The sequence below is a fragment of the Bartonella sp. CL71SXKL genome, from assembly GCF_042194935.1.
GTDB lineage: Bacteria > Pseudomonadota > Alphaproteobacteria > Rhizobiales > Rhizobiaceae > Bartonella.
Map to the genome: position 1 here is coordinate 1 of NZ_JBHINI010000002.1, position 115,343 is coordinate 115,343.

Sequence of the window (115,343 nt, forward strand, 5' to 3'; positions counted from 1 at the left end):
TCCGAAAGAAGTTAAAACGCTTGAAGGACATTTTGAAGTTGTTTTTTCTTCTTAAACTTCTTTATGATTAGCTTTTTTGGGTCTATTCATGCATGGCAATCTTATATAAAAAATAGTCAAATGAATCACGTATAAAAGTGTGGATTCTTAAGTGGATTCTTATAAAATAATTACAAACAAACTATTGACTTTATTGTATTTTTGTTTATAATGTCCTTCAACAAGTGTTTCGGATTTTTGCTTTTTATATACGCTTTATTAACCAACAATTTCTATCTCAGAAAACCAAAAGGCGATTTCTGTTTTTGCCGTTTCAGCACTATCGGATCCATGGACAGAATTTTCGCCAATCGATAAAGCATGAACCTTACGAATTGTCCCTTCTTCTGCATCACTAGGATTCGTAGCCCCCATTACTTCACGGTTTTTAGCTATTGCATTTTCGCCTTCCAAAACTTGTACAACGGTTGGACCAGAAGACATGAATTCAACCAATTCACTAAAAAAAGGGCGTTCTTTATGAATAGCATAAAATTTTTCAGCCTCAGGTTTGCTCATCCAAACACGTTTAGACGCAATAACACGTAGCTCCGCATCCTCAAGCATTTTAGTAATTGCGCCAGTCAAATTACGACGGGTTGCATCTGGTTTAATCATCGAAAAAGTACGCTCTAAAGCCATTTACTCACCTTTATTTCATTTATAACATTCTCTGACTGTTTCTATAGCGAGCAAGGAGCCCTTTGCCAAGTGACTCTGCAAAAATCTACACAAATTCTCAAAATATAGAATGAATTATAAAGAAAACTTTAATAAAAATACCTGCAATCGCTCATCCCATCATAAAGATGCGCTACCGACTCTCAATAAATATTGAACCTTCTTTCATAATCTTAAATGCTTCCCATCAAAATTATCATTTAAGCAATAAAAAGTCATAAGAAAAAACTCACATGCAAAAAATATATCTTTTTGAAAGCCTTCTTCTTTAAAGAGGACGAACCTAGACACTTGGTTTGAAAATCCTTCTACACACATTGAGATCAATTAAAAAATAACCATATACTTAGAAACTATAGCGTACACCTATAATTCCCTGAAGGGACTGTTTTGTTTTACGCCCTTTAATATAATGGGCCTCACCATATAACTTTAACTTCTCACTCACTAAACTGCTTAAACCTATTCCTAATTTACCTGCATTCCCTGATAAGTCCGTGGTAAAGGAATGCCGTTGATTAATTAACGTTTGATTGTCATCTTTATTCTCACGCAACCATGCTGCTGTAATATACGCAAGCGATGAGGAATCCATGTGAGAACCAAATTCATATCCTAAAGATAAGCCAACCTCACTGCGTAATGAAGTGAATGGACGCATGTCACCTGTCATGTCATTCGATAACTTGATTTCTTTACCCTCAACTTGCAACCATGTAAATTGTCCATAAGGCTGAAGCCAACTGTTCTTTGACGTCTGAAGTCGATAACCTGCTTCAAAGGAGGTGCCCACCGCCCATTGCCTATAACTTCCTTCAATCCCTAAACCATTCGTTGAAACTGCCTTTAGAGTATTTTGATAATGATTGTATTTTAAAATACCATCGAGATACCATCCACTATGATCCAAATAAGTGACATAAGCGCCAATACCATAAGTATTGATACCACTGATACCCCCCCGTGCATGCGCAACACGGACACGATCATAACTGCCAAAACCACCTATATAAAACTCTCCACTTTCCCACTCGCTTAAACCATTGATCCCTAAAACAATACCTGTCTGATCTAACTTAAAATCTATATGCTCTGTCGCAATACTCTCTTTAGATTTAATCGCATAGGTCCATAAAGCTGCATTCTTTTTACTTTTATCTAGAATCCCTCTTCCCGCACGCACTGTTTGCATTTCGTTGTGAAACACCATCGCTGGAGCTACAGACATAGACAATACCGCATCTGTAGAGGGCGTGGTCAAAAAGTGAGAAACTGAAAGCGTCTCACTCAATTGTGGAGAAGGTTGTTCTTTATGAACTGGACGCAAAATCATTTGATCGGCTAAAGATTGTGAAGATTCTGAAACAACAGCCTGTTGCTCTTCATCAGAAAAATGAAGAGGACTCGCTAGAGGAAACACCAGACGATTCTGATTTTCTTGAGAGGGAGATACAGAAACACTAGAGACATTCTGCGCTTCTCTTAAATGACGTGGAGGACGTGGTTTAGCTGGTTGTTTTTTAGTAGGTTTACGAGAACCGGTATTTTTTCCTCTAGAAGAAGCACTTTGATCAAACAATGCAAGAGGAATCTTCGTTTTCTTGTTTACACACTGTGTTTCAGTACTCGAACGTGTCGTACCTTCAGAGGCAGAACTTAAATACCAAATTGTAGAATAACCACTAGAATCAGCACATCTTTCTCTCTTTCGTAAAACATACTGATAGGCTCCACCATCAACAGCTGTAATATAATTACCTGAAAGATCTTCCAGAGTAAAATTAGCGCCTCCTAATTTATCAGTAACTAAATTAATCTCTGTAGCCCAACCATTTTTCTGAGAGATAGGACCTGTAATTTCACGACCAGAATCTGCAACGCTTATTTTGTGATTACCCGAACCTTCATCAATCGACAAGTAATCACTTGCATCCCCCGTAGCACTAATATTGAATCGAAAATGCAAACTTCCTGAAAGTTTCTCAACGTGAAGTGAAATATGTTGTGGATCATACGGTATAGAAGTAAAAATAATAGTCCCATCCTGCCCCCCTAAATCTTCAATTTCAATCTGAGGTTTTTCTCCTATATTCCGTTCACCAACCTCAAATATTGTTTCTTCAACTCTGTCCTTTATAGGAATTTTTTTCTTAGTCGTATGATTTGTCCTATCACCAGCGAATAAATAAAGTTCTCCGTGATCATTGACCATTACTTCTCCAACGACATCTTTTATACCAACATGGAACCACGACTTAGCAGAGTTGTTAACAGTCAGACCATCCACAAACCCTTCAGGATATACAACTTGAATAGCATGATCTTTCAAATTAGTAGCAAAAGATTCTCCTAACGCTAAGACGTGCTGTCTCCCATTTCCAGAGACCTCAGCATACATTGATTTTCCCCCCTCTTTTCTTTCTCCTGCATAAAGGTTTTGTTCTCCGTTATCTACCACTTTCGTATTCCAAACCCACGCTCCATCATACACATTCTGCTGTCCCACTGCTCCACTGCCACCAGAAACTGTGGATTTATATGCACTACTTTTTCTCTCCACGCTTATAAGATCAAGACCTTTTTCTTCATGAATAAACTGCTTACCTCCAAGGATTTTAGCATCTATTGCATTTCCTCCACGCGTAACTATTTGCATCCCTCCTTTTTCAATAGTGGATCCCATGGAAGTTTTTCCATTTTCAACAATTTCAACACCACCACCTTCGATCTTAACATTATTGTTGAAAAGGGTTGTAATCAGTGCTGAACCTTTTGGTACCTTCCCTCCACTTTCCACATTTTCTAATCTTTTTAACTCTTCATTCCTGTTTTCAACTGCACTTGCAACTTGTACAAAACAACTACTGATCATCAATACTGAAAAACCCAACTTATGTTTATACTGCATTATCGACACTCCACTCTCAATTATTTAGAAAAATATCCCACGGCTACGTAGGTAACTCGCCTTAGATTGTATCGTAATGTGTTTTATTTATGTTTAAAAACACTTTTTAAGTGTATTTTTTAATATAAACAACTTTAAGTTGTGTATCTATGAGCTACTAGAAAATTCTAACTTACGGCTGAAAATCTTAATAAAATTCAAATTGTTTACTTGAGTTCAAGGAACAATTTTCAATATTTGAAGTTAGATGAACAAAATGCTCGTGCCTAACGAGGTCACGTCCTTCACGAAACACAAAACGCCTTTGAATTGTACATTCACGCGCTTGTTTTAAAGAGACATCTCTCAACGCACCCGAACCCATTTCGCGACGTCATCCCATGAATGGTATACCGGTAAAGCCATTGCGTCCCCAATCTTTACGCTTATGAAGAAGCGAGCCGATATCATCATACACTTTGCCATCCTAATGTTATGATAGCCCTTGACACTAGAGAAGATTCATAAGAAACATTTTTACTCTTTTCTTATATAGTTTTTATCCACATGTTCATCCCGCTTGTGATGTGCTAGGCGAATAATTTTGATTGATTCAACATAAACAGATTTGGAATGAGAGAATCCTATGATACTCGGGACTCTCATTCAACATGCATAGAAATGAATTATTATTATAAATTCAGTATGTTGCCTTTAAAAAAGAGAGTATAAAGACATTCCTACTATTTGAGAAAGTCCCTATACTCTCGAAAAGACATAGCCGAGCGTTATCTGTTTAAGCTTGCAAAACAATTACATTTGTAAAATTAATCAGCCGTGTACACACATATTTAGAAACTATAGCGTAATCCTAAAATACCTTGAAGAGCATTCTTAATCTTATGTCCTTTTAGATAATGCGCTTCCGCATAAAGTGTTAGTTTATCATTGACCGTACCGTTTAAACCAATTCCCAATTTACCCGCACTGCCTGATAAATCTGTAATAAATTTATACTGCTTATTAATTGTCGTATAATTATTATTTATATTCTCACGCAACCAAGCTGCCATAATGTAAGCTGTTAATGAAGTTTCTGAATTCACAAAAAATTCATGTCCTGCAGTCAATCCAACTTCACTGCGGAATGAATTTAATGGGCTTAGATCACCTATCATTTCATTGGAAAGTTTTATTCTTTTACCTTCAACCTGCAAACCTGTTAGCTTGATATAAGGCTGCATCCAAGTATTCTGTGCCGGTTCAAAATAACAGCCAATCTCAAATGATCCACCTATCGCCCACTGATTGTAATGACTTTGAATAGCTAAACCATTCGTTGATATGGCTTTTAAATTATCTCGGTAATAATTATATTTCAAAACACCATCCATATACCATCCACGATGATCAAAATAAGTTGCGTAAGTTCCAATGCTATAAGAGCTCAAATCACTATCACCACCTCGTGCATGAGAAACACGTGCTTGATCATAACTCCCAAAACCACCAACATACAACTCTCCATGCCTTAATTCACTCAACTGATCAGCACCAAAGACTAAACCTGTCTGCCCAAGCTTAAAGTGTGTATGGCCTGTCGCAACACGTTCTCTGCTCTTAATCCCATAAGTCCATAGTTCGATATCTTTCTTATTTCTGTCCCAAATTTTTCTACCATTCCGTACAACTTGCAACTCATTATTAAAAATAAGTCCAGGGACTACGGACAACGTTAACACTGCATCTGTAGAGGGGGTTGTTGATGTTTCACCAGGAAAAAAAGGATCTGTCGGATCTGGCATAGAAGGCTCTGGTCCACTGAGGCGGTCTGCCGATAAAAACCAAACTTTCCCATTTTCATCCTTTCTTTCTTTCAAATCATACATATAAGTTCCACCATCAATGGCGTTAATTTTTTCACCCTTAAGATCTGTCAGCGTAAAATGCGCACCACCACTTTGATCCGTAATTAAATCACGCTTATTTGAAAAAGGATCCGTGATTTCAACTCCAGAATCAGAAACACTTATTGTATGTTTCCCAGCGCCTTTCTCAACCAAGAGATAATCACCACGGTTATGGGCAATCGTAGTATTGAACGCGAAATGTAAATTTCCTGAAAGATTATTCACATGAAGCTGAGAATAATATGGATCAGAACCTGTAAACGAAAAAATAACACTCCCTTCACCACTTAATTTTTGTATCAAAGAACTTTTTCCATCAAACTCATCAGTAACAGAGTACAGTTTTGTATCTTTTCCATTTAAAATAATATCTTCTACTGTGGTGCGTTGTTGATCATTCCCAGCATAAAGATGGATCTGCCCAGAATGGTTTACCTGTGTCTTGCCTTCTAATGTTGCTCCAGCATGCACCCATGATTTTGTTTGATCATTCATTGTTAGATTCTTTACAGATCCATCAGTATATATTTCCTGAATAGCACTCTCATTTAAAGTGACTCCAATAGCCTGACCGCCTTTTAAGATACGTTGTTTACCACCACCAAAAACTTCTGTGTCAAATGCAAAACCACCATTTTTTGCACTTTGAGACTTTTTTCCAACCTCTTGGACACCCCCTCGCATAACTTTCGTATTCCAAACTTTTCCGCCATCATATACTTTTTGTTGGCCTAGTGTTTCATCTTGACCATAAATGACAGTATGAGAAGCACTACTCCCTTTAATCTCTCCTCCAATATCCCCCTCGCCGAAAACAAGCTGCTCACCACCATAAATTTTAGTCCCTTCTACTTTTCCTCCATTTCCAACACTTTGGTGTCCGCCTTCTTCAACAACAGCATTTTTCGAAAAACCTTGTTTTCCCTTCAAAGCCTGAACATTTTCAATTCCACCATGTTCAATTTTACTATTCTCACTGAGTCCTCCTGCATACACATAAAGCTCTGCACCATTCCTTACAGTGTTATTAATGGATCGCCCTGGACTATCAATCTCACCATCATTTGAAATGTATGCTTTACCTTCATTATCAAGGATATAATTTTCTAAAATTGCCCCATCTTTAATGGAGATAAGTTCAGGCTTTTTAAGAAACGCAGTATTTTGTTCTTGTGCATTATATCCAGCATTGTCACGATGACTACTGTCAAGTTCCTGTTGACTCGCAAACACTCTAGCCCCCTTATCCATGATAAAATCGCTAGGCTTTTTCAAAAAGTCTAATTCATTGCGCGTTCTTACCATGGCATCATTAGAGGCTCCAAGTATGCATCTGCCTGTTTTCATATCCTCATTGTATTGATCTTGAAATACTTTATCATTTTCATAACTTGAAGATTGACAAAAAAGTGCTGTTCCCCCCTCATTTGCAGCAGCAGCTTGCACAAAAAAGCTGCTCAACATGAGTATCCAACAATGTCGTTTCCATTTATATTGTAGAGCCATATCCTCCCCCCTTCACGCCTGCATAGACACTAAACGTAATTAGCTCTACAAAATATATTTTCAACCTTAGATTGCAACAATCCTTCTTAAAAATCCTCCTTATCTCATAAAAAAACGTTATTTATAGTTTTTAAATACTTTTTTGATCAAGAATATAAGAGCGCTCTTATAGTGCTTCTTTAGCATTTTCTCGGAGTTTTCTTATCAAAGATAAAAAGTAATGCATAATCAAGTATATAAGGGTATACAGTTTATCATGAACAACGAAGCTGCGTGCTCTGAAAAATTGTTCTCTGAACCTTTAATTAAAGACCTTTAAAAACAATCATATATTTAAAGATAACTAAAAAATAACCATATACTTAGAAACTATAGCGTACACCTATAATTCCCTGAAGGGACTGTTTTGTTTTACGCCCTTTAATATAATGGGCCTCACCATATAACTTTAACTTCTCACTCACTAAACTGCTTAAACCTATTCCTAATTTACCTGCATTCCCTGATAAGTCCGTGGTAAAGGAATGCCGTTGATTAATTAACGTTTGATTGTCATCTTTATTCTCACGCAACCATGCTGCTGTAATATACGCAAGCGATGAGGAATCCATGTGAGAACCAAATTCATATCCTAAAGATAAGCCAACCTCACTGCGTAATGAAGTGAATGGACGCATGTCACCTGTCATGTCATTCGATAACTTGATTTCTTTACCCTCAACTTGCAACCATGTAAATTGTCCATAAGGCTGAAGCCAACTGTTCTTTGACGTCTGAAGTCGATAACCTGCTTCAAAGGAGGTGCCCACCGCCCATTGCCTATAACTTCCTTCAATCCCTAAACCATTCGTTGAAACTGCCTTTAGAGTATTTTGATAATGATTGTATTTTAAAATACCATCGAGATACCATCCACTATGATCCAAATAAGTGACATAAGCGCCAATACCATAAGTATTGATACCACTGATACCCCCCCGTGCATGCGCAACACGGACACGATCATAACTGCCAAAACCACCTATATAAAACTCTCCACTTTCCCACTCGCTTAAACCATTGATCCCTAAAACAATACCTGTCTGATCTAACTTAAAATCTATATGCTCTGTCGCAATACTCTCTTTAGATTTAATCGCATAGGTCCATAAAGCTGCATTCTTTTTACTTTTATCTAGAATCCCTCTTCCCGCACGCACTGTTTGCATTTCGTTGTGAAACACCATCGCTGGAGCTACAGACATAGACAATACCGCATCTGTAGAGGGCGTGGTCAAAAAGTGAGAAACTGAAAGCGTCTCACTCAATTGTGGAGAAGGCTGTTCTTTATGAACTGGACGCACAATCATCTGATCGGCTAAAGAGTGAGAAGATTCTGAAATAGCAGTTTGTTGCTCTTCAGCAGAAAGAGGATGAGAACTCGCTGGACCTGAGACTTCAATAACGTGACTTCCAAGAGAGGAAACAGTTGGAGAGACAGAAACCTGAGATTTTTGCCTTAAGTTTTGGCGGTTCTCTCTTCGACGTGGCAATTTAATAGCATGTGCTTGTGGTGCTGCAATCGTTGAAAGAGAAGAAACTGATTGATTTTGATTTAAATGCCGCACAGATCTGCTTCTACTACGTGGTAAACTGTTGAGAAATGAAACATTATCAATAAATACTGCAGATAAATACCAAACTTTTTCACCCCCATCCTCATCAATTCTCTGTTTTAAACCATACGTATAGGTTCCGCCATCAATAGTTTTAACATTTGCACCAGAAAAGCTTCTCAAGGTAAAATGTGCGCCACCACTTTGATCAACAATTAAATCAAGTTCTGTTGAAGAAGGATCAACAATTTCAATACCGGAATCTAAAATACTTATTGTGTGAGAACCACGGCCATTTTTGATAAAGAGATAATCACCTTTTTCTTCTGCAAGGCTAACATTAAAGTTAAAATGTAGACTCCCTGCTAGATTATCAATGTAAAGCTGAGAGTAATATAAATCATCTTCAAAAGAGGTAAAAATGACTTTTCCTACACCGCTTAACTGCTGAATGCGTGTACTTTTGTCGTCAAACCCACGAGCAACGGAGTATAATTGAGCGTCTTCTCCATTTAATTCAATGTTTTCTACTATAGTTTGTTGACCATCGTCTCCAGCATCAAGATGGAGCCCACCAAAATCCTGAACTTTTATTTCTCCTCCTAATATTGCACTAGGAGAAATCCATGAATTAGCATTACCTTCAATCGTTAGATTCTTTACAATTCCACCTGCATAGACTTCTTGAACACCACCAGTGCGTAAAATGACTGTATTTGCTTCACCTCCTGCTAAAACACGCTGCACACCCTCTGAAAAGATTTCAGCATTTACAGCTAAACCGCCGGCTTTTTCTGCAAAGTTATCATCATTAGGAAACCACTTAGCAAGAGTTTGTACTCCTCCACTCATCACTTTTGTTCCCACAGCCATCCCATCATCATATACATTCTGCTGTCCCAGCGTATCACCTTGACCATAAAGTGTCGTGTTATAAGCACTGCTCCCCACAATTCCACCATTTACATAACCATTTCCGAAAACAAGCTGCTCCCCACCATAAATTTCAGCTCTCAATGCGGTTCCTCCTCCCTCCACTCTTTGTTTTCCACCCTCGTAAATAATCGTAGATTCTGAGATCCCCTGTTCCCCTACAATCTCAGTACCACCATTTTCAATGGTTGTATTTTTACTGAAACCACCAGCTTCAACATAAAGTCTTCCTGATCCCTGAATTGTATTATTAATAGACTTCTTAAGAACACCTTGCTCTCCATCATCAGAGACATAAACTACGTTATCGTCACCGAGCAAAGAGCTTTGTAGAATTTCTCCTCCTTCCCCAATGCTGTAATGAATTACATCAGAGATACTAAAATCTTTTGACGATGTCATATTTTCTTCTTTTTCAGGAAGCTTATCTATAGGCGACTCCACATGAGGTGAAGGAATTACAGGAGCAGAAGTTATTTGTGATGTAGCCAAAGACCAAGTCTTTCCCCCATTATCATCTTTTGTCTTTAAGCCATACATGTAGGCTCCACCATCAATCGTACTCGTCTCTTCACCAGAAAAATCTGTCAGAGTAAAATGCGCATTTCCGCTTTGAACATGAATTAAATCAAGCTCCAAAACTAAATTCTGATCTTGTAGAGAAGAATTGGTCATTTCAACACCAGAATCGATAACACTTATGGTGTGATTACCTGATCCTTGTTTTATCAGAAGATAATCACCGCGCTGTTCTGCAAAATTAGTATGCAACCTAAAATGTAAACTCCCTGAAAGATCATTGATCTCAAGTTTGGAGTAATGTGGATTAAACACGGTAGAAGTAAAAATAACACGACCATTCCCACTCAGATTTTCAATCAAAGAACTTTCGCCATCTATATTAGAAGCAATAGAATACAATTTTGTATCTCTGCCATTTAAGACAATTTTTTCTACTTCAGTACGAGACTGCTCTGCACCAGCATAAAGATAAATCCGTCCAGAATCATTAACCGTTGTCTTTCCTTCCAATGTTGCGCCACCATGTAACCACGATTGTGCTTGATCCTTAACGGTTAAATCTTTTACATAACCTCCTAAATCTATTACCTGAAAAGCAGTCCCTTGTAAAAGAACGCCAATCGCGATTCCCCCCGCTAAAACATGTTGCTCTCCACCAGAAAAGACCTTCGTATCAAATGCAAAACTGCTATAATCGTTTAGATCCTCTTCTCCATAAAGATTTTGTATCCCTCCTTCCATGATCTTTGTGTTAAAAACCTCTCCATCATCGTACACATTCTGATATCCTCGCACTCCATTTTTACCAGAAACGATAGTGTCATAGGCACTGCTTCTTACCATCTCACCTTTGATATCAGACTTTCCTGAAACAAACTGCTCACCACCGTAAATTTTAACCCCTTCAGCTTTTCCCCCATCTTCAACCTTTTGTTGCCCACCTTTATGAACAATAGTATCCTGTGAAAGACCCTGTGTTTTAATAAGCTCAGTGCCACCTCTTTGAATTGTCGTATACAAGCTAAAACCACCGCTATAAACGGAAAGCTTTCCACCATCTTTAACTGTATTACTAATTGAAGTTTCTCCAGTGCTATCAACTTCCTTGCTACTCGTGTCAAAGCTAGGATCTGCAATAGAAACAGTTGTTCCTTGATCAATTGTGAGTTCTGTAAGTAAATCACTTGATGAACCAGTATATGGTTTCAATACACTATCAAAAACTTGAGAAGTTGTCTCATCAATGGTGTGGTTTGCATCTAAGTACCAAATTTTACCAGTACCCTTATTGTTTCTATGTTTCAAACTGTACCGATAGGTTCCGGCATCAATAGCTCTGATTTTTTCACCAAAAGTGTTTGTCAGAGTAAAATGGGCATTTCCGCTGCGATCAGTAATTAATTTAAGCTTTTTGTAAGAAGAATTTGTAATTTCACTCCCAGAATCAGCCACACTTATTGTGTGAGAACCAGAGCCCCTTTTTTTAATCACAAGATAATCACTAAGCTGCTTGGCAAAATTGACATTAAAATCGAAATGTAAAGAACCTGAAAGATCATCAATATTAAGTTGAGAATAGAGCTTATTCGTCCCTAAAGACGTAAAAATAACTCTACCACTTCCTTTTAAATTCTTAACATTAATCTCAGGTTTTTTGCCGTTATCTTCAGACGCAATAATGTATAGTTTGCTATCTTCTCCATTTAAATTAAGATTTTCTACTTCCGTAACAGCTTCACCATTCCCAGCATAAAGATAAAGACTACCAAAATCATGAACATTTGTATTTTCACCTAATATCGCACCAGCAAAACCCCATGACCTTGCTTGATGATTAATAGTTAGATTATCCGCATATCCAGAATCATATATATTCTGAATAGCTCTATCGTATAAAGTAACTTCACTCGCATTCCCTCCCGCAAAGATATTCTGCATACCATTTTTAAAAAGTTCGCTACTCAGTGCAAAAGCCCCCTCATTAATTGTAAAATCTTCATCTTCTGTATCGGCTGTATCAGCATCTTCTGAGAAGCCGTTATGAAAATTCTCTTCACCATCAAGATTCTGGACACCGCCTCTCATAATCTTTGTGTCAACAGCCATCCCCCCACTATAGACACTTTGTATTCCTAGTATTCCATCTTCAGCATAAATTTCGGTGTTATAAGCACTACTTGCCTTATCTTTACGCAACAAACCAGATCCAAGACTTCCCTTACCAAAAATAATCTGCTCGCCACCATAAATTTTAGCACCTTCTGCATTTGCACCACTCTCAACAATTTGTTTACCACCTTTTTTAACAGTGGCATATTCTGAAATGCTTAAGTTTTGGACAAACTCAATCCCACCATGCTCAATTGTCGTATCCCTGCTAACACTTGCTGCATCAATGTAAAGTTTTCCACCCTCCTGAACCGTATTATTGATAGAATATCCAGCGTCTTCATAATTAAAGCTATTTACTTTTTTACCAGAGTCCTCAGAATCACGGTCAGTAATATAAACGGCAATATCATCATAAATTATTGAATTTGTGAGTACTTCAAAGAATAGGTTTTCTAATCTCTTCCTCCCCTCTTCTGAAGGATTACTTCCTTCTGCTCTCTGTTTATTCTCTATCCTTTTTGATCCCCCCTTTTTTTCTTTTAATCCCCTTACTTCCGATAACAACTTTCTTGTCTCTTCTAGATGTTCACTGATACTTACTGGTGTTAATAACTTTTCTCTTGGTGTAGCTACTCCATCTGCACTCGCAATCTTGACAAAAAAACCACTGGTCATTAATGCATAAAAACTTAATTTCATTTTGCGGTGCATTATTCACACTCCATAATTTCAAATTTAAATTCCCCCATTTAGAAAAAAGTGCATAGACAAAAACAACACAACATAATTGCTCAACCTCATGTCTTTTAAGATAGCAAATCATTCGATGGATTAAGCTCTGATAGACGAAATATACACCTTGTGTTTTAAAATGTATGCACAACTAAAAGATTTAATTTACTTTAGATACACTTTAAAAGTGTTGCAATTACATGCATGAAAAATATTTTTAATATTTTGAAACACTAAATACTGATCTACGAATAAGATTGATCCCTTAATAGATAAAAATGGCATTAAACTTTAAAGGAAACAGCAATGTGAATGAGAGCTGCGTTTATAGCCACCTATTACCATCTTCTACAGCATTTAAAGCAGCGTCTTTATTTTATTCATTTTGGATAATATATAGAACACTTATTCATACTCATCAGTCCATAATCATTGTTCTAATATATAACGAAGTGTCATAATATTGACTCGACACTGATTTGAAATTTCTATAGTTATAGTCAGTTAACTCGTTATTTGATTTGTCATATACTGAAAGGGACATTCTATTCATGTCTATAAACTCAGAAATGAAAGCTACAAGCAACAGAAACTCCCCTCGTCGAATTTTATTTGCAAGCCTTATTGGACCAACAATTGAATTCTTCGATTTCTATGTCTTTGGCACTGCCGCAGCTCTTATATTTCCTCATGTGTTTTTTCCAACACAAAATGATCAGACTGCCATTTTACAATCTTTCCTAATATTTGGAGCAGCCTTTTTTGCCCGCCCTTTTGGATCAGTTGTTTTTGGACATTTTGGGGATAAAATTGGAAGAAAAGCAACACTTATTGCTTCTCTTCTCACAATGGGTCTTTCAACAGTCATTATTGGTTTTCTTCCTACTTATGAAATAGCAGGGTGGTTTGCCCCTTTCCTCTTAACCTTGTGCCGTATTGGACAGGGAATGGGATTAGGAGGAGAATGGGGAGGCGCTGTTTTACTCGCAACAGAAAATGCCCCTCCAGAAAAGCGCGGCTGGTATGCGATGTTCCCCCAATTAGGCGTTTCAATAGGTTTGTTTTTATCTATTGCTGTTTATTTAGCTCTGTTGCATTTCCTTGATCGTGCGGAACTTTTAGCTTGGGGATGGCGTATTCCTTTTATTGCTTCAGTTGTTTTTATGATTATAGGATTATGGGTCCGTCTTTCAATTAATGAAACTGTTCAATTCAAAAAAACTCTTGAAAGTAAAGAACATGTCAAAGTTCCTATCATAGATGTCTTTTTAAAATGTCCACGAATCCTATTTCTTGGAGTATTTTCTGGTATGGCAACTTTTGTTTTGTTTTACTTGGTTACTACATATTTGTTAAGCTATTCAACAAACCATCTGCAATTGCCATTTCATCAAGCTCTTCAAATCGAAATTGTCGGTGCTATTTTTTGTGGGATTTTTACTGTCATCACTGGAAAACTCGCTGACCGTATTAGACGTAGAACTTTGATGATTTGGATTACGATCATCACCGGTATTTATTCTTTCGCAATTCCTTATTTCTTAAATTCTGGAGTTATAGGAGTCCTTGCAATGTCTGTCATCGGTTTGTCTCTCATGGGAATGATATACAGTCCTCTTGGTGCTGTTTTGGCTTCACCATACCCAACAGCAATTCGATATACCGGTTCTTCTATCACTTTCAATTTATCTGCTATCATAGGAGCATCTCTCGCGCCTTATATTGCAGAATATCTGGTGCAACATTTCGATACATCTTATATCGGTTATTATTTGCTTCTTGCTTCTTTTATTTCACTGATTTGCTTCGTCGGATTTACAGATGATGAAATATCCAACTAAAATATAATAACGAAGAATAAAATAAGGACTGGCGGCAAAAATGCTGCCAGTTTTGTTTTTAAAGACAGGGGTTGAGGTATTTTCCACCACAATATTCCCGCAAACAATGCACTCAAAAAGAAAAATAAAAAATCTGCAATATTACTCATATAAGCAACAGCAAACATTTTTGATAAGATATGCGTTGTCCCCAACCACGACACGCAAAAGAAGGACAACATCACAGCCCATAAAATAAGCAAAATTCGATCAATAATCATCATCATGGCGTTTCGTTTTTTTAATTATAGGCCATATCTTTAGCATGCCTAAAAGAAAAATCACAATAAAAACCCAACGCCCTCCCCCTGAACCTTCCGTAATAAAAAGTGCTGGATTTACTATTCCCAGCAATCCTATAAAAATCAGAGCAATAGATACGAGACGCATTAAACCTGTTTTTCCCAGCGACGATCTTCAGTCTGTTGCCAATACGTTAAATTATGATTTTCCATTTTATATTTTTTCCACTGTGCACGAACGAGATTCAACTGCTCTTCACTTCTACCATCAAATATCACGACAAGCCGTTGATAAGCATCAATATCCGAACAAACAGCTCCCTCTATGAGAAAACGAACCTTTGAATCATTCGGATTTTCTTGTCCTGTCGTCAGAAATACAGGCTGAAAGTTTGAATATTGATCACACTCCGTTCCATGTCCAATAAATGATTCATCAGCATAAACCCATAAATGTATATCTATAGAATCGCGTTGTTCTTTACTCACACATTGTATTGTTACTTTACCAAAACGAGCCAATGCACGCTCCACAAGCGTCGGCAAAATATCCTTCAGCGTTGACTGCGTCAAATGATAGAATAAAATATCCAATCTCTTAAGCCTTCATCATTCTTTATAAAAAAGCTAACATCTTTTTAAAAAAACTTCTATATCTCTAATACAAAGGAAACGGTTCAAGATATAAACCCTCTTTTTTGATGGAGATGCATCATCTTTTTGCACGTGTCTTTAAAAGACAATAATTTTTATTTTCAACGTTAATAAAAAAGTTTTTTAAGTTATTTTCTAGATTCTTTGTAGACTATAGTTGAAAATAAAATATAATGTACGGAAAATTTAAAGAGGACCTCATAGGCAATTTTATATTATTTATTTGGTAAAAATATCCAATTCATGAAAGGATATTTTTTCAAACTTTATTACATTTTAACCGAAAGCAGTAAAAATATTTGCTATCGAATTAAAGACTGAGGATTTTCCCCAATTTATGCGTATTATTGAGTTCTACATCCTGAAACGTGTCCTTGTTTTGTTTAGTTCTGTCATGATTGCAGCAGTGGGCGTTAGTTGGACTATACAAATTCTTGCACGGATAAACTTTCTCACAACAAGTAAACAAACACTCCTCACAGTCTTACAATTTTCACTTTCATTGGTTCCTTCTGTTATTTTTCTTGTCATTCCATTTGCATTAGTGATCGCAGTTACAACCATCCTCTCAGCAATGCATCAAGACTCAGAATTTGCTGTCATCAATGCCTCTGGTTTTCCTAAAAGTACTGTTTGGAAACCTATCCTTCTTCTTGCTATTATTGCATCCTGTATCTCCTTTTCTATAGCTAATTTTGTTGTTCCTCAAGCGCGTCTTCATATGCGACAAATGCTAGCAAGCGCTCATTTTGATCTTATAAATCTATTCATTAGTGAAGGGAGCTTTCAAAAACTCGCCAATAACCTTTACATAGAAATTGGCGAACGAAATCCAAACGGAACACTTGAACGCCTTTTCATTGCCGACCAGCGTGATCCTAAGACTGATCTTTTTTATTATGCAACAGACGCATCCATTGTGAGCAATAAAAACGGCAGTTTTCTGGTTCTCAATAACGGTGAAATAGAAAGAGTCAATCATCAAAATAACAGTGTTTCAATCGTGCAATTTAGCTCATATACTTTTAGCCTAGGAGAGTTTATCCCCAGTGATAAAACACCTACTCTTTATCCAAAAGATCGGTCTCTTTCTTATTTACAAAACCCTGACCCAAAAGATCCCTACTATCAACGAAAACCACTCCAATATAAAGCTGAACTTCACCGCAGATTAACACAATGGCTCTACCCTATTGTTTTTTCACTTATTGCATTAGCAGCGGCAGGGGATGTACGCTCCCATCGACAAGCTCGTCATTCCGCAAATCTCTCGGCAATTGCCCTTTCTTTTCTGGTGTATTGGATAGGATATTTTTTCGCAGAAAAATCAAAAAGCGATCTTGCATACGTTCCTCTCCTTTATATTATACCCATAGGAACAAGTGCATTTGTCTTTTTTATGCTTTTAACGAATCATAAAATTGGGCTTCCCACAAAAGTTAATGAGATACTTCAAATCGCTTTTCAAAAAATAATGAACAAATTTGAACAGCGAAAATCTCAAGATTCCTCGGATAAAATATCATGATTGGGTGGACACTTGGACGATATTTTTTTATACGGTATCTTAAAATAACTTGTTATTTCTGGGGAAGCATTTTTGTTCTTGCTCTTTTAATCGATTTCACAGAGAATTCCGGTAGGCTATCTTCCCTTCCGCATTATACAGCAAAAGATGCATTTTTCCTCTCTGCTTTACGCATCCCTTTTATCATGCAACAACTTATCCCTTTCATTGCACTCTTTTCTGCAATGGCAACGCTTATCTCGCTCAACAAAAAACTTGAACTTGTAGTGACTCGTTCAATCGGTGTTTCTGCATGGCAATTTCTTATGCCAGCTTGTTTTGGAGCTTTTCTTTTGGGATTATTTTCAATTCTTCTCATTAATCCACTTGCTGCATGGGGATTTTCTCAAGCAGAAAAAAAGATGACTGAATGGCGCAATCACAATGTACTAACACCTCTTCACAATACAAGTATCCACTGGTTAACACAACGTACAAATTTAGGCAGAACAACCATTGGCGCCAAATCTATCACCGATCAAGGACTTTCTCTTCTCGATGCAACCTTTGTACAATACAATGACAACGCAACCGTCAAAAATTGGATTAACGCCCCAAAAGCAACCTTGACTAATGGATTTTGGCTATTAACAAATGGAACAATCTATAAAATAGGGCATCCTCCTGAAAAATTTACCGTGTTGCAAATAAAAACCAATCTAAAACCTGAATTTTTAACGGAACGTTTAGTGAATCCCGCAACTATTCCATTTTACCAATTGCCAAAAAAAATTATGATTGCACGTTCATTTGGCTATTCTGCTAATAATTTTGATATGTATTTTCAATCTTTGATTGCATTACCGGCATTGCTTGTGGCAATGACCCTCATTGCAGCAACTGTATCTTTAAATTTTACACGTTTTGGGCAATCTAGAATGTTGATTCTTGGTGGCGTAATAGCTGGGTTTATGCTTTATGTTATTTCCGTACTTGTTCAAGCTTTTGGTAATGCTGGATATATTCCACCAATTATTGCAGCTTGGACACCCGTTGTTATTGCGTTATTCTTAGGAATCTCTTTTTTACTTCATAAAGAGGATGGCTAAGTGAAAGCATTAACACTTAAAAAAACTATTTTAACAAAATTAAGTGCTCTCGCTTTTAAAAGTGTTATAGGGGTTATTTTAGGAGGTGCCTTGTCTTATTGTGCGCACGCTCAAAGCCTTCTATCTCCTTCTCAAAGTCGCATTCAAAATCCGGAACCTCCTCTTTTGCTCTCTGCGGATGAACTCATCTACAATCGTGATGAAAACACTGTTTCTGCACACGGTAATGTTCAAATCGAATATGATGGCAATAAAGTTGTCGCTCAAAAAATTATTTACAATCAAAAAACAGGACGGCTTATAGCACAAGGGAACGTTGAAATTACTCAAAAGGATGGTAATAAAATTTATTCCAACCAAATTGATATGACCAAAGATCTTGGCGAGGGTTTTGTAAACGCCTTACGTATTGATACAGCCAACAATGTTCACTTTTCAGCCCAAAATGCTACACGCAAACACAACCACATAACAGTCTTTGAAAATGCAACCTATACAGCCTGTGAACCTTGCTCTTATAAACCAGATCGAGACGTCCTATGGAAAATTAAAGCAAGAAAGATCATATGGAATAATAACATCAAAAAAATTCGGTTTGAAAATAGCAGTTTTGAAGTTTTTGGTGTACCGATTATAAAATTTCCAAATTTTGAGATCTATGATCCAACTGTTAGGCGTGCTAGCGGTCTGCTTACTCCTCATTTTTTTTATACTGATTATCTCGGTATGGGGATAAAGAATTCTTATTTCTGGAATCTCGCCCCCCATTATGATTTTACCCTTTCTTCTACGGTTTATACCCAACAAGGGCTTTTAACCGAAGGGGAATGGCGTCAGCGTTTAAAAACGGGACGTTATAACATTCGCTTTGCTCATATATATCAAATGAAACCGCATAGATTTGATAATGATACGATTGATGCCCAACATAAAAACCGTTATATGCTGGCGACAAAGGGGGATTTTCGTATTAATTCACACTGGACTTATGGATGGGATATTCTTGCACAATCAGATCGGCATTTTAGTCGTGCCTATAAACTTGAAAACTATAACAATCCTACACAACTTTCTCAGATCTATCTGAATGGTCTTGCAGGAAAAAATTATTTTGATATGCGTTTTTATCATTTTAAAGTTCAAGATTCAATATTGAATGATCCTCATTATGAACGTCACTCTCGGCAAGCGTGGGTCTTACCACGCATCGATTATTTTTTCACACCAGATGAACCCATTTATAATGGAGAGCTTACCTTCCATAGTAATATGCAATCAGTTTATCGTCGCCATGCTGACTTCAGTTCACCCGACCAGAACGGAAACCCTCTCAACACAGTAAAACTTTCTGGTATGGCTGGAAATAGTTTGCGTTTAACAAACGAGCTTCAGTGGAAAAAGCGCTTCAACACGCACAACGGACTCATCTTAACCCCTCTTCTCTCTCTACGAGCTGATATCATTACAACCAATGCAAGAGAAAATCACACAGATTCTATAGAAAACAATGCCTTATCCGCAATTCATGGTTCAGCAATTCGTGGCATGGCAACAGCAGGGTTGGAACTACGCTATCCCTTCCTCATTACAGCTGATCATTCTACACATATTATAGAACCAACTGCACAAATTTTTATACGCAATAATGAACAATATATTGGACAAATTCCTAATGAAGATGCTCAAAGCTTTGTCTTTGATGCAACCACTCTCTTTCAACGAGACAAATTTTCTGGTTATGATCGTGTAGAAGGCGGTACAAGAGCCAATATAGGTATAAGATATTCTGGAAGCCTTAATGATAATTGGTCTCTTTATGGTCTCATTGGACAATCCTTTCATCTAGCAGGAAAGAATTCTTTTGCAGAAAAGGACTTTATCAATGTCGGTACTCATTCTAGCTTAGAGGCAAAACGTTCAGACTATGTTGCAATGTTTGGTACAACCCATAAAAGTGGTTTTTCCTTAGAAACGCGTGGACGCTTTGACAAAAAAACAGGAAAAATCCGCCGTAGTGAAATCGAAGCATCACAAAAATGGCAAAATTTTTGGGCAGCTCTACAATATGCCTATATCACAAAGCAACCAGATTATGAATATTCTCAAGAGCGCCAAGAAATTTCTTTTCAAACAGGACTTAAATTGGCAGATTATTGGTCCATTAATAGCAACGCCGGTTATGATTTAGTATCTGGTACATTTATAAAGCGAGGAATTAGCTTGAGTTATATGGATGAATGTTTCGGGTTAACATTCGGTTATCAACAGGTAACGAATCCAGGCAGGAAAGCACCCTTGCAAAACTTTAATTTCTCTCTTTCATTGCGTACGATTGCAGATATCGGAAAAAAGATAGATTAATTTATAAAGGGAATGTATCAGTCATTTAACTTATCATTGTTTTTATGAAAGAAAGCGTGTATTTTAAGTTGTTGATGAGAATTAATAAACAATGCGAAAGCCTATTTACATGAATAAATTGAAAAAGCGTTTTCTTGCTTTATTTTATATTGCGTCTTTGAGCGTAAGTAGCCTGTTAATAAATGGATTTTTGATTCCGACAGTCTTTGCGCAGACTTCTATTGTTGTTACAGTTAATGGCAACCCCATCACAAATTATGATATACAAAGACGCCTTGCTTTTCTCAGATTACAACAAAAGCAAGGCAATTTGGTGGCACAGGCTAAAAAAGAGCTTATTGACGAAAAGCTAAAAAATATTGAAATAAAACGTCTTAATATTGAAGTAAGCAATGATGAAGTTGATAGAGCTTTTGAGAATTTTGCGACACAAAATAATATGACGATTGATCAGCTCAACCAGATTCTGATCCAAACTGAGATCACAGTGCAACACTTTAAAGATTACATCCGTGGACAAATAGGATGGGGGCGTCTTGTTAGCGCACGCTATCAAGCTGAAACAGGTATGATTAGCGAACAAGAAGCTGTACGCAGAATATTAAAAAATGGTGGTGTAAAACCTTCAACCAACGAATATACATTACAGCGAATTGTTTTTGTCATTCCTGCACATCGTCGTTCAGAGATCTTTGAAAGACGTCAAAGAGAAGCAAGTAATTTTCGCGCACATTTCCGTGGATGTGCCAATGCTCACAATCAAGCAAGAGGTATTTTAGACGTTACTATCCGCCACTTAGGAAAGTTTCTGGAGCCACAACTTCCTAATGCATGGGAACAAGCTATTCTTGAAACGCCTGCTGGAAAAATGACAAAATTACAAGAGACATCTGATGGAATTGAAGCAATTGCTGTCTGCAAAATAAAAAGAGTTTCTGATGATTATGTCGCTCGACTGATATTTTCTCTTCAAGATAGTAAAAAAAGAAGCCCGCAAAAACTTGAAGAATTAAGCGACAAATATTTAGGAGAACTGCGGCGAGTGGCACGCATTCAAAATTCATAATGGCTGCTCTTATTGTTAGTGGTGGTGATCCTGCCGGTATTGGTCCTGAAATAGTATTAAAAGCGTGGAATTTGCGTGTTACGCGCCAAATTCCGCCTTTTGTACTTCTTGCTGATCCAGATGTTATTCGTTCGCGCGCTCGTTTTTTACAGATTGATGTTGAGGTGCAATCTGTTTTAATCAATAATCCTGCAAAAAATTTTCAAAACGCTCTTCCTATCATCCCGTTAAAAAACAAACAAAGTGATCAATTAGGTATACCTTCATCGAATAATGCCGCTGGAATTATTGAAGCAATTAAACGCTGTGTTCAATTGATTCAAAATGGCCATGCATGTGCACTTATCACTTGTCCTATTGCAAAAAAGAATCTTTATGATGCCGGTTTTCAATTTCCAGGTCATACAGAATTTTTAGCTGATTTAGCCCATAAAGCTTTTCATAAATACTATCATCCAGTTATGATGTTAGCAGGACCTCGATTAAAAACAGTACCAATAACTGTTCATATTCCATTTAAAAATGTTCCTTCACAGCTTACCCGTGATTTAATTATTCAAACGGTACTTATTACTGAATGTGACTTAAAAACACGGTTTAAAATAACGTCACCCCGACTAGCTGTTGCTGGTCTTAATCCCCATGCTGGAGAAGGAGGTGCAATGGGCAAAGAAGATATTGAAGTTATCACTCCTGCTATTGAATATCTTAAAAAGAAAGGACTCAATATTGCAGGCCCGCTACCTGCCGACACAATGTTCCATGAATGTGCAAGAAAGGCATATGACGTTGCCATTTGTATGTATCATGATCAAGCCCTTATCCCTGTTAAGACATTAGACTTTGATAGCACTGTTAATGTCACGTTAGGTCTACCTTTTATTCGCACGTCTCCAGATCACGGAACTGCTTTTGACATTGCTGATAAAGGGATAGCCTCTCCCGAAAGCTTTATTGCTGCTCTTAAACTTGCAAATCAACTTGCAAAAAATAGTTTAATACCATGCCAATAGATAATCTCCCTCCTCTGCGTGAGGTCATTGATATATATGGATTACAAGCGCATAAATCTTTGGGGCAGAATTTTCTTTTTGATCTTAATTTAACATCTAAAATTGCTCATCAAGCAGGCAATATAGAAGGAAAACCTGTTCTTGAAATTGGTCCTGGTCCTGGAGGTCTCACACGTGCCTTGCTAGCAAAGGGTGCCATTGTAACAGCAATAGAACGCGATGAGCGCTGCATACCGGCTCTCTTAGAAATAGAAAAACACTACCCTAAAAAATTAAAAGTTATTTGTAATGATGCACTAAAGCAAGACTTCTCAAAACTCTTTGAAACAAGCCCAGAAAAACCTCGTATTATTGCAAATCTTCCCTATAATATTGGGACAAAACTCTTATTAAATTGGCTTTTGACTGAACCATGGCCTCCTTTTTATGAATCAATGACATTGATGTTTCAACGTGAAGTTGCCAAACGGATTACAGCTAAACCTCAATCTACTCATTATGGACGTCTTAGTGTCTTAACTGGCTGGCGTACTACTGCTAAAATTGCTTTCGATGTACCCCCTCAAGCCTTCATACCAATACCTAAAGTAACGTCTTCCGTTGTTCATATTATTCCACGAACACAACCTCTTTCCTGCTCTGCACAAAAACTAAGCCTTGTCACAAAAACCGCCTTTGGGCAAAGACGAAAAATGCTTCGTCAAAATCTCAAAACACTTGGAGGTGAAGTGCTATTAGAAAAAGCTGGAATTGATGGAATGCGCCGTGCTGAAACGCTCTCGGTTTCTGAATTTGTAACTTTAGCGCATCTAGTGCTCTAAAAAATGTACTTTGTGTTATGAAACCTTTTTTAATCACAACATTTATCGATTTTTTCAGCAATAAGCCCATCAACAAAAGAGCCAAGATAAGAACAACGCTCACGTTTTACGGTTTCAGCTAAATAAATTGATTTAATAAAAGATAAAGACTGATCTAAATCTTTGTTAATCACAACATAATCATAAGAACGCCAATGCTTTAACTCCGTTCGTGCATTTTCCAATCGCAAATTGATGATATCTTGACTATCTTCTGCTCGACGATGTAAACGCGAAACAAGCTCTTTCATTGATGGTGGAAGGATAAAAACAGATACAGTGTCTCCTAGCATCTTTTTTTGCAGCTGCTCGGTACCTTGATAATCAATATCAAATAACATATCATGGCCAGCATTCAATGCGTTTTCAACAGTTTCACGCAAAGTGCCATAATAATTTCCGTGAACTTCTGCCCATTCAATAAATTCATCTCTATCACGCTTATATTCAAACTCTTCCTTTGAAATAAAGTGATAATGTAGCCCATCTACTTCACTAGGACGCCTTTTCCTTGTGGTCATACTTACGGAAAGCTCTAATTGTCCATCTTTTAGAAGTAATCGAGAAATTGTTGATTTACCAGCACCTGAAGGTGAAGAGAGAATAAATAAAAAACCGCGGCGTTGATTTATTTTTATAGCACTCAATTTACTTTCAAAGACTGTCATTACATCACTCTACTTTGTTCATAAATGTTTCTCCAAAATTTGAATTATACATTATCTCAACCTCTCCCCTAATCAATGTGTTTTCTTAGCAATTCTCAATGTTATTTTGCTCTTTTTTGAGATAAGGTATTAGCAGTATATTCACTTCTTTCTTAAATATTTTTATCCATACGCCAATCCCACTTGTGACAGACAAGAAAATGATTTTTTATCATTCTCATAAAAAGTTTAAATAGAAAAATTTTACTATATTTGGGATTCTCATTTACGATGCAAAAAGATGTGTTATCACTATAAATTCAATGTTTTGCCTTTAATTCTCGCCACTTGCGAACATTCATATTATGTTCCTCTAAAGTTCGAGAAAAAACATGCCCTCCTGAACCATCAGCAACAAAATAAAGTGCATCACTGCTTGGTGGATGTGCCACCGCTTTTAAAGAATCCCGACCTGGATTTGCAATAGCCGTTGGGGGCAAACCATTAATTTTATAAGTATTATATGGTGTTTCCTTCTCAAGATCTGAACGATAAATTGCACGACCGGATGGTTTTCCTTTTCCTCCGAAGAGACCATAAATTACTGTTGGATCCGATTGAAGACGCATATGCTTTGTAAGGCGGTTATAAAATACCGCAGCAACCATTGGTCTTTCTGCTGCAATTCCCGTTTCTTTCTCAACAATTGAGGCTAATATAACAAATTCATCAATTGATTTAATGGGTAAATCAGGTGAACGCGTAGCCCATATAGCATGAATTAATTTTGTCTGTCCTTCACGCAACCTGTTTACAATCTCTTTACGCGTTGTTCCCCGAATAAAACGAACAGTATCCGTCATTAAATAACCTTCTGGAGGCAAAATTTTTGGAAGGTCTCCAATCAAAATTTCATTCGCAGCTAATCGATCGAAAACTTGCTGAACCGTTAAACCTTCAGGTACTGTAAATGTATACTCTATAGATTTTCCTTTCACAAGAATATCCATAATATCCTGCATCGAAGCATGAGCTGGAATTAAATATTCACCAGCCTTCAGATGCGTTGTTTTTTGGTGATAACCAACCCCATAAACAAAAATATCTGATGATCGAATGAAACCACGTTTTTCTAGCAATGAAGCAATTTCACGAATTCCGGTACCAGGATGGATAAGAACAATTTGTTCTTCCTCAATTTTTCCCTTTTCTTCAAAAATACTTTTTCCAATATAAAGAGGAATACTTATGGCAAAAAGAATAATCACAATCAGCATAAGAAAAAAATGACCGAGAATGACCAACGGATTACGGACGATAGATGATTTCTTTCGTTTTTTATGTATTAACATGTCATAACTATCTGCTAAATGATTCGAAGAGGAATCACTTACGTCCTTTAATGATTTCCATTTTTCACATCGGACATAACCCCTCAATAGCGATTAAGGATAATATTATAATTTCTCATTCACCTTATAATAAAATAGAAAACTCAAAAGCAAAAATTAAATAAAAATACTTATTATCCCCTAAAACGTCGCATCACCAACGATGCATTTGTCCCACCAAATCCAAAAGAATTAGAAAGAATCGTATCAATCTTTCGTTCACGCGGTTTGTGTGGTACAAGATCGATTTTCGTTTCAATCGATGGATTGTCAAGATTAAGTGTCGCTGGAGCTATATTATCCCGTATAGCTAAAATAGAAAAAATAGCCTCAGCAGCACCGGCTGCACCAAGTAAATGCCCGATAGATGATTTCGTTGATGACATAGAAACTTGTGGTGCATAACTCCCTAAAACACGCTCAACAGCCGCTAGCTCTATGGAATCAGCCATCGTAGATGTACCATGAGCATTAATATAATCAAGTTCACTCACATTCACTTGTGCACGCTTAAGAGCAGCTATCATACTACGCTGAGCCCCTTCACCACTTTCTGAAGGCGCTGTAATGTGGTAAGCGTCACCAGATAAACCATAGCCAATAACCTCAGCATAAATACGCGCTCCTCGTTTTTTGGCATGTTCCAGCTCTTCTAAAACAACAACTGCCGCTCCTTCTCCCATCACAAAACCATCACGATCAGTATCATAAGGACGTGACGCCCGTTCAGGATCATCATTGCGACAAGTGGAAAGAGCTCTACAAGCTGCAAAACCTGCAAGAGATATCCGATTTATCGGAGATTCAGCCCCCCCTGCCACCATGACATCTGCATCACCAAACATAATCAAACGTGCCGCATCACCAATCGCATGCGCCCCTGTTGAACAAGCCGTTACAACAGAATGATTAGGCCCCCGTAAACCATATTGAATAGACACATAACCAGAAGCAAGATTAATCAAACGACCTGGAATAAAAAAAGGAGAAACACGACGTGGGCCCTTATCACGAAGCGTATAACCAGCTTCAACAATACCCTCAACTCCCCCAATTCCCGAACCAATTAACACACCTGTACAAATCTGATCTTCATCACTCTTAGGAAACCATTCGGCATCTGCAAGCGCTTGGTTAGCAGCAGCCATTGCATAAACAATAAATGCATCAACTTTACGTTGCTCTTTAGGTTCCATATACAAATCAGCATTATAAGTCCCCTCTGTTCCATCCCCTAAGGGGATACGCGCAGCAATCTGGCATGGCAAATCTGACACATCAAACTCTGTGATACGTCGGACACCACTTCTTCCTTCAAGAAGTCGTTTCCAACTATATTCAGTATTACCAGCTAATGGAGATACCAACCCTAAACCAGTAACAACAACACGTCTCATAACTTCTAACCTTGAACTAAACTTCACCTCTCAAAGCTCTCTTTTCAAAAGAGCTCCGAAGAATATAGGCAAAAGCAATTCATGCCTTTGCCCTTTAGTAATCACGCAGAAGCTTTATCAATGAACTTGACTGCATCGCCAACTGTGAAAATCGTTTCAGCAGCTTCATCTGGAATTTCTACCCCAAACTCTTCTTCAAAAGCCATAACGAGTTCAACCGTATCAAGGCTATCAGCCCCTAGATCATCGATAAAGCTTGCATTTTCTACAACTTTATCAGCATTAACCCCAAGATGTTCCACGATAATTTTCTTAACGCGCTCTACTGTATCACTCATGTTGAAATCCTCGAATTTATATTTTCCTATAATTTGGTTAACTATATCGGTTCATCTAATCAAGCAATAGATGCATTACTTTAAAAGATTTTAGTAATGATTTAAAACATCCTGTGGATATCCCCTACAAAATGAACCAATCTGACATTCCGACATCAATTGATCAACGACCATATTAAAGAAATAGATGCATCTATCCATTTCAATCGTTACTATCTAAAATAATACAACTCATAAATCAATGTGGAATAAAATAAATACTCAAATCATTGCCATTCCACCATTGATATGGAGTGTTTGACCTGTCGTATAGGCTGCTTCATCGCTTGCTAAATAAACAGCAGCAGCGGCTATTTCTTGCCCACTTCCCATACGCTTCATCGGAATCGCAGCCATAATGGCTTCTTTTTGCTTTTCATTAAGCTTGTCTGTCATTGCGGATTTAATAAATCCTGGAGCAATACAATTGACAGTGATGTTTCGCGAAGCAATTTCTTGTGCCAATGCTTTAGAAAAACCTATCAAGCCTGCTTTTGCAGCACAATAATTCGTTTGTCCAGGGTTTCCCACAACACCAACAACAGATGTAATGTTAATAATCCTTCCATAACGGCGGCGCATCATAGAATGTATTAATTCACGCGTCAAAAGAGAAGCAGCTGTTAGGTTAACTTCTAAAACATCATCCCAGTCTTTATCTTGCATACGCACAAAAAGACCATCCCTAGTGATTCCCGCATTGTTAACCAAAATATCGACGCCATCCATTTCTCTTTCTGCAACTTCAGCCAATTGTTTAATCGATTGGCGTTCAGAAAGATTAGCGGGAAATACAAAAACATTCTGCCCTAATTCTGCCGCCACTTCTCTAAGCTTTTCTTCGCGTGTTCCATGAAGTCCAACAATGGCTCCTTGTGCATGAAAGCAGCGTGCAATTGCCTCACCAATTCCTCCCGAAGCCCCCGTTACAAGAGCTTTACGTCCTGTTAATCTAAACATCTTTTAACTCCTTATAGATTAAACGCCGAGCATACCTAGCGCTGATTCTATTTCATCAACTGTTCCAATGGTTACCCCCTTTATATCTTTATTAATACGACGCGTTAAACCTGTTAATACTTTTCCAGAACCAACTTCAAAAAGCGTATCAACTCCATTAGCAGCGATCCATTCTATTGTTTCACGCCATCGCACCCTCCCAGTCACTTGTTGGACAAGAAGAGTAGTAATACGCTCTGGATTGCTCTCAGGTGCAACAGAAACATTGGCAATCAAAGGAACAATAGGGGACATTTTGTTAACAGTCAAAAGTGCTTTCTTCATGGCATCAGCAGCAGGTTGCATTAAAGATGAATGAAAAGGTGCAGAAACAGGAAGAAGAAGTGCACGTTTTGCACCTTTTGTTGATGCAATCTCTACCGCTGCCTCAACTGCTTTTGCTTTACCGGAAATAACAATTTGCCCACCACCATTATCATTAGCAATCTGACATAATCCTTCTCCAGAAACAGTTTCGCAAATTTCTTCCACAATGTGCTCTTCTAAACCAATTAATGCTGCCATAGAACCTTCACCAACCGCGACAGCAGCCTGCATAGCATTGCCACGAATACGCAAAAGTCTTGCCGTATCTGTGAGAGTAAATGTACCAGCAGCACAAAGAGCCGAGTATTCGCCTAAAGAATGACCAGCAACAAATCTTACCTTTTCTTCTATACGAAGCCCTAATTGTTTCATCACACGAATGACAGCCATAGATACAGCCATTAATGCCGGTTGTGCATTTGCTGTTAACGTTAAAACATCTGCTGGTCCTTCAAAAATGATCTTTGATAATTTCTCACCCAAAGCATCATCAACTTCCTCGAAAACCATCCGTGCGGCAATAAATTGCTCTGTAAGCGCCTTTCCCATACCAACAAGTTGACTCCCCTGCCCTGGAAAAATAAAAGCTGCACCCATTTATCAACTCCTAAAACTGTACAATTAAATTATTTTCTTTTGACCTTATTCATCCGCACAAATCAAGATAAAGCCCTTTATTTAAAACGAATACCACACTTAAAATTATATTTTAAGGGCGGAATTTGATATAAAAACTTAGGGAAATAGGGTGCTATAAACTGAATAACACCCAAACTTATGAGACTTCCTAAAATTGCACCTGCTAAAATATCAAAGGGATAATGTACACCCACAAAGATGCGCGCCCAACAGATCAAACATAAAAATACCGAAGCAAATTTAAAAGCAACTTTGTATCGGTAAAAATAAAAGTTAGCTGCATAAGATGCAATGGTCAAGGCATGATTACTAGGAAAAGAAGCTGTCGCACGATGTTGAATAAGCGGTGTCGTCAGCCCTACCACGAATGGGCGAGGATGAAAATAAAAAAGAGAAATGAGATAACCTATGAAAAGAGCCGCACAAATACTCATGCAAATGCTTAGCACGACACATCGTTCCCTCTCCCCACCACAAAACCACAACGCACAGAGATGGAGAGGAATAATATAAATTAAAAACTTTGCACAAAAAATACTAAACAAAACTACAATCGACCAAGCGTGATGATTGCCGACAAACATTTCAAAGAGTGTAACATCAATCTGGTTTAAAAAGTCCATTTTTCCCTCCTTTACCTTTATATTACAGTATTATCTTTTTGTAGAAGAAGGAAATATATCAAGATTTAACAAATCAATTTTTTTATGTGCATAAACTTGCTATTTTAAAAGATAACCTGTAAATGTGAAATGTTCGTTGCCGGCACTTTAGCTGGAGGTTGAACGGAGGGCTGTAAAATATCAGTAGGAAATACAATGTTTCCGGCCTCCCGTGTCTCCGCTCTGAGATGTCTCGAATTGTAAACGCGTCCTTTCTTCTTTGGATTTCCAAAAAAGACAAGTCGCAGAGGCTTTGCGCTAAAGCCGGTGAAATTTAATTGAAGAAAGGCAAAACAATGGCTCTTTATGAACATATGTTCCTTGCCCGACAAGACATCGCACCGCAGCAAGTTGATGAACTTTTGAGTCTCTACAAAGGTGTCATTGAAGCGCATGGTGGAAAAGTTGGGCGTATAGAAAATTGGGGACTTCGTCCTCTTGCTTACCGTATTCGTAAAAACCGTAAAGCTTATTATGTCTTGGTCAATATTGATGCACCAGCTTCAGCAATTGCTGAAGTGGAGCGTCAGATGCGCATCAATGAGGATATTTTGCGTTATATGACCATTCGCGTAGAAAAACACGAAAAAGAAAAATCTGCTATGCTCTCACACCTTGATCGCAATAGTCACATTGGACACGATGAAGAGCGTCCTCGTTTTCCACGTCGTCAACGTGAAAATGCTATAGAAGAGGTAGAATGATGACTGATACTAATCAAAACTCTGCACGTCGCCCCTTTCATCGTCGTCGTAAAACATGTCCTTTTTCAGGGACCAATGCTCCCAAAATTGATTATAAAGACATCAAGTTGTTACAACGTTATATTTCCGAACGTGGGAAAATTGTTCCTTCACGGATTACTGCTGTTAGTCAGAAAAAACAGCGTGAATTAGCTAATGCTATCAAACGTGCTCGCTTTTTAGGCTTACTTCCGTACGTTATAAAGTAAGCGATCAATACGCTATGCAACTGGAGAGTTTCTCCAGTTGCTTTTCTTATATGGTTAAAAATAGCTTGTTGTATCCTATGTTAAGCTATTAAATGTCAAAGTTGGGGTATTGACACGCCTCTAACTGCAGAAAGCAGGACAGCAATAAATGAAAAAAAATCGTACTTATGAGATATTAACCGGTATTTTGGCAGGATTATTTGCTGTTGTGATAGGAATGGCAATCATCAGTGTTGCAAATATCGCGCCCTTTTTTTCTCTTCTTCTTGGCTGCTTTCTTTCATTGCCAATTTTTATTGTTGCGTTCGGTCAAGGAACATTAGCCAGTCTCATCGCCCTCATAAGTGCCACTGTTGTTCTTATCATAACCACTAATACCTATATTGCTCTTGGCTCTATGTTCTTATTTTTCCTTCCTGCTGTCTATGCTTCTTGGCTTCTTGGGCTTGCACGACCAGCGCAAAAAGAAAACGAACTGATATGGTATCCATTATCATCGGTTATTTTTCATTTAACTAATTTTATCGCTCTTATAGCAACTTTCATTGGGCTCTATGTTCAAACCCGTCCATCCACACCCGTCATTGCAAAAAAAATCACCGAAAACATAGCACAAACTCTGCAACAATCACAGTCAATAAAAGAAGCCGATATACGCGCTTTTAGTGAGCTTTTAATGACGCATACAGCAACTTTTACTGCTTTTTCTTTGACTGTTTATAGTTTGGTTTTTCTCATTGGTAACCTTTACTTTTCCATGATAGCAGCACAACATATGAAATGGCTGAAAAGACCCCGTGATGATTGGAGCCAAACTCTCCGCCTTCCCATTTCTGGAATTATTATTTTCATTATTGTTTGCATAGCATCGATGATTGAGCTGAGCGCTTCTCTTAACTTGAGTACCCGTATCTTTAGCACTGCATACATTGTCATCATATTAATTAGCGGTCTAGCATATCTTCACAATATTACAAAAGGGGTAAACGGTCGAATTATTATACTTTCTCTTGTTTATATTGCTATTTTTACAATCGTTTTTACTCCACCTATTGTTTTCATGATGCTTTTGATGGGAATTTGGGCTGCTATTCAATACAATTTTCAATCACGCAAAAAACTCCACTAAATTTATTTGTTCGAAAGGAAAAACTATGGATATTATTTTACTTGAGCGCATTCCTCGTCTTGGTCAGATGGGTGATATTGTCTCAGTTAAAGATGGTTATGCGCGTAATTTTCTCTTACCTCAAGGTAAAGCTTTACGCGCAAATGAAGCTAATAAAAAACATTTTGAGGTACAACGTGCACAACTTGAAGCACGTAATCTTGAACGCAAAAGCGAAGCGCAAAAAATTGCTGAAAAACTTGATGGACAATCATTCATTGTTGTTCGTTCTGCTGGTGAAACGGGACAACTTTATGGTTCTGTGTCAACACGTGATATTGCTGAAATCATAACAGATGAAGGCTTTTCTATTGGAAGAAATCAAATCGAACTTAATCATCCAATAAAAATGATCGGTCTTCACACTATCACTCTTAGCTTACATCCAGAGGTTCAAATTTCTGTGATTATTAACGTTGCGCGTTCTACCAGTGAAGCACAACGCCAAGCAGAAGGTGAAACTCTCACTTCGGCTAAAGAAATATATAATATTCAAGAAGAATTATTAGAAGAAAGTCAGGAAGAATTATTGGCAGAAGAAATTAATGACAACGATATAAACAGTTCTCATCAAGAAGCTTAACTGCTATTTTTGCTTTGTGTTTTATATTTTTTATTCCATTTTAAATATTGTTCATAAAATACTCACACTTTAAAAGTGAGTATTTTATGGCTATCGTACATAAATAACCTAATTTTTATGAAAGAATTAGAAATATATTATTTAAAGGCATTACATGCCGAGAATGATAATATCACTAAGAGGAAATGTCTTTTGTCTTCCAGCATATAAAGCAAAAATAATTTAAAGTCCTACCCTTAAGGCTAAAGTTTGTATGAGCGTTAAGTTGATTATATCCTCACATGATCTGAAATAATTTCAGTTATAAAAAAATAATTCTACTTACACAGATATTGGAATTTTAAGGTTAAGTAACTTAAAAATACTTAAATTTAGAGTAGCAAAACTTCCACTTTAAAATCACATATTATAAAATAAAATAGATAGACGTTATATAAATAATACACAAATGATAAATGAGGAACGAAAAGAGAGTTTTAAAAAATTATATAATTTTAACTTAAAATGAAGATTTGTCGCTCTATTCTTTTAATTATACGATTTTCAATTTATCGCCTAAAGTAGCTAGACTTAGAATTTTAGTGGAAAAATATTATGGAAGAAACTAACGTTGTTAATGTCAGCTCTTCAAAGAAAGAGGATTCTCCTTCTTTTCGGCAACTTCCGCATAATATTGAAGCTGAACAGGCATTGCTTGGTGCCATCTTTATCAACAATGATTCTCTTGACCGCGTTTCAGATTTTCTAAAACCAGAACATTTTTTTGAACCATTGCATCAAAAAATTTATCATGTTTTATCTCACCTTATTAAAACAGGAAAACGTGTAGATCCAGTTACAATCAAGCCCTATATCCAAATGGAAGAAAAAATTGGAGATATTACTGTATACCAATATGTTGTTCGCTTAGCCACAGAGGCAGTCACTATTATTAACGCTGAAGATTATGGACGCGTCATTTACGATCTTTTTATCCGACGGTCTTTGATTAACCTTGGAACTCAAGTTGTCAATACAGCCTTTGATGCTCCTGTAGAACTCACGCCTACCCAACAAATTGAAACTGTTGAAAATCAGTTATTTGAGCTAGCAGAAAAAGGGAAATATGGAGGTGGATTTGAAAATTTTAATGAGGCTATTAAAAAAGCTATCGATATGGCAAGTGCTGCGAAAAAGCGCTCTTCACAATTATCAGGGATAGCCACCCATATTAAAACACTTGATGAAAAAATGGGAGGATTACAAGCATCTGACTTAATTATCCTTGCGGGGCGCCCTGGTATGGGTAAAACCTCACTGGCTACCAATATTGCCTTTAATATTGCTAATGCTTATAATCGTAATGCCAATATCCAAGAAAATGAAGGCGGCATTGTGGGATTCTTCTCACTTGAGATGTCATCCGAACAGCTTGCAACCCGTATTATTTCTGAACAAACAGAAGTCTCTTCTTCTGATATTCGGCGTGGTAATATTTCAGATGAACAATTTTCAAAAATTATTCGTGCGGTGAACCAACTACAAAAGGCACCACTTTATATTGATCAAACTGGGGGAATATCAATTACGCAATTAGCTGCTCGTGCGCGGCGTCTCAAGCGGCAACATGGTTTAGATATCTTGTTTATTGACTATATCCAACTCATGACAAGCAGTTCAAAGCGTTCATCAGAAAATCGTGTCCAAGAGATCACAGAAATTACCACAGGATTAAAAGCATTAGCGAAAGAATTGAATATTCCTATTATCGCTCTCTCTCAACTTTCACGTCAAGTAGAAAATAGAACAGATAAACGTCCACAGCTCTCAGATTTACGTGAATCTGGTTCAATTGAGCAAGATGCAGACATCGTTCTTTTTGTCTATCGCGAAGAATATTATCTCAAAAATGAAGAACCAAAGTTAGGTAGCTTGGAACATACAAAATGGCAAGAAATAATGGACAAAGCTTTTGGAAAAGCTGATGTTATTATTGCAAAACAGCGCCATGGGCCGACAGGAATCGTGCCCCTTGCCTTTCAATCTGATTTCACACGATTCAGTGATCTTGCCGATAGCAATTATCTTCCAGAGCAAATTGGTTAAATCAACATGGTACGTAATCGTATTCAATTTATCTGTCAAAATTGTGGCACTGTTCATTCTCGTTGGGCAGGAAAATGTAGTGCTTGTGGAGAATGGAATTCCCTTATCGAAGAAAATATAAATGGCGGCATAGGAAGTGGTCCTAAGCAGAATACGCGTAAAGGACGCATCGTTGCCCTTACATCTCTTTCTGGAGATATCCAAGATGCTCCACGTATTTATTCTGGTATTGCGGAACTTGATCGTGTTACCGGTGGGGGCTTTGTCCGTGGATCGGCACTCCTTGTTGGAGGTGATCCGGGTATTGGTAAATCAACATTGCTGACACAAACAGCTGCTGCTTTATCACGTAAAGGATATAATGTCATCTATGTTTCAGGTGAAGAGGCTATTGCGCAAATTTGTCTGCGCGCACAAAGGCTTGAAGCTAACAATACAGAGGTGAAAATTGCTGCTGAAACCAATGTTGAAGATATTCTGGCAACCTTAAGCGAACATAAAAACCTTGATATGGTGATTATCGATTCGATTCAAACCCTATGGTCAGATACAGCAGATTCAGCACCTGGCACTGTCACACAAGTACGTATCGGTGCTCAGGCAATGATCCGCTTTGCCAAGAAAACAGGAGCCGCCGTTGTTCTTGTTGGGCATGTTACAAAAGATGGACAAATTGCTGGTCCTCGGGTCGTTGAACATATGGTTGATGGCGTTCTCTATTTTGAGGGTGAAGGAGGACATCATTATCGCATTCTTAGAACTGTAAAAAATCGCTTCGGACCAACAGATGAAATTGGTGTCTTTGAAATGTCTGATAAAGGATTACGCGAAGTGATAAATCCATCCGAATTGTTTTTAGGAGAACGTAATGAAAAAGCCCCAGGCGCTGCTGTTTTCGCCGGTATGGAAGGAACACGCCCGATACTCGTAGAAATTCAAGCGCTTGTTGCTCCTTCTTCCCTTGGGACACCAAGACGTGCGGTTGTCGGATGGGATGGAAATCGTCTTTCTATGATTCTTGCCGTTTTAGAAGCCCATTGTGGCATTCGTTTTGGACAGCATGATGTCTATCTGAACGTGGCAGGTGGCTATCGCATATCAGAACCCGCTGCTGATTTAGCTGTAGCCGCTGCTTTGGTATCTTCTCTTGCCAATATCGCATTACCAACGGATTATGTCTATTTTGGTGAAGTCAGTCTTTCAGGAGCTACCCGCGCTGTTGCACATTCAGCACAGCGCATAAATGAAGCCAAAAAACTCGGCTTTCAAGGAGCCTTTCATCCCACAACAACAACCGAAATGATGAAGTCGCTCAACTTTAAACAAAAAACTTTCTCCGACCTTCCCGAACTCGTTGCTACTCTTACCGTAAGTAAAAAATGATCTGCACCACAGATATGATAATATAGAAAAAACTCTATAACATACAAAAGATCCTTGCTATAAGAACAAAAAATGGCATAACAAAAAATATATTTGCACACAGACTTAAAAGAACGCAACTTTATGTATAAGGAACAAACAAATGATCATAACAATCCTTGATGGAATTGTCGTAGTAATCATCCTGTTGTCCGCTTTTCTTGCTATGCTTCGAGGATTTTCACGTGAAGTGTTATCGTTGATTTCTTGGGCAGTTGCAGCTGTCACGACACTGTTTTTATTCAAACCTGTCTTACCTTTCTTTGAACAATATCTCTCTAATAAAATGATTGCATTGATCACAACATTGGTCACAATTTTTATTATTGTTCTCATTATTACTTCAATTATTACAATGAAGATCTCTGATTTTATTATTGATAGTCGAATTGGTATCCTTGACCGTGCTATTGGTTTTATTTTTGGAGCACTTCGTGGTTTACTTATCATGGTCATCGGTATGTTGCTGATTAATGCACTGATTAAACCCGAGCTTCAAGCGAATTGGTTAAAAAATGCAAAAACAAGGCCCATTTTAGATTCATTGGGACAAAAAGTTTGGGAAATACTCCCAAAAGATATTGGATCTGTTCTCGAAAAGGCTGAAAATTTGTTTAAAGACAGCAATAAACATACGTATGAGCAACACTCTCATGAAAAGATAATTTTAAAAAATAGAGAATAGTTTTTCATGAGGAAAGAGAACTAAATGATGTAAAATGTGATATTAATGATTCCTCCATATCACAACTGAAAGAATATGATGATAAAAAGCGATGTTTTCTGTCAAGAATTTTCATTAGATGATGATACCCTTCATGAAGAATGTGGAGTTTTTGGTATTCTTGGGCATGAAGATGCCGCAACATTAACAGCTCTTGGACTCCACGCACTTCAGCATCGTGGGCAAGAAGCAGCTGGGATTGTTTCTTACCACAATAAAATATTTCATCAAGAAAAGCATTTAGGTCTTGTTGGTGATCACTATACAAACCCTGCAACACTTGCGCGCTTACCAGGAAATCGTGCTATTGGACATACCCGTTATTCAACAACTGGAGAAGTGGCATTACGCAATGTTCAACCCCTTTTTGCTGAATTGAAAGTTGGAGGTATTGCTATTGCACATAATGGTAATCTTACCAATGGTCTCACATTACGCCGTGAACTCATCGCTTCTGGTGCTATCTGTCAATCAACATCAGATTCAGAAGTTTTTCTCCATCTTATTGCCCGCTCACGTTATGAATCGTCCTCTGATCGTTTTGTTGATGCGATTCGGCAAGTAGAAGGTGGGTATGCTATGTTAGCGCTCACACGTACAAAGCTTATTGCGGCACGCGATCCAACAGGAATTAGACCTCTCGTGATGGGGGAACTTGATGGTAAGCCTATCTTTTGTTCTGAAACTTGTGCTCTTGATATTATTGGAGCAAAATATGTCCGTGATGTTAAAAATGGAGAAATCATCATATGTGAAATACAAAAAAATGGGGAAATTACGAAAAAAATTATAAAACCAGAAAATACAAAACCAGAAAAGCTTTGCTTGTTTGAATATGTTTATTTTGCCCGCCCAGACTCAATCGTTGGAGGACGTAGTGTTTATACAACACGCAAAAATATGGGAATCCATTTAGCACAGGAAGCCCCTTGTGAGGGTGATGTTGTGGTTCCTGTTCCTGATGGAGGAACGCCTGCCGCAATTGGCTATGCACAAGAAATTGGAATTCCCTTCGAGCTTGGTATTATTCGTAATCACTATGTTGGCCGCACTTTTATCGAACCAACACAACAAATTCGCGCTTTTGGCGTCAAGTTAAAACATTCGGCAAACCGTCCTGTGATTGAAGGAAAACGTGTTATTCTGGTTGATGACTCTATTGTACGTGGAACAACATCCCTTAAAATTGTACGAATGCTTCGCGATGCAGGAGCAAAAGAAGTTCATATGCGCATTTCTAGCCCTATGATTTTTTATCCTGACTTTTATGGTATTGATACACCTAAAGCTGAAAATCTTTTAGCAAATCAATATCCAGATTTAAAATCTATGTGTGATTTTATTGGAGCGGATTCATTAGAATTTCTTTCAACGGATGGATTATATCTTGCTGTAGCAGGGGAAAAACGGAATGACGCCGATCCACAATTTACTGACCATTATTTTACTGGATATTATCCTACGCATCTGGTTGATCAAGAAAATCTCTCCAAAATTCATCAATCATCTGTTCTTAAAACAAGAGATTAATGATGGCAAAATGTGATTTTAGTCTCCATGGGCGTGTGGCACTTGTTACTGGCGCATCAAGAGGGATTGGCTATTATTTGGCACTCGAGCTTGCTGCACGCGGGGCTCATATTATTGCTCTTGCACGAACAGTCAGTGGACTTACTGAATTAGATAATCAAATCCGAGAAAAAGGAGCTCATGCAACCCTTGTTCCCCTTGACTTGCATCATATGGAAAACATCGATACTCTTGCTATCTCAATTGCCAAACGCTGGAAAAAACTTGATATTATCGTTGCAAACGCAGGAATTCTTGGAACACTCTCACCAATAGCGCATATAGAAAACACGGTATTTGAAGATGTTTTTCAAATAAATCTTTTCAGCCAATGGCGCTTAATGAAAGCCGTTGAGCCTTTATTACGTGAATCTGATGCTGGACGAGCCATCCTGTTATCCTCAAGCGTTGCGCATACTGCGCGCCCTTTCTGGGGAGCTTATGCAGCCTCTAAAGCGGCTTTAGAGGTGATTGCCCGCTGTTGGGCAGAAGAACTCAAACAAACCCCTATTAAGATTAATTGTGTCAACCCTGGTGCCACACGCACTGCCATGCGCGCTGAAGCTATGCCCGGTGAAGATCCACAAACTCTGCCTTCACCACAAGAGGTCGCAAAAAAGATCGTACATTTGTTATCACCTGATTTAAAGGAAACTGGAAAACTCTTTAATGTCCATAAAAATCGGTTTGTAAATTATCACATACCTGATTGATCATCATATGAGAAGTAAATCGTTTGACTCTCTCTTTTTTCTGTGCTCTTCGACAGAAGCATGAAGCACTTTATGATTCTTGAATAGCTTTAGCATCAGCCTTTTTCTCTTCTAAAGTAGCACGTTTATTATAAGCGATAAAACTACAGGGGAGAAAAATCATATAGCTAACAGCTGTAATCAATAAAGTTTCCCATGTGTAAGTCGCAAGAAAACCGACATAAATAACAATGACCAACATGCACGGTATAACGATATCGCGCCTTAAATTTTGATCAATTGTTTTTGCATTCCATACCGGTAAACGACTAATCAAAAGAAAAGCAATAATTACAGTATAAAGACTAAAAAATAATGCCCACCCCCAATTGGGAACCAAACCAAGAGTGCCTAAATAGGTAGGCAATAAAAGGAGTAATGCTCCTGCTGGTGCTGGAACACCAACAAAATAACTTTTCTGCCACTTAGGTATATTGGGGTTATCTAACATCACATTAAAACGTGCTAATCGCAAACAACAAGCAACACAATAAACAAGAGCAGCAACCCAACCAATGTGATTTGCTTGATTCAAGATAAAAGAATAAACAATGAGTGCAGGGGTAACACCAAAATTTATAACATCAGCAAGAGAATCCATCTGTGCCCCAAAAGATGAACTACCATCTATTAAACGGGCAATGCGACCATCAGCACCATCTAAAACTGCGGCCAAAAGCACCATTAAAATAGCAGCTTCATAGCGATGTTCAAAAGCCAAACGAATACTGCTCATCCCTGCACAAATTGCTAAAATAGTAATGATATTGGGAATGACATACCGCATCGATGTAGGTGAACGCCGCCGATTTGCACCTTCATCATGCTGCCCCTCAGGATTGAATGAAGAAAATGGCGAAAAATTTTTCATTGTGAGTCCTAATCGTATCTGAAATCCGTTGTGGCACTCTTATCATCAAAAGAACCCAAAACTGTTTCTCCAGCAATTGCTGTCTGTCCAACTGCAACACGCACTTTCATTTCAGTTGGTATATAAATATCAAGGCGAGAACCAAAACGAATCAATCCAAATCGCTCACCAGTCATAACGGCATCATTTTCTTTTGACCAGCAAACAATCCGGCGTGCAACCATTCCCGCTATTTGTACGATACCGATTTTACCATGTTTGCTATCAATTACCATCCCATTACGCTCATTAAACTGACTAGCTTTATCAAAGTCAGCATTAGTAAATCGACCTGGCTGATAAACGATAGACTCTACTGTACCACTGATAGGAATACGATTAATATGGCATGAAAAAACATCCATAAAAATGGAAATACGGATCATTTCATCTTTCCCTAATCCTAATTCTTCAGGTGGAACACATGATTCCACAAATGAAATACGCCCATCTGCAGGCGACATAACCCAATTTGAATTCAAAGGGATCACACGATCTGGATCACGGAAAAAGTATACACACCACACCGTGAGAATGAGACCAAACCAAAACAACGGACTCCATATCCAACCAAGAATGAGCGAAATAACAAAAAACGCTACAATAAAAGGATAGCCTTCTTTATGAACCGATACAAAGCTATTATGGAAAGATTGCAGAATACTCATATAATTTCCTATTCATCGTAAACTTAAACAAGCAACAAATCTTTTTGTTCCTCTTGTGTCTTTTTATGTATTTAATCAATCACTCCATATAAAGATATAGATTACATTTTGCTCTATTTATTTTTTACGATTAACAACACTCATCTCATCTTCTTCACGCATTTTACGTAACTTTTCTTCAGCTTTCGTTGCTTCAAGCTGCTTATTCCACATTGAAGCATAGAGACCTTTCTTGCGTAAAAGCTCTGTATGCGTCCCATTTTCAATAATACGACCACTTTTAAGAACTAAAATTTCATCAGCATTGATAACAGTAGAAAGACGGTGAGCAATAATCAATGTTGTACGTCCACGGCTTACAATATCTAATGCTTGTTGAATTTCCTGTTCCGTCGCCGTATCAAGAGCCGCCGTTGCTTCATCTAGAATAAGAAGTGGGGGAGCTTTTAAAAGTGTCCGGGCAATAGCCACGCGTTGTTTTTCACCACCTGATAATTTGAGACCTCGCTCTCCTACCATAGACTGAAAACCTTCCGGTAAAATTTCAATAAATTTTGATATTTGTGCCATTTCAGCAGCTTTGCGCATCTCTTCATCTGTAGCACTTGGACGCCCATAGCAAATATTATAGGCAATTGTATCATTAAATAACACCGTATCTTGTGGGACCATGCCAATCGCTTCACGCAAACTCTTTTGTGTTACGTCACGAATATCCTGCCCGTCAATTGTGATAGAGCCCGCATCAACATCATAAAACCGAAAAAGCAACCGAGAAATAGTGGATTTACCGGCACCAGATGGACCAACAATGGCGACTGTTTTTCCTCCCGGAACTTTAAAATCAATATCTCTGAGAATCTGACGTCTCGAATCGTAGGAAAACTTTACCTGATGAAAACAAATGGTCCCATCACTTATCTCTAACGGTTTAGCATCCGATTTATCAACGATCTCCTTCTGAACATCTAAAAGATCAAACATTGCTTCAATATCCGTTAAACCTTGTCGAATATCACGATACATTGACCCAATAAAATTTAGTGGAATAGAAAGTTGCATTAAAAGCGCATTAATAAAAACAAAATCTCCTAAAGTTTGTGTCTTATAAAAAACTTCATAAGCTGACATCAGCATCATGATCGTCATTCCAATACCAAAGATAAGAGTCTGACCAAAATTAAGCCAGCTTAACGATGTCCAAATCTTCGTTGCGGCTTTTTCATAACCTACCATAGAAGCATCAAATCGATCGGCTTCTAGAGTTTCATTACCAAAATATTTGACCGTTTCAAAATTCAAAAGAGAATCAACAGCGCGAGTATTCGCCTCAGTATCCGCTGTATTCATTTTTTGTCGAATGCGAATACGCCAATCACTCGCCTTAATGGTAAATAATATATATAATCCAACCGTTGCAACAACGATGAGAAGATAATGCCACCCATAACTTATGTAAAATACCAGTGCCGTTAATATAAATTCTAAAACTGTCGGTACTGTACTAAGAATTGAAAATCTTACAATCGCTTCAATTCCTTTTGTTCCACGCTCAATCACACGAGAAAGCCCACCTGTTCGGCGTTCCAAATGAAATCGCAAGGATAACTCATGCATATGTACAAAGGTTTTATAAGCTAATTGACGAACAGCGTATTGACCAACAGTGGCAAACAGGGAATCGCGTAATTGATTTAATCCAGCCTGCATAATACGCGCGACATTGTATGCCAAAACGAGCATGATGGGAATAATCCAACTGGATGGGAACCATTCAGGTAGCTGAAAGCTTGAATCAAGCACATTCGTAGAATATTTAAATAAATACGGTACAGATATGAGAACGAGCTTAGCCAAAACAAGATAAAATATTGCCCATAGCACACGCATTTTTAGATCACGCCGACCTACCGGCCACATATAGGGCCATAAATTGTAAAGTGTGTGCAGAGTCTTCCCTGTATCTGATGATACAGTTTTTGTCATTTCATTGCGTTTCATAAAGTCCTTACTTCTCTATCATCCGCACAAACAGGCAAAATACCCTCTGTGGTTATTTATAGATTTATCTCTTTATTATACTTCCAATAAGCTATACCTACCCGTTTTTTGAAGTTAGACTGTTTTTGAAAAAGGAACAAGAAATAATCCACTATACAATTTATTATTTTGATCTGTATTTTCATACCACTCTGCTGCGAATAAACTTTCAACTTTTACATGTTTTTTTTTCAATTCTGCCTGAAGCCACTTTTGTGTTTTACCAATCTCTTTAAGTCCATCATCAATAACTTCACCATTTTCTATTAAAATCGTCGATTTCTTTCCCTCTTCCTTTTTAATGACAGTGCAATCACCATTGGTTTCCAAACGAACAAAAGCAGCTTCATGTAAGTGACACCCTTTAAGACGTAACATCGTAATGAGATCATTAATATTGATCCCCAAGTTCTTAATCTTATCCATTTGGAAAACTCCATCTAAAACTAATGTGACATTCCGCCCTGCAATAAGACGACGAAAAAAAACTGAATAACGTGCAATAAAATTAAAAGATGTAATCAGGGTTTGCCAGATGAGTAAAACAAGCAATAATTGAATGCTACTAATATTCTGATTATAAATAACGCCTCCAATAATACCTCCCATAACAAAATTACTGACCAAATCAACTGGTGTCATTTGACTAAGACTCCCCCGCCCCGTCGTTCTTAAAATAAATAAGAAGGCAACAAGACCTACAGCCAGCTTAAGCGCGATATATCCATAATGATATAAAAATTCCATCATATTCTCCTTTTTTATGGAGCTGCTGGAATAGAGACATTAGTGTCGCTTTATTTCCCACACAGTTATGCGCTCACCACTCTGCGGATCCTTACTGTCTTTTAAAAGAACCCCCTCGGCTGCAAGCTCATCACGAATTGTATCCGCAGCTTCCCACTCTTTATTATGGATAAGTCTTAGTCTTTCGGCAATGCGCTGATCAATAAATTTTGTATCAAGGAAAGTTTTTCTTATAAATAATGGGCAATCTATTTCTTTAATCCATTCTTGTCTTAACAGTCCTAATAAATTCATTCCATTTACAAGAGCCAAAGCATTTCCTTCCTTATAAAATTTTCGCAAAAGAGTCAGTGCTTTTGGAGTATTAAGATCATCACTAAGTGCATCTATCAAAGTATCATCAATTGCTTCATTGTTTTTCATCTCACTCTTTTTGCTGCGAAGCCATTTATACCAACGATACAGTTCGCTGCTCGATTGTATTAAACGCTGTGCAGTCCAATTTAATGGTTCACGATAATGCGTTTGCAACATCGAAAAACGCGCAGACAAACCAGCCCAATTTTGCTTCATTTCATCGGTTAAAATACCATTAAGCTCCAAAAAATTATTCTCTAAAACAGAACGAATAGTTATGAAATTGCCAAAGCTTTTCGACATCTTTTTGCCTTCAACTTGTAAAAAACCATTATGCATCCAAAAATTAGCCATTCGCTCCGTCCCAAAAGCTGAACAACTTTGTGCAATCTCATTTTCATGATGAGGAAAAATTAAATCAATTCCACCACCATGGATATCAAAAACATTGGCGGTCGGATCATCACAGGTTAAACCACCGCCATAGGGCGCTAATAACTTTGCCATTGACATTGCAGAACATTCAATATGCCAACCTGGACGACCTAAAACAGGAATTCCGCCCGGTGATTCCCAACCTGGTTCTCCTTCCACAGAAGGCTTCCATAAAACAAAATCCATCTCTTCCCTTTTATAAGCAGCAACATCGATACGCGCCCCCGCCCTCATTTCATCTAAAGAACGATTTGCAAATGCCCCATAATGGGGAGGATTTTTTATGCTACTTACAGAAAACAATATATGATTTTCCGCTTTATAAGCGTGCCCCTTTTCAAGCAATCTTTCAATTAAAGAGCGCATTTCCTCTAAATGCTCGGTTGCGCGCGGCTGGCTGGTTGGCAAAAGACAACCAAGTGCTATTGTATCTTGCTGAAACTGAGAATATGTACGTTCTGTTAATTGACGAATAGCATCATTCAATGACAAGTTTGGATATTCGCAAGCTGCTCGTGCATTAATTTTATCATCAACATCTGTAATATTACGTGCATATAGAACATGCTCATTACCATAAACATGACGCAATAAACGAAATAAAATATCAAAAACAATGACAGGGCGTGCATTTCCTATATGCGCATAATCATAAACTGTCGGACCACAAACATAAAGACGTACTCTTGTCGCATCTATTGGTGTAAAATTTTCTTTTTTACGTGTCAGCGTATTATAAAATCGCAACTCTTTCATTTATTGACTCCATGAACGATATTATGCACCGATCCTTTTAGATGTATCTTATCTCAAATTATTGTATTACGCTGTTTAGGCTAAAAACTTTTATCTTATAGTAAATTCTTCTTACCATTTTCCCATTGTATTCACGGCTGTATCCATCATTTATCATAAAAATAATCTATTTTATTTGATTGGACAAAAGCGTTCTATCATTAGAAATGCTTTCCCTCCTTAAAGAAAACGAGCTTAGAAAAAATTCTATAGGTAATACAATATAAATCTATGTGAAAAATAGATAGTTTGCAGAAAGAAAATCTTAAATTTTAAACTACACAAAGCTTCATCAGTATTTTCAATATTCCACAATGGGTTCCTTACTATCTCTTACGCCCTATATTTTATAATCAATAATTGAGAATAATGTAGCAATCAACTCTATTTTTTACACCGTTCTCATGACAAAATTATTTTATCTTTACAGAGTTTTATTCAAAGAAAGCAATAAAAATAATGCGTAATAGATTGATGAACATCATTATTTTAATATTTCTTGTCATTTCAATGCCAACCTTTGCACAACAATCTCCACCTTATGAAAAAAAATTACTCCGACTAGCAGAAATTTTGGGATCATTGCATTCTCTCCAAAATCTTTGCGAGCCTCCAACAAACCAATGGTATGACTATATGAATGCACTGATTGAAGCAGAACACCCCATTCCACAAAGACGTGCTTATTTTTATGAAGCGTTTAATGAAGCGTATCGTGCTTTCTCAGAAAATTATCATCATTGTACACAAGAAGCCATTGAAGCCAATCAAAGATACATTGAGGAAGGAAGAACTTTATCTGAAAACCTCCTCATGCATTATAAATAATTAATCTATACAAAAAGTATCTCTCTCAATTTTAGCGGTATCAATGATACTCCTTTCACAAATGCGGGGAGCAATAAACCAGCTCTGAAAATAGAGAGACGTTTAAAGAATAATGTCTCGATACGCTTTTATTCGTATGAGCGCCTTTTTCCCCATACAAAATCGCTCTTTGGCTTCCTCCCCACACCTCAAAGGACGAAGATTTTTAACTAAATTTGCTCTGTAAATAATCTAGGTTCTTGTTGAACAAGGTTCCTCTTGGCTTCTAACGCATGTAATTTGCTGCATAGTTTCTACAAACAAGCCTAAGAATATTCACCACGCATTAAAAAAACACTTATGTATCAAAGAGGCTGACATACCCTATATCACCACTCTAAAGGATGGTATTTTACGGCATACTTATAATTTTAATCTGTTTACACCAAAGTTTCCATAAATTTAACAGGCTCTCCTTGTGAAGGTGTGACAATTTCACCTTCCCACATAACGCGCATACCACGGATAATAGTCCCAACAGGCCAACCTTTAACTTTTTGACCATCATAAGGTGTCCAACCGGCGCGAGAACCAATTAAGCTATTCGTAATAATTTCTTCTCTCTTAAGATCAACAATGGTTAAATCAGCATCAAACCCAACAGCAATGCGCCCTTTACAGCTTATACCAAAAATACGACTAGGGCCATGTGAAGTGAGATCAACAAAACGTTCAAGAGATATTTTTCCTGCATTCACATGTGTCAACATAATTGCTGCTGTTGTTTGCACGCCTGTCATACCTGAAGGTGAAGAGGGATAAGGTTGAAGTTTTTCTTCAAGAGTATGAGGCGCATGATCTGAGCCTAAGACATCAATTATTCCTTGTTGAACACCGTACCAAAGAGCTTCACGGTGGCGCAATTCACGAATAGGCGGATTCATCTGAATTAATGTACCAAACTTCTTATAATCATCAGCCGTGAGTGTCAAATGATGTTGTGTCACTTCAATTGTTGCAACATCCTTATGTTTTTTTAGAAAATCAATTTCTTCTTCTGTCGAAAGATGTAACACATGAATGCGAGCCTTCGTCTCATGAGCAATTTTTACCAAACGCTGCGTACATTTTAATGCCGCAACTTCATCACGCCAAATCGGATGTGACGATGCATCACCTTCAATACGCAATATTTTACGCTCTTTGAGCCTCGCCTCATCTTCAGAATGAAAAGCCGCACGACGGCGTGTATTCTTCAAAATAAGGCGTACACTTTCATCATCATCAACCAAAAGATCACCGGTAGAGGACCCCATAAAGACTTTAATTCCAGCCGCACCAGGAAGTCTTTCTAATTCAGACAATTCATGAGCATTTTCACGCGTTCCTCCAACCCAAAATGCAAAATCACAATGCATTCGATGAAATGCGCGTTTAACCTTATCGCTTAATGTTTCTTCTGATGTTGTTAATGGACTGGTATTAGGCATTTCAAAAACTGCCGTAACCCCCCCTAACACAGCAGAATACGAGCCACTTTCCAAATCCTCCTTATATTCATTTCCTGGTTCACGAAAATGCACTTGGCTATCAATAATTCCTGGTAAAATATGAAGCCCCGTACAATCAATGACCTCACTAGCCGATGCACATGTAAGGTCGCCTATTTCAGCAATACGACCATTTGTAATACCAATATCACGCTTGCTTCTTCCATCATGATTCACAAGTGTTGCACCTTTAAAAATTGTATCAAATGTTTTAAACATAACCACGCTCCTTACATATTGCTCACTTATCGATTATGTAACTTTGAGCAGAAAGGCAAGAACCATGATTAAAAAACAAAATGCCATTTGCTTAAAAAACCGCGGGCTTATTCAAATTACAGGCGAAGAAGCAACAGATTTTCTACAATCCCTGATCACGACAGATGTAAAAAAAATCAGTCCACAGGAACTTTTCCCTGGAGCCCTTTTATCCCCACAAGGAAAGGTTCTTGCTGATTTTCTTATCGGAAAAAAAGAAGATGGTTACCTGATTGATATCAGGATGCCTTTAGCTGATACGCTCCATAAGCGTCTGTTGCTCTATAAGCTGCGCAAAAAAGTAGAAATTACACAACCATTCCAAGAGCTTGTTACAGTTTCTTTGAATAATGAATCAGATTCTTTAAATTTTGATTCAAGTTTTGTTGATAAACGCTTCCCACAACAAGAAAAAATAATACGAATCTATAGCAAAAAACCTTTTTTAACTTCAGAATATCATGACACATGGAATCGATTGCGTATCCGTTATGCAATTGCGGAAAGTGGTCAAGACTATGAAGTTGGCAAAGTCTTTCCTCATGATATTAATTACGATCAAATCAATGGACTTGCATTCAATAAAGGATGTTATATTGGACAAGAAATTGTTTCACGAATGCACCACCGCCGTGCAGCACGTCGCCGTATTTTTATTGTAAAAGGCCAGTGTGAATTAACCCCTCAATCTAGCATTGAAGCAGAAACAAAAGTAATTGGCTACTTGGGAACATGTGTAGAAAATGAGGCTCTTGCTTTAATGCGTATTGACCACGTCAAAGATGCTATGGATCATAACATCCCCTTTACTGTAAAAAACATTCCTGTCACTATAAGCATTGCTGAAAATATGAATTTTACCTTTCCTGAAAATACTATAGAAAACACTCATGGCTAAAGCTGAATTATTAAAAAATGGAGAAGCCCGCGCTTGGCAAAGAATGCTCTCTGGAAGGCGACTTGATCTTCTCAACCCTTCTCCTTTTGATGTTGAAATTGAAGATATTGCCCATGGACTTTCTCGCGTGGCACGTTGGAACGGTCAAACACGAGGAGAGCATGCCTATTCTGTTGCACAACATTCACTTTTGGTTGAACAAATATTTCAAAAACTTTTTCCACAATCGGGAAGCAACGAATGTCTTTATGCCCTTCTTCATGATGCTCCAGAATATGTCATCGGCGATATGATTTCCCCTTTTAAAGCTGTCATAGGAAAACAATATGAACGCGTTGAAAAACGCATCCAAGATGCTATCCACATGCGCTTTTCTCTTCCCGTTGATCTTTCTCAAAAACTTTTAAAAAAAATTAAACAAGCCGACCGTATTGCTGCCTATTATGAAGCGATTACGCTTGCTGGATTTAATACAGAAGAAGCCCTTCGCTATTTTGGCTCTCCCAATAATATTCTACCCGATGATCTTAATTTATCCCCCTATTCTACACAACACATTGAAAACGCATTTTTAACGCGCTTTAATGACTTGGATGCCCAAAGATTATAGACTCTTCGCATTGTTGATTCCTTGTCATTACAGAATCATCACACTGACTTATAATAATAATTCATTGTTTTTTCATTTTGAATGAGAGCTCCTAATATCGTAAGCTTCACTCATTTCAAATCTGTTTATATTGAATCAATCAAAATCATTCTCTTGCACACCACAAGTGGGGCTGGCGTGTAGATAAAACTTTTTAAAGAAAGAATTAAAATGCCTCTTATGAACTATCTCAAGTGCTAAGCGCTGTCGCAACATTGAAAATTGGCAAAGTGCGTGATGATGCCGGCTTGCTCTCTTATGAAGCGTAAAGACGGGAGTGCTCTATAAATTTTATACACTTCATAAGGGACTTACCACTATACTATTCACGAACGCCGTCGCGAAATAGGATTGGGTACCTTAAGAAAGCTTTCTTTAAAAAAGCACGTGAATTAGCGACCCAATGGCGTTCTGTTTTGCATGAGAAGCGTGACTTCATTAAAGAAATGGAAAAAATCACAGTTCAAATTGCATACAAAATATATCAAAAATGCACATTCATTATCAAAATAACAAATGTTCTCTTGTCAAACCTTTCATCTTAAACTGAAGTTTATTTTAGTTTATAAACTTCATTATCCGCTGGGAAAGCACGAGATGTGACATCCTCTGCATAATTCTTTATTGCAGTTTCCATGGCTTGTTCAAGGTCTCCATAACGGCGTACAAATTTTGGCACATGAGAACCATAGCCCAACATATCTTCCATAACCAATACTTGCCCATCACATTGATTGGACGCCCCTATACCGATCGTAGGGATAGAAAGCTTATTTGTCAGTTTCACCGCTAAAGGTTCGACCATTGCTTCTAAAACAACAGCAAAAGCACCTGCCTCTTCAATCGCTGCTCCATCTGCTTCAATTCTTTGCCAATCACTCTCCTTGCGTCCTTGTGTTTTAAAACCACCAAAACGATTCATTGCTTGGGGTGTAAGACCGATATGCCCCATCACTGGAATGCCACGTTTACACAAAAAATCTATTGTTTCGGCTATATAAACGCCCCCTTCAAGCTTAACTGCACCACACCCCGTTTGTGCAAGAATGCGCGATGCATTTAAAAAAGCTTGCTCTGGACTTTCCTCATAAGAACCAAAAGGCATATCAATAACAACAAGAGCTTTTTGAGATCCACGCACCACGGCTTTCCCGTGTGAAATCATCATATCTAAATTAACAGGAAGCGTTGTCTCAAACCCATACACAACCATCCCAACGCTATCACCAACCAAAAGGATATCGCAATATGGATCAGCAATCCGCGCAGTATAAGCTTGATAAGCTGTTAAAGAAACAATTGGCTGTTGTCCCTTTCTTGCACGTATTTCGGAAGATGTTATACGCTTTACGGTTTTATGTACACTCATTTTCCACTCTTCTCTTGCAATATATATTGATCAATCAGCCTTACCTCACCAAAGCGGACAGTAAGGAGTAAAACCGCCGGTTTATTCAATGTTCCTTTAACCATGCATAAAGTTTCCATATCCCGTAAATCTATCGCTTCAATGATTGCACGCGTTTCTTGTTGTAAAATATCACGAACAGTTTTGCATAATTTATCAACCGACCGTTCACCTTCATGATAAAGCTTTTCAGCAGCTTTTCCACTTTCAGGAATAATTTTGGCAGCTTTACGATCTTCTAATGTTAAAAGCTGATTGCGTGAAGAACAAGCTACACCATCTGACTCCCGTAGAATAGGAACTCCAACGATTTCAATAGGAAAAGCCAAATCTTCAACCATACGCCGAATAATTAAAATTTGTTGAAAATCCTTTTCCCCAAAAAAAGCCTTATCTGGTTGGACAATGTTAAAAAGTTTAGCAACAACGCTTGTTACACCACAAAAATGCCCCGGACGTAATTTTCCCATCAAAATACGTGATAATTTTTTCACTTGTACAATTGTATCATTCCCCAGTGGCCACATTTCATCTACAGAAGGAGCAAAAACACATTCAACACCTGCTTCTTTTAACAAAGCACAATCGCCCTTCAAATCTCTTGGATATTGAGAAAAATCTTCTTGAGGTCCAAATTGCTTTGGATTGACAAAAATAGAAACCACTACGCGATCACACATTGCTCTTGCATACTGTACTAATGCAAGATGGCCATCATGCAATGCCCCCATTGTTGGAACAAAACCAATCGAAAAACCTAAACGTCGTTCCTCTGAAGTATATTGGCGGACTTCAGCAATTGTCTTTAAAATTCTCATTTTCCCATTCAATTATCATCAGATCAACCAATTAATGCCTGCACACCAAATTGGCGCTCAAACAATTGTATCATATTCATGCGCACTGACGGCTGCTTTATATCTCGTGGCTCCCAGACATGACGCATAAGAAAAAAACCCGTCAGTATAAAACCATTTATTATGTCACTAAAATCAGCAGGACGAGTCGTTCTTTGTACAAGAAACTGTGGTAGAATGAGAAGCTTTTTTTTCCAAGGTTCCCCTGCTTCTTCACAGACAGCCCGTCCAGATTTTGGTGATACGTAATGAAGCCTTTCCTGACGACCTGTTGCAGCACAACAAGATAAATCAAGACCAAAACCAAGTTCTTCAAGAAGCCGCATTTCAAAACGTACAAGCAATTCTGCATTTACAAATGGTTCATCAAAATTCTGCATAAAAAGGTGTAAAATATCATATAAAATGGGGTGCGGATCACGTTCGGGAAGAAGCCGCAAATGAAAAGCTATCAATTGCAAAGCATAAAGTGCTTCTGGTAGACAGATTAATCGTGCCGCATGTAAATCAAGAGCTTCAAGCCGAAAAAGTCCCAAATGTTCGTCTAAACGAGCCCACCATTCAGCCTCCACAAAATTTCCAGGTTGAAGAAGAGCTGCCATACGACGCGACCGCCCCCCTTTTACCACCCCCATATAACGACCATGTTCACGTGTCATAATCTCAAGAATAACACTTGTTTCACCATATTGGCGTGTACCAAGAATAACGGCTTGTTCTTTCCACTTCATTTTACTTTAATTATTTTTTTAAAATCTTATTTTAAAAAATCCAATCCCATTTCGCGATAACGTTCTGGATCGGTATCCCAATTATCGCGCACTTTCACAAAGAGAAAAAGATGAACCTTTTGATCCATAATTTCCATGAGTTCTTTACGTGCTGCTTGTCCAATCGCTTTAATTGTATCGCCTTTTGCTCCTAAGACAATTTTTTTCTGACTCTCACGCTCGACATAAATAACTTGATTAATTTTAACGGAACCATCTGAACGCTCTTCCCAGCTTTCTGTTTCAACCGTTGAGGAATAAGGAAGTTCATCATGGAGACGAAGAAAAAGTTTTTCACGCGTAATTTCAGCAGCAAGATGACGCATGGGCATATCAGAAATTTGATCTTCCGGATAATACCATGGCCCCTCCTGCATCATATTACTCAACGCATGCAGTAAATCCTTGCAACCAGAACCGTTTAGAGCAGAAATCATAAATGTTTGCGCAAACTTTACACGTTCATTTATTTTAGTGGTTAACGCTAGAAGAGATGATTTAACAACTGTATCAACCTTATTAAGAACAAGAACTTTTTCTTGTTTCAGATTGTTTACAATATCTAACATCATATCAACTTCATCCGAAAGACCATTTTGAGCGTCGATTAAAACGAGTAGAACATCAGCGCTCTTAGCCCCTCCCCAAGCAGCAGAGACCATGGCTCGTTCTAAGCGCTTATGGGGACGAAAAACACCCGGTGTATCGACCAACACAATTTGCACATCATCATGAATGACAATACCGCGGATTAAAGTTCGTGTTGTTTGTACCTTATGCGTTACAATTGAAACCTTTGTTCCAACCAATTGATTAACCAGTGTCGATTTACCGGCATTAGGCATCCCAATAAGCACAACAAATCCAGAACGCGTTTTCATAACGTCACTCATGATCATTTTTTCCCACTGTTTTCCATACACCCTCTCGTCGCAAAATTTTTTCAGCTGCCATTCTTTCGGCATATCTTTTGGAGCTTCCCTGCCCAATCTCTGAAGCAAACCCAGAAATACTGACCTCTACCATAAAAACAGGATCGTGATCGGGACCTGAACGTTTGATAACCTGATAATGTGGTTGTGCATTGCCTTGGATATGCGCCCATTCTTGTAATTCTGTCTTGGCATCACGTCGACCAGCATCCATTTTCTTTGCCCGACTTTGCCAATATTTTTGAATAAAAGGGCGAACACTTTCCAATCCTCCATCGAGATATATCACGGCAATCAAAGCTTCCACGACATCTGCATGCATATTGATAAGTCGACGCCCCTCGAAATTTTTCATCTCAAAACCAACACGGATCATATCAGGAAGCCTCATTTCACGCGCAATATCAGCACATGTCTGCGCATTGACAAGATGATTCAAACGGACTGATAATTCACCTTCACTTGCCTGAGGAAAAAGTTGATACAGCATTTCCGCAATCAAAAGCCCTAAAACCCGATCCCCTAAAAACTCTAGTCGTTCATAATTTCCCTGTTCCGAATCTTGTACACTCGAATGTGTTAATGCCTTCGTTAACCTCTCTTCATCTTTAAAACGATGCCCCGTCAGCTTGAAAAGCTGATCAATCATGAGACGTTTCATCGTTGTTTCCTTGCTTGATAAGCGGCAAATCATGAACCGTATTTATGAAAGAAAACAAACGTTTCCAACGCACATCAAATGGCCAGCGCCAAATCTGCCAAGCACTTGAACCGTTACTGATAGAAAAGAAAATCACGCTCGCGCGACCAATAAGATTTTCTTCTGGAACATAGCCTACATCTAAACGACTATCATCTGAATTGTCGCGGTTATCTCCCATCATAAAATAATGTCCTTGAGGAACTTCAAAAACTTTTGTATCATCAACTTTCGGGATGAAAGCTAAATCAAGTGTATCATAACTGACACCGTTAGGCATTGTCTCGCGATAAACCTCAACAGGATAGTTAACCTCTGTTATATCAGAATTATTAATCTCCCCCATAAAGTGACGTGAAACAGCCTCATCATTAATATAAAGAACACTTTGACGGACTTGTATACGATCACCTGGTAGTCCAACAACGCGTTTTATATAATCAATCTTCGGATTACTTGGTAAGCGAAAAACGACCACATCTCCACGTTGAGGTTGAGATGCCCAAATCCGTCCAGAAAAAAGAGGGGGAGAAAAGGGGATGGAAAAATGAGAATACCCATATGCATACTTAGAAACAAACAGATAATCTCCCACCAACAAAGTAGGACGCATTGAACCGGAAGGAATACTAAACGGCTGGAAAAAAAGTGTCCGAATAAACGCTGCTAAAAGCAGAGCCTGTACTAAAACAGAAATAAATTCACGAATCCCACCTTTTTTTTCTTTTTTATGCACTTTATCTTTTTGGATCATCACCAACTGCCTTCTCATCACAGATATAATTTTTTTTCATCATAATATTCAAATAACAAAAGCACAATCTCTCACGCCATCTATCCACGTGGAAGTGCTTCGATAATAATAAATGCCTGTGCCCAAGGAAAATCATCTGTTATGCTAAGATGAATAACTGCATCATGATGAGGAGGTAATAACTTTTGAAGTTGCATTTGCGCACGATTTGTTAATTGCATTATTGGTTTACCAGATGGCAAATTAACTACCCCCATGTCTTTCCAATTGATACCACAAGCGATTCCCGTTCCTAAGGCTTTAGCACATGCTTCTTTAGCAGCAAATCTTTTTGCATAGGAAGAGGAGCTTTTTTTGAGATTTTCAGATCTATTTTTTTCAATATCCGTAAAAATACGTTGGATAAAACGCTCACCATAACGAACCAACATTTTCTCAATACGTCGTATATCAACCAGATCATTTCCAAGACCAATAATCATAAGATATTAACCCGATCTTTCTCAAATTTATTTCTGTTTTAATACAGGCGATGAACGCTTCTTTAAACGCCTTTTTTTTATAATCTTTTGATATCGCTTTTGTTTAAAACGAACCGTTGCTCTGTAAACACCTATATAAGATAAACCACCAAAAACAATACCTAAAAGAGTTCCACCTAAAATCATAGGACTCATAATTGTGTCCCATGCGCCTTTAAAGAGGAGAGAGAGATTTGACAATGTCAAACCATTAAATAGAGCACGAATTTGCGAAAGAGAAATCTCTTTGACATCGCTAAAAAGTGATAAACAAAAGTACCCTACTTTATAATCAGCCATGATAATCAATAAAAATGTGAGTGGATTAGAAAAAATCGTCCCAATGATTGCGGCAGCAAAGTTTGCACGCAAAAGCCAAGAAAAAAATATTGCCAAAATAATATGCAGCCCAAAGAAAGGGGAACAAGCTAAAAAAATGCCAACAGCAACCCCTAATGCTACTTCATGCGGTGTTGCTGATATACGCAAAATACGTTTATATATGTAGCAAAATGAGCGAGAAAATGAACGACGTGGCCATAACCAAAGTCGAATACGCGTTACAAAATCTATTGGTTCTCGACGACGAAAAAGCATATGACTCTCAATATACATCTTTTGATAATGAAATAACCTATATCATCCAAATTAATCTTTTTAAGCTTTTGCACAAAAAAAAATAGAAAGACAATTAAATATTTCGACTGCCTGGTTTAATCGCTGGAAGAACAGAAAGCTCTGCAGGAAGAGCATCACTAGCATAAGAGGTTATCTCGTATTCAGCAAGCGCAATCAATGGAACTCCAACATTGACCTTACCACCAGAACGATCAAGAATACATGCACTGGCCAATACCTCTGCTCCTGCTGCAACAAGCGCTTCAACAGTCTCACGAATGGAAAGACCCGTTGTCACAATATCTTCAACAATAACAACCCGTGCACCCTTCTTGATTTCAAAACGACGCAATTCAAAGATGCCATTTACACGCTCTACCCAAAGAGAAGGAACACCAAGGTGACGTGAAGTTTCATAGGAAGGAATAAGACCGCCAATTGCGGGCCCAACAACATAATCAATTTTTTCCTCGATAGATTTTTTAATTTTTTCAGCCAATCCACGACATAACTTTTCTGTCAAGTCAGCATGCATGAATACTTTCGCTTTTTGCATATAAGTCGCACTATGGCGCCCCGATGTTAAAATAAAATGCCCTTCTAGAATAGCATCTGCTTGTTTAAAAATATCAATGACATCTTGTGTATTCATTGCTAAATCTTTCTTTTTATCCATGAACCCGCCGTACTGTACTTACTGAACCTGCCTTTTTTAATTGAGAAAAAATACGATTCAAATGTTTTAAATCCCACACTTCCAAATCAATCATAATTTCTGTAAAATCTGGTGCTGTACGGATAAAAGATAAATTTTGGATATTGGCATCGTTAGCAGAAATTATTTGTGTAATTTCAGCCAAAGAACCAGGACTATTTACAACCAAAATATTCATCCGTGCAGGAAAACGTTCATTCATTTGGGCATCAATATCCCAGCGAACATCAATCCATCGTTCTGGCTGATCATCATACGCCATCAAAGCTGAAGACTGTATTGGATAAATAACGATCCCAGCTCCTGGCTGCATAATACCAACAATCCGATCTCCAGGTACTGCTCCTTCCGGTGAAAAACGTACGGGTATATCTCCATGGGTTCCTCTAATAGGCAATGCTTTAGATTGATGATTCTCGACCTTTGCATTCTTTTCATTTTCTGGAACTTTAAAAATCATACCTTGAGCATTTTCAATATTAAACCAACCTTCTTCCCCAGGCCTAAAAGATGACTTTTGTACCACACGGTGATCTTGATAATCAGGATAAACCGCTTTAATCACATCAGCGGAAAACAGCTCTCCACGCCCAACAGCAGCCAATACATCCTCTACATCTTTACGTGCTAAACGTGGCAAAACTTTCTTCAAAAGGTCTTTTGAAAATTGCTTTCCCATATATTCAAATGAACGCTCGAGAATACGATATCCTAAACCCGAATATTGTTTACGTACCGCTGCACGACTTGCTCGTCGAATAGCTGAACGTGCTTTACCTGTGACAACAAGAAATTCCCATGCTGCTGGCGGAATTTGAGCGTGTGAGCGAATAATATCAACCTCATCACCATTTTTTAATTTGGTCATTAAAGGCATAATACGACCATTGATTTTTACACCCACACAAGAATCACCGATATCTGTATGGACGGCATAAGCAAAATCAATAGGCGTAGCTCCTTTAGGAAAAGCAATTAATCGACCTTTCGGCGTAAAACAAAAAACTTGGTCTTGAAAAAGCTCAAGTTTTGTATGTTCTAAAAACTCTTCTGGATTATCTCCATCAGACAAAGATTGTATCGTTTGACGCAACCATGCATAGGCATTCGTTTCACTTGATAACTTCACAGTCGAATAATTGGAACCGCGCTCTTTATATATGGAATGAGCAGCAACCCCATATTCAGCAACTTCATCCATAGCAGCCGTTCTAATTTGCAACTCAACACGTTGTCTTGAAGGGCCAACAATTGTTGTATGAATAGAACGATAATCATTTTGCTTTGGTATAGAGATATAATCTTTGAAACGACCAGGAACCATTGGCCATGTCGTATGAATGACACCAAGAGCACGATAACAATCATTCACGGACTCAACAATCACACGAAATCCAAAAATATCCGATAATTGTTCAAAAGATAATGCTTTACTTTCCATTTTGCGAAAGACTGAATAAGATTTTTTCTGACGGCTTTTAACATCTGCTTTAATGCCATGCTCCAAAAAAAGTTTTGTCAATTCATTTTCAATTGTGGAAAGCAAATCACGGTTGTGTTTCAATAATTCAGAAAGTCGATTGGTAATCGTACGATAACCTTCTGGATTTAAATAAAAGAAAGAGAGATCCTCTAATTCCTCACGCATATCCTGCATACCCATACGGCCTGCAAGTGGCGCATAGATATCCATCGTCTCTTCAGCAATTCGCCGACGTTTATCATCACGCATAACACCAAGGGTACGCATATTATGAAGACGGTCAGCAAGTTTGACTAAAAGAACACGAACATCATCAGAAATAGCAATAAGAAGTTTACGAAGATTTTCTGCCTGTACGGCTTTCTTTGATACAAGATCAAGCTTATTAAGCTTTGTAAGCCCTTCAACCAACTTCCCAATTTCAGAACCAAAAAGCTGATCAATTTCTGCTCGTGTAGCGCTTGTATCTTCAATTGTATCATGCAAAAGAGCAACAGCAATCGTTGCCTCGTCCAACCGCATATCTGTCAAAATAGCAGCAACTTCTAAAGGATGAGAAAAATAAAGATCACCTGACGCACGCTTTTGATGCGCATGCTTTTTCATTGCATAATCATAGGCCCTGTTTAAAAGAGCCTCATCTACGTCAGACTTGTAACGTTGAACACGTCCAACAAGCTCACACTGACGCATCATACGAGCATATCCTTTATCTTTTCACACCCCTAATCTTTATTGAACACGTCCTATTAATAAAAGACACGAAAAATAATTGCTCCTCACATGACAAAGTATCTTTACTCCTGTAACATAAATTGCTGCAATTAATAATCGTCACTTTTTTCTGGAACAACCAAACCTTCAATACCCGCTAAAAGCTCTTCTTCTGACATATGATCAAATGAAGTACCTTCTTCTTGCGATGACGTATTAAAAACACTTTCAGCTTCACCTGAATGGGTAATAAATTCACTTGCCATTTCTGGCTCATCTACTTCCACATGCTTTTGCAGCGAATGAATAAGGTCTTCCTTTAAATCAGCAGGCGACAATGTTTCTTCTGCTATTTCACGCAAAGCAACAACTGGATTTTTATCATTATCGCGATCAACCGTAATCTGCGCTCCTTGTGAAATCTGACGCGCCCGATGACCTGCTAAAAGTACCAACTCAAAGCGGTTGTCAACTTTATCAATACAATCTTCTACCGTTACGCGGGCCATTTATGCCTCTTTCTCAAATAAAAAAATTTAATAGCGGATAAAGGAGTATATACAATAATCAAAATAAAACACAAGAAAAACAACACAAACTTTTATATTTTTTGATTAAAGAACTTATTTAAGAAAATTCTTGGAAAATTTATAAAAATGTATAACCTATTCATGCTCGTTATCAAAGTTTCTCGTAAAAGCATTCCAATAGATTGACTTCAAACAAAGGACGGTCTTTCTTGACAAAATACTTGTCTGGAGTATTCATCCTTTTAAAAGGAATACCAGCTATTTAAAATCCTTTGCAATAACGGCAGCCTTACGCATACTTTTTATGATAATATCTTTATCTAAAGAGAAAACTTTTTTTCTTTGAACATCATGTGTATTGCACTCTTATTCATCGAATAAATTACTGAAAGATGACCTCTTACACAATAATTAGCAATAAGTTTATATTAAACTTTCTTCTAAAAAAGTTTATTTATATTCATTATAGATTGTTTATCAAAACATAACCCGTCATATACGCTATAAAAGACTCAAAAAAATAGAAAAACGATTAATGCCTAACACCATGAATAGCCAATTAACATCACTTTGCCCAGAACCACCCCAAAATTGCAATTTATGTCCTAGGCTTCATCAATTTATCGCTGGCTGGCGTGTAAAAGAACCAAGTTGGTATAACGCACCGGTGCGCCCATTCTTTCCTTATAAAGGGCCAGACACAACACGCCTTCTTATTGTTGGGCTTGCTCCTGGATTGCGCGGAGCAAATCGAACTGGACGTCCATTTACTGGTGATTATGCTGGGCACTTACTTTATTCAACTTTAAAAAAGTTTGGTTTTGCCCAAGGAACCTTTGAAGAAAGAGCTGATGATACTCTTGAACTTATTGATGCAGCAATCGTTAACTCTGTTCGTTGCGTTCCACCAGAAAATAAACCCACCGGTGCAGAAATTAACACGTGCCGCTATTTCTTCTCACCTCTTTTAACAAATCTTCCCAAACTTAAAGCCGTTATTACCTTAGGCACCATTGCGCACCATTCAACGATACGTGCCCTTAATGCAAAAGTTTTATCTCACCCTTTTGGACATGGTGAAATCAATAACATCGGCAGATTACGCATCTTTTCGAGCTATCACTGTTCTCGTTATAATACAAATACTGGGCGCTTGACAGACGCCATGTTTCACCAAATCTTTCAAGCAGCAAAAACATACTTAGATCAATGCTAAAACTGTTTTAAAAAGTGCTATAAATAAAGAATATCGAAATTGCATCCATCATCCATATCTTTTTAAAAGTCTTGCTTTTTCACGTCCCCAATCACGTTTTTTTTCCGTTTCGCGCTTATCATGAAGCTTTTTCCCCCGCGCTAGAGCGATCTCCAACTTAACGCGCCCTCGTTCATTAAAATAAAGTTTGAGAGGAACAAGTGTCATTCCTTCACGAGACGTTGCATTAAAAAAACGTGCCATCTCACGTTTTGAAAGTAATAATTTGCGCAAACGTCGTGGTTCATGATTAAAACGATTAGCCTGCGTATATTCAGGAATATAGCTGTTTACTAACCATAATTCCCCATTCTCAAAACTCGCATAGCTTTCAGCAATATTGGCATGATTAGAACGTAAGGACTTCACTTCCGCTCCCTGAAGGACAAGACCAGCCTCGAGATTATTAAGGATTTCAAAATTAAAACGTGCTTTACGATTGTCAGCAATTATTTTCCGTACGGGCGCGTTCTTTTTTTTATTCATGGCTTTGTCAATATCATTTTATGCTTTTAAAAGACCAGCATGACTGAGGGCTGCATCAATAATCTTCTTTGTTCTTTCTGTTAATGGAACAATAGGAGAACGCACAGTATCACCACAAAATCCTAATTTTGCAGCAGCATATTTAATACCTGCTGGACTAGGTTCAATAAACACAGCACGATTAAGAGGCATCAAGCGATCATTTAATTCTCGTGCTGTTTTATAATCACCACGAAAACAAGCTGCTTGAAGTTCTGCACAAAGCTTCGGAGCAACATTGGAGGAAACTGAAATACACCCCATACCTCCATGTGCATTAAAACCTAACGCCGTACAATCATCACCGGAAAGCTGCACAAAATCTTTTCCACACTTTTCACTTTGTTCACTAACGCGCTCAATTCTGCTCGTTGCATCCTTAACACCAATGATATTGTTAAAATCTTGATAAAGGTCTTTCATCGTTTCTATAGCCATATCGATAATAGAACGACCAGGAATATTATAAATTATAATCGGAATAGAAACAGCTTTGGCAATGGAAGAAAAATGCTTATATAAACCAGATTGATTTGGTTTATTATAATAGGGAGTGACAACCAAAACTGCATCTGCACCAGCTTTTTGCGCGTATTGTGCAAGCTCTACAGCCTCGCTTGTGCTATTTGATCCCGCTCCAGCAACAACAGGAACACGCTTTGCAACCTGCTCAACACACAATTCTATAATCCGCTTATGTTCTTCATGACTTAACGTTGCTGATTCACCTGTTGTCCCAACAGGGCTTACACCGTTAATCCCTTGTGTGATCTGCCATTCAACAAAATCACAAAACGCCTTCTCATCAATTGCGCCCTTGTTATCAAACGGTGTGATAAGCGCAGTTATAGCTCCCTTGAGCATGATAAACTCCCTATAATGTTTGCTTTTATTTTTTTATAATCGCCTTTTATAAATTTTAAATAGAGCATAATCTTGCTCTATCATTGAAGCAAGATGAATTTCAAAAAAAGCCCTCATAAGATGAAAATGCCCCTCCTTAAATGTTGAACAGTTCTTTAAAATAAGCCGTCTATATTAACGCGTTTTTCACGCTTGTGTTCTATAAATCCTTAAGTTTTTACAAAAAGCAAGGTCTCAAGGTCTTTTCTCTATGCGTGTATTCTCCACCTCTCTTTTCGTATCAACCTTTACTGCACTTATACTGGCAATAAGAATTTTATTTTCAAGTGCATACGCGCAAACACCCCTTTTGCAAGGGAAAGCGCCAATCCCTTTGGTTCGCCCTACTCCCTTTACCACAAAAGAAGCTCAAGACTCTCTTCAACAGATACACACGACATCACACAATACTGCTACACTTCAGCAACTGAAAGCTGGGCTAGATGCACTAGCAAACAACAATATTGCAAAAACAATAAATCTTCGTAATTCAATGGAAAAACATAGCCTTGATCGTCATATTTTGACATGGGCGCTGGGGGTATCAAACCAAGCGAATATACCAAGTTCTGAAATATTTAATGCAATCAACATGCTAAAAGGATGGCCAGGTATAGAAACGATGCAAAGCAATGCTGAACGTGCTTTTCTTAACGAAACCAACGTTACACGCGCAATCATCCAAAAATTTTCTCATCACCCGCCCCAAACAGCACAAGGGATGGCTCTCTTCGCTAAAGCACTTATCGAAACCAGACAAACCACTCGTGCTCAACACATTATTGCTCCATGGTGGCATAAAACACAACTCAGTGCAAAAGAAGAAGTATTTGTTCTTAAAAATGCAAGCGCTGCATTAAAACCTATTGATCATTTGAAACGCATGCAGTTTATGCTGTATGCACATCGTTTTGATTCAGCAGCACGCGTTGCAAAATTAGCCCATGCTCAATCTCTTTTTAATGCTTTTGTGGCCGTTGAAAAAAATGATCCTAGAGCTACACAAAAATTAAAAGCTGTAGAGAGATCATGGCAAAAAGATCCTCTTTTTCAGTTTGCTCGAATACGCCATCTTCGACGAACAGAGCAATATGATGCAGCCGCAGCACTCATGATGAAAACATCAAACGATGCATTTCGCCTTATGAACCCTCATTCATTGTGGAAAGAACAACGCGCCCTTTCTCGTGAAATGCTCGATTTAAACAAACCAAAAATTGCTTATCAACTCGTTTCAATGCACACTGGTATAACATCTGCATTAACCGTCGATGCTGAGTTTCATGCAGGATGGTATGCACTACGGTTTCTTCATAACCCTAAATTAGCAATGCAGCATTTTTCACGTATTCCTCAACTCTCTTCTTTACCTTTTTATGCATCACGTGGATATTACTGGATGGGACGAACAGCAGAAGCGCTAAAAGAACATCAAAATGCCCAGCAATACTTTCATCGTGCAGCTCATTTTGGTGCAACTTACTATGGTCAATTAGCCGCTGAACGACTCAACCAAAAAAAGCTTAAAGTTTTCTTTCCCAAACCAACAACCGCTGAGCGACAACATTTTAGTGCACGAAAAGCGATCAAAGCAATTCAACGTCTTGAAGCAGCCGGCTATGCTGATTTTGCTAAAATTTTTTATAGAGAGCTCGGAAAAAGAATAGAAAGCCCCGGTGAATTAGCTCTTCTGGCTGTTATGGCAGAAAAAAATGGAGACTATTATACCAGCCTCAAAATTGGAAAAATGGCTGCTTTTCAGGGAAAAAATGTTGGTGCACTCTCTCATCCTCTGGGAGCTATACCAGCTTCTGCTAATATTTCTGTAGAAGAAAAATCGCTTATCTATGCCATTGCACGCCAAGAAAGCGAATTTAATCCAACAGCCATATCAAAAGCAGGTGCACAAGGTATACTCCAATTGCTTCCTACAACAGCAAAAGCACTGGCAAAAAAATACTCAATCGCATGGTCTCCTAAAAAATTTAGCAGTGATGCTCATTATAATGCAACATTAGGTGCCCATTTTCTCAATGAACAATTAGAACGTTTTAATGGATCCTATATACTAACTCTTATTGGCTATAATGCGGGTCCCCGTCGAGTTAATGAATGGATAAAACGTTATGGCGATCCTCGAGGACAATCTCTCGATAACGTCATTGATTGGATTGAACGTATTCCTTATACAGAAACACGTAATTACGTGATGCGTGTCATGGAAAATTATGGTGTCTACAAAGCAAGACTCACTGGGAAAATAGATATAAAAACCGACCTGCTTTCTGGTCGACGGAAATAATATGCCTTAACTTCCCAAATAGCATTTGAAAGCATTCATAAGAAGTGTTTTTATTCCTTTTTAAATAGTACCCACATACCAGCCTTCTTATGATGTATAAGCAAGTAATTTTAATTGATTCAGTATCAATAAATTCAAAATAAGAAAACCCTGCGCTATTCGGGTCTTTATCTTTTAATGATGAAGATGAAGCTTTGCTTTTTGTTTTTCTCATTTTTACATATAAGTTCACATCCTTCACACAAAAACAGAGCATCCCAAAATAGTATGTTTTTCTTATTGATATTCTTGTTTTATTTTAATGTTTCTAAGTCTATTTCACAACGGTGTATCTGGAAAGTATTTACGAAAATCCTCTTACGAATGGATAAAAATCGATTAGATACGATTAACCTTTACTTAATAAAAGCTATCGCTCTATCATCCCTTAACTTCTAATGTTGCAACAGCCCTTTCATTTAGAGCATTCACAAGAAGTATATACACTGCTTTCTAGAAGTTTTTATCCATGCTCCCCTCTCAACTTGTGTCATAAGTAAGCAGATGGTTTTGATTGATTCAACGTCAAAAAAATCGAAGGAACTATATTTTCACTTTCATTGAAATTATAAATAATCATTATAAATCAATATATTATAAAAAAATCGCCCCGATAAAAAATCAGCTAAATATCAAGGATATTCTGATTATTTTATTCACTTTTGATGGTGGTGGTGGTGGGAAAAAACCAATGCGTTGAAGTGCCGCCATCGCTAATCGATCAAGTTCCGGATCACCAGCAGAGACTGCTACACGACTAGAAAAAATACTCCCCTGCTCATGTACCATAAATTCTAACTTCACCGTTCCTTTTGTATGACTGGTACGCTGTCCCACAATATAATTTTTTTGCCTTTCTAATTGTGACTGTACCTTTGCTAACCACTCCATTAACAACATATCTTCAGTCCCTGCTGTACCACCGCCCTTATTGGTGGAAGAAGAACGTACCGCCTTTGTATTGGAGCGCTTTACTACAGCCTTTGGCATCGGTATTGTTTTTTTGATAAACGCTTTATGCTCCACTTTTTGAGGAAGGGGGTCTTCTAAAGACTTTAAGTCATCCTGTTCTACTATATGCTGAGGTTCTTGCGATTGAACTTCATCCACGGATTGCAATCCTTCTAACTCCTGCTCTAGGAGATCAGACTGTAATACTTCTGGCTCTGTATTAATATCCGACTCTGTATGAATATCTGGCAAGTCTGTATCAACATCCGGATATACAGTTTCTTGCGCAAAAGTCAGCATAATCTCCGACGAGAGCAAGCCATTACTTACACCAATACTTTGAAAATAAAACTGCGCTCCCAATAATACATGCAAAAAGAAAGCTCCAACAAATGCACCAATCCAAAGAGTTAATAATTGCTTCGTATTTGCAAAATTCATCGTTTTTTCTGCCACTATTTTAAGCTTAATATTGGTGTTCAATCTCATTAAAACAGGCTATTTTGAAATTGCAACTTTTTTCTTGACTGATTTTGTCATGTTTAATATGGTTTTCCAGTGATTTTGTGTTGTTTTCAAAATCATTTCTACTTGGCTGGCAAGTTTTAATCAGCGGGTCCAGCCTTTTTGTATGTAATAAAATTTCAAAACAGAGAGGGGACGTTAAAAGGGTTGTGATGTGTTATGCAAATAAGACGAAAAAATATCTATAAAAGCTGTGTGATTTTAAGTGCATTATCGGTCTGTATACCTTCATTTGTTTTCGCACGAAGTAATGATGGAGCTTCTGTCACTGAACTCAAACCAATTGTTATTGAAGAGAAAAAAATAGGGACGGCCTTGGATTCGGTCACTATTTTGACGAGTCGAAAAACCGCGAAAGATATTCGTGAAAAACAAATAACTGATGCCTATGATATTAATCGCCTTGATCCATCCGTATCCTATAACCCAGGGAATAACAGTTTTGTCATTCGTGGTTTAGAGGCAAGCCGTATTCTTACAACAATGGATGGTATCGTTCTTCCATGGTTGGACGATATATTCCGCGGAAATAGTGGTAACACAACGTTTGATTTTGGTGCACTTTCCACACTTGATATTATTCAAGGATCGGATTCTAGCCTTTATGGATCTGGTGCGCTAGGAGGAATTGTTGCTTTGCGTACCCTTGATCCTGAAGATCTTATCACAGAAGGAAAAAATTGGGGTGGTCTTATAAAAGGTGGTTATCATTCTGTTGATAATAGTTGGCACGTAGATCAAGCTGTTGCAATGCGTGCTCAACAAACGTTTTTGCTTTTCCAGGGTTCTTATGCGGAAGGTCATGAGCGCAAAAATATGGGAACCTTAGAGGGCTATGGAGAGCGCACACGTAAAAACCCTGCTCATTTTGATCAAAATAATTTGCTCTTTAAAATTCACCAATACCTTGATGATAATCACCGACTTGGTTTTACCGCCGAGCGTTTTGGTCACACCATTGATACACATTCATTGAATGCTTCTGAGAGATATTATGCCCCTAGTTCTGTTTATGATAAGGACGACAAACTTCGTGAACGCCTTTCTCTTTCTTATGACTATAACGGCAATGAAGAAGCACTTTTTGATGCATTTCGTGGGCAGATTTATTGGCAAAGACAGTCAAATCGTCATATTCTGACCGGATTTCGTGTTAGGGCCCCCAAAGGGGATTTTTTGAGAGATAATTTTTTGCGTAATACTAATTATGGTATCAATGCTAACGCTCTCAAGAAAGTTCATATTGGCACTGTAGATCATACGTTAAAGATTGCCACTAATGTTTTATCATCTAAATTTCATCATTATTTGTTAGGGAAAGATAATTGTCATTTGGCGGAAAATGCACGGGGCTGTCTCTTTGTACCCGCTAATCGGTCAGATTCACCAGATGCGAATGGCTATAATTTGGGTTTTGTTTTCGAAGATGAAATTGGCTTTGCTGATAACCATTTCCGTATAACACCTGGAGTTCGTTATGATTGGTTTAAATATATCCCTCAAAAAACGTCCTCTTATGAGAAAGCTCTGATTTCTGACAAATTTCCTCCAGAAAGAAATGGTTCACGTTTTTCTCCCAAATTACGTATGGAGCTGGATGTTCGTAATCAAGTAACACTTTATGCTCAATGGGCGCAAGCTTTTCGTGCACCACGTATTCCAGAACTTTATGTCTCTTATATAAAACCCTCTGCTTATTATGTGAAGGGAAACCCTGATCTTAAAGCAGAAACAAGCAATGGATATGATGTTGGTATAAGGTATGGAAATGGAAATTTCGGCGGTTCAGTCAGTGCCTTTTTTAATCAATACAAGGACTTCATAGATACTATAGATAAAGGGCCATCAGAGGAATTCAAATTTGCGCGTCGCCATTACATAAATCGTGCGAATGTGCGTATTTATGGTGCTGAAGCCAAAATACATTTGGCTCTTAATGGTGGATTCCATAGCAATTTTGCTCTTGCCTATTCGCAAGGAAAAGATCTTGATAAAGATGAATATCTTAACTCAATTCCAGCTTTAAAAGCGATTGTTGGGATCGGATATGCAAAAGAAATCTGGGGAGCAGACGTTGTTCTTACCTCATCTGCCAAACGCGATAAAGTTGCTAAGGAATCGGACTATCAAAAAATTCCAGGTTATAATATTATTGATGTGTCAGGTTGGTTGAAGCCATTTGGTGAAAAGGGTCCTGTTATAAGGGCTGGTGTTTATAATCTGTTCAATCAAAAATATTGGAATGTATCAGATCTTCCTTCCGGTGAAAGCTCAACGCCGAAGGATTATTATACTCAGCCTGGTCGCAACTTTAAAGTTTCGTTCGTGCAAAAATTTTAGTTACTTTTGTTAACCATTAGATCAATTAAAAAGGTTAGATCGATAAAGAATAAGTTATTGTGTTTCTGTTCTTCTTGTTCTCTAAACAACAGATTTTGAGGTTTAAGCTTTAGCTTTTTGTAATTTATCGGTTTTTATTGTTCTACTGTTAATAAAAAAAGGGCTTATTTGGTAGTAGGTTGAACCATTAGTTGATAGTGGTTCGACTTACTGTCTTTGAGTTGAAAAATTAAACAATTAACCCTCAAACAGGTAACATAAGGATAAGCCCATGTCATACACAGCCGAAATGATTATTCGCTTGCGTGAAGAAAAAAAAGAGATGCGTAACCGCGATTTCGCGGACTCTATTGGTATATCCGAAGCAGAACTCATTGCGGCTTATTGTACAATTGGAAAAGCAAAAAAACTACGCGCTGATGTCGCTACTCTCTTGGAAAATGCTCCTAAACTTGGCACAGTTATGGCATTGACACGGAATGATAATGCTGTCCATGAAATAACAGGATGTTTTGAGAAAATTGTTCAAAGCCAGCATATCCCGATAACACTCGGTGAAATTGACTTGCGTGTTTTTTCAAAAAAATGGAAGTTTGGTTTCGAGCATGATGTGATTATTCTCGGAACACCTATGAAAAGTTTGCAATTCTTTGATCAATATGGCATTGCCATTTTCAAACTCTATTCTAAAGACGCAACAAATATGGATGAATGGGCTGCACTTGTTGAAAAGTTGCTTCATGACGATCAATCACCTGTACTTGATATTTCTCCCGTTCTTACTCCAGTACAATGTGATACGACAAAGCTGGATGTTGAAAAGTTCCGAGATCGTTGGCGCCAGATGACTGATGTGCATCAACTTCATGAGATTATTTCTGAACTGAAAATTAATCGACATGATGCTGTAAAACATGTCGGAAATGAGTTTGCCGATGAGTTAAAAATAGAAGCTGTTGAAATGATGCTCAGACAAGTTGCACAACAAGAGTTACCAATTATGTGTTTTGTTGGTAATAAAGGATGTATTCAAATTTTCACTGGGCAAGTAAAGAACATTAAGCAAATGGGACCTTGGCTTAATGTTCTCGATCAGAAATTTCACCTCCATTTACTCGTTTCTGGATTTTATAAGGTATGGCGTGTTCGCAAGCCTACGATTGATGGGTATGTCAGCTCACTTGAAGTTTTCGATAAAGCTGATGAGATGGTTATTCAATTCTTTGGCGTACGCAAGGAGGGACAAAAAGAACGTGACGATTGGCGCTCTTTATTGAATAGTTTGCCATCATGCCAAGAAAACAGCAGTAACTAAGATAAGGTAAGGTTGGACATGTTCATATCTCTTTTACATAGGTTATCAAACCTTTTTCTTATGTGTTTACTGCTCTCTCTTACTTGTTTTTCTAAACAAGTAATTGCTGAACCTGCAACGCGTTTTCCTGAAAATGCTCGAATTGTTTCTATCGGCGGAGCACTTACAGAAATTGTCTATGCATTAGGAGCCCAAGATCAACTTGTCGCCCGTGATAGTACAAGTGTCTACCCACAAGAAGCGCTCAAGCTTCCTGTGCTTGGATATATGCGTGCTCTTTCACCTGAGGGTGTTTTATCACTTGCTCCAGAGGGTATATTGCTTGTTGAAGGAAGCGGTCCCGCTTCAACAATTGATATTCTCAAAAAAACATCGATACCTCTGGTGATCATACCAGAAGACTACTCCCGTGAAAATGTGATAGAAAAGATTCGCCTCGTTGGTCAAGCCATTCATCGGGAAGTGCAAGCCGCGGCGTTAATTGAGAAATTGAAGCGTAATTTTTTAGACAACGATGCGCTTTTGGCGAAAGTAACAAGACCAAAGCGTGTTCTTTTTGTTTTCTCTGTGCAAAATGGACGCGTCATGGCATCTGGAACAGGTACTGCAGCTGATAGTATGATAAAACTTTCAGGCGCTATCAATGCTATCACCGATTATAAAGGATATAAACTTCTCAACGGCGAAGCGTTATTGAAATCAGATCCCGATGTTATCTTACTTGTAAAACATGGTGCAAGATCAACCAGCATTGATAAGATTTTAGCCATACCGGCAGTTCAAGCAACAACTGCAGCAAAAAATCATGCCATAAAACAGATGGATGCCATGTATTTTTTGGGATTTGGTCCACGCACTGCAGACGCATCAAGAGAGCTTATTGAGATACTTTATGGTGCAAATCAAAACGGTAAGAGCTGATAAAAATGGTAGACGGTACATCCATGATGCATTTACCTGAAGCAAAAGAAGGTAAAAAAATAAGCCGTTCAAAGCAGGGGAAGATTTTATTATTAAGCTTAATAATCTTCCTTATCTTCAGTATTTTTGGTGGGCTCTTGAATGGTGCTGCAAAGGTTTCTTTCGTTGATCTCCTCCATGTGATGCTTACACAAGATTTTTCGGTAAGTAGTAAAACGCGTGATTACCTCGTGCTCATAGACATAAGGCTTCCCCGTGTTATCTTGGGATTATTGATTGGAGCAGCTTTAGCTGTCTCCGGTGTTCTTATGCAAGGGCTTTTTCGTAATCCTCTTGCAGATCCCGGAATTGTAGGTGTATCAGCAGGTGCTGGACTTGGAGCAGTCTTAGCAATTGTTGTCGGTATTGCTTTTCCTGTTTCATTTGCACCTTTTCTAGAGCCTTATAAAGTTATCATAGGAGCTTTTTTTGGTGGACTTTTATCAACGATTATTCTCTACATAATAGCAACGCATAATAGCTTTACCTCTATTGCAATCATGCTGCTTGCTGGTATTGCTCTTGGTGCATTAAGCAGTGCAGTTGTCGGAACATTGATTTTTGTCGCAAATGACCAACAACTACGTGATATCACTTTTTGGAGTCTTGGCTCTCTTGCGGGCGCTACATGGTTAAAAGTATGGCTCGTTCTTCCTTTTATCGTTATTGGTCTTCTTTTCTCTCCCTTTTTATCACGAGCACTTAATGCCCTTGCTCTTGGAGAAGCTGTTGCTGGCCATATTGGTTTCCATATTCAACGCGTCAAAAATATTGCTATTCCCCTTGTTGCTCTTATGTGTGGTAGTGCTGTTGCTGTCAGTGGTGGTATTGGTTTTATTGGTATTATTGTTCCTCATATTTTACGTCAGCTCATAGGTCCTGATCATCGCTATCTCATTCCTTGCTCTGCTCTCCTGGGAGCAGCATTACTTATTTTTGCTGATATGTTTGCACGCTTAATTGTTGCCCCCGCTGAATTGCCGATTGGGATTGTAACAGCACTTTTTGGTGCACCTTTCTTTCTATGGATCCTTATATGCAAAAGAGGAACAGACTTTTCATGATTGAAGCGACAAATATTTGTGTTCAGCGCGGAAAGAAGAAGATTCTTAAACACATTAATCTTCAAGCTAAAAGTGGCGCTTTTACCATTATTATTGGTCCTAATGGATCAGGAAAAAGTACTTTTATCAAAGCTCTGAGTGGTGAAATTCCTTACAGTGGAAAAATAACCTTAAATGGTTATAATGTATGCCAAACAAAAACTCATGTAATGGCAAAAATGCGCGCTGTACTACCACAATCAACAACGCTCGTATTTCCATTCTTAGTCCATGAAGTTGTAGGACTTGGTCTTTCTGTAAACCAATTTACCTTTGCCACAGCCGAATTGCAAAATCTTATCCAGAAAGCTTTAGAGTGCGTTGACCTTTCTGATTATGGCAACCTGTATTATCACCAATTATCAGGCGGAGAACAAGCTAGAGTACAACTTGCCCGTGTACTTTGCCAAGTCTGGAAACCTGTTCATAATGGGATTCCTCGCTGGATGATATTAGATGAACCTATTGCTAGCCTCGATATTCAACATCAAATCATCGTTATGGATATTGCTAAACAATTTTCCTATTCTGGTGGCGGCGTTCTTGCTGTTCTTCATGACCTCAATCTCGCGGCACATTATGCAGATAACATGATCTTGCTCAAGGAAGGTGAGATTTATTGCGAAGGAAATGCAACTAATGTTTTGACAACACAAAATCTCCGCAATGTTTATCATTGTTCTTTAAACGTTTCTGAATTACCTAAAGAAGATATCCCTTTTATACTCCCTCAAACGGCATCCTCCTATGAAATTAGATCTCTAAGCTGTCGGCTTCAATCTAAAAACTAAAGTCCATAGCAAAATAAAACACGCAAATATTCAAGAATCTTTTTTATTTTTATATGAACTCCTTTTTGTCATCTATCATTAAAAAAGAAGACCAAGCACCCTAAAGATATTTTTTAAAAAAACTACCAGTTTAAAATCTTTCAAGATTTTACGTAACTAAAAACATGTGAAGTTTTGTTTTGCTATCAAACTGTTAGATAATACGAATTTATACAACATAAATATGCGTTTTCCTACTCTTTCTATCACTTTTATCTTTATAAAAATGATTCAAGAAATGCGTACAAATGCCTTTGTTATAATAACGGGTGTATTATTTATATCTTCTAAGGACCATATAGAAATCAAGTACTTTTCTCCCCTCCACAAAAGATTTGTTTGTAGCTTTAATAGTAACATCTTCTTTATAACACATATACTTTAACTTTTTTTATAAATAAATATTAATTTATACTAATACTTTTTACTTTTCTCTTTCTATTAAAAAATTGTTTATTGGCATATCACAAAGAATTAACCTATTGAATAAAAACTTTAAAATAAACTCAATAACGCTTCTTGTAAGCCCCCCTAATGCAAAAACAATGCGAAATATAGGGATGAGGAGAGAGTATAGAAATAGCGTTTGTCTTCTGCTTCACAAGCATAATGATGATTCCACTCAAGGAGTACTATCATTTACAGATAAAGCCTCCACCATGGCAATGCAAAGAAATGAAATCGACAACAAGGTGAGAGATATCTTTATAAGATGAATTAACTCATACGGGGGTATGCTGTTTTTGCACAAAAAAACGTTAAAATATTGTACTTTATTTATGCCTCAGGTTGAATAATTTTATCACCTTACCCCCTATCAAAACACCTTATGAAAAATGTATCTCTAGATCACTTCACGGTACAGTTTAAATGATTTTTACATATTTTCCCTATGTTATCATACAATTATAAAATAAATTATATCCTTAACTCTTTCTTTCAATCATTTTTAAATTGTTTTTTGACTCTCTCAAGTATCCTATTAACAATATAGATTTCCTCTTCATATGCATAGAAAATAACGCGGAATTGCTCCGCGTTAACAAAATTATCAAGGTCTATAGATTATTTATGGACCCGACCATACTCATGATTTTATAGCATAGACAACGGTTGTATTAACAGGGCGCGTTTCTGCCTCACCCGTATGGGAAAGAGTTACCTTGTGTGTATGTGCACCAGCAGAAGCTGTTCTCCCTTTCAGGGTCGTATTATAAGTATAATGATTCGGGAGTCTCCCAATATCACCAACGGGCCAGCCTACCCCTTGATACTCAAAATTGTGTGTATGCTCGCCTGCGTTTTCAATGCTTCCAATATGCGTATGCGATTTTATGCTATCTTGTTGTTCATCCGCAAACTTTCTACCACCATCTAAACCCCGACCATTATCAAAGCCGCGTAAAAACATGCCTCTAAAATCAGGAACTTTAAAAGTTTTATTGCTGTCTTTTCCCCATTTATCACCTATTGCATTGAATAACAGCGGATAATCTTCACGCTTATAGGCCTTACCATCACATAAAAGCCAACCATTTGGCACATTTTGCATAGCAAATGTTGCAATGAATCCAGCGGGAAAACTTTCTATCTTTGGTGGTGTAGGATTTAATAAATACCAACCCTCATGCTCTTTTATTAAAACACCATTATTGTATACCATTTCATAAATGCCATCTGTTTGAAATTCTCCACCTTCTAATGGTATAACCCCCACATCAGTGGCTTTATAGATAAGCTTTTCTCCTATATTATTAACAGTTATGGTTGTCGCGCCAATATTTACACCACAAGCTTTAAAACGTATGACGATATCATTGTTGTATTTCTTTATAGGCGAAACTGTCTTTAAAGTAATTAATGTTGTTTTATCATCCACATTTACTGTAAAGCTTGAATTAATAGATCCTCCATTATCTGCAAGATATTCACGTACGCGCTGCATCATCGCCCGTGCACTATCATTAACAGAACTAGGCGGCTGACCTTCTGCCCAATTAATGATACTATCTGAATAAGCATTTTCATCAGCCTTTAGAGACCAATCGTAAATATTAGACATTTTAAATCCCCCATTATTTTCATAGTTTTTCTAACAATTTCTCGTTCTGTGCACTAAAATGTGCGGCCGCTGTTGATTGGTACATCATAACCACTGTACCATCCGTATTTACGCATTTTATCTCTCTTCACTCCTTCCAATTTTATAACCTAAATTCACCAGACGCTTTTCATAACATTAGTATTAATGCTTTCTCTTCTAATGTGTAATGTAAACACCTCATTTGAGGTTACTCAGTATCTTGTTTTGTTGCTTTGCTGTTGTTATATAATTATTTCTCAAATCTTGCATCTTGTTGCAAAATTTATAAATACTGTTCAAAATTTTTCTTATTATGGATTTCATATAACCATTACTGAATGTAATAACTTATCACCCACATAGAAAGTTTCTGACTTAAACATTATCTTTTTTTATTTTTTCAATAGTTTAAATCTATCTCGTCGATATTTTATACCATATATTTTAAACAAAGAAATTCTATCTTTTAGCTATCATTTGTATTAAAATTTTAAAATTAGCTTCAAATTTTTTGCATGCTTCATTATGTTTTTATTCACATGCAGATACTTTGTTCTATTTTATTCAATTTATTCCTGAAATTGTGTTACAGGATTATCACCAATGTTTTTTTGAACAAGCTTTTGTTCAATCTAAATACATCATAGAGAATATATTCAATATGGCTATTTCCTCACGCTTTCATTGAACTGAAAAGAAATACTTTGAAATACTAAAGAAAAACTACACACCTTCACAAAATTTGAAGGTTGTATCCGATCCGGAAAAAATTAAAAAGCATAACCTAGCGCCCTCCCCCAATTTTTATGAACAATATCCTTGTTTTTTAAACGCCCCATAACCAACTTTTCCCCTCCCACACTTAGCACATCTGCCTCTATATATTATTATATGTATATCTTTTTTGCAAGAACAATAAATCATTCTAAACAACATCTTGCAATTATTGGTGTTCTTCTTAATTCATGACAATATCAAAAAGCATTCTCTAAACTGTTTTTCTAACTCATCTGCTTCATCAATCCAAACAAAAAATACGCTCCATCGATTTAACACTTGCTATACCCTTAACTATCAAAGAAAACACCTTACAAAATCTTGCATAAGTAGCCAGACAATTGGACTATCCATGGCTTGTCTTTTCCAAATAAAATATCCCCTCCACTCATTACCGACTTTATTTTCAGTGTTCTCTGCACCTTGAACTTCTATCTTCCCTTTAAAATATACATCATTTATTAGCTACACCCTTTACCAGCTCTCGATGGGGTTATTTTTACTGTTTTTGAAGTTATTGCTATATTTTCTAATGTCAGAAACATTTTCTTTAGGTAATAAAAAACTCAGAAATTCCAGAATTTTTACATACATAACGCTAATATATAACCTTACAATACATGAATAAAATGTGATCTATTCTACAAAATATAATACGTATTGATGAATCAACAAAACCAACACTCAAAAAGAAAGATGGGAATATGAGTTTTGGAGATCTTATCGTATGCAGTATATTAGGATTTTTGTTTACAATCTTTTCATTGGGGGGATGCTTAAAATCGTTACAGTAGAATTACAAAAAGAATATTTTAGGTGTCCTTTTCTATTCCTTCCAGCATTTACCTCACTATTTAGTATAATTGCACTACTTAAATATGATCTTTTTAACAAGATTTAAAAGATAAGCTGTTTTTATATCCTTCATAAGGTGCATAACGAGTTTTATGATGTGAGTGGGGTAATGCAAAGCGATTATAGAATGCTATGATACTGCAGATAAAGAATTCACTAACGAATTTATTTATGAATCTCTTGTCAACACATTTGTCTATCTTTGGGGTGCACCAATCATCACTGGCTGTATAGCTGCAGCTTTTATATGGCTACCATTTATAATACTGTTAATAATAGTAATATTGGTGGAAATTTGGTTACTCTTCCTCATAATTCCCTACTTATTCAAAAATTGGTTTTCGGCTTTATTAATCATCATCATAATAATTATTTGTTTGCGTTTATTTTAATTATTAATAACCATTTATAAAAAAATACTGTAGCGTTTCATATGGAATTTATTGTCTATAAAAATATTCTATTTTGTTTATTTCCTCTTTTATTGTTTAAAAATTGTTTTTCCGTAAATTTATTCAATTTTTATATTGTTTCATTATAATAATTATAATAGAATTACATTATAAGTAGTATTTTTTATTGCATATAAAACATAATTAGTTATTTTTTATATGTAAATATTGTTGCACGATATCATATGGCTCTTAAATGAATTTACGTATACTTTTGTGCTGAGATACATCCTTTTGCTTTCCTCTCTCTTCCAACTATTTAAAATTGTTGATGAAATTTCAAGATAAAAAGCCTTTGTTCATTTTCATCATCATTTTTTAATTCAGCTTACGATTTTCAAAAGATTCAAAACAATATTATTTTTAATAATAAAGATTAGGTATTGTTTCACGCTTTTGTTTATCGCATTCTTAATGGGAACATCCCCCTCATGAAGAATAGAATGCTCCAAACAAAATATAATGATATTGCATATTACGCACTTTTTAAAGAAATATTGCTCAAAATATACTCCTTTTATTTTACGACAGCGCACGTCAATAATAAAATAGTAAGCCATTATAAATCATCAGCGTTAAGCTTTTGAAAATACAAGCTGGAACCCATTATACATTTTACTGTCCCCCACGTTTTGACAGTCCTCACATCTTAGAATGTTCATTAAATGACATTTGGCTTCCTTTCTTCAAGTGTTTTGCCCCATACGCCCCCACTTATGACGTGCAAGGAAGTGATTTTATATGAAAAGATGTATGATGAGAGAATCTTATGGTATTCTGAGTTATTATTTTAATATGAAAAAAATCTCAATCAGAGCCATAAACTATCTACTTTTTCCCTGATAATCCGTTTTTAACTTTATTCTGGTTTATAAAAGCTTCAATATCATAGTTTATCACTTCATAATATCTATTTACACTCTTAAAAACACACCAAAATCGTTTAAAATATATTTTTATGATTGACAATATAGATATTTAAGCCAACCATATTCGTATTAACAAAAATACTTCAAGTGGGAGGAGGCATGCAAATATTAGAATAGATATTGTATCAATTTTCAAAATAACTTTTCTTGAGCTGTATTGGATTTTCTTTGCTACAAAGCAATATTATTCCTATTCACCCGGATGCTCGTGATTGATAATTCGAATACATCTCCATTAACATCGTAACTCCATTAACATCGCAACCTATTTTTGAACTCTGTGTCTATAAGGAAAAAGTTTGTGCAGAAAAATACTCCATCAATCAGTTGTAGCCCCTTTCCCGCTTCACGCAAAATTTATCAACAGAGCCTTCTCTTTTCTGATGTGCGCGTACCATTGCGTGAAATTTCACTGACTGATGGCAGTGGTGAAAAACCTTTAAACGTCTACGATACTTCTGGCCCCTATACAGATAAAGATATGATCATTGATATTACAAAAGGCTTGCCAGCAATTAGCTTACCTTGGCTCTCTAAGCGGGATGATACTGAAACTTATCCTGCACGATTAGTTAAACCTGAAGATAATGGATTGACTTCTGATAAAAACCTTACACCAGCCTTTAAACAAAAACGTCCTATTTTACGAGCAAAAAATGGCAAAGCAATTACACAAATGGCTTACGCACGCGCAGGCATTATTACCGAAGAAATGGAATATGTGGCTATACGAGAAAATGAAGGATTAGCAGTAAAAGAACGGCAGAATGTACCATCAAATGAAACATTTTCTGGATCAATACCAGAAATTTATACTGCCGAATTTGTTCGCAATGAAATTGCTTGTGGACGCGCCATTATTCCACAAAACATTAATCATCCAGAGTGCGAACCCATGATTATTGGGCGTAATTTCCGTGTTAAAATTAATGCCAATATTGGTAATTCAGCAGTAACGTCATCTATGGAAGAAGAAGTTGATAAAATGGTTTGGGCCATTCGCTGGGGAGCAGATACAGTTATGGATCTCTCTACAGGACGAAATATTCACAATATTCGTGAATGGATTATCCGAAATTCTCCTGTGCCCATCGGAACAGTCCCTCTTTATCAAGCACTCGAAAAAGTACAGGGTATTGCCGAAAACTTAACATGGGATATTTTCCGTGATACCCTTATTGAGCAAGCAGAGCAAGGTGTTGATTATTTTACCATTCATGCAGGATTAAGATTACCATTTATTCCTATGACCATTGATCGTGTAACAGGTATTGTTTCACGAGGCGGTTCTATTATGGCAAAATGGTGTCTCCATCATCACAAAGAAAGCTTTCTCTATGAACATTTTGATGAAATTTGTGATGTTGCAAAAACATATGATATCTCTCTTTCATTGGGGGATGGATTGCGCCCTGGCTCTATTGCCGATGCCAATGATGAAGCCCAATTTGCAGAGCTTAAAACTTTGGGAGAATTGACAAAAATTGCTTGGAAAAAAGATGTACAGGTTATGATTGAAGGTCCTGGGCATGTCCCAATGCACAAAATTAAAGAAAATATGGAGCAACAATTAGATCTTTGTCATGAGGCGCCTTTTTATACTTTGGGACCTCTTACAACGGACATTGCTCCTGGTTATGACCATATTACATCAGCAATTGGTGCCGCTATGATTGGATGGTTTGGAACTGCTATGTTGTGTTATGTAACACCTAAAGAACACCTAGGACTCCCCGATAGGAATGATGTAAAAACTGGTGTGATCACTTATAAAATTGCTGCTCATGCCGCTGACCTTGCTAAAGGTTTGCCTAGAGCACAATTGCGCGACAATGCTCTTTCGCGTGCACGATTTGATTTTAGATGGCACGATCAATTTAACCTTTCTCTTGATCCAGAAACAGCCTGTGCCTTTCATGATGAGACAATGCCTAAAGAAGCCCATAAATTAGTGCATTTTTGTTCCATGTGTGGACCAAAATTCTGTTCTATGCGTATTTCCCATGATATTCGTGAGGCAGCTGCAATAAGAAAAACAAAAGGGGAAGGTATGATCGCCATGGCCGAAAAATATCAGAAAAATGGTGACCTTTATATGGAAACTGTTCCTCCTCAAAAAAAGAAAGTAAACAGTTGAAGAACATTCTTATCAAAGGTGCAGGTGTAGGCGGCTTAACAGTTGCCTTTATGTTACAGCAAAAAGGTGCTTCTGTTACTGTATCGGCCCCCCCTCATTCACCTATAGGAAGTGCTAGTTGGTATGCAGGAGGAATGCTTGCACCTTACTGTGAAAGGGAAAGTGCAGAACAAATTGTTGAAGATCTTGGTGTACAAGCTATACAATGGTGGCGTAAAACGCTCCCCAACCTTGTCATACAAAAAGGCACTTTAGTGGTTGCACCTACACGAGATAGAGGAGAGCTTGAACGATTTTCTGTGCGTACGCATAATCACAAAACCGTAGATAATACAGAAATAGCTCATCTTGAACCAGATCTTGCGGAACGTTTTAACTGTGCACTCTTTTATGAAAATGAAGCCCATATTGATCCTCGCAAAGCACTTATGGCTTTAAAAGAAAAGCTTCTCAACAATGGAGCCTGTTTTGTTGATGTAGAAATAGCTGAAAAAAAATTTGATATTGTTATTGATGCGACAGGAATAGCACGTTTAGGAAAAGATAAAAATATACGGGGCGTACGTGGTGAAATGCTTCTCGTGCGCTGCACCGATATTAAAATTTCGCGTCCAATTCGTCTTCTTCACCCACGGTTTCCTCTCTACATTGTACCTCGACAAGATAATATTTTTATGATTGGTGCAACGATGATTGAAAGTGACTTTGATGGTGCAATCTCTGTAAGATCAATGATGGAACTGCTCAACGCGGCTTATACTTTACATCCTGCTTTTGCTGAAGCAGAAATTATTGAATCTGGCGTTGGTGTTCGTCCATGTTATCCTAATAACTTCCCTTCTGTGCATAAAGATGGTAACTTTATTTCTATTAATGGATTTTATAGACATGGTTTTCTGTTGTCTCCAGAAATGGCAAAACGAGCAATGGAATTGGCATTGGAATAAAACATGCAAATATTTGTTAATGGTGAAACAGTCCAAACAGAAGTTATGACTCTCGGTCTCTTGCTTGAAGAATTGGGATATGAAGGAAATTGGCTTGCAACTGCTGTTAACGCTGAAGTTGTTCCCATAGATGCACGAAGCCAATTTGTCTTGCATGAAGGAGATAAAATTGAAATTTTAAGCCCAATGCAAGGAGGCTAAAATTATGCTGAATCTTTATGGACGACAATTCTCTTCCCGTCTTCTATTAGGTACAGCGCAATATCCTTCACCAGCAATCCTTCGTGATGCTATTCATAAATCGAATACGGAAATTGTAACTGTTTCCTTGCGCCGTGAAACTGCAGGTGGAAAACAAGGTGGACAATTTTGGAAATTTCTTCAAGAGCTTGGGGTAACAGTGCTTCCTAATACTGCTGGTTGTTATACTGTTAAAGAGGCCGTAACCACAGCCCAATTAGCAAGAGATCTTTTTAAAACGGCTTGGATTAAACTCGAAATTATCGGTAATTCAGATACCTTACAGCCAAATATTTTTTCCTTAATCGAAGCTGCTCAAATTTTAAACAATGAAGGTTTCAAAATTTTTGCCTATACAACGGATGATCTCATTGTTGCTGAAAAACTTTTTGACATTGGTTGCCGTGTTATTATGCCTTGGTGTGCTCCTATTGGTTCTGCCAAAGGACCTCATAATACTGATGGATTGCGTTCTATCCGTGCTTACCTTCCTGATGCTACTCTTGTTATTGATGCCGGCATTGGACGCCCATCACATGCCGCCATTGCGATGGAACTCGGTTATGATGCAGTACTGCTTAATACCGCAGTTGCTAAAGCAGGTGATCCTGTCTTAATGGCTGAAGCATTTTCTAAAGCTGTTCAAGCAGGACGTATGGGATATAAAGCTGGCATGATCGAAGCACGCAGTGTAGCAGTCCCTTCAACGCCAATCATTGGAAAAGCAGTATTTTCATGAAACTGGATCCATTTTACCTCATCGTTGATAACGCTGATTGGATTGAACGTTTGCTTCCTCTTGGTATCAAGCTCGTACAATTGCGTATGAAACATGAAAATCAACAAATAATCCGTCAACATATCAAGCGTGCAAAAAACATATGCAATAAATTGGGAGCACAATTAATTATTAATGATCATTGGGAAATAGCAATTGATGAAAAGTGCAATTTTATTCATCTGGGACAAGAAGACCTGAGCAATGCTGATCTTCACGCAATTCGTAAAAGTGATATAAAAGTTGGTCTTAGTACACATGATGAACATGAATTGGATACCGCACTCTCTGCTAATCCTGAGTATATTGCACTTGGTCCTATTTATCCGACAATCTTAAAAAAAATGAAATGGATGCCGCAAGGATTAGAGAAAATCAAACAATGGAGAAAGCGGATTGGTGCTTTACCTTTGGTGGGTATTGGTGGTTTAACACCAGAACGCGCAGTTGGTGTTTTAAAAGCAGGAGCAAATAGTGCTGCTGTTGTGACTGATATTATCCTCCATAAAAAACCTGAAGAGCGTGTACAGCAGTGGATAAAAGTGACACAAACATGGCGTTGATACCTTCCATTCTTATTGTTGCGGGCACTGATCCAACAGGAGGTGCTGGTATTGTTCGTGATATAGAAACCTCTGCGCATTTTCAAATAAAAGCAAATTTAGCAATTACTTGTGTTAACGTACAAGATGATAATCGCGTTGTCGAAATCATTCCAATGCGTGGAGACCTCGTCGCTGCGCAAATGCGTGCTGCCCTAGAAGCAAATCCAATAAGCGCAATAAAAATCGGTATGACGGGGACAAAAGCAATTATAGCAGCAATCTGTAACGTACTCAAAGACTATCCCCATGTTCCAGTTATTTTGGACCCTGTACTTGTCGCTTCATCAGGAGGAAAACTAATAACGGAAACAATCATCGACACTATGATCGATAAACTGCTTCCTCATGTTGATCTTTTAACACCGAATAGAGAAGAACTCGCTCTTCTTAGCCAAAGTCCATTGGCATCTCATGATAAGCAAGCAATACAACAAGCAAAAAAACTTTTGTCATTGGGAGCTCGCTCTATTTTAGTAAAAGGGGGACATGCGGAGGGGCCTCTTGCAATTGATAGCTTCATTGACAAAACTGAAGTCATAAATATCTCTACTCCACGTTTAAAAGGAACAATGCGAGGAACAGGTTGCATTCTCTCAAGCGCTATTGCAGCGCATTTAGCATTAAATGAACCTCTCATTTCAGCGGTAAAAAAAGCAAAAGAATATATCCACACATTGCTTTTAACCCATTGTAAAAATAGTTTATAACGTCTTAGTATTTTTCTCATATAAAATTAATATTTATATATTCATTAATATATTTATTTTTTAATAAAAATTATTTAAAAAATATAATAATAAAAAATTTATACTTTATTTTATAAATAAAATACTACAAAAGTAACTTTAATTAAGTATTAAATATATAATACAATGATAACAAATATTATAACACCACTTGTATTCAGTAAAAAAATATTTTATTATGAATGCGTTTAGTCTGTTTAAAAGTTGAAATAGAGCAATTTAAACAAATTGTACATTTAAAGATGTATATAATCGCGAACACTCGCATTTTACGATTTGCCTTTTTTGTGAAAAGAGAGAATCCTATCAGCGTTCTTATACATTAATGGCTAGCGAATACATTTAATAAAACTTGAAGGATAATTTTGTTTGATCTATAATCGCTAGATCATTAGAAAAAGTAAAATGTTAAATCAAACGCCGTGCTCAATTTCCTATGAAGAACTCTTAAACTTTTATAAAGAAAGTGGTGCGGATGCCGTTCTGACGGATTTCCCTATTGATCGTTTTAAGCAGTCTGCTTGTTCAGAGAGAAAATTAATATCTGTCGTGAACATTTCTTATAATCAACAAGCATCTCCCAAAACATCTCCAACCGTAAAATTAGATCATCATCAGCTGCATAACTCTAGGACTATACAAAATGAATCCACAGCTATAGAGAGTGCAAAAAGTGCCAAGACACTTGATGAATTAAAATCTGCTCTCCTTGCATTTAATGGCTGTTCATTAAAATTGACAGCAAAAAATACCTGTTTTTCAGATGGAACAGCAGGAAGCCCCCTGATGCTTATAGGCGAAGCACCAGGACGAGACGAGGATATACAAGGAATTCCTTTTGTGGGAAAAGCCGGGATGTTGCTTAATAAAATCCTCGCATCAATTGGCTTAACAAGAAATAATGTTTACATTGCCAACACTATTCCTTGGCGTCCACCAGGAAATCGTACACCAACACCAAGAGAAGTTGCCTTGTGCCGCCCTTTTATTGAACGGCACATTTATTTAGCGCGTCCTCGTGTTCTTATAGCACTGGGAGGTGTTGCTGCACAGTTTCTTACTGGATCTCAAAATGGGATTATCCGAACAAGAGGGAAATGGCATATCTATGAAAGCGAGGATAATATAAAAATACCTGTTATGCCAACTTTCCACCCAGCCTACCTTCTTAGAACCCCTAGTCAAAAGAAGCTTACATGGATAGACTTCTTAGAAGTAAAAAATCGCCTCGACAGCCTTTTGTAATTCTTTAATCCTATCTTGCTTCTAAAATTAACACACCCTTCTTTAACTCTTAAAATACAAATGGGAAAAAACTATGAAACAGCCAATAACATCTATTTATCGTTTGGAAGACTACCAACCAACCCCTTACGTTATCCCTAAAACACAACTTTCTTTCCAATTGGCACCGACAAAAACCTATGTTACAGCCATATTGTCTATTGAATCCCGTCACGATACAAAAGAATTAACACCTCTTGTTCTTTCTGGTGATGATCTTACTTTAATTTCCGTTTCTATTAATGATGAGATATTAGCCCCAAACACTTATAAAGTGACGCCTTCACGTTTAGAAATTACAACGCCACCAACGGCTCCTTTTACATTGAAATTGGTTACAGAACTGAATCCTGAAAGCAACCGCCAACTTATGGGGCTTTACCTTTCAAATGGTGTTTATTGCTCACAATGCGAATCGGAAGGTTTTCGTCGTATTACTTATTTTTACGACCGCCCAGATGTTCTTTCTACCTATAGAGTGAAAATTGAAGCAGATTCCCAAACAATCCCAATCTTGCTTTCCAATGGTAATCTGGTGGAAACAGGAACTTTAGAGAATAATCGCCATTTTGCCATTTGGGAAGATCCTTATCCCAAACCATCTTATCTCTTTGCTTTAGTAGGTGGAGATCTTGATAAGTTAGAAGACCATTTTACAACTGTATCTGGACGACGTATCGAGCTTGGTATCTATGTAGAAAAAGGAAAAACCGAACGCGCAACCTATGCAATGGATGCTCTTAAACGTTCCATGCGTTGGGATGAACAATGTTTCGGACGCGAATATGATCTTGATATTTTCAATATTGTTGCTGTGTCCGACTTTAACATGGGAGCAATGGAAAACAAAGGCCTTAACGTTTTTAATGATAAATATGTTCTTGTCGATCCTGAAACAGCAACCGATCAGGATTATAGAAATGTTGAACGTGTCATTGCACATGAATATTTCCATAATTGGAGCGGTAATCGTGTTACCTGTCGCGATTGGTTTCAACTCTGTTTAAAAGAAGGATTCACTGTTTATCGTGATCAGGAATTTTCATCAGATCAAAATGTACGCAGCCTACAGAGAATTGAAAATGTAAAAGCATTAAAAGCAACGCAATTTGCAGAAGACGCAGGACCTCTTGCGCATCCTGTACGTCCTCGTCAATATAGCCAAATTAATAATTTTTACACCACAACTGTTTATGAAAAAGGTGCTGAAGTTGTTCGCATGATACGAACTATTTTAGGTCCTACTCTGTTTCGTAAAGGCACTGATCTTTATTTTCAACGTCATGATGGACAAGCTTGTACAATTGAAGATTTTATTACCTGTTTTGCTGAAGTGTCTGGTCAAGACTTCTCCCAATTCATGCTATGGTATGAACAGGCAGGAACACCCAATGTAGAAATCGATAGTCATTATAGCGATGGTGTTTTAACAATTCATGCAAAGCAACATATTCCCGCAACCCCACAACAAAATACAAAAAAGCCCATGCTTATCCCTATCGTATTTGGCTTGTTAGGACCTAACGGAGAAAACCTCACCTATGAAGCAGATACAGATATTCAATCAGATGTTATGCTTTTATCCAAGGAAAGCCAAACGTTTACATTAAAGGGACTGCGTGAAAAACCCGTTTTATCACTGCTGCGGGACTTTTCAGCACCAATCATTCTACACACTCCATTCAATGAAAGAGAACTTATTTTTCTTGCACAACATGATGACAATCACATCAATCGCTGGCAATCTCTTAATCATTTAATGACGCAAGCTTTGATTCAAAGCATTCAAGATAAAACACAAGAAAAAGCAACTCTCTCTTCTGCTTTGCTAAAGCTGATTGAAACGATCATAACAGATGAAACCTTAGAGCCTGAATTTCGTGCCTTCTGTTTAAATTTACCTAGTGAAGTTGAGCTTGCTCATACAATCGGTAAAAATATTGACCCAGATCGTATTCATTATATCCGCAATCAGTTTTTAGCTTCACTTGCACAAACTCATCAAGAGCTCTTAACAAAATTCTATGGACAAATGCAAACCCAAGAGCCCTATTCACCAAACACTGCACAAGCTGGAAAACGAGCATTAAAGAATATCATACTGGATTACCTTTCCATTGCTGAAGCCAATCCAAATCGAGCTGCTATACAATATGCAACAGCTGATAATATGACTGACCGTATGGCTAGTATCGCTGTTCTCGTGAAGCGTTTTAATGAAAGTGAGCAGGCACAAAATGCCTTAAATGATTTTGAAAACCGCTATCGGCATGACCCTTTGGTCATGGATAAATGGTTTTCTATTCAAGCAATGGTTGCTGGCACATCAACACTCGAGAATGTTCAAAAGCTCATGCAACATCCGCTTTTTTCACAAGATAATCCTAATCGTGTACGTTCCCTAATCGGTGTTTTTGCCTCTAACAATCTCACGGGCTTTAATAGGATGGATGGAGCGTCTTATCATTTTCTTTGCCAAGTCATTTTGGAAATTGACAAAAAAAATCCACAGCTTGCTTCACGATTATTAACAATGATGCGCTCTTGGCGACAATTAGAACCTATTCGACAACAAAAACTTGAAACTGAATTAAAAATGATTGCTGTTGCGCCAAAATTATCAAGCGATGTTGCTGATATCATTAATCGTCTGCTCACTTAAAACAAAAAATTATTTTAAATCAATATGCTATAATATTTTTATAAAATAAATTCTATAAACTATTCGATCATCATTAAACCTATAAACAGGTAATCTAAGCCTGTTTATAGGTCACGTTTAAAGTACTTTTTTCTTTTCATATTCCAAAATTATAAAAGTAAAATTATTTTTTTAAAAAAAAGACTGGACAGAAGACTCCTGTTTTGATTCATTGCACTCGATGGGGTTACTATGAATATCGAAGCAGTTTTTAAATCACATTATTCCAGAATTAAAGGAACGCGAGATGGCTAAATTGGACGCATATAATGCGCCAAGGGAGGTGTATGCTGATTCAAAATCAAGCGCTCAAAGTCGCAAGGAGCGGACAGAGCGTACCAATCTGTTTTCTGGTCCTGCCTATCAAAAACTTTTTTTTATTGAACCTTGGCTGCGACGTTCACTCCCATTTGTAATTCTTGCATTTCTTGTTACGCTAGCAGCGATCCGTTTCCTATCAATCTATGATTGGCGCAACACAATTGATAAAAACACGCATTCTACCATCACTCTCTTAGCTTCTCATATTACCAATACGATTGACCGTGACTTACTTGCAGCCACTCGACAAGGAAAAACTGCTGTTCTTTCTCATAATCATTTACAAAATATCCTGACTAATTTTCGTAACAAAGGTCTTATAAAAACCAGCGCTGTTATTGCTATTGTCGATCAAAAAGGCAATGTCCTAGCTTCATCAAGTTCCGAGATTGTCTTAGGAAAACCCTTACAGGATTTTACCTCTGAAAGCATTGCTTTACAAGCTCTAGGAAAACATGCTGGAATCATGAAAATTACAATAGGAAAAGATATTCCTGCTCTCGCTTCCTTTCAGCAAACAGAAAATGGACAATATGGGGTATTCATCAGTGAAAAAATGCAACATATTTACATGGAATGGCGGAAAGCTCTCTCGTTAAATATAACCATGTTTATTGGAACTAGTGGCGTTATCCTCGCTCTTCTTTATGCTTATTACAACCAAATTGTACGAGCACGCAAAACAGATCTTGTTTCAGAAAAAATTCAAAACCGTATTGATATGGCAATGATGCGTGGACGCTGTGGACTATGGGATTGGAATATGGCAAGTGGACGTGTCTACTGGTCACGAGCAATGTACGAAATGCTCGGCTATGTCCCTCAAGATGCACTGCTCTCAATTTCCCAAATTAGCGCCATTATCAATCCAAATGATGCGAATTTTTTTGATCTTGCTCAGGAATTAATGAGCGGTAAAAAGAAGCATATCGATATTAACGTTCCTATGCGTCATGCTGATGGTCATTATGTATGGATGCGCATTCGTGCCGAAGTTACTGAAGAAGAAGAACCCCATTTGGTTGGTATTTCCTTCGATATTAGTGAACAGCAACAATTGGCTGAACAAACAGCGCAAGCCGACCTTCGTATCCGTGATGCGATTGAAAACATTTCAGAATCTTTCGTCTTGTGGGATGCTGAAGGACGTTTAGTCATGTCCAACAGCAAATTTTGCGAATATGCCGCTATTCCTAAACAAATTCTCCAATCAGGTATCCAACGTGCAACGGTCGAAGCCATGGCACGCCCTGCACTCAGTGAATATCCCCTTAAAGATGATGGTACTGGTAACTTAACCAGTATTCGCCAAACGGCAGATGGTTGTTGGCTCAAAATTAACGAACGACGAACCCAAGATGGAGGATTGGTTTGTATTGGTACTGACATTTCTGAGCTTAAACAACAACAGGAAAAATTTGAAGACAGTGAAAGGCGTCTTTTTTCTTTCATTCAAGAACTCAAGCGCGCGCGAGGGAGTGCTCAACAACGCGCAACAGAAGTTGAAAAACTTAATAAAAGTTTGAAAGCAGAAAAAGAACGCGCCGAAAGTGCTAATAAGGCTAAATCAGAATTTTTAGCCAATATGTCTCATGAATTGCGCACGCCTCTGAATGCTATTCTTGGTTTTTCAGATATCATGTTGCAATCGACTTTTGGTCCTCTTGGTTCACAACGCTATAAGGAATATATGCATGATATTTACAATTCAGGAACCCATCTTCTAACCCTTATCAATGACATCCTTGATATGTCAAAAATCGAAGCAGGAAGATTTACGCTTGATTGTAAAAATACCGATCTTGAGCCCATCATTAGTGAAGCAGTACGAACACTAACACCTCAAGCTCAAGAAAAAAATATTGTTGTTACAACAAACATTACTCCAGAACTTCATGCTGAAGTTGATGGTCGTGCAATGAAACAGATTTTCCTTAATCTCATCTCTAATGCCGTTAAATTTACGCCTTCTGGCGGAAATATTGATGTCTGCGCTTTCAAGAAAAAAAATAACCTTATTTTTAAAATTACAGATACAGGCGTTGGTATTCCCCAATCAGCAATTAAAAAACTTGGGCAACCTTTTGAACAAGTCGAAAATCAGCTCACTAAATCTCATACGGGCTCAGGTCTTGGATTAGCCATTTCACGCTCCTTGCTAGAACTCCACAAAGGAAAACTTGAAATTACTTCAAAAGAAATGAAAGGAACAACTGTAACGATTATAATGCCCATCACACAAAGTTAAATTTTTCCATTTTGTTCCCGTTGTAGTAAAATCTGTTTCCGTTTTTCCCCCCAACGATACCCTGAAATAAAACCATTTTTACGCACAACACGATGACACGGAATGATAATAGCCAATTCGTTACGTGCACAGGCATGAGCAACGGCACGAAAAGCTTTCGGCATACCAATACGGCATGCTAAGATCTCATATGAAATTGTTTCACCACATGGTATATCACATAATACTTCCCATACTTGTCGTTGAAAAACTGTACCATTTATATCTAAGGGAAAATTATATTTTTTTACTAGCTTAGGTGTTTCTATCATGGCTATAATATGGGCAACTTCTCTCTTAAATGTATTGTCACCTACAACTTGTTGTGAATCACCAAAGCGTATCGTAAACTCCTGTAATAATTGCTCTATAGTGTCTCCTAACGCTATATGACAAATCCCTTTTTGAGACCTAGCCACCAAAAGCTTTCCTATTGATACATCTTTCAGACAGAATACTCTCGTTTGGGAAATATTCAGCATTTTAGCCTTCTTTATATTTTAAATAAGTCTTGAACATCATCCATAAAGTAAAGGGAGAGTATTCACTATCTTTTAAAAACAAACAAAATCATTCTGAAATTATCTCCTTAGCCATTGTATTAAAATACACTCTCACCTTTTTATGAAATGGAAAGATACATAGATTGACTTTCTTCCTACCCTAAGACGGAAACTTCGACCAGAGCTGATCTATCAACAATCTTGCTTTTTATATAACAGATTCCAACTGAACCCATTTGATATGGTTTATTTCATAAGCTCTCTACAGACAAATCCTGCTCTGAATTCTATCATACACTCTAACAAAAACACCTTAATGTGGTAAATTTTCATACCTTATATCACAACTCTAAACGGCAGTATTTTACGAAACAACACGATAAGCTTCCCATTTTATTTTACGAAATCCCATCGAACCATAAATAATAGCTTATGTTTTACAAGCAACAGAAAAAGCGCGTGCTCTCTTAAGCAAAAAACGTCATAAAACACAAAGAAAGTATGCCGGCAATGGATTGGAAAGATGTTCCGGCTTTTTATGCTCCACAGTATGCTTGAATATTCTAATTTGTTGGAGCACTGTTATTATTTTTTATCAAAGGTCATACTTTTGATAAACTGACGAGATGACTCAACTCAAAAAAGAAATTTATCTTCAATTTTATGAAAAAAAGCATGGAAAAGGTATTTTAATGCTTACTTTCTTTGTCACTTAACTTATAAAATGACGGTAGCCTCAGAACTAAAATATTTTGCCCACAACAATCGCACACAGATATTTGTCATAGGAAAAAGTCATGCCCAAACGCACAGATATAAAATCTATTCTTATCATCGGAGCAGGACCTATTATCATTGGTCAGGCATGTGAATTTGATTATTCAGGCACTCAAGCCTGTAAAGCATTAAAAGAAGAAGGTTACCGAATTATTTTGGTAAATTCTAATCCTGCCACGATTATGACAGATCCAGATCTAGCTGATGCAACTTATATAGAGCCCATTACTCCTGAAATAGTTGCCAAAATTATTGCTCACGAGCGTCCCGATGCCCTTTTGCCCACTATGGGAGGACAAACAGCCCTCAATACTGCTTTATCATTAAAGCGTATGGGTATTTTAGACCGCTACCATGTTGAAATGATAGGAGCCAATGCTGATGCTATTGATAAAGCTGAAGATCGTGCTTTATTCCGCCAAGCGATGGCAAAAATCGGTTTGGAAACGCCACGCTCTATGTTAGCCAATGCAACAGAACTGAAAGAAGAAAATCGCCAACAACACGCAAAAACGTGTGCTGAACTTAAAGCAAAGCTTTCTGGTGCTGCGCTTGACAAAGCACTCGAAGAACTTGAGCGCAACTGGCGACATACCGAAGCTGATCGCAAACAACATTATATCGCTCATGCAACAGCAAAAGCAGTTCAAGCTCTTGATGTTGTTGGGCTTCCAGCTATTATTCGTCCTTCATTCACCCTTGGTGGAACTGGTGGTGGAATCGCTTATAACCGCTCTGAATTCTATGAAATTATTGAACGTGGGCTTGAAGCTTCACCAACAACAGAAGTATTAATTGAAGAAAGTGTTTTAGGGTGGAAAGAATATGAGATGGAAGTTGTTCGTGATAAGAACGACAACTGTATCATCGTTTGTTCTATTGAAAACATTGATCCAATGGGGATTCATACCGGTGATTCGATCACTGTAGCACCTGCTCTCACCTTAACCGATAAAGAATATCAATGTATGCGTAATGCTTCGATTGCTGTTTTGCGCGAAATTGGTGTTGAAACGGGAGGATCCAATGTACAGTTTGCTGTCAATCCTGAAAATGGGCGCCTCATTGTTATTGAAATGAATCCGCGTGTTTCTCGCTCTTCAGCGCTTGCCTCAAAAGCAACGGGGTTTCCCATTGCCAAAGTAGCGGCTAAACTGGCTGTTGGTTATACACTTGATGAATTAAAAAATGATATCACGGGTGGTGCAACACCAGCATCATTTGAACCTTCTATTGACTATATTGTGACAAAAATTCCTCGTTTTGCGTTCGAAAAATTTCCCGGTTCATCACCTGTCCTCACAACTGCGATGAAATCTGTAGGAGAAGTCATGGCAATTGGACGCACTTTTCAAGAATCGTTACAAAAAGCACTCCGTGGACTTGAAACAGGGCTTACGGGTCTTGATGAAATTGTGATTCCAGAGCATGCTGAAGGTGATGAAAAAAGTTCTATACGCTCAGCCATTGCCATACCAAGCCCTGATCGTCTACGCTATATTGCTCAAGCCATGCGCACAGGCTTACCCTTAAATGAGATTCACCAAATTAGCAAAATTGATCCGTGGTTTTTAGAACAAATAGCCTCCATCATTGAAATGGAGCAGCGTATCCGCATTCATGGATTACCCCAAGACGCAGATAATTTACGTATGTTAAAAGCTATGGGCTTTTCAGATGCGCGATTAGCCTCCCTTACAGGGAAAGAACCGGATTATATCGCTGCTTTACGTAAATCACTGAATGTTAAACACGTCTTCAAACGGATTGATACTTGTGCCGCTGAATTTTCTTCTCCTACAGCCTATATGTATTCAACATATGAAGTTCCCTTTGCAGGTGTAGAGCACTCGGAAGCACACGTTTCTGAACGCAAAAAAATTGCTATTTTAGGCGGTGGACCAAACCGCATTGGGCAAGGTATTGAATTTGATTACTGTTGCTGCCACGCTGCTTTTGCACTGCGTGATGCAGGATTTGAAGCGATTATGATTAACTGTAATCCTGAAACAGTTTCAACCGACTATGATACCTCTGATCGCCTTTACTTTGAATCTTTAACAACAGAAGACGTTATCGCTATTTTAGAAGCAGAACAGGAAAAAGGAGATTTGGTTGGAGTCATCGTCCAATTTGGCGGACAAACACCCTTGAAATTGGCAAGCGCTCTAGAAAAACACAATATCCCCATCCTAGGTACTTCACCTGACGCTATCGACTTAGCAGAAGATAGAGACCGCTTTCAAAAACTGTTATTTAAACTTAATTTAACACAACCTCAAAATGGTATTGCCCACTCCATTGAACAAGCACGCCTCATTGCCCACGAACTAGGCTTCCCTTTGGTTGTACGTCCCTCTTATGTTTTAGGAGGACGTGCTATGCAAATTATTCGTGATGAACGTAGCTTACAAAATTATTTACTTGAGAGTGTCCCTGAATTAATTTCAGAAGATATCAAAGTCCGTTATCCTAACGACACAACAGGACAAATCAATATATTGCTTGGTAAAAATCCGCTTCTCTTTGATACCTATTTAACAGAAGCAATTGAAGTAGATGTTGATTGTCTATGTGATGGCAAAGAAACACTAATCGTTGGTATTATGGAACATATTGAAGAAGCTGGTATCCACTCTGGTGATTCAGCATGTTCTCTACCAGTCCATACGCTCTCAAATAAAATAGTTACTGAATTAGAGCGCCAAACCAAAGCATTAGCACAAGCACTTCATGTTCGCGGCTTAATGAATGTACAATATGCTATAAAAGATGACACTATTTATGTCTTAGAAGTCAATCCCCGTGCTTCACGTACTGTCCCATTTGTTGCAAAAACGATTGGTCGCCCTATTGCTAAAATGGCTGCACGTATTATGGCAGGAGAAACGCTTCATGATGCTCTTCAGGCTTATGGTGGATTACCTTCTTTGCAAAAAAAACAACATATTGCCGTCAAGGAAGCCGTATTTCCTTTTGCTCGTTTTTCAGGTGTTGATACACTTCTTGGTCCAGAAATGCGCTCAACCGGTGAAGTTATGGGACTTGACTATGAATTTTCGCTTGCTTTTGCTAAAGCCCAACTTGGAGCTGGTGTAAAACTCCCTAAAGAGGGAACTTTGTTCGTTTCTGTAAGAGATGAAGATAAAAAACGCATCTTAAATCCTGTAAAACGTTTAACTGAGCTTGGCTTTTCTGTTGTCGCCACAAGTGGAACACAAAAATTTCTCACCGAACACCACGTTGAAGCAAAAAAAATTAACAAAGTTCTAGAGGGACACCCCCATATTGAAGACGCTATTCGTAATCGCAAAATTCAATTGATTTTTAATACAACTAGCACGGCCAGTGCCATCTCAGATTCAAAATCATTACGTTATGCAGCCCTCATGCAAAATGTTCCCTATTATACAACAATAGCTGGAGCCGAAGCCGTTGTAGAAGCGATAAAAGCACTCAAAAAAAGGCGCCTTGAAGTACGTTCACTACAAAGTTATTTCAGTTGAATTTTTCTACTTAACAAAATATACACTGTTTCCTTATTTTTTCTTTATATAAAAATTGATTAAGACTTGCTTTTTGTTCCAAAAACTTTTATAGAGGTTTCATCGAATTTTCGGTTACGTGACTTTCTTTCCTGTGCAATCTGCACTTTCGACGAAACTTCTCCCACCTAATTTCGATCTACAACCGTATTGAAGAAATGAAAGCTTCAATACTCAATATAATTATATATTCTAAGGAGTTTCCTATGTCTACAGGAACAGTTAAGTGGTTTAATACAACAAAAGGTTTCGGATTCATTCAACCTAGTGATGGTAGTGCAGATGTATTTGTACACATTTCTGCTGTCGAGCGTTCTGGTCTAAACAGTCTTAATGAAGGGCAAAAAATTTCTTATGATGTTCTTCAAGATCGTCGTTCAGGAAAATTTGCCGCTGGTAACCTTGCAGCCCTTTAAAGTTTAAATTCTGCAATATTTTATTTAAAAATCTTCGTCTGTAATGACGAAGATTTTTTTATTTTGTATAAAGCATCATTTTACCTTGTTAACATAAAAGACTGCTTATCTCCTTTGCACAATTTATCAAACCTCCCTTATACTTCCTCAAAACTTTCATAAAATCTACAAAGAGATTATCTTGTGAAATCTCAAAAAAGAAGAATATAAAGCCCGTGTAAGAGTATTTTAGAAGTTTTTTATTGCATACAATATAATCTCTTATAGAATATCCTTAAAGCAATAACCATTTGTTGATATAATATAAGGATTTAAAATTATGGCTTTTATTGCCGACAAACTGTCTCTTATCAAACCTTCTGCAACAATAGCTGCTTCTCAAAAGGCCCGCCATTTAAAAGCATTAGGGCGCAATGTTATTGCTTTAAGTGCTGGAGAGCCAGACTTTGATACCCCAGACAACATCAAAAACGCGGCTATTGAAGCTATTCGAAGAGGAGAAACAAAATACCCTCCCATATCTGGAATTCCAGAATTGCGCCAAGCAATTTCTGCAAAGTTTAAAAGAGAAAATAACCTTCTTTACCAACCAGAACAAATTATTGTTGGTACCGGTGGAAAACAAATTCTCTTTAATGCATTCATGGCAACTTTGAATAAAGGAGATGAGGTCATCATTCCATCCCCTTATTGGGTTAGTTATCCAGAAATGGTCGCACTCAACGATGGTACGCCTGTCTTTTTAGAAACAAAAGCCGAATTTTCTTATAAACTCCAACCCCAAGAGCTAGAAGCTGCCATTACCCCCAAAACCAAATGGTTCATCTTTAACTCTCCTTCAAATCCATCAGGTGCTGCTTATACACATAATGAATTGAAAAAACTCACAGATGTTTTAGTAAAATATCCTCATGTTTATATCCTTTCCGATGATATATATGAACATCTCACATATGAGGGTTTTACCTTTGTTACTCCAGCTCAAGTAGAACCAGCGCTTTATGAGCGTACACTCACAATGAATGGTGTTTCTAAAGCCTATGCGATGACGGGATGGAGAATCGGCTATGCAGGCGGACCACAAGAATTAATTAAAGCCATGGATACCATTCAAGGACAGCAAACATCTGGAACAAGTGTCATTTCACAATGGGCTGCGGTTGAAGCACTCAACGGGCCACAAGACTTTATTGCTAAAAATAAAAGTATTTTTCAAACACGCCGTGATCTCGTTGTCTCCATGCTAAATCAAGCTCCTGGCATTCACTGTCCAACGCCTGAGGGTGCTTTTTATGTTTATCCTTCTTGCTCCGGAATTATTGGAAAGAAAACACCTAATGGCCAATGTATTACCAATGATGAGGACTTCGCCATAGCGCTTCTAGAAACAGAAGCTGTTGCTGTCGTCCAAGGATCTGCTTTTGGACTTGGATCAGCTTTTCGTATTTCTTATGCAACATCAGAAGAATTACTTGAAGAAGCTTGTATACGTATACAGCGCTTTTGCAACAGTCTAATTTAAAATTTTTAAATATCATCTCTTGTGATTGTTTTTACCGAATGTCAGTATATCCGAGAAAATATCGGAAACTGTGTCATGGTCTAAATATATGGATTCAGCAAAAATATCTATGAATAAACACAAAAATAGAGGCTGTAGATAAAGATCAAAAAAATCTAGCTATCAAATAAATGAATCGGTCTATTATCATAAGAGATGAAAAACCTATTCTGCTTTCTCCATTCAATTTATAACTCTAAAAAAGACCGAGCGCTTTTAAACACAATTGCCCTTATAATCAAAGGCCCTTACAATAAAATCTCTTCTATTTCTCGGCTTCTTCTTCGTCCTAAAATGAAGAAGAAGCCACCTCCCATCGTTGTGTAAGCAATCCAGTTTCCTTTAAGTTCTATCTAATAACTACTTGATTTACTTCATAGGCTTTATGAACAAGACCTGCCTTAAATATTCACCTCACACTCTAATAAAAAGCACTTCATGTATAAGGTTTTAAATATTTTATATCACACCCCTAAAAGACAGACTTTTATGGTATAACAGGATAAATCTCTCTTAAACTCCTCATTGAATTTTAGTATTCTTAAAAAATTGTTGGATATCCACAAGTTTCAAAATTTTTTCCTTATCATCTTCCCATATATTGCAATTTCTAAGGACTCTTTCAAAAATAATAAAAAAAAAAGCCGGACATATTGTCCGGCAAATTTGGAAAATCTTCAGAGATAAAATCAATCTGATAGATCTTCGTAAGGGAACACTCAAGAAAACGCACTGGGAGGCAACATAATCAAGAGATAGCATTCTATGTCATTTTATAAGAAAAAGCACAATAAAGACTTAAGCGTATCTGCTATGCAATAAACACATAGCTTTAAATTTGTCTCCATTATGTAGCACTCTCTTTAATTAAATATAAAAATGTAAGCTACACCATCACACGATTGTCCATTATATAATAGCTCTCACGTTTGCTAGCATTTGTAAAAAAACATTTATCCCTTTTTTCAAAAATATTTACCCGCGCAGACTCCCTCCACTTTTAATGTGCAACGAATAATTTTAATTGATTCAATATGAGCAAATTTGAAACGAAAGAATATTACGGGAGTCTCAAGTTGCAAAACAGCTAATTGTTCCTTATAAATTAAGACATTAATATTAAAAAGACCACTGACGAGCTTTTAAAAAAATATAATCTCGAAAAGCATTTAACCTTGCCAAATTCTTTAAATTATAAGGATAACAAAAAAAAGTATCAAAAGAAGGAATATCAACCATATCAGGAAAAAGACGCACCAAATGCTCATCATTATTGACGATATAATCAGGAAGCACAGCAATCCCAAGATCACGCATAAGCGCATTCTTTATTGAGATGATATTGTTGATTTGTAGAACTGAAACGCGCAATGATCCATCACTTCTACCAGCCTTTTCCAACCAATTTAAACCAGACAAATAAGGTGGAACAGGTTCACCGAACGAAATAATACGATGCTCATCGAGATCAGATAATTTTTCCGGCTTTCCATAATTTGCAATATACTTTTCCGAAGCATAAACATGCATATGAATTGTAAAGAGTTTTCTTTGTATAAGATCAGGTTGTTTGGGTTGATGTAAGCGAACAGCACAATCCGCATGACACATTGTCAAATCAAGCTCTTCATCGGAAAGCAAAAGCTGAACCTGCATATCAGGATAAAGACTAAGAAATTCTGGCATACGCTCTGCAATCCACCCTGCCCCCATTCCAAAGGTCGAGGTCACACGCAAGTGCCCCGTTGGTTTTGCATAGCTTTCACTTAATTGCAAACGCACACTTTCAAGCTTCATCAAAACATCATGAGCTGTACGATAAAGAGTTTCTCCCTGTTCTGTAAGAATCAAACCACGCGCATGACGTTGAAATAAGGATACCCCAACCTCTTGTTCTAAAGCCGAAACCTGTCGTGAAACGGCTGATTGAGATAAATGAAGTTTTTGAGCAGCATGCGTAAAAGATCCCGCTTCTGCTGCAGCGTGAAAAACCCTTAACTTATCCCAATCCAACGGTGGCGCCACAATTAATTCTACCTCTATATTCTCTATTTTCTCAATGAGTTACTAACGCTTGGATATATCCAAAAACCGTTCTGCTTCCAACGCTGCCATACATCCTCTTCCCGCAGCTGTTACAGCTTGGCGGAATGTTTCATCTGTCACATCCCCAGCAGCAAAAACACCAGCAATGCTTGTTGCTGTTGAGTCCGGTGCTGTCCATAAATAGCCGCCTCGTTTTTGTTTCAGCTGTCCTTCAAACAGAGAAACAGCAGGATCATGCCCAATGGCAATAAATATGCCCTCTGCATTCACTTTCATCTCATGACCTGTCTTAACATTTTTCAGACGTGCCCCTGTTACAACAGCGCCCATTGAATCTTGAGCTGGCAGCCCCAGAATTTCTTCAACCACATGATCCCAAAAAACACGCACATTATTACAAGCCAGCAACCTATCTTGCAAAATTTTTTCTGCCCGAAACTGCCCCCGCCTGTGAACCACGCTTACACTCTTAGCCAAATGCGATAAATAAAGTGCTTCTTCAACAGCCGTATTTCCTCCTCCCACGACAATAACGTCCTTATCACGATAAAAAAAGCCATCACATGTAGCACAAGCGGAAACACCTCCGCCCATAAAGGTCTGTTCACTTTCTAAACCAAGCCAGCGTGCTTGAGCTCCTGTTGCAATAATCAGTGCATCACAAGAATATTGTGTTCCTGAATCCCCATATAAGACAAAAGGATACTTCAACAAATCAGCCTTTATAATTGTATCATAGACAATTTTTGTCCCCATATTCTCAGCTTGTTTTGCCATTTGTTCCATCAACCATGGTCCTTGAATGGGATCTGCAAAACCTGGATAATTCTCAACATCAGTTGTAATTGTTAATTGTCCACCCTGCTGCAAGCCCGTCACCAAAACCGGCTTAAGCATTGCTCTTGCTGCATAGATCGCCGCTGTATAACCAGCCGGACCTGAGCCAATAATCAGCAGACGAATATGCGATTGCACCATTAAATCCCCTTCACTTTATTATAAATTAATTATTCTATAAATGATAACGGAATGCAGCCTTTTAAAAAAATATTTTTCAAGAGCCCTAATTATGTTATGTATACTTCTTTTCAAGTTTTATGAAAAGGTCTGATTACTAATTCATCAAGGCACGCTAATGTTAAGAATTAATCCTTATCCTATAAAGAGAAAAATGTAACTTCTTATGAGCACAAAACCATAATAAAAAGAGATACAAAGATAGGGAACGATCATTTTTCAATTTATTATCAATGTCTGTGCACGTTTTGCCTTAATCATGGGAGGAGCAATGCTTTTGCCAATTTTTGTGGATTTGCACGACAACAATCGTAATTGGATAAGCTTTCTCTATTCTTGTGCCATAACCACCATGTTAGCAACGCTGATTCTTTTAGCAACTAAGGGAGCTACTTGTCGCTTTTCAGCACGGCTTGGCTTTATGCTCACTGTTTGTCTTTGGCTTACAGGAAGCATCGTAGGTGCCTTACCTCTTTATCTTTCTCCTCTTCCCATTTCTCTAGCAGGAGCCATTTTTGAATCTGTTTCTGGAATTACAACAACAGGCTCCACAGTCCTTTCTGATCTTGATAATTTATCGCGAAGTATTTTATTATGGCGTTCTCTTATATGCTGGATTGGGGGCATTGGTTTTATCGGTTTAGCCCTCTTAATTTTGCCTTCACTGCGTGTGGGTGGCGTGCGACTTTTTCATATGGAATCATCTGATAAATCTGAAAAAATATTGCCTCGCATCAACCAAATTGCTAACGGAATTATCATCGCTTATGTTGGGTTAACATTGGCTTGTATGCTTTCTTATTTTGCTGCAGGCATGAATTTATTTGATGCCATTAACCATGCAATGAGTACAGTAGCAACAGCTGGTTTTTCAACGCATGATGCTTCTTTTGGCTATTTTTCTGATAAACCAGCCATCTTAATTATTTCAACAATCTTCATGTTGCTTTCTGCTTTACCCTTCGTACTTTATGTTAAATTAGTCCTTCCTGGACACTCCAAACGCTTCCTTGACCCACAAGTGATTGTTTTTCTCCATATCGTTCTCCTTTTCAGCTTTGCTTTAGCGGCATGGCTACGGTTTTATGATCATCGCGCGTTCCACTTGATTTTCCTTGATGTCATTTTTCACCTTTCATCCATTATTAGCACCACAGGTTATAGCGCTGAAGATTATCAACTTTGGGGACCGTTTGCGCTTGGAATTTTCTTCATTGTTTCTTTTACAGGCGGATGTGCTGGTTCTACTTCTGGTGGCATGAAAATCAATCGCCTCATTATTCTTTGGCGTATTACACAAACAAATATAGAAAAACTTCTTTCTCCTAATGTCGTTGTAAAAGCGCGCTACGATCACTCAAATATATCAAATGATGTTGCTCAAGCCGTTTTGTTTTTTGTCTGTCTTTATATGTTTTGCCTTGTTATCGGCACTGCACTTTTGCTTACAACCGGTCTTGACTTTACCTCTGCCTTTACGGGGGTCTTAACCGCACTTTCAAATGTTGGTCCAGGCTTTGGAGATATTATTGGCCCTACTGGTAATTTCTCTACAATCAACGACCATGCTTTATGGATTTTAAGTTTTCTAATGTTAGCTGGACGCCTTGAAATCATAACAATATTCGTCCTTTTTATTCCCGCTTTCTGGCGTGAACAATTCTAATGCAGAGAGTATTTTATTCTACCATGATAAAAAATTTACAAGATAAAAAGGTGTGAACAGTATGCATCATAATATTCACCCCTTACTCAATCCACTGAAGATTTTCTAAAATTTCCATACAAATCATCATATCAATGATATAAAAATAATTCAACAAAAACAATCAAATACCAATATTTTCAAAGCCATAACATATAAAACTTCACTTTATTGATCTTCTTTATCAAATAAAGTGGACGCATAGAACATTCTTTTTTACGAATAATCTCTCATGCAAAAAATATGAATATTTGCTGATAAAAGTGTTTTTTCTCTTTAATAGAGTTACCTCCTTATAGAAAAAAATGCTATTATATTACGAGCTCACAAGCTTATAAAAAAACATCTCACAGTACTCATCACCCCCATTCCACGACAGCCTTCATGAAAGATATAAAATGGGCACCATCATTTTTACTTAAATAATAATAAGGTGCAAGTCGGTACTACAAAATAAGATATAAATTAGTACCACCATATTATTTTTTTTCTGTTAATGTCGTAACAGCCTGCATTTCAGACAATTTATAAGAAATCTCTTTACACCTTGTCTTCAATAGTTTTTATCCACCACATGCCTTCTTCCGATTGTGATGTGCTAGAGGATAGCTCTCTTTGATTTAATATCAACAGATTTGACATAAGAAAATCTTACGCTACTCAAAGCTCTTATTCAAATTGAAAAGGTAAATTATCTATAAAAATCATATATATATTGATCTTAAGTCCATCTTATCATGAATTTATTGAAAATATGTACGACTATTTTATCCATGGAGATAGCATCATTATCTTTTTAAGACAAGAAAACGTTTTTTTTGCTATCTATTTAAGTCTTACAAAACGAACAATATCAGTACGACACCGTATAAGATAGTGCATAAATCCCCAGACTTGAGTTAAAGCATTATTTTCTTATTCTAAAATATCAATGAATAAAAGTAGCTTTCCTCTCTCCTAGTATGCTTTATCATAAACTACATATCGCTCTCAAGCGTATACATTTTTAATCTTTTATCCAAAATTTTGGGAACTTTTTATAGTGTTCTACTAAAGACAATATAAATTTTGTAAAATAACATTTATATCATTGAGCTGTTTTCTTGATGACTATGAAAAACCTTTAAGGAAAATACTTTTTATCATCCCTTAAGAAGATTTTTGATATCATATCAAAGTGTTTTTTCCGCAAACAGTTCTTTGTAAACACTTTCAATCTTGCGTGCCTCTTTTTCCAAAGGAAAGTGAGTACGAACATGGGTTAAAGCTTTCTTTCCGGCTGCCAATGTTTTTTCCACATCAGAAAAATAAGGTTCAATTGCTGCGGTTAAAGCCAAACCATCTCCTGCTTTTACAACTGTTCCTGTCGCTTCTACAACCAATTCTTTATAAGCTCCTGCATCACTCGTTACAACCGCAACCTGTGATGCCATTGCTTCTAATGGCGTTAAACCGAAACCTTCTGTACGAGAAGGTGCAACATAAAGTGTTAAACGACGATACCACAAAGGGATGTCCAGAATCTCACCAAGAAAAATAATGCGATCATCCAGACCAGCTTTAGCAATCTTTTGGCGTAACTCTTTTTCAAAATGATAATATTGCTCTGTCGTACGACCAGCGATAAGTGCTGTCCATTCGGGGTAATCAGGCAATAATGCTATCATGGCATCAACAAATAAATCTGTTCCCTTTGAGTAGCGCAGACGCCCAAAACATCCTACCGCATATTTTCCTGGAAATCCTGTCGAAGAAAAGCAATCATCAAAAGTCTGTGGTGGAGTAAAACGCCTCACATCCACCCCATGCATAATAACCTTATGAGGCACTTCTAGATAAGCGCCCGTACGTGTACTGGTAGCTATAACCCTATCCATACAGCGAATCAACCATTTGGTAAAAGGCTTATGATGACGTTGTGAAGCCGAAGTAAAGATGAGTTTAAGCTTCATTCGCAAAACATCGCGCAAAAAGATCCCACAAAGCATCTCAATATTGCGTCGTGCATGCCAAATACGAAATGGCTTCCCTTTCGGACTTTTCCAAAGTCCGAAAAGGTCCCTAAAGGCAAGAGTTGGCAAAGTTCGTGGTAAACCAAACCCCAAAGTGGATATACGCACGCCCTGTTCGCGTTGCAGTGGAATAAGCTGAATAATCGTAGATGTTACTCCCGATAAACGCCTTTTAAAGTGAGGCGCAATAATTTCAGTTTCGTCCAAAGATACACGCATAATAATCCATATGTTATTTAGATGTACTGAACCTTAATGATCTCATAATTATGCGCACCACCTGGTGCATTCACCTCAATCACATCACCTTCTTGCTTGCCAATAAGTGCACGTGCGATAGGCGAAGAAATAGAGATTTTACCAACCTTTACATCAGCTTCTTGATCTCCTACGATCTGATACACTTTTTTTTCTTCAGTGTCCTCATCCAAGAGTTTAATGGTTGCGCCAAATTTTATTTTGTCACCTGAAAGACGCGAGACATCTATAACTTCTGCTCGCGCGATATAATCTTCAAGCTCATTTATACGCCCCTCATTATGACTTTGCGCTTCTTTAGCTGCATGATACTCAGCATTTTCGGATAAATCACCATGCGCACGCGCCTCAGAAATTGCTTCAATAATTCGCGGACGCTCCTGTTGTTGACGCCAACGCAACTCTTCTTTAAGACTCTCAAAACCAGCTGTAGTCATCGGAACTTTTTCCATAATCCGTCCCTTTCTATTACACGGAAGGTTTAATAAAAATACAAAAAACGGCTTCCAAAATTACTTTTGGAATCCGAAAACTACGATCTTTTTTATTATATAGTACAGTATCGCTGTTTTCCATACAAAAATAAATAAAGGAAACAAAACATGCACAAATAGTGATTAAAACATCTCATTTTGGTGTTTAAAACGTTAAACTTCACTCTTCTCTTTAAAAGTGTCCTAAAGAAGAAAGAATTGTATTTTTTTCTGTTTTATCATAATCTAGTAAAAGAAATCATATGGGATATGAAGAGAGAAGGATAGAAAATCTCTAAAGAAATTCTTTACAGAAAAATGAAAAAAATCGTCATTTTTTTTATGTTTGGCTCTTTCTTTTTAGCCACAACAATATCAGAGGCAGCAGATGCTTTTGTTACGAGAAATCTTAATTTTAGAACAGGTCCCAGCACTCAGTATGCGCTTTGCGGCTTAATCTCTGCTGGAGAATTGGTTTTTGTTAAAAACTGTGAAGGAAATTGGTGCCATATCCGATATAACACTCAAATAGGTTGGGTGTCATCTCGTTATCTTTCATTTAAAGATGGAAACGATCTTTATCACACATATACAATGTCTTTAGTGCCCAAACATACCGATTATTCTCCATAACAGCCATAATAACTTATGCCCTCTTGAATATCATCATGGCAAAAATGCAATAGTGTCCACGAACAACCACAAATATACCCCCTCCAAAGAAATACTTCAAAGAACTCGTCTCATAAAAAACTTGATCAATATCCTAATGAAAGCTCTAATAAACCAAAATAAATCTGTTCAATAACGTTTTGCTGTTGTCGTAATAAATTTGTAAAAATTAGTATTTTCTTTAAAATCACCAACACTTTTCTATCAAAGGATACAACAATGAAAAATGGTGTTACTGCAACAGTAGAAGCTCTTTCTGCTCTCATTGCTTCAGGTAATCCTCTTTTTAAGAATGGCGCGTTATGGACACCTCACCGCCCTGTTCGTCCTGAAAAGTCTGAAGGTGGTATTCCATTTCAACTCGAAACATCTTTTAAACCAGCGGGAGATCAACCTCAAGCCATAAAAACTCTGGTTGAGGGAATTCAAAAAGATGAACGTACACAAGTGCTTTTGGGTGCTACCGGCTCAGGAAAAACCTATACAATGGCCAATATCATTGAAAAAACACAGCGTCCAGCTTTAATCTTAGCACCAAATAAAACTCTAGCAGCGCAGCTTTATGGGGAATTTAAAAGTTTTTTTCCCCATAATGCTGTCGAATATTTTGTTTCCTATTATGACTATTATCAGCCAGAAGCCTACGTTGCACGCTCTGATACCTATATTGAAAAAGAATCCTCAATTAATGAACAAATCGACCGGATGCGTCATGCTGCAACACGCGCCGTCTTAGAGCGTGATGACGTTATTATCGTCGCCTCTGTCTCCTGCATCTACGGAATTGGTTCCGTAGAAACCTATACGGCCATGACCTTCCAAATAGCAAAAGGGGACAAACTCAATCAACGAACACTCTTGGCTGATTTAGTCTCTCAACAGTATTATCGACAAGATATCAATTTCATTCGTGGTTCCTTTCGTGTACGAGGGGATACAATCGAAATTTTCCCTGCCCACCTCGAAGATCGTGCTTGGCGTATTTCGCTCTTTGGCGATGAAGTGGAAACAATTACGGAATTCGATCCTCTCACCGGACAAAAAACAGGCGATCTTCAATCGATTAAAATTTATGCCAATTCACACTATGTAATACCGCGACCAACACTCAATCAAGCAATGAAAGCCATCAAAATGGAACTCGTTCAACGCCTCGATGAGTTGAACGCAGCTGGACGTCTTTTAGAAGCACAACGTTTAGAACAACGTACAATTTTTGATTTAGAAATGTTAGAAACCACCGGCTCATGCGCCGGAATAGAAAATTATTCACGTTATTTAACAGGACGAAAACCCGGAGAACCACCACCAACCTTGTTCGAATACATTCCAAATAATGCTCTTGTTTTTATCGATGAAAGCCACGTAACCATTCCCCAAATTGGGGGCATGTACCGAGGTGACTTTCGTAGAAAAGCAACACTAGCAGAATATGGTTTTCGCCTCCCTTCTTGTATGGATAACCGTCCTTTGCGCTTTGAAGAATGGGATGCTATGCGCCCACAAACGATTGCTGTCTCCGCAACACCTGGACGCTGGGAAATAGAACAATCTCACGGCACTTTTGCGGAACAAGTTATTCGCCCAACAGGGCTTGTTGACCCACCAACAGAGGTTCGTCCAGCCAAAAATCAAGTCGATGATGTTGTGAATGAAATTCGTAAAACAATTCAAAAAGGCTACCGTACATTGGTGACAGTTCTCACAAAGCGTATGGCTGAGGACTTAACTGAATATCTCCACGAACAAGACATTCGTGTACGCTACATGCATTCTGACATTGATACATTAGAACGCATTGAAATTCTACGCGATCTTCGGCTTGGCACCTTTGATGTCCTCATCGGTATCAACTTGCTCCGAGAAGGCTTAGATATTCCAGAATGTGGTTTTGTTGCCATTCTAGATGCCGATAAAGAGGGCTTTTTGCGCTCTGAAACTTCCCTCATACAAACAATCGGACGTGCTGCACGTAACGTAGATGGCCGTGTTATCCTCTATGCAGATACGATCACTGGTTCCATAGAACGAGCCTTACAGGAGACACAAAGACGTCGACAAAAACAAATAGCCTATAATGAAGAACACCATATCACACCGAAAAGTATCAAAAAAAATATCGGAGATATTCTCAATTTAGGCGATGAAAACAACCATGTTCGTACAAATATCCCTGATGTTATCGAGAAAAAAAATATAGTTGGCAACAATTTAGCATCTCATATTAAACACCTTGAAAAATTAATGCATGAAGCAGCTGCTGATCTTAATTTTGAAGAAGCAGCGCGACTTCGCGATGAAATCAAACAATTACAAAAGATAGAACTAGAACTCGCAGAAAATCCCTTAACACATCATAGCGAACAATCCACCCATGAGCCCGTGTTACAACAAAGTCTTTTCTCCAAACCAGACCTTGCACACATGGGACCAACCATGGACACTGGTATTTTGGAAAATCAAAAAGGAAAATCTCGTAAAAACACCCCTAATCAAGCAACAATAAAACGAAAAAAACGCAATCAATGAAGGAGTAAGAAATTTCAAACCGCATAAAATAATCTTCAGCTCTTCTAAAAAAGACTAAGGTTCAAAAGCAAACAGCATTATCCGAAAAATAGACAACCTCCAACATCAAGGGTGCTCCAATTTGTCTAAAACAACATAAGAAAGAACATTTTACAAAAAATTCCAAAATATATTATTTTATACAGTTATACTCTGATATTTAACTCAATATTATCGATCCTTACAAAAAAATATTCAAATAGGTCACTGTTCTATAACACAAATAAAGTAAAATAAGACTTTCTCATAGAACCATAAGACTATGATAAAAAATGATAACTTTGTATTCATACACCTATTGTTCAATTCATATTGTACCAAACAATAAAAAAGTACCAATAAATAAAGATTTTATATCCCATAGTAAAAAATCGGGTACTCTCAATACAAATTTATTAATTAACCTCAAGCAGAGTACATTAATTGAAATCAAAATTCTGTTATGATTTTATTGTACTGTCTCCGTGGTAGATTCAACTAAATGAATTTTTATTTTTTTGTCACAATAAAGTCCAAAATTGTTCAGGCTCTATTCAGTTTGAAACGTGTAGGATGTGAAAAATACGAATTTACACAAGGAGCATCATTATGAAAAAAGCGATCAGGTTAGCGGTATTATCAGCAATGTCAACTGTGACCGTTTTGATGCCGCTAAATGCAACGCTTGCGAATATGGCATGGAATCGTAGTGACTCTATCTCGAGAGAAATAGATGATATGATGAGGAAGATGCGTAAAGAAACAGATGATGCGATAAGGGAAATAAGGAAGAAAGCTGATATCCCGCCTTGCGGTTTTTCTCGCTCCCATTGTTCTGATAGAAAACGTGGCTTTTTTTCTGATGATTTCCAAAAGTTTGTTGATGATTTCCACAAGCGTTTTGAAGACGGCAAAAGAAGATTTAAAGCCGAACATGAAAGGTTTGTAGCCAAACATAGTAAGACGGAACAACAACACCATCATCACCACCACCACCATTATCATTATATTGAAAACAAAACGTATCATTACGTCGAGCGCAAAAAAACAAAACACCGTAATGTTCATATAGAAAACTCAGGAGATGCTGTAGTAATGGGTATTCTTGGTCTTGCAACAGGTACGATTCTTGGTACAGTTTTAAAAAAACCAGAACAGCCACAAGTTGTTTATCAAACCGTACCACAACATCAAATTGTATATCAACAGGTTCCACAAGAACAGATAATTTATGAAGCTCCGCAAATGGTGAAATATGAGCCAGTACAACAATCATGGGAATCTGATTGGCTTAACTATTGTAAGAAAAAATACCGTTCTTTCAACCCTAAAACAGGAACTTTCCGAGACCGTAATGGTTTGGAACACGTTTGTTATGCCCCAATAAATTAACTTCTGTTCCGCCCTACTAAAAAGTCTTAAATGGCACAAAAAAACGCTTCAAAGCGTTTTTTTGTTTGCTCATATATTAAAATCTTGAAGAAAAGGATTATTTTGGCGCTCATAGCCTATGCTACTTTTAGGGCCATACCCACAAATAAAATAAACATCATCGCCTAAGGGTAAAACTTTTTCTCGAAGAGATTGTATCAATTTTTCATAGGAACAGAAGGGGAAGTCCGTACGTCCAATAGAACCACGAAAAAGAACACCACCCAAGAGGACTAAGCGCTCTTTTTCATTGAAATAAATAACATGACCAAGGGAATGCCCTAGTGTATGCAAAACCCTAAACTCATGTCTAGCAAAATACACACACTCACCATCTTCTAACTATATCGAACAACGCACCATAATGCTTTCGGGTGTAAGCCATGATTTAAGAACCATTCTCACCCGTTTTAAACTTCAACTAGCGTTAGCAAATACTGACTTTGATATTAAGCCGCTTGAGCAAGATGTGAGCGACATGCAAAATATGTTAGAAAATTACCTTGCTTTTGCCCGTAGTGAAGGAAGTGAGTGTATTAAAACTTTTGATTTAAATGCTCTTATGCAAAAATTCTCTACCGATGCGCATCTTCACAAACGTCAATTTTCCTACACCATTGAAAGCCCTACACAAATACAAGTACGCCCACATGCCTTCACGCGTCTCATCAGCAATCTTGTATCAAAAGCATTTTGTCATGCTAATACTGTCAAACTAACAGCCATATCCCAACAAGAATCTTTCATCATAACTATTGATGATGATGGACCTGGGATTCATAAAAATATGCGCACAGAAGTCTTTAAGCCATTCTTTAAACTTGATAAAACACAAAATCAAGATGCGAGTAGAGCAGGACTCGGCCTTTCTATTGCTCAAGATATAGCACGTAGCCATGGAGGCAATATTCAATTGGATGATAGCCCTCTAGGGGACTTACGCGCTATTATTGATGTCCCCCTTTAGCAATTTTTCTTGTTAAACCACGTTATAAAAAAATCCCTAAAACTATCAAAACATGCCAAAAACACTTCTAAAACCTAAATGAGCACAAAAAAATTAAAGAGAATGTTTCCCATATATCAAAAAAAGTTCCCGCAATATATTATCTTATACAGTTATAATCTGATATCGAACTCAATATTTAACCTCACAAGAGAGTAGCCAAACAGGACTGTATTCTATCACACAAATAAGATTTTATCTTAGCACCATAAGCCTATAATAAAAAACGATAACTTTTATTCATACACCTATTGTTTAATTCATATTGTATCAATTAATAAAAAAGTACTCATCAATAAAGAATTTATAACCAATAGTAAAAAATCTGCTGCTCTCAATACAAGCTGCTGAATTAACCTTAAGAATATTACATTAATTGAAATCAAAATTTTGTCATGATTTTATTTTACTGTACCGGCAATGTTTTAACTAAATGAATTTTTATTTTTTTGTCACAATAAAGTCCAAAATTGTTCAGGCTCTATTCAGTTTGAAACGTGTAGGATGTGAAAAATACGAATTTACACAAGGAGCATCATTATGAAAAAACTCTTCAGATTAGCGGTATTATCAGCAATGTCTACTGCAACCGTTTTGATGCCATTAAATCCAACGCTTGCAGATATGGCATGGTATCATAGCTATGATATGAGGAGGGAGGCTGGTTTACCAGCTCACAATTTTAGCTCCCATTTTTCTCATAGTGAACATCGCTCTTTTGATAATCCCCACAAGCGTCATTATGTTAGCCATAAATGGGGAGCACAACAACACCATCATGTTGAACACAAGACATATCATTATGTCGAGCGCAAAAAGACAAAACACAGTAGTATTAATATAAATAACTCAGGAGAAGCTTTAGCAATAGGCATTCTTGCTCTTGCAGCAGGTGCACTTCTCGGCAAAATTTTAAAAAAACCAGAACAGCCACAAGTTGTTTATCAAACCGCACCACAGCATCAAATTGTATATCAACAGGTTCCACAAGAACAGATAATTTATGAAGCTCCGCAAACGGTGGAATATGAGCCAGTACAACAATCATGGGAATCTGATTGGCTTAACTATTGCAAGAAAAAATACCGTTCTTTCAACCCTAAAACAGGAACTTTCCGAGACCGTAATGGTTTGGAACACGTTTGTTATGCCCCAATAAATTAACTTCTGTTCCGCCCTACTAAAAAGTCTTAAATGGCACAAAAAAACGCTTCAAAGCGTTTTTTTGTTTGCTCATATATTAAAATCTTGAAGAAAAGGATTATTTTGGCGCTCATAGCCTATGCTACTTTTGGGACCATGCCCACAAATAAAACAAACATCATCGCCTAAGGGTAAAACTTTTTCTCGAAGAGATTGCATCAATTTTTCATAGGAACAGAAGGGGAAGTCCGTACGTCCAATAGAACCACGAAAAAGAACATCACCCAAGAGAGCTAAGCGCTCTTTTTCATTGAAATAAATAACATGACCAGGGGAATGTCCTGGGGTGTGAAAAACCTTAAACACATGTCCAGCAAAATGAACACACTCACCATCTTCTAACCATTTGTCAGGAATACAGATGCAAGCATCAGTGATGCCATAATTTTTTGCGCTTTCGCTCACAGCATCCATCACAGGCTTATCATCGCGATGTGAACCGATAATTTTTACATTAAGCGCTTCTTTCGCTTGCATTGCTGCTCCTACATGATCAAAATGACCATGTGTTACCCAAATAGCCTCGACAATAACACCATTCTTTTCGATTACGTCTTGAATCCGCGGCCAATCACCACCAGGATCAACGAGAACCCCCGTTTTACATTCACTATCAAAAAGCAAAGTGCAATTTTGTTGGAATGTCGTAACGGGAATAATATGTATATTAAGACTACCCATAATATCCTTTTCAAAAGTAACTTTTTTAAATTTATAAATAAAACTTTCTCTCCTTTAAGGTAAAGGTGCTGCTCGACAGCTTTATACAACTTATGTAAACTTGCATTTTGTGTAAACTAAATTTTTATCAAGGTTTTTTTAAGAATGACCAATCACGTTCAAGTTTTGTGTGACGATGCCCCTCACCTTCTTGTGATTGATGACGATACTCGTATTCGCAATCTTTTATTTCAGTTTCTCATTAAAAATGGATTTCGTGTTTCAGTTTCAGCCAATGCGAATGAAGCAAGACGACTGTTGGCAAGTTTAGATTTTGATCTTCTTATTGTTGATGTCATGATGCCTAGCGAAAACGGTATTGATCTCACTCATTCACTCCGCCAAACAAAAGATGTTCCTATCTTGATGCTAACAGCTTTATCAGAAATAGACAATCGTATCCGTGGATTAGAAGCAGGGGCCGATGATTATCTGTCTAAGCCGTTTGACCCTCGTGAACTTCTCCTTCGCATCAACGCCATTTTACGACGTGGTTTTCCCCTTAGCCAACCTAAAATTGAGCAAATCGTTTTTGGTCCTTATATATTTTCAATTTCACGACGCGAACTCAAAAAAGGAGGAGAAATTATTAAATTAACAGATAAAGAACAAGAAATGATGGTCATGTTTGCCGAAAATGCAGGCGATACAATTCCGCGCCATAAATTCGCGACAGATGACAGCAATATAAGTGAACGTGCCATTGATGTGCAGATCAACCGCCTTCGTCGTAAGATCGAAAAAAACCCAGCACTGCCTATATGGCTCCAAACCGTGCGAGGAATAGGGTATAAACTCTCTATTGAATAGGCACAAGAATGATCAAACCTTTAAGATTTTTTCTTCGATGGTTAACGAAAAAAATGCCTAAACGGCTTTATGCTCGCTCTTTAATCATTATTATCGCTCCCATGGTGCTTCTGCAAACGGTCATTGCTTATGTCTTTATGGAACGCCATTGGCAAATGGTAACCGAGCGTCTTTCAACGGCTGTCGTGCATGATATTTCAGCCATTATTGATATTCTTGAAACATATCCCCAACAAGATAACTATGAAGATATCAAGCGTATTGCACAACAACGTATGGGATTAAATATTTCTATTCTATCTCCTACCTCCTTACCCCCTCCAGGACCTAAGCCATTTTTTGCAATTCTTGACTATTTTTTAAGTGAAGAAATCACCCGCCAAATTAACCGTCCCTTCTGGATTGATACCGTAGGAGATTCTGATCTTGTTGAAATCCGTATCCACCTTGGTCACAACATCTTACGCGTCTTTGCTCCACGCAGCCAAGCCTATGCTTCCAATACTGCTATTTTTTTAAGCTGGATGGTAGGAACAGCTCTTGTTTTATTGCTGATAGCAATTTACTTCTTGCGCAATCAAATCAAACCGATTCAACAATTGGCTGAAGCAGCAGAAAGCTTTGGACGCGGTCGTCCTTTACCAAAAGGATTTCAACCACAAGGAGCTGATGAAGTCCGTCGTGCAGGCATCGCTTTTTTACGCATGCGTGAACGTATTGAACGCCAAATTGAACAACGTACCATGATGCTCTCAGGAGTAAGTCATGATTTAAGAACCATTCTTACACGCTTTAAACTTCAGCTGGCATTAGTAAATACTGACTTTGATATTAAACCGCTTGAGCAAGATGTAAGTGACATGCAAAATATGTTAGAAGATTATCTTGCTTTTGCTCGTGGTGAAGGAAGTGAAAGTGTCAAGACTTTTGATTTAAATGCTCTTATGCAAAAATTCTCCACCGATGCTCGTCTTCACAAACGTCAATTTTCTTACACCATTGAAGGTCCTACAGAAATACAAGTACGTCCCCGTGCTTTCACACGCTTAGTCAGCAATCTTGTAACAAATGCATTTTGTTACGGCACGACTGTTAAACTAACCGCTAACTCTCAACAAGAATCTTTTATATTGATAATCGATGATAATGGACCTGGAATTCATGAAAATATGCGCACAGAAGTTTTTAAGCCATTCTTTCGACTTGATAAAGCGCGAAATCAAGATGCAAGTGGAACAGGACTTGGTCTTTCTATTGCTCAAGACATAGCACGCAGCCATGGTGGCAATATACAATTAGATGAGAGCCCACTCGGGGGAGTGCGCGCTATTCTTGATGTCCCCCTATGAGCAATATTTCCGCAAACCGTCTGTAAAAATAACAGACTGTATATTTTAGGCATTCCCTACAGTTTCAAACAAAGTGTACTGTAGTGCCTTGTAAGCACTTTCTCCCGACAAAGCAACCATCTGAAATGCAACATAATGGCTTTCACAGGCTTTAAGTGCATGTATCAACAATGTTTCAACCTGTATATGAGATGGATGCATCCCACCAGCCAAAAGAAGACCTTGTCGATAAATAACTGAATTATTCCTTTGCCAGTAATCAAAATGTCCCAACAACAACTTTTCATTAATTGCTAGCAATAAGCGCTGTATTTCAGCTGTTCGAGCATTTTTAGTAGAGAGATCAAACGAACAAGCTAAATGAAGTGCTTCATGTTCTTCCATCCATGAAAAAGCAAGACGATAGTTTGCGCGTTTTCCTTCCACACAAACGCTAATTTCATCTTGTGCATCCCGCTCAAACGACCAATCATATTCACAGGCAATCTGTTCGATAAAGTCAACAGGGTGCTCTTTTCTTTCTGTGGCGCAAAATGCAAGCCTCATCACAATCCTCAATCATCTTAAAACATTGTCAACAGAATATAAACCGTCTAAACTGTAACAATATTTTGCTACAATCAGAACCTTTACACCAAACAAATACACATAAAAACATCGACAGTACACAAACACCCAGAACACAATCGCGCTGTTTAGGGCAACCTGATAGTCATAAAACGAATCATCAAGTCTTTTCAGTGTATTGATACAATTTCATAGCGCCAGCCCCCCTGATTCAAAAAAATGTATTTTACCCAAAAAAAAATCAAAAATAAACAAATGCTCCGCTCTAACAGACTCAAGATTAAGCATTTTTTAGTTTCACGCATCACATTGAAAAATTGGGGATATTTTTTGAAGATTCTTTTTTTAAGAAACTATTTTACTTTTTTGTGTCTGCGTTTTTTTAATCATCTTTCTTTAAATCATCAAGGCGCCTTTTCAAATCAGCATTATCAGCATGGATTTTCAGCACCATCTCCTTAAAAGTCTCAAACTCTTCGCGAGAAACAAGATCAAGTTTGTTTGCTATCTTTTCAGCCTGCACACGAAAAGCTGTTCCAGCTTCACGTCGTATGCCTTGCGCAACGTCAGCAGCATCCGTTGCTAATTTTGCTAATTCATCAAGAATACGATTTGATCCATTACGCATAACATTTTTCCTTAAACTTTAATTATTGACGCACGCATTATAGCGTATTCTCATAACATTTAGATACTGTAATTTGTTCCTTTTACTCTATATTTTACATACTATGTAGACTTTTCATAACGATTTTGTTTAAGATTTTTTAATATTCCTTTATCACCATATTTTTTACCGCGATAAATCAGTGGAAATCTATCTCCCTTTCTGACTAGCCTCCCTACTGACTTGACCATTGTGCATTCATCTGTCATTTCTGACCATCAGAGTCACTTCATATTCATCTCGTATAATGTAAAATGCTTAACTCATGAACAATCTGTCTTGTCCAGCCATTGCTTTTCCGTCTTTCCTTGATCCTGTCATTATCCAGCTAGGTCCCATAGCACTTCATTGGTATGGACTTGGTTACGTACTGGGTATTCTTTTTGCTTGGTGGTATGCGCAAAAATTATTAAAAAAAACATCTCTATGGTATAGAGACCACCCTCCTA

Annotated in this window: 88 protein-coding genes and 4 pseudogenes (1 of these 92 running past the window's edge); 47 read left to right on the forward strand and 45 right to left on the reverse strand. The window is 37.6% G+C overall.

Features of this window, described 5'->3' with window-relative positions; genetic code table 11:
• Positions 1-258: 258 nt before the first annotated feature.
• The 5 genes and pseudogenes from ndk to bafA (ACFILA_RS01225) all read right to left on the reverse strand — a co-directional run bounded on the left by ndk (position 259) and on the right by bafA (ACFILA_RS01225) (position 12,896).
• Positions 259-681, reverse strand: a complete 423-nt coding sequence (ndk, locus tag ACFILA_RS01205; RefSeq protein WP_375660508.1) for a nucleoside-diphosphate kinase — start codon at positions 679-681, stop codon at positions 259-261.
• A 385-nt stretch (positions 682-1,066) separates the two neighbouring features.
• Entirely contained in the window at positions 1,067-3,628 is a 2,562-nt protein-coding gene (gene bafA / locus ACFILA_RS01210; protein WP_375660509.1) for a BafA family autotransporter, read from the reverse strand.
• A gap of 256 nt (positions 3,629-3,884) precedes the next feature.
• Positions 3,885-4,119 (reverse strand): annotated as a pseudogene (locus ACFILA_RS01215) (integrase arm-type DNA-binding domain-containing protein); the annotation flags it as partial.
• A gap of 339 nt (positions 4,120-4,458) precedes the next feature.
• Positions 4,459-7,023, reverse strand: coding sequence for a BafA family autotransporter (bafA, locus tag ACFILA_RS01220; RefSeq protein ID WP_375660510.1), 2,565 nt, complete (start codon positions 7,021-7,023; stop codon positions 4,459-4,461).
• A gap of 362 nt (positions 7,024-7,385) precedes the next feature.
• The gene (gene bafA / locus ACFILA_RS01225; RefSeq protein WP_375660511.1) at positions 7,386-12,896 is read right to left on the reverse strand and encodes a BafA family autotransporter; all 5,511 of its coding nucleotides are present in this window, start codon (positions 12,894-12,896) and stop codon (positions 7,386-7,388) included.
• A 572-nt stretch (positions 12,897-13,468) separates the two neighbouring features.
• Here bafA (ACFILA_RS01225) and ACFILA_RS01230 point away from each other — a divergent pair.
• Positions 13,469-14,758, forward strand: a complete 1,290-nt coding sequence (locus ACFILA_RS01230) for an MFS transporter (protein WP_273791063.1) — start codon at positions 13,469-13,471, stop codon at positions 14,756-14,758.
• On the opposite strand, the gene ACFILA_RS01235 is transcribed toward ACFILA_RS01230, so the two are convergent.
• The 3 genes from ACFILA_RS01235 to ACFILA_RS01245 are packed head-to-tail and all read right to left on the reverse strand — an operon-like array spanning position 14,755 to position 15,633.
• Positions 14,755-15,018, reverse strand: a complete 264-nt coding sequence (locus tag ACFILA_RS01235; protein WP_273791119.1) for a hypothetical protein — start codon at positions 15,016-15,018, stop codon at positions 14,755-14,757. The genes ACFILA_RS01230 and ACFILA_RS01235 overlap by 4 nt on opposite strands.
• Positions 15,008-15,187 carry a hypothetical protein gene (locus ACFILA_RS01240; RefSeq protein WP_375630745.1) on the reverse strand — a complete coding sequence of 60 codons (180 nt, stop codon included), beginning with the start codon at positions 15,185-15,187 and terminating at the stop codon, positions 15,008-15,010. The genes ACFILA_RS01235 and ACFILA_RS01240 overlap by 11 nt, the downstream gene beginning before the upstream one ends.
• Positions 15,187-15,633 (reverse strand): DNA polymerase III subunit chi, encoded by a 447-nt coding sequence (locus ACFILA_RS01245; protein WP_273791065.1) that lies wholly within the window; start codon positions 15,631-15,633, stop codon positions 15,187-15,189. Before ACFILA_RS01245 ends, ACFILA_RS01240 begins: the two co-directional genes overlap by 1 nt.
• Positions 15,634-16,030: 397 nt before the next feature.
• On the opposite strand from ACFILA_RS01245, the gene lptF reads away from it, so the two are divergent.
• From lptF to rsmA, 6 genes are all read left to right on the forward strand, one after another.
• A complete protein-coding gene (gene lptF / locus ACFILA_RS01250; RefSeq protein ID WP_375660512.1) occupies positions 16,031-17,221 on the forward strand; it encodes an LPS export ABC transporter permease LptF in 1,191 nt (396 codons plus the stop codon).
• On the forward strand, positions 17,218-18,309 hold the full coding sequence (gene lptG / locus ACFILA_RS01255; RefSeq protein WP_375612925.1) for an LPS export ABC transporter permease LptG: 1,092 nt from the start codon (positions 17,218-17,220) through the stop codon (positions 18,307-18,309). Before lptF ends, lptG begins: the two co-directional genes overlap by 4 nt.
• Positions 18,310-20,670 carry an LPS-assembly protein LptD gene (locus ACFILA_RS01260; protein WP_375660513.1) on the forward strand — a complete coding sequence of 787 codons (2,361 nt, stop codon included), beginning with the start codon at positions 18,310-18,312 and terminating at the stop codon, positions 20,668-20,670.
• 109 nt (positions 20,671-20,779) lie between these two features.
• Entirely contained in the window at positions 20,780-21,736 is a 957-nt protein-coding gene (locus ACFILA_RS01265; RefSeq protein WP_375612927.1) for a SurA N-terminal domain-containing protein, read from the forward strand.
• On the forward strand, positions 21,736-22,749 hold the full coding sequence (gene pdxA / locus ACFILA_RS01270; protein WP_375630753.1) for a 4-hydroxythreonine-4-phosphate dehydrogenase PdxA: 1,014 nt from the start codon (positions 21,736-21,738) through the stop codon (positions 22,747-22,749). Before ACFILA_RS01265 ends, pdxA begins: the two co-directional genes overlap by 1 nt.
• A complete protein-coding gene (gene rsmA / locus ACFILA_RS01275; RefSeq protein ID WP_375660514.1) occupies positions 22,740-23,570 on the forward strand; it encodes a 16S rRNA (adenine(1518)-N(6)/adenine(1519)-N(6))-dimethyltransferase RsmA in 831 nt (276 codons plus the stop codon). The genes pdxA and rsmA overlap by 10 nt, the downstream gene beginning before the upstream one ends.
• A gap of 29 nt (positions 23,571-23,599) precedes the next feature.
• Here rsmA and gmk read toward each other — a convergent pair whose 3' ends face one another.
• The 7 genes and pseudogenes from gmk to ACFILA_RS01310 form a co-directional block, all read right to left on the reverse strand.
• Positions 23,600-24,277 carry a guanylate kinase gene (gene gmk / locus ACFILA_RS01280; protein ID WP_375657717.1) on the reverse strand — a complete coding sequence of 226 codons (678 nt, stop codon included), beginning with the start codon at positions 24,275-24,277 and terminating at the stop codon, positions 23,600-23,602.
• Positions 24,278-24,576: 299 nt separating this feature from the next.
• Positions 24,577-25,685, reverse strand: a pseudogene (gene mltG, locus ACFILA_RS01285) (endolytic transglycosylase MltG).
• 96 nt (positions 25,686-25,781) lie between these two features.
• Positions 25,782-27,044 (reverse strand): beta-ketoacyl-ACP synthase II, encoded by a 1,263-nt coding sequence (fabF, locus tag ACFILA_RS01290; protein ID WP_375637388.1) that lies wholly within the window; start codon positions 27,042-27,044, stop codon positions 25,782-25,784.
• Between the two features lie 101 nt (positions 27,045-27,145).
• Entirely contained in the window at positions 27,146-27,382 is a 237-nt protein-coding gene (locus ACFILA_RS01295) for an acyl carrier protein (RefSeq protein WP_004860281.1), read from the reverse strand.
• A 261-nt stretch (positions 27,383-27,643) separates the two neighbouring features.
• On the reverse strand, positions 27,644-28,381 hold the full coding sequence (gene fabG, locus ACFILA_RS01300) for a 3-oxoacyl-[acyl-carrier-protein] reductase (RefSeq protein ID WP_273791075.1): 738 nt from the start codon (positions 28,379-28,381) through the stop codon (positions 27,644-27,646).
• Between the two features lie 18 nt (positions 28,382-28,399).
• Complete coding sequence (gene fabD / locus ACFILA_RS01305; RefSeq protein WP_273791076.1) at positions 28,400-29,344, reverse strand: ACP S-malonyltransferase; 945 nt, start codon at positions 29,342-29,344, stop codon at positions 28,400-28,402.
• A gap of 77 nt (positions 29,345-29,421) precedes the next feature.
• Positions 29,422-30,009, reverse strand: coding sequence for an undecaprenyl-diphosphatase (locus ACFILA_RS01310; protein WP_273791077.1), 588 nt, complete (start codon positions 30,007-30,009; stop codon positions 29,422-29,424).
• 335 nt (positions 30,010-30,344) lie between these two features.
• Between ACFILA_RS01310 and rpsF the strand changes: the two genes are divergently transcribed.
• The 9 genes from rpsF (at position 30,345) to ACFILA_RS01355 (ending at position 39,264) form a co-directional block, all read left to right on the forward strand.
• Complete coding sequence (rpsF, locus tag ACFILA_RS01315) at positions 30,345-30,752, forward strand: 30S ribosomal protein S6 (protein WP_273791078.1); 408 nt, start codon at positions 30,345-30,347, stop codon at positions 30,750-30,752.
• Positions 30,752-31,000 (forward strand): 30S ribosomal protein S18, encoded by a 249-nt coding sequence (rpsR, locus tag ACFILA_RS01320; protein WP_012754957.1) that lies wholly within the window; start codon positions 30,752-30,754, stop codon positions 30,998-31,000. Before rpsF ends, rpsR begins: the two co-directional genes overlap by 1 nt.
• A gap of 148 nt (positions 31,001-31,148) precedes the next feature.
• Complete coding sequence (locus ACFILA_RS01325) at positions 31,149-32,129, forward strand: hypothetical protein (RefSeq protein ID WP_273791079.1); 981 nt, start codon at positions 31,149-31,151, stop codon at positions 32,127-32,129.
• A 25-nt stretch (positions 32,130-32,154) separates the two neighbouring features.
• Positions 32,155-32,751 (forward strand): 50S ribosomal protein L9, encoded by a 597-nt coding sequence (rplI, locus tag ACFILA_RS01330; RefSeq protein WP_273791080.1) that lies wholly within the window; start codon positions 32,155-32,157, stop codon positions 32,749-32,751.
• A gap of 594 nt (positions 32,752-33,345) precedes the next feature.
• The gene (locus ACFILA_RS01335) at positions 33,346-34,836 is read left to right on the forward strand and encodes a replicative DNA helicase (protein ID WP_273791081.1); all 1,491 of its coding nucleotides are present in this window, start codon (positions 33,346-33,348) and stop codon (positions 34,834-34,836) included.
• Positions 34,837-34,842: 6 nt separating this feature from the next.
• Positions 34,843-36,219 (forward strand): DNA repair protein RadA, encoded by a 1,377-nt coding sequence (gene radA, locus ACFILA_RS01340; RefSeq protein ID WP_273791082.1) that lies wholly within the window; start codon positions 34,843-34,845, stop codon positions 36,217-36,219.
• A gap of 142 nt (positions 36,220-36,361) precedes the next feature.
• Complete coding sequence (locus ACFILA_RS01345; RefSeq protein ID WP_273791083.1) at positions 36,362-36,943, forward strand: CvpA family protein; 582 nt, start codon at positions 36,362-36,364, stop codon at positions 36,941-36,943.
• A 75-nt stretch (positions 36,944-37,018) separates the two neighbouring features.
• A complete protein-coding gene (gene purF, locus ACFILA_RS01350; protein WP_375660515.1) occupies positions 37,019-38,512 on the forward strand; it encodes an amidophosphoribosyltransferase in 1,494 nt (497 codons plus the stop codon).
• 2 nt (positions 38,513-38,514) lie between these two features.
• Positions 38,515-39,264 carry an SDR family NAD(P)-dependent oxidoreductase gene (locus ACFILA_RS01355; RefSeq protein WP_375660516.1) on the forward strand — a complete coding sequence of 250 codons (750 nt, stop codon included), beginning with the start codon at positions 38,515-38,517 and terminating at the stop codon, positions 39,262-39,264.
• Between the two features lie 70 nt (positions 39,265-39,334).
• Here ACFILA_RS01355 and pssA read toward each other — a convergent pair whose 3' ends face one another.
• The 5 genes from pssA to cysS form a co-directional block, all read right to left on the reverse strand.
• On the reverse strand, positions 39,335-40,174 hold the full coding sequence (gene pssA, locus ACFILA_RS01360) for a CDP-diacylglycerol--serine O-phosphatidyltransferase (protein WP_273791086.1): 840 nt from the start codon (positions 40,172-40,174) through the stop codon (positions 39,335-39,337).
• An 8-nt stretch (positions 40,175-40,182) separates the two neighbouring features.
• Positions 40,183-40,881 carry a phosphatidylserine decarboxylase gene (locus ACFILA_RS01365; protein ID WP_273791087.1) on the reverse strand — a complete coding sequence of 233 codons (699 nt, stop codon included), beginning with the start codon at positions 40,879-40,881 and terminating at the stop codon, positions 40,183-40,185.
• 117 nt (positions 40,882-40,998) lie between these two features.
• Positions 40,999-42,882: an ABC transporter ATP-binding protein/permease gene (locus ACFILA_RS01370; RefSeq protein WP_273791088.1), complete on the reverse strand. Its 1,884-nt coding sequence runs from the start codon at positions 42,880-42,882 to the stop codon at positions 40,999-41,001.
• A gap of 114 nt (positions 42,883-42,996) precedes the next feature.
• Positions 42,997-43,668 (reverse strand): DUF421 domain-containing protein, encoded by a 672-nt coding sequence (locus ACFILA_RS01375; protein WP_375630770.1) that lies wholly within the window; start codon positions 43,666-43,668, stop codon positions 42,997-42,999.
• Positions 43,669-43,707: 39 nt separating this feature from the next.
• On the reverse strand, positions 43,708-45,216 hold the full coding sequence (gene cysS / locus ACFILA_RS01380; RefSeq protein ID WP_375660517.1) for a cysteine--tRNA ligase: 1,509 nt from the start codon (positions 45,214-45,216) through the stop codon (positions 43,708-43,710).
• Positions 45,217-45,714: 498 nt separating this feature from the next.
• Here cysS and ACFILA_RS01385 point away from each other — a divergent pair, with 498 nt between their 5' ends.
• Positions 45,715-46,083 (forward strand): TIGR02301 family protein, encoded by a 369-nt coding sequence (locus ACFILA_RS01385; RefSeq protein WP_375657721.1) that lies wholly within the window; start codon positions 45,715-45,717, stop codon positions 46,081-46,083.
• Positions 46,084-46,502: 419 nt separating this feature from the next.
• On the opposite strand, the gene ACFILA_RS01390 is transcribed toward ACFILA_RS01385, so the two are convergent.
• Positions 46,503-47,831 carry a dihydroorotase gene (locus ACFILA_RS01390; RefSeq protein WP_375630776.1) on the reverse strand — a complete coding sequence of 443 codons (1,329 nt, stop codon included), beginning with the start codon at positions 47,829-47,831 and terminating at the stop codon, positions 46,503-46,505.
• A gap of 64 nt (positions 47,832-47,895) precedes the next feature.
• Here ACFILA_RS01390 and ACFILA_RS01395 point away from each other — a divergent pair, with 64 nt between their 5' ends.
• Together ACFILA_RS01395 and ACFILA_RS01400 are read left to right on the forward strand one after the other, a co-directional pair.
• Complete coding sequence (locus tag ACFILA_RS01395) at positions 47,896-48,768, forward strand: YgfZ/GcvT domain-containing protein (RefSeq protein ID WP_375659939.1); 873 nt, start codon at positions 47,896-47,898, stop codon at positions 48,766-48,768.
• Positions 48,761-49,378, forward strand: a complete 618-nt coding sequence (locus tag ACFILA_RS01400; protein ID WP_375630780.1) for a YfbR-like 5'-deoxynucleotidase — start codon at positions 48,761-48,763, stop codon at positions 49,376-49,378. The genes ACFILA_RS01395 and ACFILA_RS01400 overlap by 8 nt, the downstream gene beginning before the upstream one ends.
• A gap of 592 nt (positions 49,379-49,970) precedes the next feature.
• Here the strand turns inward: ACFILA_RS01400 and panB are convergent.
• The 11 genes from panB to rpoZ form a co-directional block, all read right to left on the reverse strand.
• Entirely contained in the window at positions 49,971-50,786 is an 816-nt protein-coding gene (gene panB / locus ACFILA_RS01410) for a 3-methyl-2-oxobutanoate hydroxymethyltransferase (RefSeq protein ID WP_375660518.1), read from the reverse strand.
• On the reverse strand, positions 50,783-51,643 hold the full coding sequence (panC, locus tag ACFILA_RS01415; protein WP_375660519.1) for a pantoate--beta-alanine ligase: 861 nt from the start codon (positions 51,641-51,643) through the stop codon (positions 50,783-50,785). Before panC ends, panB begins: the two co-directional genes overlap by 4 nt.
• A gap of 23 nt (positions 51,644-51,666) precedes the next feature.
• A complete protein-coding gene (gene recO, locus ACFILA_RS01420; RefSeq protein ID WP_273791097.1) occupies positions 51,667-52,413 on the reverse strand; it encodes a DNA repair protein RecO in 747 nt (248 codons plus the stop codon).
• Positions 52,414-52,439: 26 nt separating this feature from the next.
• Positions 52,440-53,345 carry a GTPase Era gene (gene era, locus ACFILA_RS01425; RefSeq protein WP_273791098.1) on the reverse strand — a complete coding sequence of 302 codons (906 nt, stop codon included), beginning with the start codon at positions 53,343-53,345 and terminating at the stop codon, positions 52,440-52,442.
• Positions 53,338-54,045 (reverse strand): ribonuclease III, encoded by a 708-nt coding sequence (rnc, locus tag ACFILA_RS01430; protein WP_273791099.1) that lies wholly within the window; start codon positions 54,043-54,045, stop codon positions 53,338-53,340. The genes era and rnc overlap by 8 nt, the downstream gene beginning before the upstream one ends.
• Complete coding sequence (gene lepB / locus ACFILA_RS01435) at positions 54,026-54,838, reverse strand: signal peptidase I (protein WP_273791100.1); 813 nt, start codon at positions 54,836-54,838, stop codon at positions 54,026-54,028. Before lepB ends, rnc begins: the two co-directional genes overlap by 20 nt.
• A gap of 80 nt (positions 54,839-54,918) precedes the next feature.
• Positions 54,919-55,320, reverse strand: a complete 402-nt coding sequence (gene acpS / locus ACFILA_RS01440) for a holo-ACP synthase (RefSeq protein WP_273791101.1) — start codon at positions 55,318-55,320, stop codon at positions 54,919-54,921.
• A 27-nt stretch (positions 55,321-55,347) separates the two neighbouring features.
• On the reverse strand, positions 55,348-55,956 hold the full coding sequence (locus ACFILA_RS01445; RefSeq protein ID WP_375630786.1) for a DUF2062 domain-containing protein: 609 nt from the start codon (positions 55,954-55,956) through the stop codon (positions 55,348-55,350).
• A 94-nt stretch (positions 55,957-56,050) separates the two neighbouring features.
• Entirely contained in the window at positions 56,051-56,629 is a 579-nt protein-coding gene (gene pyrE, locus ACFILA_RS01450; RefSeq protein WP_273791120.1) for an orotate phosphoribosyltransferase, read from the reverse strand.
• A gap of 16 nt (positions 56,630-56,645) precedes the next feature.
• Positions 56,646-58,871, reverse strand: coding sequence for a bifunctional (p)ppGpp synthetase/guanosine-3',5'-bis(diphosphate) 3'-pyrophosphohydrolase (locus ACFILA_RS01455; protein ID WP_273791103.1), 2,226 nt, complete (start codon positions 58,869-58,871; stop codon positions 56,646-56,648).
• 128 nt (positions 58,872-58,999) lie between these two features.
• Positions 59,000-59,398, reverse strand: coding sequence for a DNA-directed RNA polymerase subunit omega (gene rpoZ, locus ACFILA_RS01460; protein WP_273791104.1), 399 nt, complete (start codon positions 59,396-59,398; stop codon positions 59,000-59,002).
• A gap of 568 nt (positions 59,399-59,966) precedes the next feature.
• Between rpoZ and ACFILA_RS01465 the strand changes: the two genes are divergently transcribed.
• A complete protein-coding gene (locus tag ACFILA_RS01465; protein WP_375630891.1) occupies positions 59,967-60,635 on the forward strand; it encodes a uracil-DNA glycosylase in 669 nt (222 codons plus the stop codon).
• A 48-nt stretch (positions 60,636-60,683) separates the two neighbouring features.
• Here the strand turns inward: ACFILA_RS01465 and smpB are convergent, their stop codons facing one another.
• Positions 60,684-61,160 (reverse strand): SsrA-binding protein SmpB, encoded by a 477-nt coding sequence (gene smpB / locus ACFILA_RS01470; RefSeq protein WP_012231306.1) that lies wholly within the window; start codon positions 61,158-61,160, stop codon positions 60,684-60,686.
• A gap of 18 nt (positions 61,161-61,178) precedes the next feature.
• Positions 61,179-62,063 carry a 4-hydroxy-tetrahydrodipicolinate synthase gene (dapA, locus tag ACFILA_RS01475; protein ID WP_375660520.1) on the reverse strand — a complete coding sequence of 295 codons (885 nt, stop codon included), beginning with the start codon at positions 62,061-62,063 and terminating at the stop codon, positions 61,179-61,181.
• Positions 62,064-62,313: 250 nt separating this feature from the next.
• Here dapA and ACFILA_RS01480 point away from each other — a divergent pair, with 250 nt between their 5' ends.
• Positions 62,314-64,404, forward strand: coding sequence for a lytic transglycosylase domain-containing protein (locus ACFILA_RS01480; protein ID WP_375660521.1), 2,091 nt, complete (start codon positions 62,314-62,316; stop codon positions 64,402-64,404).
• 660 nt (positions 64,405-65,064) lie between these two features.
• Here the strand turns inward: ACFILA_RS01480 and ACFILA_RS01485 are convergent.
• Positions 65,065-65,835, reverse strand: a complete 771-nt coding sequence (locus ACFILA_RS01485) for an energy transducer TonB (RefSeq protein ID WP_375660522.1) — start codon at positions 65,833-65,835, stop codon at positions 65,065-65,067.
• 243 nt (positions 65,836-66,078) lie between these two features.
• On the opposite strand from ACFILA_RS01485, the gene ACFILA_RS01490 reads away from it, so the two are divergent.
• The 5 genes from ACFILA_RS01490 to ACFILA_RS01510 all read left to right on the forward strand — a co-directional run bounded on the left by ACFILA_RS01490 (position 66,079) and on the right by ACFILA_RS01510 (position 72,428).
• Positions 66,079-68,259, forward strand: a complete 2,181-nt coding sequence (locus tag ACFILA_RS01490) for a TonB-dependent hemoglobin/transferrin/lactoferrin family receptor (RefSeq protein ID WP_375660523.1) — start codon at positions 66,079-66,081, stop codon at positions 68,257-68,259.
• Between the two features lie 271 nt (positions 68,260-68,530).
• A complete protein-coding gene (locus ACFILA_RS01495; RefSeq protein WP_375659685.1) occupies positions 68,531-69,574 on the forward strand; it encodes a hemin-degrading factor in 1,044 nt (347 codons plus the stop codon).
• 18 nt (positions 69,575-69,592) lie between these two features.
• Positions 69,593-70,495 (forward strand): hemin ABC transporter substrate-binding protein, encoded by a 903-nt coding sequence (locus ACFILA_RS01500; RefSeq protein WP_273791109.1) that lies wholly within the window; start codon positions 69,593-69,595, stop codon positions 70,493-70,495.
• Positions 70,496-70,500: 5 nt separating this feature from the next.
• Positions 70,501-71,598: a FecCD family ABC transporter permease gene (locus ACFILA_RS01505; RefSeq protein ID WP_375660524.1), complete on the forward strand. Its 1,098-nt coding sequence runs from the start codon at positions 70,501-70,503 to the stop codon at positions 71,596-71,598.
• The gene (locus tag ACFILA_RS01510; RefSeq protein WP_375637393.1) at positions 71,595-72,428 is read left to right on the forward strand and encodes a heme ABC transporter ATP-binding protein; all 834 of its coding nucleotides are present in this window, start codon (positions 71,595-71,597) and stop codon (positions 72,426-72,428) included. Before ACFILA_RS01505 ends, ACFILA_RS01510 begins: the two co-directional genes overlap by 4 nt.
• Before the next feature lie 1,126 nt (positions 72,429-73,554).
• Here the strand turns inward: ACFILA_RS01510 and ACFILA_RS01515 are convergent.
• Positions 73,555-74,529, reverse strand: coding sequence for a tail fiber protein (locus tag ACFILA_RS01515; RefSeq protein ID WP_375660525.1), 975 nt, complete (start codon positions 74,527-74,529; stop codon positions 73,555-73,557).
• A gap of 3,335 nt (positions 74,530-77,864) precedes the next feature.
• On the opposite strand from ACFILA_RS01515, the gene thiC reads away from it, so the two are divergent.
• The 9 genes from thiC to ACFILA_RS01560 all read left to right on the forward strand — a co-directional run bounded on the left by thiC (position 77,865) and on the right by ACFILA_RS01560 (position 89,570).
• A complete protein-coding gene (thiC, locus tag ACFILA_RS01520; protein WP_273791113.1) occupies positions 77,865-79,700 on the forward strand; it encodes a phosphomethylpyrimidine synthase ThiC in 1,836 nt (611 codons plus the stop codon).
• Positions 79,697-80,647, forward strand: coding sequence for a glycine oxidase ThiO (thiO, locus tag ACFILA_RS01525; protein WP_273791114.1), 951 nt, complete (start codon positions 79,697-79,699; stop codon positions 80,645-80,647). The genes thiC and thiO overlap by 4 nt, the downstream gene beginning before the upstream one ends.
• Positions 80,648-80,650: 3 nt before the next feature.
• A complete protein-coding gene (gene thiS / locus ACFILA_RS01530) occupies positions 80,651-80,848 on the forward strand; it encodes a sulfur carrier protein ThiS (RefSeq protein ID WP_273791115.1) in 198 nt (65 codons plus the stop codon).
• Between the two features lie 4 nt (positions 80,849-80,852).
• Entirely contained in the window at positions 80,853-81,626 is a 774-nt protein-coding gene (locus ACFILA_RS01535; RefSeq protein ID WP_273791116.1) for a thiazole synthase, read from the forward strand.
• Positions 81,623-82,228 carry a thiamine phosphate synthase gene (locus ACFILA_RS01540; RefSeq protein ID WP_273791117.1) on the forward strand — a complete coding sequence of 202 codons (606 nt, stop codon included), beginning with the start codon at positions 81,623-81,625 and terminating at the stop codon, positions 82,226-82,228. Before ACFILA_RS01535 ends, ACFILA_RS01540 begins: the two co-directional genes overlap by 4 nt.
• A complete protein-coding gene (locus ACFILA_RS01545; RefSeq protein WP_273791118.1) occupies positions 82,219-82,977 on the forward strand; it encodes a hydroxymethylpyrimidine/phosphomethylpyrimidine kinase in 759 nt (252 codons plus the stop codon). Before ACFILA_RS01540 ends, ACFILA_RS01545 begins: the two co-directional genes overlap by 10 nt.
• A gap of 444 nt (positions 82,978-83,421) precedes the next feature.
• Positions 83,422-84,261, forward strand: a complete 840-nt coding sequence (locus ACFILA_RS01550; protein ID WP_375660526.1) for a uracil-DNA glycosylase family protein — start codon at positions 83,422-83,424, stop codon at positions 84,259-84,261.
• Positions 84,262-84,334: 73 nt separating this feature from the next.
• Positions 84,335-86,962 carry an aminopeptidase N gene (gene pepN, locus ACFILA_RS01555; protein WP_375660527.1) on the forward strand — a complete coding sequence of 876 codons (2,628 nt, stop codon included), beginning with the start codon at positions 84,335-84,337 and terminating at the stop codon, positions 86,960-86,962.
• Between the two features lie 286 nt (positions 86,963-87,248).
• Positions 87,249-89,570, forward strand: coding sequence for an ATP-binding protein (locus ACFILA_RS01560; protein ID WP_375660528.1), 2,322 nt, complete (start codon positions 87,249-87,251; stop codon positions 89,568-89,570).
• On the opposite strand, the gene ACFILA_RS01565 is transcribed toward ACFILA_RS01560, so the two are convergent.
• Positions 89,567-90,091: a methylated-DNA--[protein]-cysteine S-methyltransferase gene (locus tag ACFILA_RS01565; RefSeq protein WP_375660529.1), complete on the reverse strand. Its 525-nt coding sequence runs from the start codon at positions 90,089-90,091 to the stop codon at positions 89,567-89,569. The two genes, ACFILA_RS01560 and ACFILA_RS01565, sit on opposite strands and share 4 nt — an antisense overlap.
• A gap of 818 nt (positions 90,092-90,909) precedes the next feature.
• Between ACFILA_RS01565 and carB the strand changes: the two genes are divergently transcribed.
• The 3 genes from carB to ACFILA_RS01580 all read left to right on the forward strand — a co-directional run bounded on the left by carB (position 90,910) and on the right by ACFILA_RS01580 (position 96,372).
• Positions 90,910-94,395, forward strand: a complete 3,486-nt coding sequence (carB, locus tag ACFILA_RS01570; protein ID WP_375630813.1) for a carbamoyl-phosphate synthase large subunit — start codon at positions 90,910-90,912, stop codon at positions 94,393-94,395.
• Positions 94,396-94,640: 245 nt separating this feature from the next.
• Entirely contained in the window at positions 94,641-94,850 is a 210-nt protein-coding gene (locus ACFILA_RS01575; RefSeq protein WP_012754908.1) for a cold-shock protein, read from the forward strand.
• Positions 94,851-95,169: 319 nt separating this feature from the next.
• The gene (locus tag ACFILA_RS01580; protein WP_375659932.1) at positions 95,170-96,372 is read left to right on the forward strand and encodes a pyridoxal phosphate-dependent aminotransferase; all 1,203 of its coding nucleotides are present in this window, start codon (positions 95,170-95,172) and stop codon (positions 96,370-96,372) included.
• Positions 96,373-97,530: 1,158 nt separating this feature from the next.
• Here the strand turns inward: ACFILA_RS01580 and ACFILA_RS01585 are convergent.
• Together ACFILA_RS01585 and trxB are read right to left on the reverse strand one after the other, a co-directional pair.
• Complete coding sequence (locus ACFILA_RS01585) at positions 97,531-98,436, reverse strand: LysR family transcriptional regulator (protein WP_273791217.1); 906 nt, start codon at positions 98,434-98,436, stop codon at positions 97,531-97,533.
• A 42-nt stretch (positions 98,437-98,478) separates the two neighbouring features.
• On the reverse strand, positions 98,479-99,435 hold the full coding sequence (trxB, locus tag ACFILA_RS01590) for a thioredoxin-disulfide reductase (RefSeq protein ID WP_375643115.1): 957 nt from the start codon (positions 99,433-99,435) through the stop codon (positions 98,479-98,481).
• 310 nt (positions 99,436-99,745) lie between these two features.
• Here trxB and ACFILA_RS01595 point away from each other — a divergent pair, with 310 nt between their 5' ends.
• The gene (locus tag ACFILA_RS01595) at positions 99,746-101,140 is read left to right on the forward strand and encodes a TrkH family potassium uptake protein (protein WP_273791219.1); all 1,395 of its coding nucleotides are present in this window, start codon (positions 99,746-99,748) and stop codon (positions 101,138-101,140) included.
• Between the two features lie 1,211 nt (positions 101,141-102,351).
• Here the strand turns inward: ACFILA_RS01595 and ACFILA_RS01600 are convergent.
• Positions 102,352-103,410: a glycosyltransferase family 4 protein gene (locus tag ACFILA_RS01600; protein ID WP_375660530.1), complete on the reverse strand. Its 1,059-nt coding sequence runs from the start codon at positions 103,408-103,410 to the stop codon at positions 102,352-102,354.
• A gap of 17 nt (positions 103,411-103,427) precedes the next feature.
• On the reverse strand, positions 103,428-103,901 hold the full coding sequence (gene greA / locus ACFILA_RS01605) for a transcription elongation factor GreA (RefSeq protein WP_007347010.1): 474 nt from the start codon (positions 103,899-103,901) through the stop codon (positions 103,428-103,430).
• Between the two features lie 339 nt (positions 103,902-104,240).
• On the opposite strand from greA, the gene ACFILA_RS01610 reads away from it, so the two are divergent.
• The 3 genes from ACFILA_RS01610 to ACFILA_RS01620 all read left to right on the forward strand — a co-directional run bounded on the left by ACFILA_RS01610 (position 104,241) and on the right by ACFILA_RS01620 (position 108,533).
• Positions 104,241-104,555, forward strand: a complete 315-nt coding sequence (locus ACFILA_RS01610) for an SH3 domain-containing protein (RefSeq protein ID WP_375630822.1) — start codon at positions 104,241-104,243, stop codon at positions 104,553-104,555.
• Between the two features lie 258 nt (positions 104,556-104,813).
• Positions 104,814-107,123, forward strand: a complete 2,310-nt coding sequence (gene uvrB, locus ACFILA_RS01615; protein WP_375660531.1) for an excinuclease ABC subunit UvrB — start codon at positions 104,814-104,816, stop codon at positions 107,121-107,123.
• 627 nt (positions 107,124-107,750) lie between these two features.
• Positions 107,751-108,533 carry a BA14K family protein gene (locus ACFILA_RS01620; protein ID WP_375660532.1) on the forward strand — a complete coding sequence of 261 codons (783 nt, stop codon included), beginning with the start codon at positions 107,751-107,753 and terminating at the stop codon, positions 108,531-108,533.
• 69 nt (positions 108,534-108,602) lie between these two features.
• On the opposite strand, the pseudogene ACFILA_RS01625 reads toward ACFILA_RS01620, so the two are convergent.
• A pseudogene (locus ACFILA_RS01625) lies at positions 108,603-108,914 on the reverse strand (MBL fold metallo-hydrolase); the annotation flags it as partial.
• 4 nt (positions 108,915-108,918) lie between these two features.
• Between ACFILA_RS01625 and ACFILA_RS01630 the strand changes: the two are divergent.
• Positions 108,919-109,539, forward strand: a pseudogene (locus ACFILA_RS01630) (sensor histidine kinase); the annotation flags it as partial.
• A 579-nt stretch (positions 109,540-110,118) separates the two neighbouring features.
• Positions 110,119-110,742, forward strand: a complete 624-nt coding sequence (locus ACFILA_RS01635) for a BA14K family protein (RefSeq protein WP_375630826.1) — start codon at positions 110,119-110,121, stop codon at positions 110,740-110,742.
• A 69-nt stretch (positions 110,743-110,811) separates the two neighbouring features.
• Here the strand turns inward: ACFILA_RS01635 and ACFILA_RS01640 are convergent, their stop codons facing one another.
• Positions 110,812-111,462, reverse strand: coding sequence for an MBL fold metallo-hydrolase (locus ACFILA_RS01640; RefSeq protein WP_273791225.1), 651 nt, complete (start codon positions 111,460-111,462; stop codon positions 110,812-110,814).
• 144 nt (positions 111,463-111,606) lie between these two features.
• On the opposite strand from ACFILA_RS01640, the gene ACFILA_RS01645 reads away from it, so the two are divergent.
• On the forward strand, positions 111,607-112,311 hold the full coding sequence (locus tag ACFILA_RS01645) for a response regulator (protein ID WP_273791226.1): 705 nt from the start codon (positions 111,607-111,609) through the stop codon (positions 112,309-112,311).
• Between the two features lie 8 nt (positions 112,312-112,319).
• Complete coding sequence (locus tag ACFILA_RS01650; RefSeq protein ID WP_375637402.1) at positions 112,320-113,660, forward strand: ATP-binding protein; 1,341 nt, start codon at positions 112,320-112,322, stop codon at positions 113,658-113,660.
• A gap of 45 nt (positions 113,661-113,705) precedes the next feature.
• Here the strand turns inward: ACFILA_RS01650 and ACFILA_RS01655 are convergent, their stop codons facing one another.
• Both ACFILA_RS01655 and ACFILA_RS01660 read right to left on the reverse strand, forming a co-directional pair.
• Entirely contained in the window at positions 113,706-114,206 is a 501-nt protein-coding gene (locus ACFILA_RS01655; RefSeq protein WP_375629408.1) for a YbjN domain-containing protein, read from the reverse strand.
• A gap of 403 nt (positions 114,207-114,609) precedes the next feature.
• A complete protein-coding gene (locus ACFILA_RS01660) occupies positions 114,610-114,855 on the reverse strand; it encodes an accessory factor UbiK family protein (RefSeq protein WP_273791228.1) in 246 nt (81 codons plus the stop codon).
• Between the two features lie 304 nt (positions 114,856-115,159).
• Here ACFILA_RS01660 and lgt point away from each other — a divergent pair, with 304 nt between their 5' ends.
• Positions 115,160-115,343 carry the 5' portion of a prolipoprotein diacylglyceryl transferase gene (lgt, locus tag ACFILA_RS01665; protein WP_273791229.1) on the forward strand. 695 nt of this gene lie beyond the right edge of the window, so only the first 184 of its 879 coding nucleotides appear in the window; its start codon is at positions 115,160-115,162; its stop codon lies off the right edge, out of view.

Bases quoted from the DNA above. Each gene is read 5' to 3' on its own strand.
- ndk (WP_375660508.1), bottom strand. From the start codon at position 681: ATGGCTTTAGAGCGTACTTTTTCGATGATTAAACCAGATGCAACCCGT.
- bafA (WP_375660509.1), bottom strand. From the start codon at position 3,628: ATGCAGTATAAACATAAGTTGGGTTTTTCAGTATTGATGATCAGTAGT.
- bafA (WP_375660510.1), bottom strand. From the start codon at position 7,023: ATGGCTCTACAATATAAATGGAAACGACATTGTTGGATACTCATGTTG.
- bafA (WP_375660511.1), bottom strand. From the start codon at position 12,896: ATGCACCGCAAAATGAAATTAAGTTTTTATGCATTAATGACCAGTGGT.
- ACFILA_RS01230 (WP_273791063.1), top strand. From the start codon at position 13,469: ATGTCTATAAACTCAGAAATGAAAGCTACAAGCAACAGAAACTCCCCT.
- ACFILA_RS01235 (WP_273791119.1), bottom strand. From the start codon at position 15,018: ATGATTATTGATCGAATTTTGCTTATTTTATGGGCTGTGATGTTGTCC.
- ACFILA_RS01240 (WP_375630745.1), bottom strand. From the start codon at position 15,187: ATGCGTCTCGTATCTATTGCTCTGATTTTTATAGGATTGCTGGGAATA.
- lptF (WP_375660512.1), top strand. From the start codon at position 16,031: ATGCGTATTATTGAGTTCTACATCCTGAAACGTGTCCTTGTTTTGTTT.
- lptG (WP_375612925.1), top strand. From the start codon at position 17,218: ATGATTGGGTGGACACTTGGACGATATTTTTTTATACGGTATCTTAAA.
- ACFILA_RS01265 (WP_375612927.1), top strand. From the start codon at position 20,780: ATGAATAAATTGAAAAAGCGTTTTCTTGCTTTATTTTATATTGCGTCT.
- pdxA (WP_375630753.1), top strand. From the start codon at position 21,736: ATGGCTGCTCTTATTGTTAGTGGTGGTGATCCTGCCGGTATTGGTCCT.
- rsmA (WP_375660514.1), top strand. From the start codon at position 22,740: ATGCCAATAGATAATCTCCCTCCTCTGCGTGAGGTCATTGATATATAT.
- gmk (WP_375657717.1), bottom strand. From the start codon at position 24,277: ATGACAGTCTTTGAAAGTAAATTGAGTGCTATAAAAATAAATCAACGC.
- fabF (WP_375637388.1), bottom strand. From the start codon at position 27,044: ATGAGACGTGTTGTTGTTACTGGTTTAGGGTTGGTATCTCCATTAGCT.
- ACFILA_RS01295 (WP_004860281.1), bottom strand. From the start codon at position 27,382: ATGAGTGATACAGTAGAGCGCGTTAAGAAAATTATCGTGGAACATCTT.
- fabG (WP_273791075.1), bottom strand. From the start codon at position 28,381: ATGTTTAGATTAACAGGACGTAAAGCTCTTGTAACGGGGGCTTCGGGA.
- fabD (WP_273791076.1), bottom strand. From the start codon at position 29,344: ATGGGTGCAGCTTTTATTTTTCCAGGGCAGGGGAGTCAACTTGTTGGT.
- ACFILA_RS01310 (WP_273791077.1), bottom strand. From the start codon at position 30,009: ATGGACTTTTTAAACCAGATTGATGTTACACTCTTTGAAATGTTTGTC.
- rpsF (WP_273791078.1), top strand. From the start codon at position 30,345: ATGGCTCTTTATGAACATATGTTCCTTGCCCGACAAGACATCGCACCG.
- rpsR (WP_012754957.1), top strand. From the start codon at position 30,752: ATGACTGATACTAATCAAAACTCTGCACGTCGCCCCTTTCATCGTCGT.
- ACFILA_RS01325 (WP_273791079.1), top strand. From the start codon at position 31,149: ATGAAAAAAAATCGTACTTATGAGATATTAACCGGTATTTTGGCAGGA.
- rplI (WP_273791080.1), top strand. From the start codon at position 32,155: ATGGATATTATTTTACTTGAGCGCATTCCTCGTCTTGGTCAGATGGGT.
- ACFILA_RS01335 (WP_273791081.1), top strand. From the start codon at position 33,346: ATGGAAGAAACTAACGTTGTTAATGTCAGCTCTTCAAAGAAAGAGGAT.
- radA (WP_273791082.1), top strand. From the start codon at position 34,843: ATGGTACGTAATCGTATTCAATTTATCTGTCAAAATTGTGGCACTGTT.
- ACFILA_RS01345 (WP_273791083.1), top strand. From the start codon at position 36,362: ATGATCATAACAATCCTTGATGGAATTGTCGTAGTAATCATCCTGTTG.
- purF (WP_375660515.1), top strand. From the start codon at position 37,019: ATGATGATAAAAAGCGATGTTTTCTGTCAAGAATTTTCATTAGATGAT.
- ACFILA_RS01355 (WP_375660516.1), top strand. From the start codon at position 38,515: ATGGCAAAATGTGATTTTAGTCTCCATGGGCGTGTGGCACTTGTTACT.
- pssA (WP_273791086.1), bottom strand. From the start codon at position 40,174: ATGAAAAATTTTTCGCCATTTTCTTCATTCAATCCTGAGGGGCAGCAT.
- ACFILA_RS01365 (WP_273791087.1), bottom strand. From the start codon at position 40,881: ATGAGTATTCTGCAATCTTTCCATAATAGCTTTGTATCGGTTCATAAA.
- ACFILA_RS01370 (WP_273791088.1), bottom strand. From the start codon at position 42,882: ATGAAACGCAATGAAATGACAAAAACTGTATCATCAGATACAGGGAAG.
- ACFILA_RS01375 (WP_375630770.1), bottom strand. From the start codon at position 43,668: ATGGAATTTTTATATCATTATGGATATATCGCGCTTAAGCTGGCTGTA.
- cysS (WP_375660517.1), bottom strand. From the start codon at position 45,216: ATGAAAGAGTTGCGATTTTATAATACGCTGACACGTAAAAAAGAAAAT.
- ACFILA_RS01385 (WP_375657721.1), top strand. From the start codon at position 45,715: ATGCGTAATAGATTGATGAACATCATTATTTTAATATTTCTTGTCATT.
- ACFILA_RS01390 (WP_375630776.1), bottom strand. From the start codon at position 47,831: ATGTTTAAAACATTTGATACAATTTTTAAAGGTGCAACACTTGTGAAT.
- ACFILA_RS01395 (WP_375659939.1), top strand. From the start codon at position 47,896: ATGATTAAAAAACAAAATGCCATTTGCTTAAAAAACCGCGGGCTTATT.
- ACFILA_RS01400 (WP_375630780.1), top strand. From the start codon at position 48,761: ATGGCTAAAGCTGAATTATTAAAAAATGGAGAAGCCCGCGCTTGGCAA.
- panB (WP_375660518.1), bottom strand. From the start codon at position 50,786: ATGAGTGTACATAAAACCGTAAAGCGTATAACATCTTCCGAAATACGT.
- panC (WP_375660519.1), bottom strand. From the start codon at position 51,643: ATGAGAATTTTAAAGACAATTGCTGAAGTCCGCCAATATACTTCAGAG.
- recO (WP_273791097.1), bottom strand. From the start codon at position 52,413: ATGAAGTGGAAAGAACAAGCCGTTATTCTTGGTACACGCCAATATGGT.
- era (WP_273791098.1), bottom strand. From the start codon at position 53,345: ATGAGTGACGTTATGAAAACGCGTTCTGGATTTGTTGTGCTTATTGGG.
- rnc (WP_273791099.1), bottom strand. From the start codon at position 54,045: ATGAAACGTCTCATGATTGATCAGCTTTTCAAGCTGACGGGGCATCGT.
- lepB (WP_273791100.1), bottom strand. From the start codon at position 54,838: ATGATCCAAAAAGATAAAGTGCATAAAAAAGAAAAAAAAGGTGGGATT.
- acpS (WP_273791101.1), bottom strand. From the start codon at position 55,320: ATGATTATTGGTCTTGGAAATGATCTGGTTGATATACGACGTATTGAG.
- ACFILA_RS01445 (WP_375630786.1), bottom strand. From the start codon at position 55,956: ATGCTTTTTCGTCGTCGAGAACCAATAGATTTTGTAACGCGTATTCGA.
- pyrE (WP_273791120.1), bottom strand. From the start codon at position 56,629: ATGAATACACAAGATGTCATTGATATTTTTAAACAAGCAGATGCTATT.
- ACFILA_RS01455 (WP_273791103.1), bottom strand. From the start codon at position 58,871: ATGATGCGTCAGTGTGAGCTTGTTGGACGTGTTCAACGTTACAAGTCT.
- rpoZ (WP_273791104.1), bottom strand. From the start codon at position 59,398: ATGGCCCGCGTAACGGTAGAAGATTGTATTGATAAAGTTGACAACCGC.
- ACFILA_RS01465 (WP_375630891.1), top strand. From the start codon at position 59,967: ATGAATAGCCAATTAACATCACTTTGCCCAGAACCACCCCAAAATTGC.
- smpB (WP_012231306.1), bottom strand. From the start codon at position 61,160: ATGAATAAAAAAAAGAACGCGCCCGTACGGAAAATAATTGCTGACAAT.
- dapA (WP_375660520.1), bottom strand. From the start codon at position 62,063: ATGCTCAAGGGAGCTATAACTGCGCTTATCACACCGTTTGATAACAAG.
- ACFILA_RS01480 (WP_375660521.1), top strand. From the start codon at position 62,314: ATGCGTGTATTCTCCACCTCTCTTTTCGTATCAACCTTTACTGCACTT.
- ACFILA_RS01485 (WP_375660522.1), bottom strand. From the start codon at position 65,835: ATGAATTTTGCAAATACGAAGCAATTATTAACTCTTTGGATTGGTGCA.
- ACFILA_RS01490 (WP_375660523.1), top strand. From the start codon at position 66,079: ATGCAAATAAGACGAAAAAATATCTATAAAAGCTGTGTGATTTTAAGT.
- ACFILA_RS01495 (WP_375659685.1), top strand. From the start codon at position 68,531: ATGTCATACACAGCCGAAATGATTATTCGCTTGCGTGAAGAAAAAAAA.
- ACFILA_RS01500 (WP_273791109.1), top strand. From the start codon at position 69,593: ATGTTCATATCTCTTTTACATAGGTTATCAAACCTTTTTCTTATGTGT.
- ACFILA_RS01505 (WP_375660524.1), top strand. From the start codon at position 70,501: ATGGTAGACGGTACATCCATGATGCATTTACCTGAAGCAAAAGAAGGT.
- ACFILA_RS01510 (WP_375637393.1), top strand. From the start codon at position 71,595: ATGATTGAAGCGACAAATATTTGTGTTCAGCGCGGAAAGAAGAAGATT.
- ACFILA_RS01515 (WP_375660525.1), bottom strand. From the start codon at position 74,529: ATGTCTAATATTTACGATTGGTCTCTAAAGGCTGATGAAAATGCTTAT.
- thiS (WP_273791115.1), top strand. From the start codon at position 80,651: ATGCAAATATTTGTTAATGGTGAAACAGTCCAAACAGAAGTTATGACT.
- ACFILA_RS01535 (WP_273791116.1), top strand. From the start codon at position 80,853: ATGCTGAATCTTTATGGACGACAATTCTCTTCCCGTCTTCTATTAGGT.
- ACFILA_RS01540 (WP_273791117.1), top strand. From the start codon at position 81,623: ATGAAACTGGATCCATTTTACCTCATCGTTGATAACGCTGATTGGATT.
- ACFILA_RS01545 (WP_273791118.1), top strand. From the start codon at position 82,219: ATGGCGTTGATACCTTCCATTCTTATTGTTGCGGGCACTGATCCAACA.
- ACFILA_RS01550 (WP_375660526.1), top strand. From the start codon at position 83,422: ATGTTAAATCAAACGCCGTGCTCAATTTCCTATGAAGAACTCTTAAAC.
- pepN (WP_375660527.1), top strand. From the start codon at position 84,335: ATGAAACAGCCAATAACATCTATTTATCGTTTGGAAGACTACCAACCA.
- ACFILA_RS01560 (WP_375660528.1), top strand. From the start codon at position 87,249: ATGGCTAAATTGGACGCATATAATGCGCCAAGGGAGGTGTATGCTGAT.
- ACFILA_RS01565 (WP_375660529.1), bottom strand. From the start codon at position 90,091: ATGCTGAATATTTCCCAAACGAGAGTATTCTGTCTGAAAGATGTATCA.
- carB (WP_375630813.1), top strand. From the start codon at position 90,910: ATGCCCAAACGCACAGATATAAAATCTATTCTTATCATCGGAGCAGGA.
- ACFILA_RS01575 (WP_012754908.1), top strand. From the start codon at position 94,641: ATGTCTACAGGAACAGTTAAGTGGTTTAATACAACAAAAGGTTTCGGA.
- ACFILA_RS01580 (WP_375659932.1), top strand. From the start codon at position 95,170: ATGGCTTTTATTGCCGACAAACTGTCTCTTATCAAACCTTCTGCAACA.
- trxB (WP_375643115.1), bottom strand. From the start codon at position 99,435: ATGGTGCAATCGCATATTCGTCTGCTGATTATTGGCTCAGGTCCGGCT.
- ACFILA_RS01595 (WP_273791219.1), top strand. From the start codon at position 99,746: ATGCTTTTGCCAATTTTTGTGGATTTGCACGACAACAATCGTAATTGG.
- ACFILA_RS01600 (WP_375660530.1), bottom strand. From the start codon at position 103,410: ATGCGTGTATCTTTGGACGAAACTGAAATTATTGCGCCTCACTTTAAA.
- greA (WP_007347010.1), bottom strand. From the start codon at position 103,901: ATGGAAAAAGTTCCGATGACTACAGCTGGTTTTGAGAGTCTTAAAGAA.
- ACFILA_RS01610 (WP_375630822.1), top strand. From the start codon at position 104,241: ATGAAAAAAATCGTCATTTTTTTTATGTTTGGCTCTTTCTTTTTAGCC.
- uvrB (WP_375660531.1), top strand. From the start codon at position 104,814: ATGAAAAATGGTGTTACTGCAACAGTAGAAGCTCTTTCTGCTCTCATT.
- ACFILA_RS01620 (WP_375660532.1), top strand. From the start codon at position 107,751: ATGAAAAAAGCGATCAGGTTAGCGGTATTATCAGCAATGTCAACTGTG.
- ACFILA_RS01635 (WP_375630826.1), top strand. From the start codon at position 110,119: ATGAAAAAACTCTTCAGATTAGCGGTATTATCAGCAATGTCTACTGCA.
- ACFILA_RS01640 (WP_273791225.1), bottom strand. From the start codon at position 111,462: ATGGGTAGTCTTAATATACATATTATTCCCGTTACGACATTCCAACAA.
- ACFILA_RS01645 (WP_273791226.1), top strand. From the start codon at position 111,607: ATGACCAATCACGTTCAAGTTTTGTGTGACGATGCCCCTCACCTTCTT.
- ACFILA_RS01650 (WP_375637402.1), top strand. From the start codon at position 112,320: ATGATCAAACCTTTAAGATTTTTTCTTCGATGGTTAACGAAAAAAATG.
- ACFILA_RS01655 (WP_375629408.1), bottom strand. From the start codon at position 114,206: ATGAGGCTTGCATTTTGCGCCACAGAAAGAAAAGAGCACCCTGTTGAC.
- ACFILA_RS01660 (WP_273791228.1), bottom strand. From the start codon at position 114,855: ATGCGTAATGGATCAAATCGTATTCTTGATGAATTAGCAAAATTAGCA.